The sequence below is a fragment of the Anaerocolumna sp. genome, assembly GCF_032079385.1.
Lineage (GTDB): Bacteria > Bacillota > Clostridia > Lachnospirales > Lachnospiraceae > Anaerocolumna.
Window position 1 is genome coordinate 173,015 of the sequence record NZ_DAMAUC010000001.1, and the last position, 115,343, is coordinate 288,357.

Consider the following 115,343-nt stretch of genomic DNA (forward strand, 5'->3'; position numbering starts at 1 on the left):
GTTTTGCGAGGATTTTAATATACCTTTTGCTGAAACACAGGCAGGAAAAAGTGCATGCAGTTCCAATTCACCATATAATCTGGGAGGAATAGGAGTAACGGGCAATCTTGCTGCTAATACCATAGCTCAAAAAGCAGATTTAGTAATCGTTATAGGCTCCAGAATGACTGACTTTACAACCGGTTCCAAATCTCAGTTTAGGAATCCAATGGTGAAGTTTGTTACTTTGAATGTATCTAAATTCCATGCTTATAAGTTCGATAGTGTAAAAGCCGTTGGTGATGCAAAAGCCGGCTTAGAAGCAATCAGCGCTGTTTTGAAAGACAAAGGTTACCATTCTGCTTATACAACCCAGATACAAGAAGCAAAAGAGGCGTGGAAAAAAGAAATGGACTTTTTTGCTTCCTATACATATAATGACGAGTTCGAACCGTTAATAAAGGCAGCAAATCCAGGAAGTATTCAGGAATTTAATAAATTAACAGGAAGTAATCTGACACAGGTGGCGGCAATTAGCTTAATCCGTGATGTAATAGAAAAGGATGCTATTATTACCGGTGCATCAGGCAGCTTACCAGGAGATTTACAAAGAATGTGGACAACGGAGGTAAAAGACAGCTACCATATGGAATACGGATATTCCTGTATGGGATATGAAATAGCTGCCGCATTAGGTGCAAAGCTTTCTGAGCCGGATAGAGAAGTATATGCTATGTGTGGAGACGGAAGTTACTTAATGCTGCATAGTGAAGCAGTTACTTCAATACAGGAGCGTAAGAAAATTAATATTCTTTTATTTGATAACAGTGGTTTTGGCTGTATTAATAATCTGGAGATGTCAAATGGTGTTGGTAATCTTGCTACTGAATTTAGATATCGTGATGATGAAAGCAGTTCTGCACATGATGGAGGATTAATTACCATTGACTACGCGATGAATGCTGCAGGATATGGACTTAAGACTTATAAAGCCACAACTTTAGAAGAATTAAGAGAAGCCTTAGAAGATGCAAAGAAACAAAAAATTTCCACTTTAATTGACATAAAGGTTCTGCCAAAAACCATGACAGAGGGCTATGATTCATGGTGGCATGTAGGAATCGCCAGTACATCTAAAAAAGAATCCGTACAGGAATCTTATAAAGATAAAGAAAATAATCTAAAGAATGCAAGAAGGTATTAAGAAAAGCAATATGTTTGTACCTTGTGCGAAGTGAAAGGAATGAAAAGTTATGAATAATAAATTTGGTTATCCTCAATTTGATGAAAATGGTGTCAAAGTTCTTACCAGAACGGAAGGACTTTATAAAGATATGCTAATGAATATTACAGTTTATAAATTAAAGAATGGTGACATTCGGGAATTTTATTCAGAGGATGAAGAACAGGCGGTACTCCTTGTAACTGGAGAGGTTAAGTATGAGTGGGAGAAGGAAATCAGAACTGTAAAAAGAGGTAACTTCTTAAAAGAAGGTCTATGGTGTCTTCATGTGTGCAAAGGTACTAAGATTACAATAACTGCTTTTGCAGATACTGAGATTCTGGTGCAATCTACTGCAAATGAAAGAGAGTTTCCGTCCGTATTCTATACACCGGAAGACTGTATTGATGCATTAGCGGGAAAAGACTTATGTGAGGGTACTGCAAGACGAATTGTAAGAACTGCCTTTGATTATAAGAATGCACCATATTCTAATATGGTATTGGGTGAAACCATCAGTTTCCAGGGTGGATGGTCCGGTTATATACCCCATCATCATCCTCAGCCTGAAGTATACTATTACCGCTTTGATAAACCCCAAGGCTTTGGTGCGTGTTTTATCGGGGATGATGTATATAAAATTAAAGATGGAAGTTTTTGTGCAATAACTCCGGGAAAAACACATCCCCAAGTAACAGCTCCTGGCTACCCCATGTATGTTGTTTGGATGATTCGACATCTGGACGGTAATCCCTGGACAGATCGGGTGGATGATCCGGATCATTTATGGATGGTTGATGCCCCTATTACTTATCGTTAATAATTAAAGAAATTTTAAAATAAAAACATTATGAGAAGAATTAATATTTTTCTCATAATGTTTTTTTATTAGGACTATTTATAAAAGTGCTGGCAGAATATCAAAATATAACAATAAATCATTATGTAAATCATATTTAGAGAAATTACACTAAAATTTAAAAAATTTTATATGATAATTATTAAAAAGTATAGTGGTTAAATGGAATAGGAAGATAATGTGTGGTCATATGTGTGGTGTTTTGAAAGAAATAATACAAAAAATTGAATAAAAATGATAAATATATATTGACAAAACTATAAACTAATTGTAATATATAACAAAGAGTTGGTAATATTGAACTAAAACATAACCAAGATATTGCAAATAATTTGTGATTTTGTGAGCTGATTTGAATACTGAATCTGATGTGTTCGGGGTTATGGATGATTTAGTAATACTTTTTCACAGAAGTATTGTAATTTATTATGGAAGCAATTAATTATACATAGATGAAGATGTATTCAATTACTTGTGAGAATTGCTTTACAGCAACAAACAAAAAACAATGTATTGTGAAGGGAGATTTACTATGAAAAAAATTTTAGCTTTATTAACAGCGGCAATGATGATTGTTGGTTTGACAGCGTGTGGAAGTACAGAAAGCAAAACTACATCGAAACCGGAGGAGAACAAAGAGACAACAAATTCTGGAGAAACATCAGGGACATCAGAAACACCGGAAAAAGCAGAAGATTCAAACATTAGAGTGGGTGTAATTTTAAAAACTTTATCCAGCGAGTATTGGAGTTACGTCGCTGCTGGTGTAAAGCAGGCAGGGGAAGACTTAGGCGTAACGGTTGATTTACAAGGTCCGGCTTCTGAAACAGCTTATGATGAACAAAATAATATGATTGAAACCATGTTATCTTCACCAGATCTTGATGCTTTTGTAATTTCACCGCTGCAGCCGGAATCGGTTGTTTCTGTAATTGGAGATACAAAAGTGCCAGTTCTATTCGTAGATACGGATGCTCCTTATGATAATAAGATTTCCTATATCGGTACCGGTAATTACCAGGCAGCATACCTTGGTGGAGAATATGCAGCTAAAAAAGCTGGAAAAGGAGCAAAAGCAGTTATCATTGGCGGTGTTCAAGGTAACACATCAAGTGATGAACGTGAAAAAGGATACAGAGAAGCTCTTGAGGCTTATGGGGTAGAAGTAGCAGCGGTTCAATACGCAGAAGGACTTGCAGATAAAGCAGCAAGCATTATGGAAAACTTGCTAACAAGCTTAGATAACGATGTAGATATTGTTTTATGTAATAATGACGAAATTGCAACAGGTGCTTCAAGAGCAGTGGAACAAGCTGGCTTAAGTGACGTTATAATAGTTGGATTTGATGGTATTCAGGCAGGTGTCCAAAACGTTGCAGATGGTAAATTTACTGCTACAGTTGCCCAATCACCTTTTGATATGGGATATACGGCAGTAGAAAAAGCAGTAGCGGCAGCAAAGGGAGAAGATGTTATGACATATATTGATACGGGGGCTATTGTTATTACATCTGAGAATGCAGAAACCTATTTGGCAGAATTAAAATCAAAGCTTAATTAAAAGACAGGGTAACCGAATTGGTACTTATAGAGCAACATTTACTCCTACAGGTAATGTAGGGGTAAATGTTCTAAGGAAGGTGAAAAATGGAACTAAGAATCGGGGTTATTGGAACCGGCGCAATCGGAGAAGATCATATCAGACGTTTGACAGATACCATTACCGGAGCCAGAGTGGTGGCGTTATCCGATATTAATAAGGAGAATGCCTTGCGGGTATCCCAAAAATATAATGTAACTTTTTACGAAACGGGTCATGAAGTAATCTGGTCACCGGAGGTAGATGCAGTTGTTATAGCATCCTGGGATCCCACCCATGCGGAATATGTATTAGAATGTATCAAAGCAAAAAAATATGCATTATGTGAGAAACCATTAGGAACCTCAGCAGAAGAATGCATGTCAATTGTTAAAGCTGAGACAGCAGGCGGTAAGAAATTGGTTCAGGTAGGATTTATGCGCCGCTACGATAAAGGATATAGGCAGCTGAAAGAAATTATTGAAAGCGGAGAAATTGGAGAACCCTTAATGGTACATTGCTGCCACAGAAACCGCGTTCCTGGCCCCCAGCATACAACGGATATGACCATTAAAAACTCAGGTATACATGAAATTGATATTTTAAGATGGCTGCTTGGGGAGGATTATGAATCGGGACAGGTATTGACGGCAAAACAGAATCGAAATGCGCTGGATGATTTAAAAGATCCTCAAATTATGTTATTAGAAACAAAAAGTGGTGTAAGAATTGATGTTGAAGTTAATATGAATTCTCATTATGGATACGATATTCAATGTGAAGTTGTTGGTGAAAAAGGTGTAATTCGCTTACCTGATCCAATTACCATATTAAAGAAGAAGTCTGGTATGCGTTCTTATGAAATATTAGCAGATTGGTCTCAAAGATTTGTAGAAGCTTATGATGTGGAATTTCAACAGTGGATTGACAGCATTAAGGAATCGGGTCCGGTGGGCCCAAATGCATGGGATGGATATGTTGCTGCAGTAACGGCAGATACATTAATAAAGGCAAGAAAGCAAAAAACGATTGAACCTATAATACTAGAGCCACAACCTGCATTCTACTGCTAAATTGATAAAGTAAGAATAAGAGAAAAGGTGATAAAACGATGGGTAATTATGTAGTAGAATTGAAAAATGTCACAAAGCGATTTCCGGGAGTGGTTGCGCTGCGAGATATGTCTTTGCAAATAAAACCGGGGGAAATTCTGGGGCTAATTGGTGAGAACGGGGCAGGAAAGTCCACGCTGATTAAAGTCTTAACTGGTGTTCATTCTGCTGATGAAGGAGAAATATTTGTTAACGGCGTAAAGCAGAACATGAAAACTCCCAGTGATGCAAAAAATGCAGGAATTGCTTGTGTTTATCAAGAATTAAATATAATCAAAGAACTTTCCATTACGGATAATATCTTTATTAACAAATTTATACATAAAAACAATAGCAAATTTCTTGATTACAAGGCGATGCATAAAAAGGCACATGAAGTTATGCTTTCCCTGGGTCAGGATGTAGATGTAACAAAGCCTTGTGCTAACTTTGGTATGGGAATTTTGCAAATGGTTGAAATTGCCAAAGCGGTACTTATTGATGCAAAACTAATTATTATGGATGAACCGACTTCAAGCCTTGGTGAAAAAGAGGTTAGGCAGTTAATGAAAACGGTTCGTAGCTTAAAGGAACAAGGGGTTTCAATTTTGTTTGTATCCCACAAATTAGAAGAGTTATTTGAATTGTGTGATAGAGTTACAGTTATGCGGGATGGCGAGCATATCACTACAGATGATATTGAGGACATGGATAACGACAAACTGATTACTGCCATGGTTGGACGTACTCTCAATAACCAATATCCCAAGATAGAAGGAAAAAGAGGAAAAGAAGCACTCAGAATTGATAACTTAAATTCAACAGGTGTTTTACATAATGTGAGTTTTACGGCGTACCATGGTGAAATACTGGGAATTGCAGGCTTAGTAGGAGCAGGCCGTACAGAAACCTTTCAGGCAATCTTTGGAGCTTTTCCTATCGATGGAGGACAAGTTTACATAGAAGGCAAAAAGGTAACTATAAGGTCGCCAAAGGATGCAGTTAAGAATAAAGTTGCACTGTTGACAGAAGACAGAAAGGGACAGGGTTTGGTGTTATCACAAGGAATTGATACCAACCTTATACTTGCTAATTTATCAAAGTTTACAAAAGGTCTTTGGCTGAATAAAGGGAAAATAACAAGTGCCGGTGATCAAGCTATAGAGGATCTTAAAATAAAAACCCCGGGTCTGAGTGCAATAACAAGTCAGTTATCTGGCGGTAATCAGCAAAAAGTAGTTATTGGTAAGTGGCTTAATACAGACGCGGATATTTATCTCTTTGATGAGCCAACAAGAGGAATTGATGTTGGCGCTAAGGTAGAAGTTTACAATATTATGAATGACTTAGTAGCAAAAGGTAAATGCGTTATTATGGTTTCTTCTGAGCTGCCGGAAATCTTAGGCATGAGTGATAGAGTTATTGTAATGCGCGGTGGAAAAATTATGGGTGAAATAGACAGACATGATGTAGGATTTACTCAGGAAAATATTATGAAGGCTGCTTGGGGAGGAAGAATATAATGGAGAACATAGTAAATATTAAAAAAATTCTTGGAAAGTTAGGCCCACTGTTGGCATTGATAGTATTGGCAATTATCTTATCTTTTTCCAGTCCTAATTTCTTAACAATCAATAATATAATGAATATTCTAAGACAAACTGCTGTAAACGGAACCATTGCCTCCGGTATGCTTGTAGTATTAATAACGGCTGGTATTGATTTATCCGTTGGAGCAAATGCAGTTTTATGTGCCAGTATAATGGGTATGTTACTTGATAAGTTTGGAGTTACTAATCCAATTATTCTAATTGGAGCTGCATTGATTACAGGTGTGCTAATTGGCTGTGCAAATGGTTTGCTACTTACGAAATTCCATTTACCCCATCCTTTTGTTTCTACATTAGGAATGAAGAATGTACTATGTGGTTTGGCGTTATTTGTAGTATCTACTAAAACAATAAGCGGTTTTCCTAATTCCATTACCTGGCTTGGCTCTGTGAGTCTTTTTAAGAGCAGTAAGTTCTCAGGAATACCTATTGCTTTTGTAGCTATGCTGCTGCTATTTGCTGGATTTCATGTATTGTTAAATAAAACGGCCCTTGGAAGAGCCATATATTGTGTGGGAGGTAATTTGGAAGCAACCCGTCTATCTGGAATTAATACAGATAATGTTTTGATTTTTGTATATTCCCTTTCCGGATTTGTTTGTGCAATCGCAGGTATTATCATTGTAGGACGTTCCGGTGTTGCGAATCCATCCTCAGCAATTTCTCCATATGATACAGATGCAATTGCCGCATGTATTATTGGTGGAGCTTCCTTTAGCGGCGGCAAAGGTACAATATGGGGAACCCTAATCGGCGCCTTAATAATATCCATCATTAGAAATGGATTAACCTTGCTTAAAGCTGCAAGCGATGTGCAATATATGGTCATTGGTATTGTTATTATAGCAGCTGTGTTTATTGACGTTACACGTAACAGAATGGAAGAAAAATCAAGAAGATTAGCCGGTAAATAGATTATAATAAGATAAACTTGAAAGATTAAGTTTTCAGACAGTGAGCAATTGGCTTTGTAAATATTGTGCTGGCCCTTAAATTCATGGTGTTTCAGCAGAATGGAGATTACTATGAGATTAGGTTATATTCCAGATAGCTTAGGACATCTAAAATTAGACCATATGCTTGATACAGTTCGTGCCTTAGGAGTAGATGCGATTGAGTTAACAACCGGTAATTGGTCTAAAGCACCTCATATAAATCTGGATGAATTGGTAGCTGATTCAGAAGCAAGAAAGCGGTTGAAAGAAAGCTTTTCTTCCAGGAATATGGAGATTGCAGCATTAAATTGTTCCGGAAACCCTTTAGCTTATGAAAAAGATATGGAAGTTACTCTAAAAACATTTCAACTTTCGGAACAACTTGGAATAAAGAAAGTTGTTATGATGAGTGGACTGCCCTCTGGTTGTAAAAATGATATAACACCTGTATGGATTACAACCAGCTGGCCCCCTATTACACAGGATATTTTAAAATATCAGTGGGAAGAGGTTGCAATCCCAACTTGGATTAAATTGGTAAAACAAGCCAGGGATTTTGGTATTGAAAAAATAGCTTTAGAAAATCATGGCTGGCAGTTAGTGTACAATCCGGAAACCCTTTTAAAGCTTAGAAAAGAAGTTGGTCCCATGATAGGTATGAATCTTGATCCAAGCCATTTGTTCTGGATGGGAGGGGATCCCATAGAAGCTTTAAGAGAATTGGGAGATGCACTTTACCATATCCATGCAAAGGATTCCAGATTAGAAAGAGGATTGGCAGGCCCCAATGGTGTGCTGGATACAAAGCCAATAGAAGATTACTCTAATCGTTCCTGGAACTACGTAGCAGTTGGATGTGGTCACAGCGTTCAATGGTGGAAAGAATTTTTCTCTGTTGCCAGAATGATTGGTTATAATGATGTAGTTTCCCTTGAAATGGAAGATCTGACAATAGATGCTTTGACCGGAGTGAAGATGTCTATTGAGGTTATAAAGCAAGGGTTAGGTATATAAGACAGTAATACAAATAAGACAATATTACAAATAAGAAAGGAAGGATTTAGCATGATTAAAATAGGTATTATAGGAGCAGGCAGAATCGGAAGAGTACATATGGAGGGGGTCACAACCGGAGTTAAAAATGCAACAGTAGTTGCAATAGCAGATCCTTTTATGAATGATGATATAAAGAAATGGGCAGCAGAATATGGGGTTAAAACCTGCTATTCAGATTACCATAATATTTTAGAAGACCCGAACATTGATGCGGTTATGATTTGTTCTTCTACAGATACTCATGCAGATATTGCAATTGAAGCTATTAGAGCCCATAAACATGTATTTTGTGAAAAACCGATTTCTCAAGATTTAAGTAAGATCAAAGCAGTAATGGAAGAATTAAAGAAATCAGATGTGAAATTCCAAGTGGGCTTTAACAGAAGGTTTGATCATAACTTCCAGGCAATAAGAGATGCTGTAGAAGCAGGAAAAATCGGTGATGTTCATCTTATAAGGGTAACAGCACGTGACCCGGAAGCTCCGTCTATTGATTATGTAAAATGCTCCGGTGGAATGTTCCTGGATATGACTATTCATGATTTTGATATGGTATGCTTCTTATCCGGCAGTAAAGTAAAAGAAGTATATGCAGCAGGAGCAGCGCTGGTGAATCCGGATATTGCAAAGGTTGGAGATATTGATACTGCTGTTCTTACATTAAAGATGGAAAATGGGGCAATTGGTGTAATTGATAATTCCAGACAAGCAGTTTATGGATATGATCAAAGAGCTGAGGTTTTTGGTTCGAAAGGTCAGATTAATGTGGCAAATGATACACCTTCCACAGCAGTTCTTAGTACAGCAGAGGGAATTACAGGGGAGAAGCCATTATACTTCTTCCTGGAACGTTACATGGCATCTTTTACTAAGGAAGTAGCTGAATTTACAAAAGCAATTGAGAATGGCACAGAGGTGCCTGTAAATGTTGAAGAAGGATTACAGCCGATTCTAATTGCAATTGCAGCAAAGAAATCACTGGATGAAAATCGCCCGGTTAAAATTTCAGAAATCGAATTCTAAATTAGTATAAAAACTGTGAAGAAAATATTTTCACAAATGGAAGACTATATCTTTCATTCGGAAGAACTCCAACATGAGAGCTCATTGGAATTCTCATGTTGAACTTCTTCGTCTATTATTTGAAATATTACAAAGAAACCTCATGTTTAAAAGTTACTATTTGAAATATCACAAAGGAACCTCGTGTTTAAAAGTTAAAAGGTTGCAAAATAAAACTATAAAACTAAAAAAACTATAAAAGAATAATGGGGGTAAAAATGTTAGATAAAAATAAAGTGAAGCTGGGAATAGCACCAATAGCATGGACTAATGATGATATGCCGGATTTAGGAAAAGAAAATACATTTGAACAATGTGTCAGTGAAATGGCATTAGCTGGATTTGCCGGTTCGGAAATTGGAAATAAATATCCAAAGGATGTTGATACCTTAAAGAAAGCGTTGGATTTAAGAGGAATCCAAATCTGTAACTGCTGGTTTTCTTCCTTTCTAATTACAAAACCCTATGAAGAGACAGAAAAGGAATTCATTAAACAAGTAGATTTTCTAAAAGCTATGGGTGCCAAAATTATCGGTGTTGCAGAACAAGGTCATAGCATACAGGGCCTTGATAAAGCAGTTTTTGATGAAAAATATATAATGAATGATAATGAGTGGGATATGCTCTGCGCGGGACTAAACAAACTTGGAAAAGTTGCAAAAGAGAGAGGCTTATCTTTAACCTATCATCATCACATGGGAACTGTTGTACAAACAGAAGAAGAAGTAGAACGTTTTATGAATAATACGGATCCTGAATATGTAAGCCTTCTTTTTGACACGGGACATTTTGCTTATAGTGGAGTAGATCCTTTAAAAATGGTTCAGAAATATGTGAATCGTATAAAACATGTTCATCTAAAAGATATCAGACCAGATATTGTTAAGAAAGTAAGAGAAGAACATTTAAGCTTTTTACAAGGTGTTCGTCTTGGAACCTTTACCATACCGGGAGACGGCTGTATTGACTTTGAACCTATTTTTAAGGTGCTGGAAGAAGCGGGTTATGAAGGTTATATGTTGGTAGAAGCCGAACAAGATCCTGCAATTGCAAATCCTCTGGAATACGCAATGAAAGCAAGAAAATACATAGCAGAGAAAACAGGATTATAATTTGAATTATTAGAGGTGTTGTAAAACATTAATTTTGAACAGGAAAGGTGAAGAATTTTACGAGACTCTGATTCTGAACCGGAATGGTAAAGGATTTATAAAAACTGTCATTCTGAGCCAGTAAGGCGAAGAATCTCACTCTTAAGTGGGATTTTTCGAGCAAGTGATTCAACGATGTTGAATAAGTTCAACTAAAATGAATTAGTGCTCATAGAATGACAGTTTTTTATTTTGTAACGAATCTGACCAGGATTGATTCAACCTATTTATCGTCTGCTAATACAATGCTGCAATTATTTTTGTTTAAAGCTTCCTTTAAAGAAGCAGGAGGCATAGCATCTGTAATAATTGAGTCAATATTATCAAAATTTGAAAAAGTCATTAATGATATTACATCAAATTTTGTGTGATCCACTAACAAATAGTTTTTCTGGCTTTTCATTAAGGCAGTACGTTTTATTTCTGTTTCAGCCGGAGATGAATTTGTGCATCCGCCCATCAATGATATTCCAGTAGCAGCAACAAAGGATTTGCTTATATTATATTGACTTAAAACATCAGCTGCAGATGAACCGGTGAATGATAGGGTCTTACGATTTAAAGTACCGGATAAAGATATTACATTAATATTCGGATAGGGAATGGAGCGCATGATTACTTCAATATTATTGGTAAGTATTGTTAGGTTTTTTAGATCTTTAATATGTTCAATCATGTGCATGGTTGTAGTTCCGGAATCAATAAAAATAATTTCGTTATCATTGGCTAATTCGGCTGCCTTTTTTGCTATTATCTGTTTTTGATGTAAGTTACTAATGTTGCGTTCATCAAAGGAAATCATAGGTTTAAAACCATCTACGGTAACACCGCCATAAATTTTTTTGATTTTCTCCGTTTCAACTAATTCATCTATGTCGCGTCTGATTGTGTTTTTGGAAACTTGAAATTCTTCGCATAATTGATCAAGGGTAACCGTTTTATTTTGATAGATATATTCTTTTATATCATCAATACGTTTGGACCTCATTATAGTACTCCTCTCTATGTATATGGTATTTTAAAACTAGCTTATATAATAATAAATTAATAATATTATATCTAATTATATAGAATAATGCAATTGTTAAATGACTAAAAACAAAAAACATTATCATAATTTACAATAAAAGTGATAATAAAGTGCCACCATTGTTGCCCTAAAATGATAGAGAATTATACTTAAATGATTAAATTGACTTGACTAGTGGTTAAATCTGTGGTATAAAATGAGTATATTGGTATAAAGTTATTAAAAAATATTGGTAAATGTTAAAATACATACGGAAGAGGTGAAAGACATGCCGCTAGTTAATATGTCACAACTTCTAAAAGATGCCCAAAGAGGCAATTATGGTATTGGGGCTTTTAGTGTAGCAAATATGGAAATGGTAATGGGAGCAATTAAGGCAGCAGAAGAATTAATGTCGCCAATCATTTTACAGATTGCACAAGTTCGCCTTCCTTATTCTCCTTTATCTATGATCGGGCCATTAATGGTTGCAGCAGCAGAAGCAGCAAAAGTACCGGTAGCAGTACATTTGGATCATGGTTTGGATTTGGAAGTTGTGAAACAGGCATTAGATTTAGGATTTACATCAGTTATGATAGACGCATCCCAGTTACCGATTAAAGAGAATATTGCAATTGTGAAACAGGTTATAGAAATTGCTAAGCCATATGGCGCAAGTGTAGAAGCAGAGGTTGGTCAATTAGCAGGAAGTGAAGATGGAAGTGAAGATAATGAGATGTTATATTCCGATCCTGACGAAGTGGAAGAATTATATAAGAATACGAAGCTGGATGCAATAGCGCTTTCTATTGGAAATGCCCATGGTCTCTATAAACAGGAGCCAAAATTAAACTTTAGCATTTTGGATCAGGTTAGGGAAAGAGTTTCTGTGCCATTAGTCCTTCATGGAGGGTCTGGCATTAGTGATGCTGATTTTAGAAAGTGTATAGCCGGAGGCATTAGAAAATTAAATGTTGCAACTGCTACTTTCATATCGGTAGAGAAAGCTGTCAGAGAATACACTGAAGGTGAGAAAAAAGACTATTTTCAAATGAGTAGTGCAATGGTACAAGGTGCTTATGAAAATGTAAGCAAACATATAAAGATATTCCAAAGTGATAACAAGGCAAAATAGATAGGTTTTTAGAAATAAATATAGAAAGGGTGAATGGACTATGGGATTTATTGAATTTGATAATACAAAAAAGTATGATCTAATTTTATTAGGAAGAGTAGCAATTGACTTTAATCCAATTGATTATTATAAGCCTCTATCAGAAAGTACTACATTTAAAAAATATCTGGGAGGATCTCCGGCCAATATTGCAGTTGGAATGGCTAGACTGGGGAAGAAAATTGGCTTTATCGGCAAGGTTTCTGATGATCAGTTCGGAGATTTTGTTACAGAATACTTTAATAAAGAAGGCATTGATACATCACATATTACGAAATGTACGAAGGGTGAGAAGTTAGGACTTACCTTTACGGAAATTCTAAGTGAAACGGAAAGCAGTATTTTAATGTATCGGGATGCTATTGCAGATTTACAGCTGGATGTAGTGAATATAGATGAAGAGTACATAATGAACGCAAAAGCAATTCTTATATCAGGAACTGCCCTGGCGCAAAGTCCTTCCAGAGAAGCGGCATTAAAAGCACTGGCTTTAGCGAAGAAGAATAATGTAAAGGTTATATTTGACGTGGATTATCGTCCATACAACTGGAAAAATGCTGATGAAATAGCTATATATTATTCTATTGTAGCAAAAGAGAGCGATGTAATATTAGGTTCCAGAGAAGAGTTTGACTTAACAGAACAACTGATAGAAAAAGGAAGAACGGATTTAGAAACTGCAAGATATTTTCATTCACAAGGCTGCAAGATAGTAGTAATAAAACATGGTAAAGAAGGGTCAACAGCCTATACCAATGATGGAAATCAATACAGTATCAAACCATTTCCAGTAAAACTTCTTAAGTCTTTTGGCGGTGGGGATGGTTATGCATCTGCTTTCTTATATGGTTTATTTGAAGGACTTGATATTATTGACTGTCTGGAATTAGGCAGTGCATCTGCAGCTTTGTTAGTAGCCAGCCATGGATGCTCCGAAGACATGCCGGATATTAAATCAGTGAAAGAATTTATTGCAGATAGTAAAAAGAAGTATGGTGATATGATAGCAAGAGCTTAAGCTAAATTACATAAAGTTAAAAAATTTAAATAAATAAAAAGGAGAGAAAAAGCATGGAGACAATCAAATATTTTGTAGGCGGACAATACCGCGAATCAAAAACAGATAAATATTATGATGTTTATAATCCAAGTACCGGAGAAATAACCGCAAAGGTTCCTTGTTGTACTAAGGAGGAAGTGGAAGAAGTTATTTCTGTAGCCAAAGAAGCTTATCAATCATGGTCAAAAGTGCCTGTTATAAAACGTGTACAAACTTTATATAATGTGCGTGACTTACTTATTAAACATAGAGAAGAGTTAACTTTATTGGTAGCTCAGGAGCACGGTAAAGTATGGACAGAGGCAGAAGGAGATGTATTGAAGGCACAAGAAGGCACAGAACTTGCATGCTCCGTTCCATCTCTGATGATGGGGGAATCATTAATGAATACCTCCACTGGATACGACACCACCCTTAACCGTGAATCACTAGGGGTATTTGCAGGAATTACTCCTTTTAACTTCCCTGCTATGATTCCATTTGGCTGGATGGCACCGTTATGTGTAGCAACCGGTAACTGTATTGTATTAAAGGCTTCCAGTTCAACTCCCCGTACTGCTTTAAGAATTGCTGAATTGTACAAAGAAGCAGGAGTTCCGGATGGTGTTGTAAATGTAATAACCTGCAGCAGAGATGAAGCAGAAATATTCCTATCCCATCCAGACATTAAGGGAATTTCCTTTGTTGGTTCTACCAACGTGGGTAAACATATTTATGGTGTCGCAGCTTCTAACGGCAAGAGAGTACAGGCATTATGTGAAGCAAAGAACCATGCATTAGTCATGAACGATGCGGCGATTGAACGTACTGCAGCCGGCATCATAAACTCCGCATTCGGATGTGCCGGAGAAAGATGTATGGCACTTCCAGTTGTTGTTGCAGAAGATGGAATCGCAGATGCTTTGGTTGCAAAATTAGTTGAATTAGCTAAAAACTTAAAAGCTGGCCCTGCTTATGATAAAACCTCCACATTAGGACCTGTGGTGGATAAAAAACATAAAGAACGTATCTTAAAGTGGATACAAAAAGGAATTGATGAAGGCGCAACATTAATACTGGATGGAAGAAATGTTACAGTAGAGGGATATGAGAATGGCTTCTACCTTGGACCTACCATCTTTGATCATGTAACAGAAGAAATGACTATTGGAACACAGGAAATCTTTGGACCGGTACTTTGCATTAAAAGAGTAAAGAGCTTTGAAGAAGGACTTACTATTATGAATAACAATCCATTTGCAAATGGTTCGGTTATCTTTACTCAAAATGGCTACTTCGCAAGAGAATTCGTAAACAGAACCGATGGCGGTATGGTAGGCGTAAACGTTGGCATACCTGTTCCTGTAGGCGTATTCCCATTCTCCGGACATAAGAATTCTTTCTTTGGTGATCTACATTGTCTTGGAAAAGATGGAGTAAGATTCTATACGGAAAGCAAAACTGTTACAACAAAATGGTTTGATGAAGAAGAGAAGAAGAGTACAAAAGTTAGTACTTGGGATGGAACCATTTGATTATTTACCTAAAAATTATGACATAGAAAAATAAAAAAGAGACATTGAGGAACTGTCATTCAGAGCTGATAAGGCGAAGAAACTCATTTTAAAGTGAGCTTCTTTGAAAAATGAATTCAACTTCGTTGAATTTGGGCTCTTAGAATGGCAGTTTTTTTGTTTTGTAACAACAACTATTGGTTTGTTAAACCTTATTATCTTTTGTATCGTGCATAAAATGCTTAGTTATCCTTCTAAGTTATCCTTGAATATACTCAACGTACACACAAATATTCGAAAAATGTTAAAGTTCAAACATTTAGTATGGTTTTAATGTAAAGTATTAAAATCATACTAATATTTCGTTAGAAATGAGTAAATTGTATCAAATTTACAGCATTATGATAAGGTATAAACATTTTTTATAATAAAAAATGTTATAATTAGAACAAAAATCTTGCATTAATAGTGCACATATGCTATAATCAAAACTAAATAATACTAGAATAGTGAGAAACAAAACTTAATAAGCAATGTTTCGGTGACATTTTTATAAAAAGATTTAATCGTTGTATGTATGATAAGATGTTGATAATTATAATACAGCAGACAAGTAAATTATTTGAGATAAAAATGTCATCATTCTAAAAGGATGTGACTTTATTAATCATGTCCTTTTTTTCTTGAAAAGTTATTTCTTTTAAATCTGATTACATATCAATGTTATATTAGTGCAGTTTATTTTACGTAATAGTTGAGAAATGACTGTAATAATTCCTAGAAATTATAGTCTGTGAATGCAGATTATAAATATAATTTATTAATTTACATGGGGTGTCTATATGGCATTACTACATAAGAAGGAGGAAGTTCGTGAAGTAATAGGAGGCTCACTACGAGAAGTCTTTGAGATGGAAAATCTTTTTCGAAAGACTGGGAAGTGATAGTTATAAATTTTCTTACGTATTGTGAATTAAGTTGTATTGGGGCTAATGTAATATTAACGAAAGCGGAGAGAAATTTTGACTATTGCGGTAAGAAAACCCGGCAATGGGTTTGTATCTATCAAATGATGAAATAAATAAGGAGGAAAGATTATGAAGAGAATTGCAAAACGATGTCTAGCGATGTTGTTGAGTGTCATGATGGTACTTAACGTGAACCCTGTCATCGGTCATGCAGCTGGGACGTCCGGTACTTATGTAAAAGTTGAGAGTATGGCAGAGTTTACCTCGGGTAAGTATGTATTGGTTGTAAATAGTGGCTATGGGCTGCCTATGCGTAGTGGTACATGGCTTGGTGATGGTAGTGAAGCACCAATAACTATTGTGGATGGTAATAGGGTGGTGAATCCAGACAATAAATTTGTATGGACTCTTGATGTTGAAGGGCAACAAGTGAAGATGGTGGATTCTAATGGGAAGTCGATTAAGCCATCAAGTTCTTCAAACAATATGGAAGAGGGAGATTATACTTGGATATTTGAAGAGTCTGACGGAATATTTACAATAAAAACCACTAATAATGATAAAATTCTTGTAAGTGATACAAATAATGGAAATAAGTTTCGGGCATATGTAAAAAGTACTGCGGAGAAGGCACAGTATAGGTCTGCTTTTACATTATACAAATATGATGACAGTATACCATCAGGACCGGCACAAGCAGCAAAACCGCAGGCAAGTAGGCCTTCCGGTTCAACCGTTGTTTCCGGAAGTGCTATTACACTTTCCTGTACAACACCGGGCGCGACTATTGAGTACCGTGTCACCAGTGTTTCACCGTCAGCAATTATGTATTATTCAGATCCTATTATAATTAGCAGTAATACAACAATCGAGGCAAAAGCATCAGCGCCTGGTTATTTAGACAGTGATATAGCAGAATTCAATTACATACTTGCAAAAGAACCAGATGTGAATCCGGATCTATTCGATCCCATTACAGAAATCCCGGCGGATGCAATATCGGTATTTGATGCCTGTCAGTTAGAGGCCGGAAAGAAGGTTACCGTGGTTGGTCAGCTTGTATATCGATATGGTAACAATGACACGATGAATTCTGCTATTTTGCAGGATGTGATTAATGGACAAATTTATGCACTGCAGATATTTGATAGCCTATCCGGATTTGAAATTGGTGACGTTTTAAAACTAACCGGCACAACAGATATATATGGTGACGTCCCTCAGTTAAAATCTCTTTCGAAAAAGGATATATTAGTATCAGCAGCAGATACACAGCTGATTCCTGCACAGGAATTCACTTCATTTAATGAATTAAAAGCTGTTAAGGATTCTTTACTATCAGAATGGGTAGTAATTAAGGATGTAACACTAGGCAATTATAACAAGGATGGAAGCACAAAAGTTACAGATAGTTATGAAGACAGCATGGATATATATCGAGCAGCACCCTATCCATACGGTGTAACTGCTGGCGAAAAGGTAGATTTATATGCCTGTGTATCCAAATATGGTAAAACCGACCAGCTTCGCGTAGGTTCTTCTTCTGATTATTTAATAACAAATGATGTAAGAGAACCTGCCATTACATTCCCTGCTTTTGATAATGCTGAATTAGGAAAAGATTATAAGGTATCTGTAACAATTGAGGATAACGTAGCAGTTGCTAAAGCAGATTTAACCTATACAGTGAATTCAGTACCTACAACGGTGCCTTTGGTACAGAATGCCTCCGATAAATCCCAATGGGAAGTAACTATTCCTGGAAGCATATTTACTTCAGGGGTATCTAAATTCACAATTAAGGTAACTGCTTGGGATAATGCAGGTAATGTAGCAACAAGTGATGTAAAAGAAATTACTGTTATTGATGAACCCCAGGTTACAAAAGTTACACCTGCCCGCAATGAAAAAACAGGCGAAGATAAGAGACCACTTATCAGCATAACAGCAACTAACATTGGAGAAAAACCTACTGCAAAATTAACCTTAAAGGCAGGAGAAAAGGTTGAATTAAACGCTGTTGCCATGACTTATACTGATGGAACCTTTTCTTATAAACCCACCAAGGATCTGGCAGATGGACGTTACACTGCTTCTGTAGTGATTACTCGTGCGGATGGTAAATTCACAACCTATGAATGGCCATTTACCGTAGGTACACCGGAATATAACTTATACTTTGGACAATTACATAGTCACACTACTTATTCCGACGGTTCTGGTTCTTTAGATGATGCACTTGATTATATTAATAAAATAAGCAAGGGCGATAATGTTGATTTCGCTGCATTTACGGATCATTCCAATTATTTTGATACCAAGGAAGCGGTTAACCCGGAGGCTTCTCTTCATGATAAGACTTTAATGACAGCAGGAAGTCAAAAATTATGGAATGAATATAAAGGGAAAATTGCTGAATTTAATGCTTCTTCAACAAATAGAGGAGTAATTGCTCTCGGTGGTTTTGAAATGACTTGGTCAAGCGGACCGGGACATATTAACACCTGGAATACAGAAGGTATTGTCAGCCGTAATAACGAAACTTTAAATAATAAAGCAAATGATGCCGGAATGAAAGCGTATTATGCTTTATTAAGCAAGGAAGAGGGTGCTAAATCCGTTAGCCAGTTTAATCATCCTGGTAAAACATTTGGTACATTCAGTGATTTTGCTTACTGGGATCCTATCATTGATTCCCGCATTACTTTGGTTGAAGTTGGTAATGGAGAAGGTGCGATTGGTGCCGGTGGTTATTTCCCATCTTATCAATACTACACCATGGCCTTGGATAAGGGATGGCATGTAGCACCTACCAATAACCAGGATAACCATAAGGGTAAATGGGGAAATGCAAATGATGCTCGTGATGTTATTATTACTGAAAATTTCACAGAACAAGGTATTTATGATGCATTAAAGGATCGTAAAGTATATGCAACAGAAGATAAGAATTTGGAGATTGCCTATACTGTAAATGATCAATTAATGGGAAGTATCATTGATGAAGTGCCTGAAAGTCTGGATTTAAAGGTAACATTAAGTGATGCAGATGATATAATTCAAAAAGCAGAAGTAATTGTAAACAGTGGACGTGTTATTCATACATGGGATGTAAACGCTCAGAGCAAGGAACTTAGCGTTACCCTTAAACCGGACTATAGTTATTATTATATCAGGGTTACAGAGAAGGATGGAGATCTTGCGGTAACGGCTCCGGTTTGGGTTGGAAAAACAAAAGTTCTTGGAATTTCAAATGTAGAAAGCAGCACTGCTACACCGGTTACTGGAGAAGAACTGACGGTTAAAACAATTCTGTTTAATAATGAGTCGGAAAGTGCATCCATTAAATCCTTGACTTATAAGTTGGATGGAGCTGTTATTGAGAAAAAAGCAGATGCTGGCATCGTTGCAAAAGGAACTAATACAGAAGTTGATTTTGAATTTACACCTGAAAAAGCCAAAATACAAACCATTACCGTTGAAGTAGTCTTAGAAACAGGTGGCCTTGAGTACGAATTTACAAAAGATCTTACTTTAGATGTAAGAGATGCAAATAAGTTGGTATACATAGGAATTGATGGTAGTCACTTTAATGAATATGTAGCTGGAAATTATAAGGATTCGGTGACTAACTTTAGTAATCTTGCGGCAGAAAGCAATGTAAGATGTGTCATTTTGAAAACCAGTGAGGATTTAATAGCGGCAGCTCATAATACAGATGGTAAGTATAAGATGATCATATTGACAGCTCCAAGTCGTCGTGATGGCACTAAGTTAAGAGAAGGTTATGCAAATTATTCAGACGAAGAGATTACAGCTATTAAGGAATTTTCTGAAGCAGGTGGAAGTTTAGTATTCTGCGGCTGGTCAGACTTATACGAGAATTACAAGCCTTATCCGAAAGATGGAGAACATATGGCGGCACAACAGAATAAGATTCTGGAAGCCCTTGGTGCGTCTTTACGTATCAGTGATGACGGTACTTATGATGATGTGTTAAATGGAGGTGGAAGTGAGTCAAATAAAGCAAGACTTTATTTTTCTACTTACAACTGGAATGATCCATTTACAAAGGGTATCATTTATGATGAAGAACATCCAAACGATAACATCTATTCACAACTTTACAGCCAGTATGGTGGCAGTACAATCTATGCAGTAGATAAAGATGGAAATCCTACGTCTACATTAGAGGACAATGTATCTCCTATTGTGTACGGACATAAATCTACTTACTCAAAGGACTGCGATAATGACGGCCGTGGAGGAGAAGCTACGCCAAAATATGAATATACCCCAGGTGATAATCGTCTGATGGTACTTGCCAATGAAACTCTTAACCATGCCAGTGGAAACCAGTCTCTGTTAATTGTAGCTGGTGCAGCATTTTTAAGTAATTTTGAAATTCAGGCGACATTAGATAACAATGCAGAAAAAAATTATTCAAACTATACAATATTAGAAAACATAATACAGTATGTAAATCCGACACAGATTTCTAAGATCGAAGATGTACAAAAAGAAGCAGAAGAAGGCGTTAAATTTACAGTAGAAGGTATCGTAACTTCCAATGCTTCCGGATATGATAAAGCTACAGCATTTTTCGACTGCATCTATTTACAGGATGAAACAGCCGGTAGCAGGAGACTTTAGGGTTGGTCAAAAGGTTCGTATTACGGGCGCAACTTCTTCTTATCAGGGCGAGAGGCAATTAAATGTTATGAATATCACCCTGGTGGATGATGCTATTACAGAAGTAGAACCAAAAGAAGTAACTGCCAAGGAGATTAATGACAGAACATATCTTGGAAGCCTTGTAAAGATTTCAGGAAAGATAACAAAGGTTGAACTTGCAAATGGAGCGGTACAGACGATTCTTGTTCAGGATAAGGTAGGAAACATTGCCCGGATATTTATTGACGGTTATATTACAACTGACAAGCAAATTAAAGATTTGGCAGTTGGAAACCTGATTACTGCAGTTGGTTTGTCCTCTTATGATGATACCTTTGATGGTCTTGCAGCACGCATCCGTATTAGAGACCGTGGAGATATTGTATGTAAACATAATAATACACCAACGCCGAATCCATCACCGAATCCAACACCAAATCCGACACCAACACCGACGCCAACACCAACACCGACACCGGATGGTAAAGCTGTAATAACTGTCGATAAAGGAACAGGTTCAATTGTAGGTGGAAAGGCAGTTGTAAAAGTAAAAATCAGTGAAAAGGTCCTTAAAGACAGCGTAAAAGATGGTAATAAGAACATTACTATTACATTAGGTAAAGAAATATTAAAGGATATCGTAAAGGATAGTAAGGTTAAAAAGGGTATTGTAATTGATCTTTTCATTCCGGTTGTTAAAGATGCAACTATTGAGAATGTTATATTGAGTAAAGATGCGTTATTATTAGCACAGAAATCAGGACAAAAGCTTACTATCAATGTGGCAGATGGTAAGGGTTATACAATTGATATTTCTGCTTCTGAATTGAAGAAAGTCAAAGCTGATTCAAAAGATATGAATATAGCGGTTGCTTTGAAGAAAGATACGAAAGTAGCTGCAAAATCAGTCGGAATTCTTTCAGCAGGAACGGAAGGTAAGCTGGCAGCAGGTATGGTAGTAACTGTGCCTGTAAAAGACACGCTTTCCTTAGCAGCAGGTAAGAAGGTTTATATTTACCATAAGAATGCTAAAACAGGTGCGTTAGAAGAAGTACCAAATAATCCGAAGGCTGTTGCAGCAGATGGTACTATAAAACTTTCTACTTTAAGTGGAGGAGATTTTGTTATTTGCACAGAACAGGCAAAGGATGCAGTTAAATTGGTAGATAGAGTAAAAGTATCTGTTAACGCTTCTGTTGCAAAAGGCAAAAAACTTACCGTGAAAGTAACGCTACCTCAGGAATTAGCAAAGGTTGCTGCATTTAAAAAAGGCGATCCTGTTGGGCAGGAAGAAGTAAAGGTAACCTATAAGGTAAGTGATAAAACTATTGCAACTGTATCCAGTAATGGAACAATTACTGCTAAGAAGAAAGGAACCATTAAGTTAACGGTTGTAGTCACTTTAGAGAATGGACAAAAGAAAAACTTTAGCAAAACCATAAGCGTAAAATAGTATATTGCTATCAGATAAAAGGCTAATTTATGAAGGGCTGCCACACTAATTTAGTGTGGCATTCCTTTGCTGGGTATTTGCTTTAGTAATTAGAGAGGAATACTTTATGAAAAAGAATCTTAAGGTGAAAATTTTAACTGCAGTATTAATGCTGCTGGTATTTATAGGTGCAGCTGTAATATTAAACCGCCCGGATCCGGACGATGTACTAACTTCTGCCCAGAAACGTGTATTTGCCTTTGCAAAGGTTACTGCTATATTAGGGGATAATGCGGCACCGGATACATGGACAGAAGGAAGACGTATCGGAGCGCAGGAATTGGAAGTCAAGATTCTTACAGGTGAACATAAAGGAACTGTGCTGGAAACGGTTAACTATTTAAATGCTTATTATAATGTGGACGCAAAAGTGGGTACCCGGGTTGTTGTCCGACTGGACTACAACGATATGGGAGAATTATATATTGTATCTATTCCCAATTATGATCGAAGCAGTATGTTGATTGTGGCTTTGGTTATCTTTGCTATGCTTATGATGTTAGTAGGTGGAAAACAGGGAGCAAGAGCATTGATTGGACTGTTATTTACTTTGTTGAATCTTTGGTATATATTAATTCCTCTGGTTTTAAAAGGAGTCTCTCCTATTTTGGCTACTATTCTGATTGCTGCATATACCAGTGCAGGTGCGTTACTTATGTTAACTGGATACACCAAAAAGACACTTTGTGCACTCTTAGGATGTGTTGGAGGAGTTGTAGCAGCCGGAATCTTTGCATGGATTATAACGATTCTAACACCCATGAATGGTTTTAATATGTCAGAGGCAGAGGAGTTGGTAATGCGGGCTTCAGACTCACCATTAAAAATCAATGGTTTACTGATTAGCGGTATTCTTCTTTCAGCGCTTGGAGCCTTAATGGATACTTCCATGTCTATAGTATCTGCACTACATGAGGTTTATGAGCAGAATCCTTCCATATCAAAAAAACAGATATTCCGTTCTGGAATGAATATCGGACGGGATGCTATGGGAACCATGGCAAATACATTAATACTTGCGTTTGTTGGATCAGCGTTTAATATGTTGATTTTATTTCAGGTATATGAGTATCCTCTAATTCAGATATTAAATAGTGATATGATGGCAATTGAAATTATGCAGGGAATTGCAGGATCAGTAGGTATTATTGCAACCACACCACTAGTTTCAGCTTTATGTGCTGCAATATTTCAATTTAAGGAAAATAAAGTACTGTCCGGTAACTTGAAACGAAGGAAAATGATATAAACTGTACAGTGCTGTTAAGATGGTTCTGTAGTAAAAAGATAATATTTTTTTAATTAAAAGAGTTCTTCACTTTAGTATTTTGTAAGTGAAGGACTCTTTATTGATGCATCTATTTTCTTTGATTTTGGGTTGGCAATATAATCTTATCAGCATACATATATTTGATAGTTTGATTTATTCTTATTAATTTCTTTTCAATTTATAAACCTTCTTGATTTTCATCATAAAATAAATCTAGACACTATTTATATTCTTCAATATAGCATTTACTATAGTTAATTCAGTAAATGCTATTGCTTTAAATAAAATAATTACGAAAGCAGCATGTTACAGCATTGGACATTTTGTGACTATATGGGTATGAATCATGTTACTGAAATCGGGCATTTAGTTTTAGATGGCATGCAATCCACGCAACTAAACAATGATAAAAATGTTTAGTTGCATTTTTAATAATAATCTATTGTGATTCCGTAATATTACAATAATGAACAAATATAGAATGATATAACATGAAAAAATATTAAATATGTCTAAAAATATTGACACTGCTCCCTAAAAGTGATATGCTTTTATCAAAGTTAATAAACAAAATACCGCAACTGTTTACTAAACAAAAAGCAAGCATTGAACCTGATAGGAGGCATAACAATGAAGAAAATAATTAACCAACCTGAAAATTACGTAAATGAAATGTTAGAGGGCTTGTATATTGCTCATCCAGATTTAATCACTTATACCAATGATGACCTTCGTTGCTTGGTAACGGCTAATAAAAAAGAAGGCAAAGTAGGAATTGCAACAGGAGGAGGTTCAGGACATTTGCCTTTGTTCTTAGGTTACGTAGGAAAAGGAATGTTAGACGGTTGTTCGGTAGGAGACGTATTCCAGTCTCCAAGCGCAGAACAGATGTTAGCGGTAACGAAAGCCATTGATTCTGGTGTAGGTGTATTATACATATATGGTAATTATAATGGAGATATTTTTAACTTTGATATGGCTGCGGAGATGGCAGACTTTGAAGAAGATATTCGGGTAGAGAGTGTTGTAGCTGGAGAAGATGTTGCATCAGCAGGACCGTCCAAAGAAGGTGAAAAGAATACCAGGAGAGGTGTTGCAGGAATCTTCTTCGTATATAAATGTGCAGGCGGAGCGGCAGATGCTATGCTTAACCTGGAGGAAGTAAAACGTGTGGCTGAAAAAGCTGCAGGTAATGTAAGAACTATGGGAGTTGCTTTAACACCATGTATTGTCCCTCGTGTAGGAAAGCCCGGATTTACCATTGGAGAGGATGAAATGGAAATCGGAATGGGTATTCACGGTGAAACAGGAATACGACACGGGAAATTAGAGCCTGCTGATCAGATAGTAGATGAAATGTTAGAAAAAATTATAAATGATATTCCTTATGTCAGTGGGGATGAAGTTGCAGTCCTTGTAAATGGACTTGGTGCTACACCTTTAGATGAACAGTATATCGTAACAAGGAGGATTAACCAGTATTTAGGGGACAAAGGAATAAAAGTTTATAGATATTATGTTGGAGAATATGCTACTTCCCTTGAGATGGCAGGTTTTTCAATCTCCTTATTAAAACTGGATGATGAACTGAAAGGTTATCTGGATGCTCCGGCACAGACACCATTTTTTGTACAATTATAGAGAGAGTATGAATTATTGAAATACATTTCACACCCAGATTTGCAGTATGCCACAGCTGTAAGTAGATGCGGCGTGCAATGAGGGCTAGTGCAAATATTATGCTATCGCCCCAATTGGGATGGTGGCAGAATGGAGACCAACTATGAACAGAATATATATAGTCAGACTGTTAAAAGCAATTCAGGATATTATGGTAGAAAACAAAGATTATCTCATTGATCTTGACAGTGTAGTGGGTGACGGTGATTTAGGACTTACCATGAGTGATGGATTTGTTGCAGCTTATAAAGCTGTAGCAGATAGTGAAGAAATGGATATTGGAAAACTTCTGTACAATGCAGGTAAGACTATGTCTACTGCAGTTCCCTCCACAATGGGTACACTTATGGCTTCCGGTTTGATGCAGGCAGGAAAAGTATTAAAAGGTAGGACGGAATTAACAGATATGGATATAGCGGATATATTTAAAGCTTATTTAGAAGGTGTGGCGAATCGTGGAAAAGCTAAAGTGGGTGAAAAAACATTTTTGGATGGTTTTGATCCGGCAGTAACGGCACTAAAAGAGGCTTTGAACAAGGGGGACACACTCTCTGTTGCGGCAACGAAAGCCAGAGAAGCGGCAGAGACAGGATTTAAGAATACGACTAATATGATGGCTATCCACGGAAGAGCCGCTACCAGAGGAGAAGCATCAAGAACATTAGAAGATCCTGGAGCTGCTGTAGCGATGCTTATCATGAAAGCATTTGAAAATTCTACTGTAGAATAAATATGTAAATTGCTTATACAGCTATTTTAAATAACATCTAGTATATATACCTTAAAATTGACATTCTGACCGCAGGGAGAATCACAAATATTTTTCCTGCGGTCAAATGACGTTATAGTCTTTCTGGTTAGTTTCATCCATTGCTTATGTCGTTTTACAATTCAGTACCATCATGGGATATTTTTACTAATGAATTTTACAATATTATTACCAATAAATTCTTCTTATTATTGAATAATGTGGATAATTTTGATATAATTAATGAATTAATTATTGTTCATTAAAATTAAATTGGCAAAGGAGAAAGCACCAAACATGTGGAAGAAAATATTAAAGTATTTATTACTGGTTATGGTAGTATGTGTTCTAAACCAATGGAATGTACCTTATATTAAAGCTGCTAATAATGATTTTGAAATCGAAGACACGACCTTAGTAAGGTATACCGGTTCGGGGAAAAAAGTAGTAATTCCAGAGGGAATAACTCGAATTGACGATGATGCTTTTTATGGTAATGAAAAGATTACAAGTATTGAGATACCAGAAGGTGTGACCGAAATAGGTGACGGTGCTTTTATGAACTGCATAAATTTGCAGACCATTACTTTGCCCAAGGGATTGATATCCATAGGAGAGTATGCGTTCTTTGGTTGCCAAAAATTAAAAGAAGTTGAACTCCCTCATGGACTAACAGAGCTTCCCACTCAACTTTTTGATTGGTGTACAAGCTTAACCAGTGTTATCATTCCAGATAGTGTTACAACCATAGGTGCCGGTGCTTTCTACCGTTGCTCTAAGCTTCAATCTATTCATTTACCGGAAAAGGTAACGGAAATTCGGATCGCAGCATTTGAATATTCTGGTTTAAAATCAATCACGCTTCCAAAAGGAATTACCCAGATTGCAGAAGAAGCATTTAGTATGACTTCTTTAGAGCGTATTGTGATACCAGAGGGGGTCACAGAAATAGGGCCCAATGCTTTTGCTTTTTGCAATAATCTGAAATCTGTTTCTTTTCCAGATAGCCTTATTACAATAGGGAATAGCGCATTTAAGAATTGTCAAAAGCTAACAGGAATAAAACTTCCTAAAAACTTAGAAAGAATTGAGGATGACGCATTTTTATTAAGCTGGAAAATAGATAAAATTACAATACCAGATACAGTAACTAAGATAGGAGCCGGTGCATTTAATTGCTGTAATTTGAAATCAATTGTAATACCTAAGAGTGTAAAAGTAATTGAATATGGTGCTTTCTCGAGTAATCCGCTTACTTCGGTAACAATACCTGAGGGTGTTGAAACAATTGAAGCCCATGCTTTTTATAACTGCGATGAGTTAAAAACCATAACAATACCGAAAAGCGTAACCTCCATCGGAAAAGCGGCTTTTGTTTGCAAGAATTTAAATAAAATAATAATTAAAAATCCTTGGTGTAAATTGTTTGTATATAAATATGACAATATTTTCAGTGAAGCAACAATGGATACCGTACCTAAAAAGGTAAAAATATATGGATATAATGGTTCCACTGCTAATGACTTAAGTACACTGATGAAGATGCCTTTTGTAAAAATAGATAAATCCGAAATGGATTATCCGGAATTAAAAAATAAACCCGTTACAAAAATAAACGGATTAAAAAGTAGCTATACACTATCGAAAGGCAAAACTTTAAAGATATCCTTTACCGTTGAAAACCCAGGAGAATCGAAAGTTGTTGCTAAAGGAGGCACTTATAAACATTATATAGTCAAGGGAGGATTATACGAGCTGGTTGAAGTAGCTAAAATAGATCAAGTAAAATCGAATTATATAACAATTCGTGGAGTGGAAAAAGGAACAGCATCAATAACAATAAGAGTAGGTGCTGTTGAAAAGAATATAAAAGTTACAGTAAAATAAAAGCTTTAAATGTTAAAAATAATATGTTAAAAATAATATGTTAAAAATAATATGTTAAAAATAATATGCTAAAAATAATATGTTTAAAATAATAGATTCAAAATAATACGTTTAAAATAATAGTTTAAAATAATAGATTCAAAATAATACACTTTAAAATAATAAATTTAGCCTTTAGGATATACTGCAATTATTGATTAGCCTAATTATAATTGCAGCCTTATCCCAAAGGCTTTTTATATTTATATTTATATTTAATTTTTACAGTTCGCTATCCTTTATCTATATTAAAATCATGCTCATCCGTGCTGTGGCGAACAACTAAGGTAGCACCAATATGGCTTTTAATAGAATTGCCGGTTGGATCTTCAATGGAATTAAGTAAGTGTTTTAGTGCTGTACTGCCTATTAATTTCTTAGGCACATTCATGGTGGTTAAGGAAGGTGAATTAATGGCTGAGAAATGAATGTCATCAAAACCAATAATAGAAATATCCCTTGGTATTTTGTAATGATATTCTTTTAAGGCCTTTATTGCACCGATGGCTATTGTATCGTTATCAGCGAATGCACAGCTGGGAAGTTTTGCACCTTTTTCCAGATAGGCTTTCATGCTGTTATAAGCCCCTAATAAAGTTGGTGTCAATAAGAATTCATTGGTGGGATTAAAATTAAGATTTAATTTCTTGCATGATTCGTAAAATGATTCTGAGCGTTCTGCAAAGTTTTGAATACTCATGTTGCTGCGAAAATATGCAATATCTTTATGTCCAAGTGAAGCCAGATAGGATACCGCCTGATATACAATTTCCTTATTAGCCATGACAACACAGTTGCAATTAAAATTTGGCATTATATTATCTATTACGAGAAAAGGTATGGGAATCTTTTCCAATAGGGGGTATGTGCAGGATTCCAATTCTGTTCCTAATAAGATTAAGCCCTGATAATTACTATAATTAATATGGGAAAGGGTATTCTCCAAATTGTTTTCGGATATGATAATACTAAGGCTATATCCCTGACTTCGGCAGTCATTATCAATGGAATCCATAATAGATGAAATAAATCCTGTATTTTCTTCAACAATCATACCATTCTTAATATATTTTATAAAAAGTATATGTTTAGGAGTTCTATTTATCTTTTTTGGAAGGGTATAGTTATACTCTTCTAAAATGGATAAGATATGTTTACGTGTTTCCTCTCCTACACCTTTTTTATTATTTATTACAAGAGATACAGCAGCTGGTGATACACCAGCTATTTTAGCTATTTCCCGAATATTCATTGTAATTATTACACTCCTTTCATGTCCCTTTTGAGTCATATCCCCTTGAAATATGTTCCTTTTAAGACATATCCTTTTCGAAATATATCCTTTTTAAGACATACTTTTTTAAGACATATTCTTTTAAGACATATCCTTTTTGAGACATATCTTCTTTGAGACCTGCCCTCTTTGTGACCTACCCTCTTTCAAACCTATCTTCTTTAAAATCTAACTTCTTTGAAATCCACCTTTTTTGAGACCTACTCTCTTGTGACCTACCCTCTTTAGGACGTACCTTCTTTCAGGACATATTACCTTCAGAAGGGTAATGTATAGGAACCACTACTTGAGTTTAATATAAATACATAAGAAAATCAATCGAATAATAATTAGCAAATTATTTGAAAAAGTAATTGCATTATCTTCCATACTAGTGTACAATCATATAGCGATTGCCAGATTATTCTATGTTAATATTTTCAATTGCACGAATAAAAGTAATACACTTTAGGAGGAAACATTTCATGGTGTTTTTTAGAAATCTAAAAGTAAAAACAAAATTAATTATTTCTTACATTTCCTTGGCTATACTGATAAGTATAATTAGTATTTTTGCTTCTAATTCATTAAAGAAAGTAGCGGATAACTCCAATTATATGTATTTGGATAAGGTACAAGGAGTCAGCCAATTAAAAGGAATGCATGTTAATATAGCAGAAGTGGAAAGGGACCTATTAAAACTAATATACGTAAAAGATGAGGCGGAAAAATCTTCGCTGATTAACACAATGCAGTTAAACACATCGGATAATACACAGCTGCTTAGTAGTTATGAGAAGTTACTTTTATCGGAAACGGAGAAAAAGAATCTTCCGATTTTTAAAAGTCAGCTTGAAGAATATAGAGAACAAAGAAAAGAATTAATGGAATATGTAAATAAAGGTGATTATCCAAAAGCAGAAGAACTTTATGAGAACCTATCTGATATTAGATCAGCTATGCTAAGCAGCTTAGATATTATGATTAAAGCCAGTTTAGAGAATGCAAAAGCATTTAATGAACAAAACCATGCTATACATACTAATTCCAATATATTAATGTTAGCCTTAGCAATTGTGGGACTGGCAACTGCTGTTATACTAGGAGCTGTTATAACAAGAGATATGGGTGCTGCATTGACTAAAATAAGGGAATTTGCCACCAGATTATCAGAATATGATTTCTCCACTCGTATTGATATGAAGAGAAAAGATGAGTTTGGGCAGACCGTTTCCGCATTAAATGTTGCACAGGATAATGTGAGTAATTTAGTAAAAATAATTATGGAGAATTCACAGGAAATGAGTGCAGCCAGCCAGGAACTTTCTGCTACTGTGGAAGAATTAACTTCTAAAGTGGAATACATGGATGATGCAGTGAAGCATATTGTAGTCGGAATACAGGACACCAGTGCAACTTCAGAGGAGATAACCGCTTCTGTAGAAGAAGTAGATTCCAGCATTAACGTACTATCTGATAAGGCAAGGGAAGGCAGTAATAATGCCGGCGAAGCCAAGAAGAGAGCAACCGAAATTGAGAGAAAAGGAACCGATGCCATAACGGAAGCCAGAGCACTGTATGCTGAAAAACAAGAGAGTGTGCTAAAAGCCATTGAAGATGGAAAAGTAGTTGATAATATTCGAGTTATGGCAGAAACCATCGCAAGTATTTCCGAACAAACTAATTTACTTTCATTAAATGCAGCCATTGAAGCTGCCAGAGCAGGAGAACAAGGAAAAGGTTTTGCTGTGGTTGCAGAAGAAATAAGAAAACTGGCGGAACAATCCTCCCATGCAGTATTGGCTATTCAGGAGACTATACTGAAAGTACAGGAGGCATTTGGTAATTTATCGGATAATAGTAATGATACATTAAAATTCATTAATGAAAATGTGGATCCGAAGTTCGAAGAATTCGGCAATGTTGGAACCCAGTATTATAAGGACTCCGATGTTACCAGTCAAATGTCAGAAGAAATAGCGGCTATGTCAGAAGAACTGGCTGCCTCCGTTGATCAAGTCAGTGCTGCCATTCAAAATATTGCAGTAACTGCACAAAGATCAAATGAAGATGTTGAAGTGATTAAGAGCAGCTTGGGTGAGACTACAAAAGCAATACAACAGGTAGCGGTTACAACGCAAAATCAAGCAGAGCTTGCAGCACAATTAAACGATACGGTATTAAAATTTAAGATATAAAAAGAAAGGTGTCGAATACTGCTATAATATGGCGGATAACGGCACCTTTTTCTTGCTTAAGTTCAGATTATCCCTTATAATATGAAGCAATTAGTATAGTATTTGATAAGCGTATAAATGCTAAAGATTACAAATAAAAAATACGAAGGAGGAATACCTTATGAAAAAATCAAAAGGAAAATCAATCGGTATTAAATTAATTACTGTAACAACTATTCTCTTAATTATACCGTTATTAATAGCTGGGATTTTCAGCTATCAGATAGCAAAATCTGAGTTGGATAAAAAAGGCCAGATTATTTTGAAAAATGGTGTAAAACAGGCTTTAGAAGTTATAGATTTAAAACAAAAAGAGGTAGAAAAAGGCCATCTTACTTTGGAAGAAGCCCAGGAACAAGTAAAGACCTATTTAATAGGGAAAATGGGAAGTGATGGTAAAAGACCTATCACTAACAATTTGGATTTGGGTGAAAATGGTTATTTCATTGTATATGATGAAGCAGGTACTGAAGTAGCCCATCCTACTTTAGAAGGCAAAAATGTATGGGAGACAAAGGACTTGGGCAGCAATGGATATCTCTTCGTTCAGGACCAGATAAAAGTAGCTCAAAACGGTGGTGGATTTGTATACTACACTTGGAATTTACCCAATTCCGAAAGGCTTGGACCTAAAATTACATATCAGGAAAAGGACCCCAATTGGAATTGGATTGTAATAGCAGGTTCCTACATGGAAGATTATAATAAAGGATCTGTGGAAATTTTAAAAATACTTCTTCCTGTTATCGCAATCACAACGGTAATTGGACTGTTTATTATTGTTATGTTCACCAAACATATTACAGGTCCAATTAAAAAGATTAGGAATAACTTGGATGAAGTATCAAAGGGTAATCTTTCAGTAGACAGATTAAGTATTTCCAATAAAGATGAAACCGGAATATTAGCAGAATCCTTTAATACCATGCTTGGTAATATGAGAGAAATATTGGGGACAGTTAAAAAATCTGCAGATACAGTCATGAATTACTCCAATTCCTTAGCACAAATTACAGACGAAACCTCTACAGCAATTAATGAAGTGGCTGCTTCCATTCAGGAAATTGCTCAGGCGGTTTCTGAAGAAGCCTCTAATTCGGAAGGTGCTGTAGTAAAAATTGAATCTTTATCAAACAGTATTGAAACCGTAGCAAAATCCGCAGTAGACCTTTCAAGACTTGCTACAGAAACCAATCGATTAAGTGATGTTGGCTTACAAGCAGTTGAAAAGTTAATTCAGAATACGGAGGTCAATAACAAAACCGTTTCAGATATCAGTGATATTATTAATAAAGTTAGTGTAAGCAGTCAGAACATTAACATTATTACAGATACCATTACGCAAATATCTCAGCAAACTAATTTATTATCTTTAAATGCCTCCATTGAAGCGGCAAGAGCAGGGGAAGCGGGCAAGGGTTTTGCTGTTGTAGCAGATGAAATAAGAAAGTTAGCAGAACAATCCAGTGAGTCGGTAAATCAAATTAAGAGTATAATTAATGAAATTCAATCCTACTCAGAGTCATCAGTAAAAGCAGTTGAGAATATTAAAGAGGTATCAGAGGAGCAGAACATTTTCGTTGAAGATACTAAACATGCATTTATGGATATATCACAATCCGTGAAAGAATTATTCCAAAGTGTCGGACAAATTGAAGATGAAAGTAATTATATCAAAGACAGTAAGAACGAAATTATTGACATCATTGGTAATATATCTGACTCCGTTCAACAGACATCTGCAGTAACGGAAGAAGTTTCCGCTTCATCAGAAGAACAGCTGGCAGAAATGGAAGAGGTAGCCAGTCATTCCAATGAGTTGAAATCGTTAGCTATTACACTTCAGGAAGCAGTAGATAAGTTTAAAATATAGGATATGGCGTTTTACATGGCATTCGAGCCTGCATCCAGTTCCTGACATATAAACTTTGTAATATAGTAAATTGTTATTCTCATCAGAAACTCAGCTTTATTGAGTTTTAAGTGAAGAATCACGTTATAGGAAAGACCACTGAAAAAATGTTATGTTTTTTCAGTGGTTTCTTATCAGGTATGAATTTTTACACAATAGCAAAATAGCGATCAGAATCCGGCTTATGAATGAATAAAAACGCTGGAAAATGAAAATTTATTCTGTTTAACACTAAAACATTCGATAATATTTGACAAAATTCTGTGTATTTTGTACAATAAAAGTAAGCAAAATAGCTAGAAATCCTTTGATACCAATATTCTTGACTATAAACAAGAATGTCGTAATCTGTTTATGTTTGTCGAATATAATCATTTGATTCTTATATACGAAAGGAGTAGTATTAATAATGGAAGGTTTTATAGATATCCATAGCCATATAATCCCTGGTTTAGATGATGGTTCACCGAATATGGATCAAACCGTTAACATGTTAAGAATTGCTTATAGAGATGGTATTCGTTCCATCATAGTAACACCTCATAATCAACGAGGCAAATACAGAATCACGAACACCCAGATAAAATATCATATGATTGAATTACAAGAGTATATCAACTCCAGTTCTTTACCAATTACTCTGCATATGGGGAGTGAAATTTATTACTCCTATGACACCGTAAAGCTTTTGGGAGAAAATCAACTGCTTACTTTGGCAGATTCAAAGTATGTTCTGATCGAATTCCCACCAACTTCAGAATATCCCTATATTAAGAATGGACTTAATGAACTCTGTGCTGCAGGATATTATCCTATACTAGCACATGCGGAACGGTATAAGAATATTACCTGTGACGTGGAGCGGTTTTATGAATTAATCTGTATGGGAGTGTACATACAAGTGAATGCTATGACAGTGACGGGAGATAACGGAAGGCCCCAGCAGATCATAGCCAATGAATTGCTAAAAAGGGATTATGTTCATTTTATAGCCACTGATTGTCATAGTGACGGCATTCGTGCTCCAAGATTGTTCGAGTGTGTGGATACTATTCGTAGGAAATACGGAGAAGCTTATGTCGACAGGTTCTTAATTGAGAATCCAGGAAAGGTAATCCGTAAAGAGTATGACATAAAAGTTCATAAAAAGATAAAATGGAGTGAGTAATTCTAGTACTTGAGTAAATACATAAAGAGGTAAAATGGAGTGAGTAATACTATTACCCGAATAAATTACATAAAGAGATAAAATAGAGTGAGTGATTCTAGTACCTGAACAAGTACATAAAATGATAATGTAGAATTAGAAATATCAGTATCTGAAAAATTCAATTTATCTATAAAGTGATAATGTTTAGTAACTTTAATATAATTTATTTGAATAATATATTATTTATTACGTAATTTATTTGCTATTACATGATTCCTATGTGATTTATAAGGTTATGGTAATATTATTAAGAGGATTGGGCGAGTATAGTATTATCAATCATTGAAATTCTTTCTCTATACATACAGGAAGATTGTATGGAATGGAATTCGTTTGTTTAATTGAATCAAAAAGAGTTGGTATGGAATAAAACAGATATTATTAAAGGATGAAATCATGATATATTATGTTGATAAGGGAAGTTTATTAGAGGGCGGAGGCTCAAAATTTCATTTTGATCCGGAAGAACCATACTTATGTTTGTTTAACCAAGAAGAATTGCTTCACTATTCTAAAATATTTCATATAAGTAATGGAATTGTAAAAGACATCTTGGAAGGACATAGTTTTAAATTCGAGAGTTATGAAGGGTTCGATTTAATTTCATTGAATGTTCCTACGGTAACAGAAAAAGGAAATTTTTTAAAACATATAACCATATACTTTCGAAATAATTTGCTTATATTTGTATGTGATAATCCGGAAGAATTAAATATTTTAGAAAGAATTGAATCGGATATGGAGAATGAGGAAAGGGAAAAAGATAATCTTTCACTTGGAAGAATCTTGGAACTTTTCTTTGATTATTTAACCAAAACCGATTCTGTGAGATTAGACCATCTGGAAGAAAAAATATCTTCACTGGAAGAATCTATTATAACCTCCCGTAATAAGAACTATATTGCGGAAATCATACATTTGCGAAAAAAGCTTATGGGATATAAAAGATACTATGACAGGCTGCTGTCAGTTACAGAAGCTATTGTAGAGAATGTAAATGGACTTCTTTCTAAGAAAGAAGTGCGTTATTTTAAAATTATAACCGACCGCAACAGAAGGCTTTTAGAAAGTTTACGTTTTCTCCAAGACTATCTGTCTCAAATAAGAGAAGCCTATCAGACACAGGTAGATATTAATTTAAACAGCATTATGAAGTTGTTCACGGTTATCACTACAATTTTCTTGCCGTTGACACTTATTGCAGGATGGTATGGTATGAATTTCAATATGCCGGAATATCAGTTAAGTTTTGGATATCCCATGGTGATTGTAGGTAGTTTATTGCTTTCACTGGTGATTATTATTTATTTTAAGAAACATAAATGGTTCTAATTATAACACCATAAGAAAGGAGAAAGTAATGTCTAAATTATTTACACCTTTTAAAATCAAAGAGATGGAGCTGAAAAATAGAGTTGTAATGGCTCCTATGTGTATGTACAGCGCAGATACCGACGGTTATGCAAAGGATTGGCATTTTACCCATTATGCCACTAGAGCAGTAGGTGGAGTGGGGCTTATAATACTGGAAGCAACAGCGGTAGAAGCAAGAGGACGTATTTCGGAACATGACCTTGGTATATGGAATGAAGAACAGGTGGAAGGCTTAAAAAGAATCGTTGATCTATGTAAAGCCCAAGGAGCAAAAGTGGGTATCCAGTTAGGCCATGCAGGCAGAAAATCAGAAGCTATGTCAGAACCCAATATCGGACCAAGTGCTATTGCCTATAGTGATCAATACAGAGTTCCTGTAGAAATGACAAAGGAAGATATTAAAAATGTGGTTGGAGCTTTTAAAGAAGCAGCAAGAAGAGCTGATCTGGCAGGTTTTGATACCATCGAACTTCATGGAGCGCATGGCTATCTTATCAATCAATTCCTTTCTCCATTAACCAATAAGAGAACTGACGAATATGGCGGAAATGTAGAGAACAGAAGCAGATTCTTAAAAGAAATCCTACAGGCTGTAAAAACAGTATGGCCTAAGGAAAAGCCAATTATCCTTCGGGTATCCGCTGAAGAATACGCGGAAGAAGGGAATCATGATGTAGAAGTTGCGAACATAATAAAAGCTTTGAAAGAAGAAGGTCTTGAACTGATTAATGTTAGTTCAGGGGGAGTTGTCAATGTGGCTCCCAAAGCATATCCGGGTTATCAAGTGAAGTTTGCCGAAACAATAAAACAAATTACCGGACTTCCGGTAATGGCAGGGGGACTGATAGCATCTCCATCCATGGCAGAAGAGATTGTCCATAACGATAGGGCAGATTTAATATTCTTAGGAAGAGAACTTCTTAGGAATCCTTACTGGTGCTTACAGGCAGCTAAGGAGTTAAGGGATGAACTGATCTGGCCTAAGCAGTATGAAAGAGCAAAATTAAGATAAAATGGTATGTGAATTGTTGAAAAACTATCATTTTTAGAGTAAATTTAACCTTATCAGGGAAGTCCCCCGCTTACAGAAGTGAGGGACTTCCCTGTTTTAGCAGGTAATAATTATTATTTGCTATGTACATTCCTGTACTTTATTGGAGTTAACCCCGTAGACTTCTTAAAGATTCTTGTAAAATAATTCTGACTGGAGAAACCCACTGCTTCCGCAACCTGATTCATAGAATAATCGGTTTCCTTAAGAAGTAATTTAGCGTGTTTTATTCTCACTTCTTCAATATAATCGCTAAAGGGCACACTCATTTCTTTTTTGAAGAGCTGACTAAGATAAGAGCTGTTTAAATACACATAATTTGCCACATCGTCAAGAGTGATTTTATTCATATAATTATCATCAATGTATTGCAGGGCAGTTTGTATGGACAAAGATCTGCCGGACAATTTTGAGTTAGCATAATTCGTATATTCTTTTAAAAACTGGGTAACGGTATCTTTTAATTCCACATATGTTTTGGAAGAGTTAATATCTTCTGATAAACCATCCAGTTTTTCTGTAATTTGCTGTTCTGTAGATTTTATGATAATGTCACTTGATAGAAGAATTCTGACAGCGCCACGGATGGAGGAAATTAGTTTAGCAGGAATGAGCTGTCTCTTAAGGGCATTTTCCATAAAAGTTACAATGTCTTCTGTAATCTTGTCATAATCTCTTAAATCCAGATGTTTTTGAATTAAAGCATATAAAGCAGATTTATTGGAGTGTTGTTCTATATCCAGCTTTAGCTTTTTGCAACTGGTATTATAAAAACTACAAAAACCAATAGTTTCAATGCCGGAATCAATGGTACTCTTTATGGATTTATTGGATTTGTAAGGCAGAAGAATACTATCTTTTAAAGATGATTGTTCATAATTTGATAAGTTATTACTTAGTATGGACATAAGCTTTATATATTCTTCTTCCTGATCTTCCAGTATAGTTTCTGCAGAATTATAAAATATAGCAAAAGTATCCTTACTAAGGGGGAAAGCTACCCCCTTATAACTATTTGCTAATATAGTATCCATAGCTAAAGAGGCAATACGCTTATCAGATTGATCGTTCTCAATCAGTACCGTAAGAATAACAATCATAAGATTCTCTAAGGATAAGGCAGAATTCAGGCTTTTTACAAATGATAGAGAATCAGTATGATCTTCGTTACTTACATATTCTTTATAAAGGGCAGTGAATGCTGGTATCTGATTGTTCCCTTCGCTATTCTCCAAGGTGTATTTTTTCTCCATACGAATACTGTTTTGTACTTTTATTAAAATCTGAGACAAATCTTCCAATTGCATTTCAGCTTTTAGTATATAATCAAGGGCGCCTGCTTTTAGAGCACTTTTTACATAGTCAAAGTCATCATAGGAACTTAATACACAGAAGCGGATAGTCGGAAACTCATTTTTTAAAGATGCGATCAGGTCCAGGCCGTTTATTACCGGCATCTTAATGTCTGTAATAACAAGCTCAATAGAATTCTGTCTGCAGGCTTCCAAAGCTTCCTGCCCATTGGAAGCTTCAAATATAAGCACTTGCATATTTTGAATCTGCTGTAATAATATTTTCAGCCAGTTTCGAATTAATAAATCATCATCAACTATTAAAATGTTCATAATATACGAATTCCTCCTCACTTGCAATTTTAGGTATATTCATCGTTATTTTTGTAAATTCATCAGGTTTACTTTCAATACGTAAACCATATTTAATCCCAAAAGTAAGTTCGAGACGGTCTTTTACATTTTGTAATCCAATGCCTCTTCTGTGTTTTTTCTTAATATCAGCTTTTGGAACAAAGCCTACGCCATTATCATATATTTCAAAATATACCATATTCTCGTGGGAATAGCCTTTGATAGATAGGTATCCATTATTATTCTTAGGCTTCAATCCATGCATAAACGCATTCTCTACTAATGGCTGAAGGATTAATTTAATTGTTTTACATTCCATAATATCCTCTTCTATATGTATATCAACAGTTACCGTATTGGAAAATGCAAATTTCTGAATAAAAATATAATCCTCAAGAATACTGATTTCTTTCTGGATACTGACGAATTCTTCCGTATCGGAAAGACTGTTTTTCAGAATTCGGATTAAAGAAAGAATAATATTATCTACGTCCTCTTTTTTCTCTGTATAGATTAAATAACGTATAGAGGCTAATGTATTATATAAAAAGTGAGGATTAATCTGTGTTTGCAGAGTAATTAGCTCCGCTTGTCTTTTCTCTTCCTGCTCTTTTACAAGGTTTTCCATAAGTTGTTTGATTCTTTCTATCATGGAATTAAATTTATGAGACAGGTCACCGATTTCGTCATTGGATAAAATAGGAACCGTTACATCAAAATTATTTGCTTTTACTTTCTCCATATTTTGATATAACACTCGTATTGGTTTTGTAAACTTTGTTAAAAATACGGAGCATAACATAATAGTGATGATAAAATAAATTACCATAACCGATAAATACAGGTAATTAATAGAGTTAAAATTAGATAATAAATGATTCAGATCCTCCATAAGGAACACCTTCCAATTGGTGGTTTTTATAGTATAATGAGTCATTAAAATCTTTTCCTTATTTACTTTACTAACGATATTGCTGCCGGAATACTTATACATATAATTAAACACCATATGAGGTATCTTATTAAAATTTAGATTATCAATATTTGATATTAAATTATTTTCTTCATCCAGTATGTATATGCTGGAATATTCATCAACATAGCCGGAATATAACTTGCGCAATTCGCTTTCTGATATTCCTAATATCAGTATTCCATTTTTATCCCAGGTTTTCCGGTCTTGAAGTTCTCTAATTAAGTAAATGTAGTCTTGACCCGGTGATGTAAATATATTATCAAGGGTTTCATCTTTAAGCCATAGTATTTCGGAAGGCTTGTCTAATAGATTTTGATACCAATTCTTTTCGGTAATTTCAAGGGAATCCGCCTTATGAATAAGTGTGGCATCACCTAAAAATTGCCCGCGGTTGGTGATAATTACGGAACTAAAATTAACATTACTGATTCCTGCGTTGTATTTGCCAAGTATATGATTTAGACGCTCTATATCAGGGTTAAAGTGGATATTCTGATTATATTCTTTAATAAAATTATTAAGATCATCATCTAAATATAGAAGATTCGATACAGACTTTAGCTGTTCAAACTCTCCATCCATCAACCCGGTAATTTGCATTAACTCATTGTAAGCTATATCGGCAGCGGTGTTTTTCATAGCATTTTTTTGAATTTGAAAAAGAGCCAAACTAAATAGTAGAAAAGGGATAATAACACCGGTCAGATAAATATAGATCAGCTTTTTTTTAATGGTAACACGTCTTTGACTGAATTTTTGCATATTTGTAACCGTGCTCCTTTCAGAGGTTGATAGAATTTTATTCTTTCAACCTTTATCAGTTCCCTCGGCATGGTGGAATTCGCCATCATGGGACAACGGATAATAGTTTTAATTGTATTGGTCAGCTTAATGAATAAATTAAGAGAGTTACCATTACAATTATAAAACATTTATGACATTTATCAAGAAGATTATAAAGAAATTACTAAAATAATAAAAAAAATACTATATTTGTTCCAAAAAATCGGGAGAATATAAATAAAGTGTACATAAACCAAACCAAAATGAGTATCTTTTTGGTGAAAAATCTTTATAATTGTAATTACTCGAATATATAAAGTATTGAGGTACAAAGGTTGAAAGAAAATAAAATTAAAATGAAAGCTACACATAATTCTTTCAATCTATTTATTTGTGGCAGTATCGCATTCGTAAACAGATGGGATATGCTATGGGTGTAAAAAGGAGGAAAAGATATGTTTAAAAAGTTATCAGCAGTATTTTTAGTAGTTGCTATGGGCGTATCTCTTGTAGCATGTGGCAATACGGGGAAGAAAGAAACAAAAGAAAATGCAACATCCACAGAAAGTGGTAAAGAAACCGGAAAAAATGAGGAAAATTCCGGAGAAACAATCAAAGTTGGTCTATACGGAACAATTACAGGCCCTAACGCCTTAGCTGGTGAAATGCTTGAAAAAGGCGGAAGATTAGCAGTAAAGCAAATTAATGAGGCAGGCGGCATTAACGGCACCCCCATCGAACTTATTGTTTATGATGATAAATCTTCACCAGAAGGTGCTTTAAAAGCAGTTACAAGATTACTTGAAGTTGACAAAGTTATTGCTATTGCAGCATCTAACTCATCACCTAACATTTTAGCTACAACTCAAATATCAGAAGAAGCAAAACTTCTTCAGGTTGGTGGTGGTACAAGTCCATCTTATACCAATGCAGGTTTCCAATATTTATTCAGAGGTACTGCAAATGGAAGTTTACCAAACTCAGCAGCAGTAGATGCCATGAAAGAAATGGGTGTTAAATCAATAGGTATCTTAAGTGTAGCCGCTGAAAACGGCGAATCCGGTGTTAAAAGTTTCAAGGACTTTATGGGAGATGATGTAGAAGTTTTAGTTGAAGAGACATATCAGCCTACAGATACCGATTATACCGGACAAGTTAATAAGATTCTTGCAGCCAATCCGGATGGAGTACTAATCTATGGTATGACCAATGAATGCGCACTTGCAATTAAACAGTTCCGCAGAAATGGTTATGAAGGATTTATCTACGGACCGGAAGCTATGGGTGTTCCCGATTTAGTTAAAGTAGCCGGAGAAGCAGCTGATAATGTAATCTTTGGTTCAGCAGCAGTTATTCCTGCAACTGTAGAAGATGCTATTAACGATGCAGAAAAATCTTTCCTTGAAGCCTTCGTTTCAGAATATGGCCAGCTGCCGGTATCGGACGTTGTTTATAGAGGATATGACTCTGTTATGTTAATTGCGGAAGCACTTAAGAATGCAACAGATATTAATGATCCAGATTCTATTCGTGAAGCAATGCTTAATATTAAAGGAAAAGAACTTATTCAAGGAACTTATGATTTCTCAGAAGGTACCGGAGACGGCTTATCAACAGCACGTAATTACATCATTCAAGGTGGAAAAAATGTTTCCTTCGCAGAATGGAGAAAAGCAAATCCTGATAAATAAGAAATTATGATATATTAAAGAACTAAGGCTTTTACAAAATGTCATTCTGAGCATGAAATGCCACGCATTGGCGCTGAAGTTATTAGCAAGCAGCGTAATCGGATTGCGAATACCCCCCCCTTATGATTTCACAGTTTAGTACGTGCTCAGAATGACAAAAAATAATAAGTAACAAACAGAGTTTTAATGTTAATGGCGCTAAAGCGCCGGAATTGAGGTTAGGTTGAAAAATAAATTTTTCAACCGGCAATTTGTGCCGGTGCACAAAATTGTTTCGTTATTATATGGTGCTAAAGCACCGGAATTGAGGTTAATATGATTATTCGATTGATTATCGGTGCACTTATGATTGGTAGTGTATACGGCGTAGTTGGAATCGGATATGGTTTAATATATAAAGCCTCAGGGCTTATGTCCCTGGCACAGGGCGATATGCTTATGTTTGGAGCATTTTTAGGAATCACCTTTTATAAATATCTTCAATTACCTTTCATAGTTGCATTACTATTAACTATGATCATCATGTTTTTGCTGGGTATGTTTATTGAACGGGTTATGGTTACTAAATTAATTGAAAAAGGCGCTCAGACAGTTTACATAATTTTATGTACCATATCCATATCAATGATTTTACAAAATTCTGCCATGTTAACATGGGGAAGTAATGTTTTGCAGTTCCCGGCAATTTTTAACTCAGCATCTGTTAAAATCTTTGGAGTTAGTGTTGCACCGGAGAATTTATTAGTATTAGGAGTGGGAGTTATTATTATGGTTACCCTCCAATTATTCTTAACAAAAACCAAGTTTGGTATATCCATGAGAGCTGCTGCTCAAGATGAAGTAGCTGCCAGTGCACTTGGAATTAATGTACCTCTTACAAAGGGTACTGCCTGGGGAATCGCTTCTATGCTGGCCGGTGCAATTGGTGTTGTAGTGGGTCCGGTATTCGGAGTTTATATGTCCATGGGTGCCATGATTGGACAAAAGGCTTTCGCAGGAGCCGTAGTAGGCGGATATGGTAATATGTTCGGAGCAATTATTGGTGGTGTATTCTTTGGATTTTTAGAGACATTTGTTTCTGCATATTTAACCTCCAATTATAAAGATTTCATTACATTTGGTATTTTGATTGTTGTTATGATAATAATGCCAAAGGGAATATTCAATGAGGAGGTAATGGAATAAATGGAACAAGATAAAAAGTCGCTAGGACAATTTATTAACGAGAAAAAGGTTTTGATCTTAGAGATTATAATTGTTGCCTTAATTACAGCATATATGCTTCGAGGCACCTACCCTTCTCTTATCCTATGTTTTATATGTATTAATACCATAGCAGTAACAGGACTTGATATTTTATTCGGCTATACAGGACAAGTTTCCTTTGGCCATGCAGGTTTTTATGCCATTGGAGCATATACCTCCAGTATCTTATCCATAAAACTGGGCATCCCGGTAGTAATCAGCATGATTATTGCAGCTTTGGTTTCCATGTTCTTTGGATTTGTAATTGCAATACCGGCATCAAAGTTGGTAAAACACTTTTTATCCTTATTAACCATTGCTTTTGGTAATATGGTATACATATTTTTATCTGTTACCAAAGGTCTTACTAACGGCTTCAGTGGAATCTTAAATATTCCAAACTTAAATCTATTTGGATTTCGATTCAAAAGTAATCAAAGCTATTTCTTCTTATTCGCAGCTGTTGCTATTTTAGTTCTAATCGGAAAGAAAAGATTGATTAATTCCAGATTCGGAAGAGCTTTAATTGCAGTCAGGGAAAATCCTCATGCTGCAGCCGGAATGGGTATCAACGTAAAATACTATAAAGTTATGGCTTTTGCTTTAAGTGCCTTATTAACTGGATTAGCAGGTGCGTTCTATGCTCACCTTATAGGATTTATCAGCCCGGATGGCTTTAATAACAATCAGTCCAATGTCTTTATGACTATGCTATTATTTGGCGGTATTGCTTCTTCTTTTGGGCCTTTGATCGGATCAACTATTTTAACTGTTGTAACGGAAGTGATGCAGGGATTTGTTCGTTATCAGATGTTATTATATGCCATATTTATTCTGCTTGTATTATTCTGTATGCCAAATGGTGTATCCGGCGTAATTGCCAATGTAAAAGCAAGAATTGCAAAGAGGAAGGGAAAGAAGGTGGAACCCCGTGCTTAAACTGGAAGATGTTACAATTAAATTCGGCGGTCTGACTGCAGTAAATAATGTTTCACTGGAAATACCGGAAGGAAGCATATTTGGACTCATTGGACCAAACGGTGCAGGTAAGACTACACTATTCAATTTGATCAGCGGTGTGTATAAACCTACAAGTGGCAAAATCTATTTCCAAGAGAAAGAAATAGAAGGAACAACACCTTATAAAGTAAACGAATTGGGAATTGCAAGAACCTATCAGAATATTAACCTATTTAAAAAAATGACTACTCTTGAAAATGTTATGGTAGGTTGTCACACAAAAAGTAAAGCAGGAATATTCGATGCAGTTTTTAAAACCAGAAGGCAAAGAGAAGAAGAAAGAGATATTATAGAAAAAAGTATGAATATTCTTGAATTCATGGGATTAAAGGATAAAGCATATTATAAGGCCAGCAATCTTTCTTATGGTGAACAAAGAAGACTTGAAATATCAAGGGCAATGGCTTCAGAACCCAAATTAATTCTTCTTGATGAACCTGCAGCCGGCATGAATGCGAATGAAAAATTAGAATTGAACGACACCATTCAGAAGATGAATAAACTTGGAATTACAGTTCTTTTAGTAGAACATGACATGAAGGTTGTAATGAATATCTGCGATACCGTATGTGTACTGAATTATGGCAAGAGATTATGCGTTGGTGAACCCGATTACGTTCAGAACAACGAAGAAGTTATTGAGGCATATCTAGGAGGTGACATAGATGTCTAAAGTGTTAGAAGTAAAGGATCTTAATTTCCATTATGGAGAAATCCATGCCTTGCAGGGAATTTCTTTGGATGTATCCGAAGGGGAAATCGTTACCTTGGTTGGTGGTAATGGCGCTGGTAAAACTACAACTTTACGGTCTATCTCCGGTCTCCTTGGTAAAATAACTTCTGGTGAAGTATATTTTATGGGACAAAGAATTGACGGTCTGAAACCACATCAAATAGCATCTATAGGTCTTGCCCAATGTTTAGAAGGAAGGCATATTTTCGGTAACTTGACCGTAAGTGAAAATCTTATGATGGGAAGTTACAAAAGAAGAGATAAAGGTGTTTCCGATGACTTGGAATATGTCTATGGTTTATTTCCAAGATTAAAAGAAAGGGAGAAGCAAAGTGCCAAAACCTTATCCGGTGGTGAGCAGCAGATGCTGGCTGTTGGCCGAGCGCTTATGCAAAAGCCTAAAATCATAATGATGGATGAACCCTCTTTAGGACTTGCTCCTTTGATTATTAAAGAAATATTTGAGATTATTAAAGCCATTAATAAAGATGGTATCTCTGTATTATTAGTGGAACAAAACTCAAAAGCTGCATTACAAATCGCCCATAGGGGTTATGTAATTGAAACCGGTAAAATCGTTACCAGTGGCTCTGCAAAAGATCTTATGAATGATGAAACAATACAGGCTAGTTATCTTGGTAAAAAATAGATAGGAGTTAAGATGAATATTGCAAGTTTAAAAGAAAAATGTAATCAATTAAGAATGGATACTTTAGAGGAAATCTATGAAGCTGGTTCCGGACATCCAGGCGGTTCTTTATCCATGGTTGAAATCATTGTATCTCTGTACTATTACAAAATGAAAATAAATCCGAGTACGCCAAAAGATCCCTCCAGAGATCGTTTCGTACTTTCAAAAGGGCATGCAGCACCTATTCTATATGCAGTATTAGCAGATAAAGGGTATTTTGATAAAGGAATGCTGAAAACTTTACGTAAGCTCCATAGCCCGCTTCAAGGACATCCTGACAAGAAAAAACTTTCCGGTGTGGATGCTTCCACTGGTTCTTTAGGACAAGGAGTATCCGTGGCAACGGGTATGGCCTTAGGTGCAAAAACATTAAATAACGGTGTTCAGGTATATGCCGTTCTTGGTGATGGAGAATTACAGGAGGGTATTGTGTGGGAAGCAGCCATGGCTGCCGGTCACTATAAACTAGATAATTTGACTGTTATTATTGATAATAATGGTTTACAAATAGATGGTTCTTGTGAACAGGTTATGGGAGTTGGCAACATTGGAAAGAAATATGAATCCTTTGGATTTACCGTGTATGATGTAGCAGATGGTAATGATTTGGAACAAATAATCAATGCATTGGATGCACCCTCCCATGGAAAAGCAAAATGCATCGTAGCCCATACCATAAAAGGTAAAGGTGTATCCTTTATGGAGGATGTTGTAGGCTGGCATGGAAAGTCTCTAAATGACGAAGAATTGGAAAAAGCTTTAGCAGAGTTGGGGGGAAAATAAAATGTCAAATCTAATTGCAACCAGGGCAGCATATGGTGAGGCTCTTGCAAAACTTGGTGAGAAAAATAAAAAAATAGTAGTATTAGATGCGGATTTATCTCATGCAACTATGACCTGTAATTTTGCTGAAGAATTCCCGGAAAGATTTTTTAATGTGGGAATTGCTGAAGCGAATATGACTTGTATGTCGGTAGGGCTGGAAGATGCAGGGTTCATTCCCTTTATAAGTACCTTTGCCATGTTTGGAACCGGCAGAGCTTACGAAATGGTAAGAAATTCAATCTGCTATCCCGGTAATAATGTGAAACTGGCTATGACTCATGCTGGAATTACTTTAGGCGGGGACGGCGGAAGTCATGAAACAATAGAAGACATTGCACTTATGCGTGTATTGCCCGGAATGACCGTGATTGTTCCCTGCGATGCTAATGAAACTTACAAAGCAGTGGAAGCGGCTGCAGAAATGGAAGGACCTGTTTATTTAAGGTTGTCCAGAATGCCAACAGCAGTGTATGAAGATATGCCATTTGAAATTGGTAAAGCCAATGTAATGAAAGATGGAAAAGATGCAGTAATTTTTACCTGTGGTACCATGGTTGACAGTGCGTTAAAAGCAGCCTGCAAGTTAGAAGCAGATGGCATAGACGCAGCAATCGTAAACATCCATACCATTAAGCCTATAGATAAAGAAATGGTAAAACTTTATGCAGCAAAATGTAAAAATGTAATTACCTTAGAAGAACATTCTGTAATAGGCGGACTTGGTGACGCCGTAGCAGAAGTGCTTTTGGAAGAAGGCGGCTACAGAATAAAGAAACTTGGAGTACAAGATCAATTTGGTCAGTCAGGAACCCCGGAGGAATTGCTGGAATGCTATAGACTGGATTCTGTAAGTGTATATGAAGATATTATAAAGTTCTTAAAATAGAAGATTTATACTATATAGCCCACACGTTTAAACCTTATTATATATAAGCCTCTTAAAAAACCCACAAGAGGCTGTTACAAACATTAAACTGTTATTTGGAGAGTGTTAACTTGAAGAATGACGGTTTTTTGTTTTGTAACAGCCTTTTATTTAATGTCTCTAAAATCATCTTTAGTATAAGAATAATACAAAAATGGAAAATATTTGTCGAAAACGATTGCATTATAGAAAAAAATGGTGTAAAATTTTAGAATAAATGTCATTTTGTACTATGTTAATTTAATCTCTTTATTTACTAATCCTTACAAAGTTTTCGTTTGTATGCTATATCCTCATACAAACAAATTTAATTTTACTTCACAACTAGAAGTAAAAAGCTAATACATTACAGAAGGAGACATTTATATGCGGTTTTTAAGTAATTTAAAAGTAAGAACAAAGTTAATTTTTTCTTACCTAGTACTAGCTATAATTATAGTTATAATCGGGTTCTATGCCACCAGTTCATTAGAAAGGGTAGCGAATAATTCCCAGCATATGTACCAGGATAAAGTACATGGTGTCAGTAAACTAAAAGAAATAAATATAAGCCTTGTGGAAATCGAAAGCAATTTCTTAAAGCTTATATACGTAAAAGATGAGTCTGTGAAATCAAAATTGTTAGATGAAATTGAATCTAATACATCTGAAATCATGGATCTTCTTGAAAGCTATCAAACTTTATTCTTAACGGAAAAAGAACAAAAAACCTTACCGATTTTTCAAAGTCAATTTGAAGAGTACCGAAATCAAAGGCTTGCCATAAAGAGAGCTTTAGATAGCGGTGATTATGCTAATGCAGTAGAGAATTATAAAAAATTGTCTGCGGTGAGAGTGGCTATGATGACGAATTTAGATACTATGATTCAAGCCAATTTTGATCATGCAAAAGCATTTAATGAGGAAAATCAAGTTATATTTATAAGCTCTAACATGATAACTTCCATTCTTGGGGTTATAGGACTTTCGCTTGCTATATTAGTCAGCTTTATTATGATGCGCAATATAAACTCTGCATTGGTTAAAATTAGAGAACTTGCTACCAGGCTGTCCCAATATGATTTCTCTGTTCCTATTGCTTTGAAGAGAAAAGATGAGTTTGGACAAACGGCAGCTGCATTAAATATAGCACAAGATAATGTAAGCAATTTAGTAAAACTAATCATGGAAAATTCTCAGGAAATGAGTGCTGCAAGCCAAGAACTTTCTGCTACAGTTGAAGAAATAACTGCAAAAGTAGAATACATTGACGAGTCGGTGAAACATATAGTGATTGGCATCCAGGATACCAGTGCAACTTCGGAGGAGATAACTGCATCTGTAGAGGAAGTTGACTCCAGTATTAATGTATTATCCGATAAAGCAATAGAGGGCAGCAGTAATGCCGGAGAAGCGAAACAAAGAGCAAGGGAAGTTGAAAGAAAAGGAACCGAAGCCATCGAAGAGGTTAGAACTCTATATGCTGAAAAGCGTGAGAAAGTATTAAAAGCCATTGAAGATGGAAAAGTAGTGGATAATATCCGTGTTATGGCAGAGACCATAGCAAGTATATCAGAGCAGACAAATTTACTATCTTTAAATGCGGCTATAGAAGCTGCAAGAGCAGGAGAACAGGGTAAAGGTTTTGCTGTAGTTGCAGATGAGATAAGAAAGCTGGCTGAGCAATCTTCACAAGCAGTATCTGCGATTCAGGAGACAATATTGAAAGTACAGGAAGCGTTTGGAAATTTATCTGTAAATGGTAATGAAACTTTAAAGTTCATTAACGAAAATGTTGATCTCAAATTCGAAGAATTCGGAAATGCTGGAAAGCAGTATTATAAAGATTCTGATAATACCAGCCAGATGTCTGAAGAGATAGCAGCCATGACAGAAGAACTAGCAGCTTCTATTGATCAAGTAAGTGAAGCGATACAAAACATAGCAGTAACCACTCAAAAATCCAATGAAGAAGTAGAAATGATTAAAAATAGCCTAAGTGAAGCTTCAATAGCAATACAGCAGGTAGCATCCACAACACAAAGCCAGGCTGAACTTGCGGCAATATTAAACGATACGGTGTTAAAATTCAAAATCAGTAAGTGACTTAATATTTAATATAAAATTAGGTGCATGATTACTTTATAGCTTGTAGTAGCAGGCACCTTTTTTACAATAATACTTTGCTGTATCAATATTTTTAACACTCTTGAAATGAATGGGCGTTTTAAAATGATACACAAGTGTAAGAGTGGAATAGCCGTAAAGAAGAAAAGTGATTCTGTAATAAGTATTTAAAAACCATGAAAGGCCATGATTAGCCAGTGTTTGCCAGTTATGGCCTTATTTTTGTGCAAAGTTATAAAAATCTATCTTTTTATTAGGAATTTTAGAATATTTTTTTGAAAAGAGAAAGGAAGATAATGAATAATTTTATTCATGTGTTTCAAAATATTACACGTATTTTGAAACTGATTATATAAAATTAACAAAAAAGCCCTGGCACATAAGGTGCAATTTGTATATTTCGTGAGAAAAGTTGTAATATATGTATAATTTGAGCTAAAATACTTGCAAAAACTTAGTAATATGTTATAATTTGTACATAAAGAGAAACATATATCAAAATGACACACTTTAATGAATACTTTGTAAGGAGCAATAGTATGAGCATAACACAAGAACAGTATTTTACATATGTTGGTATTTTAAAACGCGAGTTGGTTCCCGCTTTAGGATGTACAGAACCAATAGCCATTGCTTATGCAGCGGCTAAAGCCAGGGAAGTACTAGGTGATTTTCCAGATAAAATAGTTGCAGAATGTAGTGGCAACATTATTAAAAATGCTAAAGGAGTTATTGTACCTACTACCAAGAATTTAAAAGGTATTGAAGCGGCTTCTATTATAGGAGCAGTTGGCGGAGATCCTTCAAAAGGATTGGAAGTCTTATGTAATGTAAAGGAAGAAGATGTAGAAGAGACCAGAAAATTATTAAGCGAGAATATTTGCGAGACAAAAATTCTTGAAACTCCTGCAAAACTTCATATCATTATTAAAATGTACAAAGGAAACAATTATTCCTTAGTAGAAACCATACATACTCACACAGGAATCGTTCGTGTTGAAAAAAATGGTGAAGTCCTTCTGGATGTTCCTCATGATGTGGAAGCCGAGGAAGACAGCGATATTAACTATGATTTATTAAATGTTGAAGACATAGTGGAATTTGCTAATATTGTAGATATTTCTGAAATAGAAGAAGTCCTTGCAAAGCAAATTGAATATAATACGGCAATCGCTAAGGAAGGCTTAAGACACCCCTATGGGGCCAATGTTGGAGCTACTCTTTTAGAAGTTTACGGCGATGATATTAAGGTTCGTGCCAAGGCAATGCCAGCAGCAGGTTCCGACGCGCGTATGAGTGGTTGTGAACTTCCTGTAGTGATTAACTCCGGAAGTGGTAATCAAGGTATGACAGCTTCCTTGCCGGTAGTAGAATACGGAAGGAAATTAGACTGTTCTGATGAAAAGATTTATCGTGCATTATGTATCAGTAATTTAATAGCAATTTATCAAAAGTCAGGAATCGGTAGATTATCAGCTTACTGTGGCGCAGTTAGTGCAGCAGCAGGTGCAGGAGCTGGTATCACATATCTTTACGGAGGAGATTTGGAACAAATCTCACAAACCATTACCAATACTTTAGCTAATGTTTCAGGTATCATTTGTGACGGAGCAAAATCCTCTTGTGCAGCAAAAATTGCCTCTAGTGTCGACGCAGCAATTGTCGCAACTATGATGTCTTTAAGAGGTAAAGCATTTGCACCGGGTGATGGAATAGTTAAAGATAACATACAAGGAACAGTCGATGGAGTAGTCCGACTGGCAAAGGAGGGTATGAAAGAAACAGATGATGTGGTTTTAAAGATTATGGTTGAAAAATAATCGATTAAAGGAACATTAAGGATACTAAAGATTGGGAAAATATAAAAAAGGGAAGGTGTATTTTATGAAAAAGATGAAAAAAGTTTTATCATTGGCAATGGTTTCCGCAATGACAATTTCCCTGCTTACAGGGTGCGGTAAAAAAGGCTCTACAGAAACAGGTTCATCATCAGATGACACAATTAAAATTGCAGTTGCAGCTCCTATGACAGGCGATAACGCAGAGTATGGTCAAGGTTTCCTGAATGCTGCCAATATGATGGCAGAAGAATGGAATGCAAAGGGCGGTGTACTTGGCAAACAAGTTGATATTGTACCATATGACGATAAGAACTCTTCAGAAGAAGCTGCCACAATAGCTCAAAAAATCGTAAGCGCAAAAGACATCGTAGGTGTTATCGGACATTTCGCATCCGGTGTCTGTATGACAGCAGCTCCTGTTTATGAAGAAAATAAAATCATTGAAATCTCTCCTTCAGCTTCGCATAAAGATTATTCCGGTATCGGTGATTACATTTTCAGAAACAATACAGTAATCAGTACAGAGGCAAAAGCCAGCCTTGATATTGCTGTTAATAATTTTGGAAAGAAAAACATTGGTATTATATCCATCAAAACTGACTGGGGTACCGGTACAGCTCAGGTTATCAAAGATTTAGCGACAGAACTTGGAAGTGATGGAGTTAAAGTTGTTGCTCATGAAGAAGTAGTGGAAGGTTCTGATGATTACAGCCCAGCTATTACAAAATTAAATGAGGCTGGTGCAGATGTTGTAATTTGTGCAGGTATGTATAATTTAGTTGCTCCGGTTGCAAAACAATATAAACGTGTTAATCCTGATATCAAAATTGTAGGATTCTCCAATGCATACAGTCAGCAGTTAATAGAATTAGGCGGAGAAGATGTAGAAGGTGTTGGATTCCCTGTTATTTTCTTCTCGGGTTCTGAAGATCCAGCAATCAAAGAATATGTAGAAAAATACAAATCAAAATTCGGAAATGAACCAAGTGCATTAACTTCTCAGGCTTATGACTCTGTTGGTATGTTATTAACAGCTATTCAAGAAGCAGGCACAACAGACTCTGCTAAAGTAAGAGAAGCCTTAACCGGGGTTCAGTATCCAGGTGTAGCTGGTGATACGAAATTCGATGAAACTGGTGATGTTCAGAAAGAATTCGTTAAAGTTACTATTGAAAACGGTAAATTTGTTCAAATGAAGTAATTAAGTATATTTTACTGCATTTTGTAAGTTTACAAAGAGCGAAAGCGGATGTACCTTCGTTCCCTCAAACAACCCACAATCCGCTTCCGCTCAAATAAATTACTTAATTTAACTTTGCTTGAAAGGAGTATATTGACAGGAGATTTCCTGCAATTGTGAAAAAATGATTATACAACAAATATTTAATGGGCTGTCAATTGGAATGGCTTATGCTTTGATTGCAGTTGGTTATTCTCTCGTTTTTGGTATATTACGACTGGTCAATTTTTCTCATGGTTCTATCTATGCTTTCGGAGCTCATATGGCATTACTGTTTGTTGGAATGAACTTTGGAATAATTCCTGCCGTTGTATTAAGTTTAGTATTAACAGGTTTGTTAGGCATTGCAATAGACAAAACTGCACTGGAACCTTTAAGAAAAAAACATTCTATACCAATTGCATCATTAATTACAACAATTGGTATCTCTAATATTATTCAAAACCTATTAACCGCTTTTATGGGTAGTGAGAAGAAGCCATTTCCAGGATTATTTGATTATGGAACTGTGAATTTAGGCTCCGTTCAAATAAATTCTTCTCAGATATTTATGTTTCTTGTTTCTCTTTTACTAATGATAGTCCTTGTAATAATCGTAAATAAAACAAAAATTGGTTTAGCCATGCGTGCTTCCCAGCAAAATGCAAAAGCAGCAAATTTAATGGGTGTCAATGTAAACTTTATCGTTTCCTTCACCTTCTTTTTAGGCGGCGTTTCAGCGGCTATAGCTGGTGTTTTAATAAGCGGATATTATCAGATTGTATATCCTAATATGGGATACATGGCAGGTTTAAAGGCATTTGCCGCAGCGGTACTGGGCGGCATTGGTAGTTTACCAGGTTCCTTAATCGGTGGTCTAATTGTAGGTGTTTCCGAATCTATTACAGCAACAGTATTTGGATCCTCCTATCGAGATTGTACGGCATTTATTATATTAATTCTCGTTTTAATAATTAGACCTAATGGATTATTTGGTAAGAAAGGTATAACTAAGGTGTAATGATATGGTGAAAAAAATGGTATCTGCAAAATCTGATAAAGGATTTATTTACAATTTAGAAGCATTTATTAGTAAATACAAGCTGCCTATTGGAATCATTGGTATTGCCATACTGCTGGTAGCACCGCATCTGGGATTTAGTCAATACATAATGAATATTCTGATTAAGATAGGTATCTATATTATGCTGGGCTTAGGACTTAATATCCTAACCGGTTATACAGGACTGGTATCTTTAGGACATGCAGGCTTTGTAGCCATTGGAGCTTATACTGCTTCTATCATAGCGATTAAATCCGGCATGAATTTTATACCAGCTGCAATTTTAGGTGGATTAATGGCTGCTTTTTTTGGACTCCTTCTGGGTCTTCCTACCTTAAGACTTACAGGAACTTATTTATCTATCGTTACCTTGGGATTTGGTGAAATAGTTAGAACTGTTTTGATGAACTGGGATTCTGTTACCAATGGAACTCTTGGTGTTAAAAATATTCCAAAGCCTGAAATATTCGGAATAAAACTGACATTAGCTAACAATGGCTTATATTATATGATGCTGATTCTAGTGGCATTAACTACTATTTTTTGTATTGTTCTTATTAATTCGAAAACGGGCCGAGCGTTTTTGGCAATTAAGACAGATGAAATGGCCGGCATCATGATGGGCATCAACGTAACTTATTATAAAGTTTTAGCGTTTGTTTTATCCGCTTTTATATCTGCAGTAGCAGGTGCATTTTATGCAACATTAATTGGATATGTGGATCCAAACTCCTTTACTTTCGATATTTCAACATTAATTTTAAGCATCGTAATTTTAGGAGGTATGGGAACTATAAGAGGAATGTATGTGGGAGCAGTTGTGCTGATTTCTTTCCCTGAGGTTTCCAGAAAGTTAATGGATTATCGTTTCGTTGTATATGGTCTGATCTTAGTATTCATGATGCGTTTTCGTCCTCAAGGCTTACTTGGATGGAAATCTCAGATGCCATATAAGCTTTCAAAGAATGTGAAAAAGAGATTGCAGGATTTAGAAAATTCACCTTCGTAAGAGGTTTCATATTAAAGTATTGAGAAAGGAGAGCTAGCTGTTATCAGTAGCTATGAAAATATGGCATATTTACAGGTTAATGGTATAACAAAAAGATTCGGTGGTATTGTGGCAGTAGATAAAGTAAGCTTTGAAGTAAATGAAGGTGAAATTGTCAGTATCATTGGACCAAATGGTGCCGGTAAGACAACTGTTTTTAACATGCTTACAGGAGTATATAAAATAGACGAAGGCGAAATCATTTTTGATGGAAAACCAATCCATAACTTAAAACCGCAGCAAATCGTCAAAAGCGGTATTTCAAGAACCTTTCAAAATATTCGTCTTTTCAATGATTTACGTGTTGTTGAAAATGTATTAGTTGGTACCCATATCAGAACAAAATACAATTTATTAGAGAGTGTAATTCGTTCCCCTAAGTTTAGGAAAGAGGAAGATGATAAAGTTCTTAGAGCAATTGAGATATTAAAGTCCATTGGATTGGATCGTTATCGTGATGATTACGCAGAAAATCTCCCTTACGGAGATCAAAGGAAGTTAGAAATAGCAAGAGCTATTGCTACAGGAGCAAAGCTGATCTTGCTGGATGAACCGGCGGCAGGTATGAATCCACAGGAATCAGATGAATTATTGCAATTCATTCGTTCCTTAAAACAACAAGGATACACCATTATCATGATTGAGCATGATATGAGCGTTGTTATGAATATTTCTGACAGAATCTACGTAATTGACCACGGTAAACCGATTGCAAGCGGCCTGCCTGCAGAAATCGCTAACAATGAAAGAGTTATCGAAGCTTACTTGGGAAGGGGGAGAAAAAATGCTGAAGGTAAATGATTTACATACCTATTATGGAAATGTTCATGCATTAAAAGGTATTACTATGGATGTAAAGGAGAAAGAAGTTGTTTCGCTTATCGGCAGTAATGGCGCTGGTAAATCAACTTTAATTAACTCCATCTGTGGTATTGTCCGCTCCGGGCAGGGAAGCATAACTTTTAAGAATAAGCTAATCACCAATATGCCTCCATACAATATTTCCAAGGAAGGTATCAGTGTTTCCCCGGAAGGAAGAGAAGTTTTCCCAGGTCTTTCTGTAGAAGAAAACTTAAGATTAGGTGCTTATAATATAAAAGATAAAAATAAGATACAAGAAGGTTTTGAAAGAGTTTATGAATTATTCCCCAGACTAAAGGAACGTTTTAAACAAGTGGCAGGAACTTTATCTGGCGGAGAACAGCAGATGTTAGCTATTGGACGAGCTTTAATGAGTAATCCGGAACTCTTGCTCTTAGATGAACCTTCCTTAGGCTTAGCTCCCAATATTGTTTTACAAATATTTGACTTGATTGAAATAATAAATAGTCAGGGAACTACGATTTTATTAATTGAGCAGAATGCGAATATGGCTCTTTCTGTTTCACATCGTGCCTATGTGCTTGAAAATGGTAAAGTATCTATGTCAGGCATCGCAAAAGATATTGCAGACGATCCTAGAGTTAAAAAAGCATATTTGGGTCAGGGATAATTCAGTTTATATCAATGTTTGTTTTATAACAGCAAAGTGAGAATGAAAAAGGCAAGTAATATTTGGGTTAAATTCAACATGAAATAGGAGGCTCATATGAAGAAGATAATTAATAAACCAACCGATGTAGTTAGTGAACTTTTACGGGGTATGGAAAAAGCGTATCCAAGTTTAAAATACATTGAAAAATTAGAAGTTATTACAAGAAGAGAAAAATCAGACAAAGTAGCAGTTATATCCGGCGGCGGTGCAGGACATGAACCGGCACATGCAGGATATGTTGGTAAAGGTATGTTAGATGCTGCTGTTTCAGGTAATGTGTTCTCATCTCCAAGTCCGGACCGTATTATCGAAGGTATTAATCAAACCAATTCAGGTAAAGGTGTTCTTATGATTATTAAGAACTATTCCGGTGATATTATGAACTTTGGCTTGTCAAAAGACATGGCCGAAATGGATGACATTGAAGTGGAAACCGTTGTTGTGAAAGACGATGTTGCAGTACCGGACAGTACCTATTCCACTGGCAGAAGAGGCATTGCAGGAACTGTATTTGTACATAAGATAGCCGGAGCAAAAGCAGAAACAGGAGCAAACCTGCAAGAAGTAAAGGCAGCAGCAGAAAAGGCAATTGCTAATATTAGAAGCATGGGAATGGCTATGACTCCATGTACACTGCCAGCCGTTGGAAAACCGGGCTTTGTATTAGGTGATGACGAAATTGAAATCGGTATGGGAATTCACGGTGAACCCGGAGTGGAACGTACGAATATAAAGACTGCCAAAGAATTAGCCGGAATTTTATTAGATAAAATCTTAGAAGACTATGATTACAGCAATAGTGAAGTTGCACTTATGGTTAATGGCCTCGGTGGTACTCCGTTAATGGAACTTTATATCTTAAATAATGAAGTACAGCAACTCTTAGAAGAAAAGAATATTAAAGTATATAGAACATTTGTTGGAAACTATATGACAGCATTAGATATGACTGGCTGCTCATTAACTTTAATGAAACTGGATGATGAACTAAAAGAATTACTGGATGCACCGTGCGACACACCTGCATTAAAGGTTTTATAAGGAGGTTTACAGTATGGCATTACAATTAACCAGCAAAGATTATGTGGAATATATCAAAAGAGCTTATGATTTAATCCATGCAAATGGAGATTACATAACAGAATTAGATTCTGCAACCGGTGATGGAGACCATTGGAGCAACATAAATATGGGTTTTGAAAAACTGGTAGAAGAAGCAGATAGACTAGAGACTTTAAACTTATTTGAAGAGTTTAAAGAAATAGGAAAGATTATGATGTCTGTTATTGGCGGATCATCAGGTGTATTATATGGAAGCGCGTATTTAGGTGCTGCTAAAACTTTAAAAGATAAAGAAGTTATAACCAGTAAAGACTTATGCGAAATTCTTGCTGCAATGCTGGAGGCAATTACGGCAAGAGGAAATGCACAACCTGGCTGGAAGACTATGATAGATAGTTTGGATCCTGCAGTTACCTGCTATAAAGAGTCCATTGAAAAAGGTTTGTCTGAAGAAGAGACTTTTGCTTTAGTAAAGAAAGCAGCTGCAGATGGAGCAGAAAATACAAAGAATATGGAAGCGGTACGTGGCAGAGCTACATACCAGGCTAACAAAGGATTAGGACATTTGGATCCCGGAGCAGTGACCATGTCTTATCAAATATCAACTTTAATGGATTATGCATTAGAAAAGTTACAGTAAGGATTATAACTACAAAGTAGTGTAATATATAAAATAAAACAAAGGAGACAACAACTATGATTAAGAATGAAGCAAGCGACAGAGGACAACATATTAAAGATTTGAGAGATGGAATTGAACACAGAGCGACTTGGTTCTATTATTTAATTCAGGAAGCCAAAAAAAGAGGCTTAGATTATGATTTCGCGAGAGATGCAATTACAGCATGTGGATGTTTCCATGGCAATAACAAATATACACAGACAGATGATCTTGCAGTATTTGCGCCAGAATTTATATCTGAGAATGTAAAAAATATCTTCGAAATGGATACTACATTAACAGAAGATGAATTCAACATTGAATTCCATTACTGTCCATTGGTTGCTGCGTGGAAAAAACTAACCAATGATGAAGAAGAAATCGCCACGTTATGCGATATAGCTATGGATGGTGACAGAGGTATTGCCAGTACATTCCCTAACTTTGAATTCAACTTAGGAAAAACCATTGCAAAGGGCGACAATATCTGTGAAGTCTGTTTTAAGAAAGTAGATAAGAAATAATAAGCTCTACTATTTACTGATATACATATTATTAGTATATTGGAAGGAGAATGCATATAATTCAAAATTATCTATTAAAATGAATATATGTATTCTCCTTTATGCTACAAACAAGTACCATAATTGTACATGTTTAAATGGTGAAAAAAAGAGAGCCGGTAATTATTTATCAAAATGGTATGTTGTGCTATAATAATATAATAATTATTATGGGGAAAGTAAAAGGGAAAGTGCAAATTTTGTGCTCGTGCCCAAATTCGCAGCTATTGGAAGCATGGAGGGTTAGTATGATTATTTCTACACTTTTAGGTAGTATTAAAGATTCCGTAATAGAATTTTCTAATGAAATCTCTAAGAGAGTAGATGCTGATGTATTAATAGTGGATAACAATTTTAATGTAATTGGTGAAACTGTCCGTTATTTTAGTCAGTATTCTGAAATCGGAATGGATACCATGATTGGACAAGTAATAGTAAAACAAGAAAAGGTAGTAATTGCCGATAAAAGGGATTTTTATATCTGTAAAAAATGTAAACAAATAGATAAGTGCCAAATTGTTGGATTTATTGGTGTGCCTATCTATTATGAGGATAGGGTAATTGGCGCAATTGCTATGATTTTCCCAAAACACAGGATATCCTCAATATTTCAGGATTTAGATTATTCTATCGCATTTATAGAAAATATGGCCGCAGTTTTAGTTGGGAAACTGAAAAATAAAAATGAAAATTATGAAATAAAGCATACTATAAAGGAAAGGGAAGCAATTTTAGATACTATCTCTGATGCAATTGTTTTAACCGATAATTTTGGAATTATTCAATATGCCAATAGGAAGTTCCATGCTAATATGAATTTAGATCAAAATATTATTGGAAAACAACTTCAGAATATATTACCCCATAAATTACTGGAAGACTTTTTTGAGACAAGGAATACCTTTAAAAATCAAAAAATATTATTAGATCTTGGAAATCGTACTTTTTATGGTTTTGCCTCCTGTAAGCTTGTACGTACAAAAGGCTCCCAATCACAAGTAATGTTTATCTTCCGGTCTACTAATGATTTACTTCAAGATGCAAGTGCTGCTGGTAAAGGTTCTCTTGTTACCTTTCATTGGCTAAAGGATTATTTGTTTTCTAATGACATTTTAGAACAAGCGAAAACCATTTCCGTTACAAATGATACTCTATTAATACATGGGAAAAGTCAAAATTTAAATGAAATGTTGGCAAAAGCTATCTGTAATTATTCCAACCGCAATTTAAGAGGATTAATTACAGTATACTGTGACAATGTTTACAGAGATCTTTTTGAGCCTTTTGTATTTGACGAATTCGGTGAATTGCAAAAAGCAGATGGTGGAACCATACTATTGCATAATGTGGAACACCTTCCAATCTATTTACAGAAAAAGCTGATGGAATTTATAAAAAACAGAACCATTCGTAACTATGGAATAACTAAAATCTGCAGTGATGTTCGTTTAATGTTTTCCACAACACAAGATTTACTTCAATTGGTGAAGCAGGGAATATTTTTAGATGAACTCTATTACCGTATTGCAGAAAATCTAATAGAAATACCCTCTTTTAACAATAATAAAGAAGGACTTCGAAATATTATTAAATCCGGTTTTAAATTTTATCAAATAAAATATAGGAAAGAAGATATTGTATTATCTGATTCCGCAATTAAATTATTGATTACATACAATTGGAATGATAATATTAATGAATTGGAAAAGGTATTAGAACAAATAGTAATAAGAAATAGCGGCAATGTTACTGGTGAAGATATTGAACATATGGGCCTGTTAAAAACAGAAGTAGAGGCGATTGTATCCATTAGCGATATGGAGAAAGAGAAAATTAAAGATTTACTATTAGAAGGTTATAACAAAACCCAAATATCCCAAATGCTTGGATTTAGCCGGGCTACGTTATATCGGAAGATGACCGAGTATGGTTTATAGAGAACAAAAAGAGCTGTTTGTAGAATCTGTCATATATTGAAAATATTGTTTTATTGTATTTTCAAATGACTAAATACTACAGCTCTTTTTTATTTGTTTAAAAAGGTTGTAACTGACAAGCAATTGTGGTTATGACCTTTTGTATTTATACAAGAAGAAATGCGTTGCCTAAAAATGGGAATAAAAGGCATGAGGGCAATTGAAACAACATATCACACTTTTGTTAAATTGTATCAGTTAGAGACAAGTGTATCTTGATATTTTATACAAAGAATACAAAAACAACACCTATCTTGGTTTGCATATTTGTGAAAAACAAAGAATATTTGTTAAATGTGCATAATCAAATTGAAAATGATTGAATTATTTTGGTAATATGTTATAATATATACATAAAGAGACAGTTGTACCAGAATGAGACAATTATATGAATACTTTGTAAGGAGCATCGATATGAACATAACAAAAGAGCAGTATGACACATATATAAATATTTTAAAAAGAGAGTTAGTCCCTGCTTTAGGCTGTACGGAGCCTATTGCTATTGCATACGGGGCAGCTAAGGCAAGAGAGATTTTAGGAGGATTTCCGGATAAGATTGTTGCAGAATGCAGCGGTAACATTATTAAGAATGCAAAAGGTGTTATCGTACCCACTACCAGGAATTTAAAAGGAATTGAAGCTGCTTCTATCATAGGCGCAGTAGGGGGAGATCCTTCAAAAGGGTTGGAAGTTTTAAGGGGGGTAAAAGAAGAAGACGTAGAAGAAACAAGAAGATTACTAGCAGAGAATATATGTGAAACCAAAATTTTAGATACTCCTGCAAAACTTCATATCATTATTAAAATGTATCAAGGAAACCAACACTCGTTAGTGGAAATTATACATACACATACAGGAATTGTCAGGGTTGAGAAAAATGGTGAGGTTCTTTTAGATGTTCCTCACAGTATAGAAATGGAGGAAGACAGCGATATAAACTATGACTTATTAAATGTAGAAGACATTGTTGAATTCTCCAATATTGTAGATATTTCTGAAGTAGAAGGAGTACTTGCGAAGCAAATTAAGTATAACACGGCAATTGCTAAAGAAGGCCTGAGACATCCTTATGGAGCAAGCATTGGAGCAACCCTTTTGGAAGTCTACGGTGATGATATTAAGGTTCGTGCAAAGGCAATGCCAGCGGCAGGTTCTGATGCACGTATGAGTGGCTGCGAATTGCCGGTAGTAATTAACTCCGGAAGTGGCAATCAAGGTATGACAGCTTCCTTACCGGTAATCGAATATGGAAAAAGATTAGATTGTACGGAAGAAAAGATATATCGTGCCCTATGTATCAGCAACTTAATAGCAATTTATCAAAAGTCAGGAATCGGAAGATTATCTGCATATTGCGGTGCAGTCAGTGCGGCTGCTGGTGCAGGAGCAGGTATAACCTACCTTTATGATGGAAGTTTAGAACAGATTTCACAAACCATTACCAATACCTTAGCCAATGTATCAGGAATCATCTGTGATGGAGCAAAATCCTCCTGTGCAGCTAAAATTGCTTCCAGTGTAGATGCAGCGATTGTTGCAACTATGATGTCTTTAAGAGGTAAAGCATTTGCACCCGGTGACGGTATTGTAAAAGATAATATAGAGAATACAGTAGATGGAGTAGTTAAACTTGCCAAAGAGGGGATGAAAGCAACAGATGATGTGGTTTTAAAAATTATGGTAGAAGACTAAGGAATCAGGAGTTTAATTAAGATTGAGACACCAAAGTGTTTTAATAAATATTATTTAAAAAGGAGACAGGATATATGATTAAAAATGAAGCCAAAATCAGGGAAGAAAAAATTGACATTAACAGAGCTCAGGTAGAACACAGAGCTGCATGGATGGGTCTTATCTATGATGAAGCTGTGAAAGCAGGAGCAGATGCAGAGGGGATTTTAAGAAGAGCTATTAAACGCTGCGGGAATATTCATGGTGAAGGTTTTAAAGCTCAATGTTCAGATCCTGAAAACTGTGTGGATTTCAGACATGCATTTTTAGGAGATATCGGTATTAAGACATTTGAAATGGAGAATATTGAAGCCACTCATGATGATGTGAAAGTAGAATTCAATTACTGCGCTTTAGTAAATTCATGGAAAAAACTTGGCTTTGACGATGAAAGATGTGCATTATTATGTGACATTGCTATGGATGGGGACAGAGGGATTGCAGAAGCTATGGGATTAGAACTCAACTTAACAGATACTATTGCTAAAGGATGTTCTAAATGTAAACTACATTTTCACAAGTAGTATTTTGTGAATACATATAATGTAGTACGCATATACAAGCCTGATCAGAAGTAAGAAATGGCATAATACTGGCTTGTTTTATGTATGCAATGTTTATCCAAATAATTCTCTGAATTCAGGGAATTAGAAGAGAAGGAGGAAGAACATGAAAAAAGTATTGTCGGTATTACTAACTGTAATGATGGTTGCAACCTTATTAACAGGCTGCGGTAAAGAAAAGAAAAGTGATGAAACTTCCGCTGAGGGAGAAAAGGTTATTAAGTTCGGGCTGCTGGCTCCATTAACAGGAACCAATGCAGAGTATGGAAAAGGTTTTCAAATAGCTACTGCAATGGCTGTAGATGAAATTAATGCTGCTGGTGGTGTAAATGGTTACAAACTTGCAATTGAAGTGGCTGACTCAAAAGGTGACCAAAAAGAAAGTTCTGACTTAGCAAGAAAATTCGGGGATGACAAAGAAATCATGGCTATTATAGGTGATTTCGCATCCGGTGCCTGCATGGCCAATGCACCAATTGTAGATGCAGCCGGTATTGTTCAGCTCTCACCTACCGCTTCTAATCCGGACTATGCAGGAATGAGTCCATATACGTTTTCCATTATGGGACGTCAGGATGCGGAAGCTCCTTTCTTTGCAAAATACATTATTGATAAATATCTTGGAGTAAAATCAGTTGCTCTTATATACATCAATAGTGACTGGGGTGTTGCTTCCCATGATAATTTTGTAAAAGGAGCAAAAGAAGCTGGCTTAAATATAGTGGCTGAAGCAAATTATGTACAGGATGAAAAAGACTTCTCCTCCGTTATTCTAAAATTAAAAGCGGCAAACCCGGAAGTACTTATAATTTTTGATCAGGGGGCTGTTCCTCAAATCGTTAATCAGGTTGTACAACTTGACTGGGATGTAAAAATGACTACTTTAGGACCGGGAACTTCTCAGCAGATTCTTGATCTTTGCGGTGAGAATGCGGAAGGATTAATTACTTCAACTCCTTTTTTCTTCGACCTGAATAATGAAGCGCATACAGCATGGAAAGATACCTTTAAAGAAAAATCCGGTTTTGAACCAACCGTACATCCGGTTGTTGCATATGACTGTGTATATCTTTTAGCGAAAGCCGTTGAAATGATTGGTAACGGAGAAATTACAAGAGATGCCATTCGTGATAATCTGCAAAAGGCAGAAATAGAAGGTCTTGCAGGTCCGATAAAATTCTCGGAAGCAGGAGACATTTCAAGACAATACTTAATTTGTGCTGTGGAAGATGGCAAATTCGTGATTAAAGAAGGATATGATTATTCCAAATAAAATAGTCCATTATCGGATAACATGGGCGTGCAAAACTACTTTGAATTGACATAATTATGTCATTCTTAGGCTTTCCATTTCTATTTAAAAATTAGTTGTCATTCTGAGTCTAATAGAACCTAATTCTGCTGACTCTTAAAAAACCCTTCTGAGCTAGTCAGAAGAACAGAATCTATACTCAGAATGACACATGAAAAGAAAAATGTTCCCCCAAGTTAATTAGCATCTATCTAAGAATGACCCAAATAGCCCATTTAAGAATAAGGAGGTAAATTTAATGGAGTATTTTCTCAACCAATTAGTCAATGGAATTAGCCAGGGTGCTATCTATGCACTTATGGCAATTGGTTACTCCGTAGTAGTTGGTGTTACCGGATTAATTACATTTACACATGGTGAAGTTATCATGATAGGAGCGTTTGCCTCCTTTTATATATTCCAATTTGTCGGAAATAACTTAATCTTAGGAATTGTTGCCAGCTTCATAGCATCCTGGCTGATTGGCATGTTTGTTTATTATGTCTGTTATAATCGGTTCTTTGAAGCACCATCCCATATATCATTAATTTGTACCATAGGTACCAGTATGTTAATCAAAAATCTGGCACAGATATATTTTGGACCAAACCAGAAACCAATGTTAAATGTAATTGATAATAAAGTATTTCGTATTGGAATTTTACAAATATCAATGATTCAGATCATAATTTTAGTTACGGTTATTGTTCTTGCCGGATTACTTTCCTTCTTTATTAATAAAACAAGATGGGGTATCAAGCTTAGAACGGTAAGTCAGGATAAAAAGGCAGCTTCATTAATGGGTGTTAATGTAGGAAGAACTGCTATGATTGGCAACTGTATTGGTTGTGGTTTAGCCGGTATCTCCGGTATGCTGATTTCTGTTTATTATCAGACTCTTCAAGCTACTATGGGCGGTTCTCTGGGTATGAAAGCCTTTTCCTCCTCAGTGCTTGGCGGCTTAACAGATATTCGCTTTTCAGCATTAGGTGGTCTTGCAATCGGTGTTATTGAAAATCTTGGTATTACAATATCTTCTGCAAGTTTTCGCGATATATTTGCATTTGGATTCTTAATATTAATATTAATTATAAGACCGGAAGGATTTGCTTCTAAGAAAGGAGCGCGACCATAATGAACGAACTAATATTAAAAATAAAAGAATTTTATAAAAAACATAAATTAATTACTTTTGGTGTGGGGTTCGCTTTGTTATTAGTGATTCCCGTGCTCTTTCCTAAGAGTTACATAATGGGCATTATTGATAGAATTCTTCTTTATGCATTATTGGCAGGAGGACTGAATGTTATTAACGGGTACAGCAGTCAGTTTTGTATTGGTTACGCTGCATTCTTTTGCATCGGAGCATATACAGAAGCCATTATGTCTTTAAAACTTAACTTTAATTTTTGGATACTCCTTCCTATATGCGGTATCTTTGCAGCTACTGCGGGTTTGTTAGTTTGTTTGCCTACGCTGAAGTTAAAAGGCAAATATTTATCTATTGTAACATTAGGTTTCTCAGAAATCGTTCGTTTAATTGCCCTTAACTGGAGTGATTTAACTGGTGGACCTATGGGGCTGAAAGGTATTGAAGTTCCCAGTTTCTTTGGAATCAGAATTAAAAGTTCTATTTCTTACTATTATATTTTTTTAGGACTGGTTGTGATATTCTTATTTGTAACTGGCAGAGTTATTAAATCCAGAATTGGACGTGCCTGGATGTCCATTCGCGAGGATGAGCTGGCAGCCAGATCATTAGGTGTTGAAACCGCCAAATATAAAGCATTAAACTTTATGTACGGAGCTTTCTGGGCCGGTGTTGCGGGAGCTGCTTATGCACCTTACACAAGATATATTGATTCTACCTTCTTTACATTGGATGAAGGATTTAACATTCTTTCTATGGTAATTATTGGTGGAATGGGTACATTGATTGGACCTGTGGCAGGTTCTATAGTAGTAAACCTTCTTACAGAGCTTCTTCGGCCTATCAGTGAATACCGTATGGTAGCTTATGCAATTCTTATTATTGGAATGATGTGGTTAAGACCTCAGGGACTATTTGGCGCTTCCAATAGCATTCTATCCGGTGGAAAGATTAAGAAACGGGAAGGTAAAAAGAGAAAGAAGGAGGTAGCAGCATGAGTGCACTTCTTGAAGCAAAACAGGTATCAAAACATTTTGGCGGCCTGAAAGCTGTAGATTCCGTGGATATGACCATTAACCAAGGCGATATATTTGGAATCATTGGCCCTAATGGAGCCGGTAAAACTACCTTCTTTAATATGTGTTCAGGAATATATCCCATAACAAGCGGTGAGATATGGTTAGATGGCGAGAACATAACAAATATGCATTCTGAAGTAATTGCAAGAAAAGGAATGGCCAGAACATTTCAGAATATACAATTGTTTAAATATATGTCGGTTTTAGAAAATGTTAAAATTGGCTTTCATATCCATGCAAAAACAAAAATATGGGATTCCATATTACATTCCCCTACTTATAAGAAGGATGAGGAGCTGGCAGAAAAAAAGGGCCTGGAGATTTTGGAAAAGGTTGGACTGACTGAGTTTAAAGACACTATGGCTGGAAATCTGGCATACGGTGTTCAGCGTAGAGTTGAGATAGCCAGAGCGCTAGCTCTAAATCCCAAGATTCTGCTGCTGGATGAGCCGGCAGCCGGAATGAATCCAAATGAAACAAAAGCCCTTATGGAATTTATAAAGAAATTACACAAGGATGGTTACACCATAGCAGTTATTGAACACGATATGAAATTTGTTATGAATACCTGTAACAGAATTCTGGTACTAAGCTTTGGCAAGAAAATATGCGAAGGAGATCCGGAACATGTAAAATCTGACAAAGAAGTAAATGAGGCCTACTTTGGAAAAGGAATCTTAGTAAGGGAGGCAGGAATGTAATATGTTGAAAATAGAAAATCTATCAGTAAATTACGGATATATAACCGCCCTTACGGGTATTGATCTGGAAGTAAAAAAAGGAGAGATCGTTACACTGATCGGCGGTAATGGAGCCGGTAAAACAACAACCCTTATGTCAATATCCGGCTTAGTTCAAAAAGCCTCCGGTAAGATTACTTTTAAAGGGGAAGAAATAACAAAAATGGCACCTGATAAAGTTGTTAAGATGGGGTTATGCCATGTTCCCGAAGGAAGAAAAATCTTTCCTTCCTTAACGGTTTATGAGAATCTGATTGCAGGTACTTTAGGTAATCCGGTACTTAAAAAGCCACAGATTACGGATTTGGTAGAAAAGAATTATGAATTGTTCCCAAGACTGAAAGAACGTACCAAGCAAAACGGAGGAAGTCTATCTGGCGGCGAACAGCAGATGTTAGCTATTGCCAGAGGACTTATGATGGACCCGGATATTATTATGCTGGATGAACCTTCACTTGGACTTGCTCCCATTGTTGTAGAAGAAATATTTGAACTAATTTTAAAGATCAGGGAATCCGGTAAAACTGTATTACTTATTGAACAAAATGCTTCCATGGCCTTATCTATAGCAGACAGAGGATATGTACTTGAAATAGGCAATGTAATTCTGGAAGGAAAAGGTAGAGAACTATTAGTAAATCCTGATGTTAAAAAGGCTTATCTTGGCGGATGATAAGTCTGTAGGAATAATGCAAAGTTTGAATTGTTTATTGCTGACATTTTATGTGGTAAGATATAGAATAATAAGTATTTAAAATAATTAAATTGGAGTTGTATATTATGGAACTAGAATTAAAAGGTAAAGTTGTGGTTATTACCGGAAGCAGTAAAGGAATCGGCTTTGCGGCTGCAAAACAATTCCTTCTGGAAGGCGCTAAGGTGGCTATCTGCTCCCGTCATCCGGAGGAACTGAAAAAAGCGGAAGAAGAATTAAAAGAATATGGAGAAGTATATAGTCAAACAGCAGATGTAACCAAGGAGGAAGAAACTTACGAATTTGCAGAAAATGTTTACCGGCATTTTGGCAGGCTGGATTGCTGGGTTAATAACGTTGGTGCCGCTGCTTCCAAAGTGGGGGATGAGTATACCTATGATCAGATTGAATGGATTACTAAAATCTGTTTCCATTCCGTTGTTTATGGGTGTCAAGCTGCATTCCGTTATATGAAAGATACCGGTGGAGCAATTGTTAATATCAGCTCTCTGGCAGCACGCTGCGGAACAGTTGGGCGAAGCACTTTATATGGGCCTCTTAAATCAGCAGTAGTAGGTTTGTCTACAACTTTTGCAGGTGAATATGCAGCTTATGGAATACGTGTTAATGCTGTTCTCCCGGGATTTACTATTACTCCTAAGGTAAAAGAGACCATTCCCAAAGAAGAACTGGATAAAAATGCGGAAGGTACTCTTTTACAACGTGCAGCCTCCCCGGAGGAAATAGCAAAACCTATAGTTTTTCTTTGCAGTAATGGGGCCAGTTATATTACTGCCACAAGTTTAGAGATCTCCGGTGGACGCAGTGTGGTTTTAAATCCTTGCTATTCTTATGATTTAAAGAATAGCAGGCTTTCTTAGAATCGCAAATAGCAGGCGGACAGCCTTTTGTTAAAACAGAGCAGGTAATAAAGAAAGAGGGGGATATTATGCCATCTTCAACGATTCTAGGAAGTATTAGTGAATCAGTAGTTCAATTTGCAAACATTATAGCCAAAACAATAGATACGGATGTCTTAATTGTGGATAACAATTATAATGTTATCGGAGAGACGAACAGGTACTTTGTCCAGCATTCACTTGTAAGCATTAGCACCATAGTGGGACAAGTAATAGCTAACCAACAAAAGATAGTTATTCCTAATAAAAATGAAGATCCAATTTGTCAAAACTGCAAAGATTTCGGCAAATGTCAGATTGCCGGCTTTATCGGTATTCCTCTCTTTTATGATGATATAGTAATAGGTGCAATTGCCCTGATTTTGCCAAAGCATAGAATCGATGGTGTTTTTCAGGATATTGACAGTGCTATAATTTTTATTAATAATATGGCTGAAGATCTGGTAGGGAGAATTCAAAAAAAACAAAAATTTAATGAATTAAATCAGGCAGTTAAAGAAAGAGAACAAATATTGGATATATTATCGGATGCGGTAGTACTCACAGATAACAGAGGAATTATAAAATACTGCAACAAAGCATTTCGAGCTATGTTCCAAAGAAATAATGACTATATTGGTGAAGAAGTTCAAAATATACTGCCTCATAAAGTTATCAATGGTTATTTTGAAACAAGACATGAGTTTGAAAATCAAAAAGCATTAATTGAATTGGAGAGTAATTCTTTCTACGGTTTTGTTTCCTGCAGAGTGATTCATTATAATGGAGCTAAAATCGGAGTGGTCTTTGTTTTCAAAACAATTGTGGAAGTTATGCAGAATGTAAGAGCTGCTGAAAAAGGTTCCGTGGTAACCCTTCAGTGGCTGAAAGATTGGATTATACCAAATGATGTATTAGATAAGGCAAAAGCCTTGGCCATAACCAATGAAATGATTTTGATAAAAGGAAAAGCAGAGAATATAAATGAAATCCTTGCTAAGGGAATCTGCAATTATTCCGACAGAAATCTTCAAGGCCTGACACCTATTTACTGTGATAGCATATATAGAGAACATTTAGAACATTATATATTTGATGAATTTGGTGAAATCCAAAAGTCTGACCGTGGGACCATATTCTTTAAAAATATTGAGGATATGCCTCTATTTTTGCAAAAACGCTTACTCTACTTTTTAAAGTACGGAGAAATCCGTTACAAGAATATAAAACGAATTAAAAGTGATATTCGATTTATTTTCTCCACCACTGCTGACTTAGAGAAATTGGTAGAGAAAGGAATATTCCTTGAAGAACTTTTCTATAGAATAACCGAGAATGTTATAGAAATACCCCCACTGAATTGCAATAAGACATTGCGAAATATGATATTAACCGGCTTGGAATACTATAGAAAAAGATATGATAAGGAAGAAGTAATACTATCAGAAGAAGCCTTAGAGTTTTTAAATACATACAATTGGTATGAGGATACCGCAAAAATCGATGTGGTATTAGAACAAATAGTTTTGCGCTTTAAGGGTATTGTATCACTGGAAGAGTTGTATTCTTTAGGTTTGAGACAAAACGAAATGGAAGAAAATAATCAAACCATTAGTGAAATAGAAAAAGAAAAAATAAAAAATTTCCTGAAAGAGGGATATAGCAAAACTAAAATAGCGAATCTGATAGGAATTAGCAGGGCCACGTTGTACCGCAAATTAGAGGATTACAATTTGTAAAAATATATGATATTAACGATTCGCTATATTAATTAATCCCAATAAATACTTAGTGCAAATTAGTTGTTGCAAAATAATAAACTGTTATTTAAGCGTAAATTCAGCTATACTGGATTGAAAGAGAATCTTTCCCTCACAAAAGGATTCTTCTTAGCTTAGAATGGCAGTTTATTATTTTATCATCAGTTTTAAGTGGAATGATTATTGAATTAGTAAGTACTGTACTTGCTCTGAGCGAATTAACTATGTTATATTATAGTACATATATTAAAATAAGGTTTTATATCAAGGTGAAAAAGACATGAAGAAAAAATACAGGATTTTCTCAACAATACCCCCGCTTATCATAATGTGCGTCATTTTTTATTTTTCTCATCAAGAAGCAGCAGCATCATCCAGATTAAGCGGAGGCATTATTGAGAATATATTTTCTCTTAATGAGAAAATATTTAGTTTAGAATTACCAATAGAAGAGAGAAATCATTGGTTAGAATTACTGGAAACTTTAATACGTAAAGCAGCCCATATGACAGAATATGGTATACTGGCAATCGCTCTTTCCTATTCCTTTTATGTATATGGTAAGAGAGGACGTTCTTTGATCCTATGGTCAGAAGTTATAGCGGTACTGTATGCTGCAACAGATGAATTCCATCAGCTATTTGTTCCGGGCAGATCAGGTCAGGTTACAGATGTTCTAATTGACGGATCAGGAGCATTGATAGGGTGTATATTGTTCTACTTTATTAGCAAAAAGTTTAGAAAAGTAAGCAATTAAAATAGATGAAAAATATTGATTAAATATAGGGCCGATGCTATACTAATATTGGAAAATATTTGGGGTTTTAGGACGATAATTACAATTGACTTTTTTATTTCTGGGTTGGGGAGAAGAGGAATGAAAAAAACCGGTCGAAGTTTTTTATTTGTGTTTGGAACAGCTAGTCTATTGCCAATATTATTTATCGGCATATTTTTAACCGTGCGTATGCGTAAAATGGCTTATGAACAATCATTAAAAGAAGCAAATGCAGAGATTGCCCGTGTTGAAAGTCGAATTGAAGAAACACTGCAATTCATTTATACCATTGAGAATGCTACAATATCGGATGCAAAAATAAAGACTATTATGCAAACAAATTTTAAATCCCCTCTTGAAGTGTTTCATAGTTATTCTGAAAGTAATCTCTTGAATAAATATGAGTTAAGTTATTCGGATATAGCAGATATTCGAATTTATGGAGAAAATGAAACCATATTAGATAATATGGATTATATGAAAGCGACTTTTGAGATAAAAAATTCATCCTGGTATCAAAAGGCCATAGCACTAAAAGGTAAGTCCTTTGGAGAATATTACAAAGAAGGCCCTCTCGTATATAAAGATTATTTTATGATCAGCCGTTCCTTTCATCTGAGTAAAGAGATGGAAGGGGTTACGATGATTTTAGTGGATTTAAAGCGTATTAATAATATGATACAGTCCGAATCTTATGATTTGTTTTTAGTAGATTCACAATATAGAGTACTTACGTCGAAAGGAAGTTTAAAGAACGGAGAAAAATTTCAGGCACTGAATAATATGGAAAGTACCGAAGAACAAGCTATGTGGACTGCAGAATTTATGGGAGAAAACTCACAATTTATAGTGAAGGCCATTGACCAGAATATGCTTTCCACACCTATTTATTTAGTATCGGTTATTCCGATTGACCAGATGGTTGCAACTTCAAGGGAAGTATCTATGTTTGGCAGCTTGGTGGTATTTTTAAGTTTAATGGCAGGTCTTGCCTTAATATTTGGACTTTCCAGTCTGGCTTCCCATCAACAGGAACAACAGTATTTGTTGTTTAAAGAGAAGATGAGGTTTGAGGTACTTGCCAATCAGGTCAATCCTCATTTTCTATTTAACGTACTGGAATCCATTCGAATGAAAGCTCATATGAATGGGGAAGGAGAAATTGCAACCATTGTGAAAAAAATGGGGTTACTTATTCGAAGAAATTTGGAAATGCCTCATGATTACATAACTTTAAAAGAAGAACTTTCTTTCGTAGAGGATTATTTAATCATTCAGAACTTTAGATTTGGTGATAAGATTCAAAGCGCTATAAAATGCAAGGAAGATATATTGAATCTTGCAGTACTGCCCCTTACCATACAGCCAATTGTGGAGAATGCTATAATTCATGGTCTGGAGGGAGTAAAAGAAACCGGTACCGTAATGATTGATGGTAAAATAGAAGCAGGAAAACTGATTATTACAGTAGCAGATGACGGAAAAGGTATCGAATCAAGTGTTATGGATGGTTTACTGGATGCTAATGAACATAGTAATACAGAGGGAGAAAAAAGAATCGGTATTCTTAATATACACCAGCGAATGCAAATTAAGTTTGGTAAGGCTTATGGGGTATTTATTGAGAAGAATCATCCCAGAGGCACAATTGTTCGCCTTATCATGCCTATCATAAAAATGAAGGACAGGGGTAACTAATATGATTGGGTTGATGAAAGTAATGATTATTGATGATGAACCTAATATACGTGAAGGTCTTAAAACATTAATTGATTGGGAAAAGCTTCATTGTACCTTGATTGGTGAGGCACAAAATGGAGTGGAAGGGATTGATAAAATCCTTCTTCTTAAACCAGATTTAGTCATTGTGGATATTAAGATGCCTGAAATTGATGGCATTCAACTAATTGAAACAATTACAAGAAAAGAGATACCGGCTAAATTCATTGTATTAACCGGATATAGGGATTTTGATTATGCTAAGAGAGCTATGGAGTGTCAGGTGAATCACTATATCCTAAAACCGATAGATGAAGTAGTATTAGCGCAAAAAGTTAGTGAAATTCATGACTGCTGGTATAATGACAAGAAAAATCAGATTGTTTTAAATCAACAATGTCAGCTTTCCAAAGAACAAATTATTAAGTATTTGGTAATGGGTTATGAAGGGTTGGACACTTATGTATATAGAGATTCTAATTATGAAGAATTAAATCAATGGTTCCATCTGGAGCTGCCCTGGAATTCCTATACGGTTTTATTAATTGATACCATAGAGAAAGGTCTTAATTTCCCGGAAAGGGCTTTGTTGAAACAGCATTTGAAGAAATTATCCGATTACAAGGTGTTTTTTGAAACAGAAGGATTAATAGGGATTTTAGCAAAAAACAAGAATTTTGAAAAACACAATGGAAGCCTTGAATGTATAAGAAAGTGGATTGCTATGGAACTCCATAAAGAAGCTATTATAACGGTGGGGCTTAATGTGAATGAATTAAGTGAAGTAAATAGCTCCTATGCATATGCCAAATATCTTATGGATCATCGCTTCTTATATGGTAATCAGACTATCTTACATAAAAAATTAATCCACCAGCAGCAAAATAAAGAACTTAGCACCCAATATGAGGAAGATACGGAATTAAAGTTATATCAGGCTGTTTGTACCAATCAACAGAATCAAGTGAATAATCTTTTAGAAGGAATGCGGTGTTATATGGAGACAAGCGGGTGGGATTCGGAAAAAATAAAAGCTTTCTATTTGCATGTTTACGTAAGTGTCATGACCTCTTTGGTTGAACACCAGCATGGGTTACTGGAGCGGGAATTCTTAAACCCTAAGGTATTTGAAGCCTTTTATCAGCAGTCCAATCTTTTTAAGCTGCATGGATTTATTAAATATCAATTTCTTACCATCTGTGGATATATTGAGGAAATGAAGCCACAGAATACTCTTGGGAAAGTAATTGACTACATTAAGCATCATTACCAGGAAGACCTTAAAATTGAAGCATTAGGCAAACTTTTTCATTATAGCAGCAACTATTTGGGGAAACAGTTTAAAAAAGAAACCGGCCAGTCTTTTAATTCCTTTGTAGATGAATTGCGATTAAAAGAAGCACAAAACTTATTAAAGAATTCAGAATTAAAAATATATGAGATATCCCAAATAACAGGTTTTCGTGATCCTGATTACTTTACCGCAAAATTCAGAAAACTAACCGGATTATCTCCCACAGATTACCGGGCAGAACTCAAGGATCTTCCATCGTAATAGACGGTGTTTGGTAACAAGCAGTATCTCATAAAGTCATGATTATTCCCTTATTTTTAGGGAATTAATAGCGAATTATTAAGGTGTCCTTTGGACACCTTTTTTTGTATAATGAATCAAAAGGTAAATGGAGGAAGTTGTAATGACCGGGAATCAGGAATTAATGTCTCATAAAAAATCTTTTGTCAGAACCATTATAAAGCAAAGATATTTGATTTTAATGGTATTGCCTTTTCTTATATGGATTATAGTTTTTAAATATCTGCCTCTTTGGGGGTGGCTGATGGCTTTTCAGGATTATAAACCCAAGGCAGGTGTAGGGATTTTTGGCTATCCATTTGTGGGACTAAAACATTTTATAGAATTGTTTCGTGATCCGATGTTTTACAATGTAATGCGAAATACCTTGGCTATGAGTTTCTTACAGCTCCTATTCGGATTCCCCCTTCCAATTCTTTTTGCAATTCTGTTAAATGAAGTAAAAAGCATTCGGTATAAAAAGATCGTTCAAACAAGTACCTACCTTCCACATTTTGTTTCCTGGGTAATTGTTGCGGGAATATTTACAACTCTTCTTTCAGGAGATGGGATAATAAATGAGATACTGCTATTTATCGGTGCCATTAAGGAACCAATATCGTTTTTAGCATTGCCAAAATGGTTTTGGGGAATTTGTACAAGTGCTGAAATCTGGAAGGAGTTAGGTTGGAATTCGATTATCTTTCTGGCAGCAATTACAGGTATTGACCCTACCCTTTATGAAGCGGCAAAGGTGGACGGGGCAAGCCGGTGGCAGTCAATAAGACATATTACGTTACCGGGGATTACCGGTACAATTCTGGTTATCTTAGTTTTAGATATCGGCTGGATAATCAGTATTGGATTTGAAAAACAATACCTACTGGGGAATTCATTGGTACAGGATTATTCAAAAGTTCTGGACTTATATATACTTGATTATGGTATAAAATTAGGCCGCTACTCCTTTGGTACGGCAATAGGTATATTTAAATCAGTGGTCAGTATTATATTGCTTTATTGTGCCAATCAACTTGCAAAAAGGTGGAAAGGTCAAACGGTCATTTAACTCAAAGGAAAGTAGAAAAGAAAGTTTTTAAACCGGTAATTTGTTCTGATGCACCAAGCAGCTACTGTTATTAAAATGTGCTAAAGTGCTGGAAACGGGGGGAATATGTTGTCTGGAAAGAAGCGTAAAAGGAAGGTAAGATTTAAAGACAAAGCGGTGGATGGTTTGATTATGTTTATTCTCCTGCTTATTGTAATCGTAACGGTTTATCCCTTTTTAAATGTTTTGGCAATATCATTTAATGATGCCGGCGATACAATAAAGGGTGGTATTCATATTATTCCAAGAGTCTTTACACTAAGAAATTATCAAGAAGTTTTTAAAGATCCTATTCTTATTACTGCATTTATAAATTCTGTGATTCGTACTTTTATAGGTTCAGGACTTGGGGTAATAAGTACCATGATGGTGGCTTATGTAATTAGCAGAAAGGATTTTTTCGCTAGAAAAGTAGTAGCTAATATATTTGCAATAACCATGTACATTAGTGGTGGCATGATACCAGAATTCTTACTCATTAAAAAGCTGGGAATGATTAATTCTTTCTCCGTTTATATTGTTCCGGGAATTATAGGGGTTTATTATATCTATATTGTGCGTTCGTTCATCGATGGTTTGCCAACCGCACTACAAGAAGCTGCATGCATTGACGGGGCCAATGATTTGCAGATATTTACCCGGATTATATTACCTTTATGTAAACCGGTAATGGCTACAATCGGATTGTATTATGCAGTGTCTCATTGGAATTCATGGTTTGACACCTATATATATAATAGCGGTGCACCTAAATTAACCACTCTTCAGTATGAATTGATGAAAGTGCTTAATAATTCCAATACTGCGGCATCCGGGCAGGTGTTGATGATGAAAAAACATTTGCAGACAGCACAGACAGTATCTCCGCAGTCCATACGTATGGCAATCACAATCGTTGCTACTTTGCCTATTCTGGTAGTATATCCTTTTGTACAAAAATATTTTGTAAAGGGTATGACCTTAGGGGCAGTCAAGGATTGATTGTATAAATATATCATGTTAAATGGAGGGAAGGATTATGTTAGGTTCTATGAAAAAGGTATGGAAGCTCTGTTTATGTTTTATCTTACTTATCACCCTTTTAAGTGGATGCGGTAAAGATAAAACAAGTAAGGAAACTACATTGGAACAGTCTCAGGAAGATAAGACGCCGGTCACATTTACTTATTGGAGTGCAGATACAACAGCAGGACAAATGGATGATAGTTATAAAAGTCCGGTATCTCAAAAAATTAAGGAATTAACAGGGGTTACATTAGAGAAAGAATTCGCAATTGGAGATCCAAGAGAAAAATTATCCTTTATGGCAGCCAGTGGGGAATATCCGGATTTCATTTATGCTTTGGAGTATTCTAATATAATCGTGGATGCAGGAGGATTTGTAAAATTAGACGACCTAATTGAAAAACATGGTCCTAATATTAAGAAATTATATGGAGATGATTTAACACGCTTAAGATACAGTATTGATGACCCATCTATTTATTTTTTGGGGCTACCTACGGTTGATGAAATCAGATATGAACCAGAGACAGGTTTTCAGATTCAATACGCAGTTTTAAAGGAATTAGGATTTCCTAAGATGGAAACCTTGCAGGACTATGAAGAGGCAATTAAAACTTATATAAGTAAATATCCTGAAATTGAAGGCAAACCTACTATTGGTTTATCTTTATTAGCGGATGATTGGCGTATTAAGATTTCGGTGACTAATCCGGCTGTTTTTGCCACAGGCGGGCCTGATGATGGTGAATGGTATTATGATACAAAAAGCAAAAAGGCTCAAATCCATTTGACCCGTGATGATGAGAAAGAATACTTTAGGTGGCTCAATCATATGAATGATACCGGGTTATTGGATCCGGAAAGTTTCTTCCAAAAATATGATCAATATCAGGCTAAAATTGCAGAAGGACGTGTTTTGGCTCTGGCAGATGCAAAATGGGAATATGTTGATGCGGAACAGGCACTTGTATCGGCAGGAAAACCGGAAAGAGGTTATGGGGAATTTCCTCTCGTTTTAAATGATTCTTATACTTATGCTGATTTTAGACCGGTAGGTTACACCGGTGGCTATGGTGTTGGTATTAGCACCAGTTGTAAGGATCCTGTTGCAGCAATTAAATTCTTAGATTGGATGTGCTCTGATGAAGGGCAAATTTTAGCCCGTTGGGGTATTGAAGGTGAACATTATGATGTAGTGGATGGAAAACGTAAGTTTAATGATGAAACCTTTAATTCCTGGTCTCAGGATGTGGATTTTGCCACAAGAACAGGTATTGGTATCTATTCCTGGCCATGGCCGGGATATGGTCAGGGTGCCGTAGATTCCAATGGGGATTATTATAGTCCTGTATACAAACAAAGTATTATTGATACTTATACGGAACCGGAGAAAGAGACTTTGGCTGCTTATGGGGCAGAGACCTGGAAAGACCTTTACCCATCCGAAGAAGATTTTGAAGAGAGCCCATATGGTGTATTATGGCAGATTAATATTCCATCAGATAATGAAGCCACTGTAATCATGCAAAAATATGATGAAGTTACGGCAAAAAGAATTCCAGCAGCTGTTCTTGCAAAACCGGAAGATTTTGATGCTTTATGGGAGGAATATCAGGCAGAATTAAAATCTATTGGTATCGAAAAGCTGGAAGACGAATTTAATAAATTGATACAAGGAAAAATTGATCTTTGGAATAAAAATTAATTAATTATAAAATGGTGCTGTTGTAAAAATATATTGTTTTGCAACAGCACCTTCTATGGAAGCTAAGGATTGGGGATTAGAAGCCCGTGCCAAGGAGGAGATTTCTCTTAAATAAAGTCGATATTTAATATAGACACAATGAATGAAGTATGTGGTATAATTCGTAGTGAAGAAATGACTGCAATTGGGATTTTGCTTGATGATATTTCACCAAGAATTTGAAAGGATGATAAGATGAATAATTACTCAGGGCTTGTTCCAAGTCCTCAATTTTATGAGATAATGGATGGACTTTTTGCCATTACAGAAGATACGGTTATTAGTATTCAAGAAGAGAAGAACGAATATAAAAAATGGTTAATTGATTTAAAAGATAGTATATATAATGAAATTGGAGTACAGATTGTAATTGGTGCAATACCAGCAAAGGAAGGCAATAATATTATTTTAATGCAGGAAGAAGTAACTGCTGAATCAGAGGAAGCTTATGAACTTATTATCAGCCAGGATAGAATTATTCTCAAAGGACAATATAAAGGTTTATACTATGGGCTTAAGACTTTAAAACAACTGATTGTAAAATATAAAAATAAACTGCCGGTGATAACAATTAAAGATAAGCCTGCATTCAGCAATCGGGGCTGGATGATTGATATTACAAGAGGTAAGGTACCAAAGCTAGATTATCTGTTTGAGCTTGTTGATTTGGCTTCGGATTTTAAGGTAAATATGCTTCAGCTATATATAGAGCATACTTTCATGTTTCAGTTTACCTCAGAAATTAATGTGGGTAAGGACGGTCTAAGTGGAGAGGATATTATCGCACTGGATACTTACTGCAAGGAACACATGATTGAATTAGTACCTTGTATTGCTACTTTCGGACATTTATACGAGATTTTAAAAAGTGATTCTTATAAGCATTTATGTGAATATGAAGATTATCCAAATGAACCTTATGATTGGATGAAACGACAATTACATCATACACTTGACTGTACCAATCCGGAATCCATTGAATTGGTCAGAAATATACTTTATAATTTTGTTCCATTATTTAGTTCACCTATCGTAAATATCTGTGGGGATGAAACTTTTGATATTGGGAAAGAAAAGAATAAGGAACTGGCAGAGCAAACAGGGGCTGCAAAACTTTATGTTGACTTTTTAAAAAAAATCATGAGTATTGTAGAAGAACTAGGAAAGAAAGTCATGTTTTTTGGAGATATGATTATAAAACATCCGGAATATTTAGAAGAGATTCCGAAAGACGTGATATGCATGAACTGGAATTATGACCCCGAGGTTACAGAAGCTGATACACATACTTTTATGAAAGCCGGTGTTATCCAATATGTATGCCCTGGTGCCATAGGATGGAACAGAGCTCTGAATGATTATGAGGGAGCCTTTCAGAATATAACCAAACTTATCCGATATGGAGAAAAATATAAAGCTGGTGGTGTACTTGTAACAGATTGGGGAGACTTTGGCAGTATTAACTTATTAAGCACTTCCCTGCCGGGCTTAATCCTTGGGGCAGCAATGTCTTGGAATCCAAAAGCTTCAAATTGTGATTCTCTTCAAAGCTACCATGAGGCAATCTGCCCATATCTGGGCTATGAGAATATGAACCACCTTAACCTGCTTACCCTTCTTACAGACATATCTAATAAAATGCATATTACCTGGGAACATTTAATGAAGTGGTATTATGACGTTTCTTTCGGAAATGTCTCTTATGGAGATACTCATGATTTTATTGAGGGACCGGATTGTTTATTTTTTAGAACGACCATGGAAGAGGTGGATAATTTATTAGATAAATTGGAAGATTATAAAGGTATGGTATATAGCAAACTAAATTTCTCAAGAAGGAGAGATTTGGAGGAAGCAGTTCATATGGCAAAGTTGGTAAAACTTTGGGAGCATGCTGGCCTGATGATTAAGAAATTCTATTTTGAGCCAGAAGAGCAAAAAAATTTAGATGATCAGGAGTTAAGAAATGAAGCTATAAATTTAGCTGCTCAATTAGAAAAGTGGTTCATAAGGTATGAAAAGCTATGGAGAACTCGCAATAAAGAGAGCGAGTTGTATCGGATCCGGGAGGTGATGGTTTCCTTGTGCCATTATTTAAGAGAGCCGTGGATATATCAGCACAAATAGATTCATTTTGTGGATGAAGCAGTATTGTGGACGGAAAAGTGATACATTCCATGGCTTTATATAAGGCCCTTCATGAAAAAGACCTTGTAACTTGCAAGTTATTGTGCTAAGATACATAAGCCGAAATTAAATATACAGTGAGGTATAAATATGCATAAAGACTTAAAAGTGAATAGGATATTTAGAATTATAGCCGGGATGTATTTGATTTACTTATCAACATCTTTATGGCGTGAACTGGATACATCAGGCAACAAAACAGTAGGTATTGCATTTATTATATTATTTGTAATTGTAGGAATCACTTTGATTATACTTTCAGCTAAAGACTTAGCTAATATGAAACGAGAAAATGAAGAAGAAACGGAAGAATTAACGGAAGAAATACCAGATGAACCTACTGTTGAAAGTATTGAAGAAAAAGACGATACAGAGGATTCAGATACTACTATTGCAAAGGATTATGATACTGCAGAAGACATTGCTGATGCCAATGGAGAAGGCAATGCAGAACCGGAAAGAGATGCTTCCGATGAGGCTGCAGATGACAGTTCAGACATTAACACAATAGACAATATAAAAAATTATACTCAGGATTAAATAATTTTTAAGTGAATATGTGATGTAAATACAGCAAAACTGGATTTAGAAAAATACCGGTTACAATAAAAGAAATTCTATTGTAACCGGTATTTTTATGGTTCTTTGACAAGAGTTAGGGCGGGGTTCTTTGAATTGGAATTATCAGGATATAAAATGTTTTGTACTTTAAATTCTTATCATAAAAATAATCATTTAAAACCAGTATATAAATTGACTTTACAGCCCTGTAATAGTAACATAGAAGTATAGGTTTTACGTATAAAATAATGACTATACAAGGGAGAGATTCGATGAAATTAGTGAATTTTGGTTCGTTAAATTATGACTACGTTTATGGTGTGGATCATATGGTTTTACCGGGAGAAACCTTGTCTTCTGACAGCATGGAAACTTTTTGCGGAGGTAAAGGTCTTAACCAGTCTATAGCTTTAGCAAGAGCGGGAGTTTCTGTTTATCATGCGGGAATGGTAGGAGAAGAAGGAGATATTCTCATTGAAAAGTGTAAAGAGAATCAGATTGATTGTCGTTTTATTGCCAAGGTGCAGGGAAAAAGCGGACATACCATCATTCAGGTAGATAAGAACGGTCAAAACAGTATTCTTTTATTCCCTGGATCCAATGGAAAAAACACCTTAGAACATGTGGAAGAAGTTCTTGATTATTTTCAAGAAGGAGACATGATTCTACTGCAAAATGAAATTAATTTATTAGACAAAATTATTGATAAGGCGTATGAAAAGAAAATGAAGATTGTACTGAATCCTTCACCTTTTAATGAAAAAGTAAAGGCTTGTGATTTAAGTAAAGTTTCCGTATTTTTAATGAATGAAATTGAAGGCTATCAAATTACCGGAGAAAAAGAGCCGGAGAATATTCTGAATGTGATGGAATGTATATATCCGAACTCAGAAGTAGTGTTAACTTTAGGCAAAGACGGTGTTACATACAGTGGAAATGGAAAGCGATACTTTAGAGAAAGTTTTAAAGTAAAAGCAGTGGATACAACCGCAGCAGGTGATACTTTCACCGGTTACTTTTTAGCCTCTATTATAGAAGAAAAGTCCATAGAAGAAGCACTTAAAATTGGTTCTTTTGCAGCTTCTATAGCGGTAACCAGAAAAGGTGCTTCCAGCTCTATTCCTGCAAAAGATGAAGTAGAAAATCGTCTCATGTAAGATTAACGGTTTTTCTATGTTTTACTGTCGAAGAAAGCTGAAATTCGCGATATTTTCAAGCTTTCAAAGGGTTCCTATTCTACACAATATGTGCTAATATTTTTTTATACAAATGATTTTTTGTATACGGATGAGAAGGAGTAGGAAAGGAGAAATCCATGGTAAAGCATCAGAAGGCGAAGTCATTGTTTCTAATGGAGATAAAATACCGATGGATCACTTACTACCAGAGGAAAATCAATAAAATGTTAGAAAACGGAATTTCATTGAATCATCCTCAATTAGTAAGTACATATAGTAAATATGAGAAGCATGTTTACAAAATATTCGAAATGAAAGAACAGTTCGAAAAAGAGACAAATGAGAAAATAGTTTTTTATCAAAATTTTGCACCTGTTAAGGAGAAAACAGGAGTAATGGACGTTGTCATGGGAACCATTAAAGGGTCTCTATTCCTTTAATGTTCCAAATTCATAACAGACTTGATTTCTGGAAGTCTTAAGAGTATCGGCATTAATATGATAGATATTATAATACCGAATATATTTTGTACGATATTGAAAAGGATGCCGGCTGCAGCAGTGGCTACTCCGTATCCCATAAAATACCCTTCAAAGATAAAATATCCCGAAGTTACAATAATTCCACCGCAAATACTTGCAACAATGACAGATATGATTCTATTCTTTTTATTGTTGAAATGACGGGATAATACTTGATATATATAATACCCTGTAATGGCTGCAAGTCCTTTTATAATAAAGGTAGCCAGTGCAAAACTGGTATATCCAGATAAAAGGTCAGCTAGCATAGAGCCAATACCGGCAGCGGCTCCTCCATATATGGGGCCAAGAATCATACCTGATACAAGTACGATGCCATCTCCGATATGGATATATCCAACCGGTGATGGGAATTGAATTATCATAGTTGCGATACATGTCATTGCGGCCATTAGTGCTGCGATGACTAATTTTTTTGTCTTTTTTAAATACATGTTAACCTCGATTCCAGCGTTTTAACGCTTTCCATTTTTATTCGATTACTCATTCTTGTAGATACTATAAAACAGTTTTGGCATTGTTAAAAGTGCCAAAATAGATATTTTAAAAAGAGCCAGTTTTCAAAGCCGTTGAACTTGACACAAAAAAGTTATTGTGTTACACTTTCTACGAAACAAGGGGAGCCTGATGAATTAGGCTGAGAGTAAACTACTACAATGTTTTAACCCTGAAGTGTATAACTTCGTACCTGATCCGGATAATGCTGGCGTAGGAATGTATATAATGTCTCCGCATATAGTTTATGAATGTGAATTGTATTTTGGATATATACGAAACCTTTCCGGTAACCGGGAAGGTCTTTTTGTTTTAATGATGAAAAATAAGGAGGACACAAAATGAACGCAAATGTAGCAATTCAAGTTTTACCACAAGTAGAGAGCACGGAGGAAGTAATTCGTATTGTAGATGAGGTAATTGCCTATATTAAAAGTACGGGTTTGAATTATTATGTAGGACCTTCTGAAACAGCTATTGAAGGTGATTATGATCAATTAATGGAAATTATAAAGAACTGTCAGTTAATTGCAGTGAAAGCAGGAGCGCCAAAAGTATCTGCTTATGTAAAGATAAGTTTTGCGCCGGAGGGTGGTGTACTAACCATTGATCAAAAAGTTACAAAGCATCATCAATAAAGTATCTCCAGTACTGGCCATAACAATTATATTAGGGGTATGGCAGTTTTTATCAGGCACCGGTATTGTTCCCAAGTTTATGCTGCCTTCCCCGGCGGATGTAGTTAAAGCTTTCTTTAAAGATTTTAATCTTCTGATGTATCATGCAAAAACTACGTTAGTGGAAGCTTTTTTAGGATTATCTATGGGAATTTTACTCGGATTTATAGTTGCCGTTATTATGGATAGGTTTGAGATAGCTTATAAAGCCATATATCCTGTATTGATTATTACACAAACGATTCCTACGGTAGCCATTGCACCTTTACTGGTATTATGGCTGGGTTATGGAATATTACCTAAGATTTCTTTAATTATTATTACTTCATTTTTCCCAATCACAATTGGGTTATTAGATGGTTTTAAATCAGCGGACCCGGATGCCTTAAACCTTTTAAAAGCAATGGGTGCAACAAGAATGCAGCGGTTTGTTCACATAAAATTACCAAGTTCCATCAGTAATTTTTTCTCGGGACTTAGAATTTCGGTATCCTATTCAATTATAGGTGCGGTGGTGGCTGAGTGGCTGGGAGGATTTAGCGGACTTGGTGTATATATGACAAGGGTAAGGAAATCCTATTCCTTTGATAAAATGTTTGCAGTTATTTTCTTTATCTCTATTATCAGTTTATTACTTATGATGGGCGTCAGTCTGCTCCAAAGAGCAGTAATGCCTTGGGAAAGAGGTAAGACCGGCAGTACAGAATAAATGTGCCGGGTTACGGCGTATAATGAATACAGAATAAATGTGCCGGTTTACAGCGTATAATGAATCAGAAAGGAACTAAGTATCTCATCTGCCTGCAGATGGGATACAATGGGTGTAAGAATGAAAAAGAATCTCTTTAAAATATTAGTAACCGTATTCTTAATTTTTGCGTTAACAGCGTGTTCAAACAATGCAAAAGAGGAGAAAACAGAAGACATTAAAACAGAAACTGGTAAATCAGAAGATGCTTCAAAAGAAGAATCAACCAATGATAAAAAAGAAAAAATTCGTGTAGTACTTGACTGGACACCGAATACAAATCATACTGGTTTATATGTTGCACAGGCAAAAGGATTTTTTGATGCTGCCGGACTGGAAGTAGAAATTATGCAGCCACCAGAAGGCAGTACAACTGCATTGGTAGGAGCAGGAGGAGCAGAATTTGGTATTAGTTTTCAAGATACTGTAGCACCTACATTTGCATCGGATAATCCAATGCCGGTTACAGCCGTAGCGGCCATTATCCAGCATAATACTTCCGGTATCCTATCTTTAAAGAAATCAGGAATTGATACCCCAAGTAAAATGGTCGGTCATAATTATGCTACATGGGATTCACCCATAGAGCTGGCAATTATTAAGAAAGTAGTGGAAGATGACGGGGGAAACTTTGAAGATGTTAAGTTAATACCTAATACAGTAACAGATGTAGTGACTGCACTTCAAACAGATATTGATTCTATATGGGTTTACAGAGCATGGGATGGTATGGCAGCAGAAGTGGCAGGTTTGGATACAAATTATTTAAACTTCGCGGATTATGGAATCGAACTGGATTATTATAGTCCAATTCTCATTGGAAACAATGAATACCTTCAAAATAACAAAGAAACGACCAAAAAGTTCTTAGATGCGGTAAGACAAGGTTATGAATACGCTATTGAAAATCCCAAGGATGCAGCCGATATTCTAGTTACAGCTGTACCGGAACTTGATCCGGTATTAATAACCAAGAGCCAGGAATGGTTGGCAGGTCAGTATAAAGCAGAAGTAGAACAATGGGGTTACATTGATCCTGTAAGATGGGATGCTTTTTATGCCTGGCTGTATGAAAACCAATTAATTGAAAAAGAAATCCCGGCCGGCACTGGTTTTACTAACGATTTCTTAACAAAATAATAAAATCATTTAATAAACACTTATTTTTATAAAACCGGATACGAAGAAGGGCAGAAGCTGCTTTTTCGTATCCGTATATGTATACTAGAAAGGAAATATTCCATGGATAAGCTGACCGCAAATCATATTTCAGTAAGCTATGATGGTGTAAAAATCATAGAAGATATCTCAATCGAATTACATAATGGTGAAATTGTATGCCTTCTGGGTGTAAGCGGCGCAGGAAAGACAACTTTATTCAATGTTATATCCGGTTTATTAAAGCCGGATACCGGTAAGGTTGAATTGGATGGAGCAGACATTACAGGTAAAGCCGGTAAGGTAAGTTATATGCTGCAAAAGGACTTGTTATTGCCTTTTAAAACCATTGTGGACAATGTATCCCTGCCTCTTATTATCGGCGGTTTAAAAAAGACAGAAGCCAGAGCAGCTGCTTCAAAGTATTTTGAAGAATTCGGTCTTGCAGGCACCGAGAAGAAATATCCCCATCAACTATCAGGTGGTATGAGACAGCGTGCCGCCCTGCTTCGGACCTACCTTTTCTCTGATAAAGTAGCTCTGTTAGATGAACCTTTCAGTGCACTGGATACCATAACAAAAAGTAGTATGCATGAATGGTATTTATCGGTTATGGAACAGATTAAACTGTCCACCTTATTTATTACACATGACATAGATGAAGCCATTCTGTTGTCAGACCGTATCTATATGATGACTGGAAAACCAGGTAAGATTACGGAAGAAATTAGAATAGAGGAACCCAAACCCAGAAGCAAGGAATTTGTGGTAAGCGAAGAATTTATGAATTATAAGAAGCAAATTCTAAAGATATTGAAAGAATCTTAATAACCAGAGAATTTTAATCAACTTAATATGAAGCCAGATGTAGGAATTATAAAATGCTGGAAATATTTCATTATTAAGAGTATACTTATATAGGAAAATTCTTAGATAAAAAGGAAAGGATTCTATATGAACCATACTACAAATACTGATTTTAATACAAACATAAACCATACTGCATCAATTAGTTATGAAAGGGATGTCAACCCCGTATATCCGGTACTTACCATTGAGAGAGAAGAACAACTCAATCGATGTCCAAGGTTCTTAATCGATCAATATAAGTGGCCGAAAGAACGTGAGGTACAGGCCTATGGACAAATGGCATTGTTGAAAGATTATGGTTTACTTATATCAATGACTGCAATAGAAAATAATCCCTTAACCACTTATACTCAAGAAAATGATCCGGTTTATAGAGACAGTGCTATGGAAGCTTTTCTAAACTTTGCAGGAAAGGATTTAAGCGTTGGTTATTTTAATTTTGAAATGAATTCTTACGGTGCTATGCTTAGTGGCTTTGGACCGGTAGGAAACCGTAAAAGGGTAAAAGAGATTACAGAGTTTAGAGCCATATGTATCGCTAAAAAAGAGAAGGATTCCTGGAGCATTCTTTTAAAGGTACCAATGGAACTTATTTGCGATGTATATAAAATTCCAGCACTAAAATCAGGTGACCAATTTACCTGTAATTTCTATAAGATAAGCGAGGATCCTTCTGTAGAACATTATGGAAGCTTTGCTCCGATTACAAACCCAAAACCTAATTTTCATTTACCACAGTTTTTTGCGAATGCAAAAATCTTGTAATTGGAACTGTGTATATTAGATATTATTTCAGAAATAAGATTATTATGAAACTGTCATTCCCACAAGCGTTTAGCATAACTGAATTTTAGAGTTAAAAAGTCTAAGATGAGATTCTTTAACTTCAAATTCAGTTCAAGTGTATATGCTCCCGGAATGGCAGTTTATTATTTTGTGACAAATTCTTTTACCTCTTTTTGGTTGAAAATTATCAAATATGTTTATTGACAATCAACTATGGGTATACTATAATTATTGCAAATGATTTGCAATAAGGAAAATTGAGTTTTAAATTCCTTCAGCCAAAGATTTGCGCTGTATGCAAAATCTCTAGACTTTGAAAGGAGCATAGCTATATAAATGAAGAAAAAACTAATTGCCATATTAGGAATTATGTTAATAATCGTAATCGGTACTGCTTTCGTTACCGCAGCTACAAGGAAAGAAGCAAGAGATGAGGAAAAGCTGACTATTGTTACTTCCTTTTACCCTATGTATATATTAGCTAAGAATCTAACCCAAGGAACTAATGTAGATGTAGTTAATCTTACAGAATATAAAACCGGATGTTTGCATGATTACCAATTGACAACCTCGGATATGAAAAAGTTAGAAAATGCGGATATCTTTATTATGAACGGCGGAGGAATGGAAAGTTTTATGGAAGACATTCTGAAATCTTACCCGAATCTGCCCATTATTAATGCAAGTGAAGATATTACCTTTTTAACAGCAGAAGAACATCATCATGAGGAAGTGGAAACTGAAGACAGCCATGAGGGGGAAACAGAAGATCATCATGAAGGTGAAGAGTATAATGCCCATGTATGGCTTAATATGGACTATTACTTGAAAGAAATAAAGAATGTGCAGGAAGGTTTGGCAAAGCTTGATTTGGAGAATGCCAAAACCTACGAAGAAAATGGTACAGAATACAGTAGTAAAATTGAAACCTTAAAAAATGAGTTAGAAACGACTTTGGACGATGTAAAGGAAAAGAAAATTGTTATTTTCCATGATTCTTTTGCTTATTTAGCACAAGAACTAGGTTTGGAAGTAATTCACACAGTAAATCTGGATGGTGAAACCGCACTAAGTGCCGGAGATATTGCAGAAGTTATAGACGAAGTGAAAGAACATCAGGTGAAGGTTTTATTCACGGAGGAACAATACAGTACTTCCATTGCAGAAAATATTGCATCAGAAACAGGTGCAAAAGTATATGTTGTTGATTCTTTAGTAACCGGAGATATGGATAATGACAGTTATCTAAATGGAATGAGACAGAATATGGATGTATTAAAGCAGGCATTATTAAATCAGTAATGTATCAAATTGAACCCAAAGACATTCTCCAAGGCGGAAGTTATGTCGGGGGACAAGGTTTCTGTCGTTATTAAAAAGTACGGAATCGGGGTAAGAATGAAGATGAATCGTGTTAACAATAAATCCAAGAATTTAGAAAAAGATAATAAACCAGGGGAAAAGTTTACCCACTCCCCTAAGGTTAGGAAGAAGGCCACTTGGAATGAGCCCCACGCCGCATGTGGCCTTCATTGTATTAAAACTAAAGATATTACAGTAAAGATAGGCGATAACACCATTATTGAAGATATTAACCTTCATATTCATTGCGGCAGATTGACTGCCATTATCGGAAGAAATGGCGCCGGTAAATCTACTTTAATGAAAGCTATATTAGGTGAGGTTAAACATGAGGGTACTATAACCTTTGAAGATATTAAGAATAATCAAATGGCAGATTTGAAAGTGGGATATGTTCCCCAGCATTTAAATATAGCGAAGAACACTCCCACCAGTGTTTATGATCTATTTGCATCTTATATTTCCGATTCACCGGTATTTTTATTTAAGAAGAAAAAAATATATGAGCAGATAGAAAAGCAATTAACTGTTTTTCGTGCACAGGACTTAATTGACAAGCAAGTTTGTGATTTATCCGGTGGAGAATTACAAAGAGTACTTTTGTCTATTGCCATTACACCGGTTCCTAATCTGTTGCTGTTAGATGAGCCAATTTCGGGCATTGACCGCAATGGAATGGAATTATTCTATGAGAATATCGGTAATCTGAAAAAGAACTATGATTTAGCAATTATTATGATTTCTCATGATTTTGAATTTGTTCAAAAATATGCGGATCATGTTATATTGCTGGATAGAACCATTAGAATGGAAGGTACCCCGGAGGAGGTCCTTTCCAGTGAAGAATTTAAGAATACCTTTGGGATAATACAGCCAACGGGTAACGGGAGCTTAGTATAAGTATGGAGAACATATATAATATATTAGAATCATTATTACCTTTTAGTTGGATTACCTATGATTTTATGAAAAATGCATTTTTGGCAATCCTGATTATAACTCCTTTATTTGGAATCTTAGGAACCATGATCGTGAATAATCAAATGGCTTTCTTTTCTGATGCATTAGGCCATTCTGCTTTAACCGGAATGGCAATTGGAATTATATTTGGCATTCAGGATACCAATTTATCAATGGTTCTTTTTGCGGTGATATTTGCCTTATTATTAAATAAAATAAAAAGAAGAAAAACAGTATCAACGGATACGGTAATCTCTGTTTTTGCTTCTTTAAGTACGGCAATCGGCTTAGTTATTTTATCCAAAGGCGGTAACTTCTCAAAGTATTCCAGCCTATTAGTAGGTGATATATTAAGTATAACACCCAAAGAAATATTTTTGCTATTGTTTATATTCATAGTGACCTTAGTTTTCTGGTATGGTGCTTTTAATAAACTCCATGCAATCAGTGTAAATGAAACATTAGCAAGGAGCAAACGCATTAATTGTTCCTTCATTGACAACCTGTTTGTTGTGATTATTGCTCTTATTGTTATGCTTTCCATCAAATGGGTGGGAATACTGATTATTAATGCGCTATTAATCCTGCCAGCAGCAGCAAGCCGGAATATATCCTCCAACATGAGAGAATATCATCTTTTCTCAGTATTAATCTCAGTTTTCTCAGGAATACTTGGATTGATTTTATCCTACTATAATAATTCGGCAACGGGGCCCACCATTGTTATTATAGCCTCTGCTATATTCTTTTTGACTTTAGTATGTAAGCCTTACTTAAAATAGTAATATAACTCTTAAATTAATTAAAATAAAACATAACCCCAAGAGAGGTTTTGACTTAGACTCTTGATATATGTAACCTATCGCGATCATTACATTAGCGATAGGTTTTTTATATTTAATTTTAAGGTCACTTCATAACATGTTTCAAACTATTTGTTGAATTCTCCAGATGAATTAGCATTTAGAATATATTGCCATATTTAACAAAATATGCAGAGGCATTTCAAAAAGATTATGAAGAACTAAAAGATGAGTGGTTGAATTATTTGGAAAGATAAAACTAAACAATTTCTTAAGATTGGAAAACCCATTTACATGGTAATTTTTTGTGGGTATAATATTATTAAGACACAAAATTTTTATTATGAGGAATGGAGAAAAACTAATGAAGAATTGGATTGTTTATCTTAAGATTACGCTAAATCTGGTACTCTTTGTACTTGGAATATTATTTCTTGTTTTCATTGTTCCGCCTTTCATTCGGTTTTTTATGCCTTTTTTTATAGGTTGGATTATCTCTTTGATAGCCAATCCATTGGTTCGCTTTTTGGAAAAAAAGGTAAAAATAATAAGAAAGCATGGAACTGCCATTATTATTATAGCTGTTATTCTTATAGTAATTGGGGCACTGTCTGCAGTTACTTATTTCATAGGAAAAGAAGCAGTATCCTTGACCAGAGATTTGCCACATATATATGAGAGCCTGGAAGTGAAGTTTGAGCAATTATCTGCTAATTTAAATGGACTCTATAAAGTTTTACCTTCCTCTGTTCAGGACTTTGTGGATAAATTCAGTGTTAGCTTGTCGCAATATGGAGAATCACTTTCCAAGTCTGCTCCAATTACCATAAGCAGGGCAGGTAATTTGGCTAAAAATGTAATGGAAGGCTTTTTAATGACCATTATTACCATTTTGTCAGCGTATTTCTTTACTGCGGAGAGAGATAACATTATTCGTGAAGTAAAAAGATTCATACCTAAAACACTGGGAAATTATTATAGTTTGGTAGTGGAGAACTTTAAAACTGCAGTTGGTGGGTACTTTAAAGCGCAATTTAAAATTATGTTAGTTATAACGTTTATTATTTTTATTGGATTTGAAATATTGAGAATTGATTATTCTTTTTTACTTGCTATTGGCATTGCTTTTTTGGATTTTCTTCCGTTTTTTGGAACAGGAGCAGTATTTTGGCCTTGGGCTTTGATCGATGTTTTGGTAGGAAATTACTCCCAGGCAATTTTCCTTATGATTATGTATTTAATTTGTCAAATTGTAAAACAAATATTACAGCCAAAGATGGTGGGAGACAGTATCGGACTTAATCCACTGACAACACTAATATTTATGTTTATTGGATATCGGTTTATGAATGTATTTGGAATGATTATTGGTATACCCATTGGAATGGCTGTGGTAAGTTTATACAAATTAGGCTTATTTGATACTTTAATAAAGGGAGTAAAAATTATTGTTAACGATATAAATGAATTTAGAAAGTTTTAAAGAGATATTTATAGTGTCGATTAATACTAAAATATATTTTAAAACGAAATTTAACTAAAATAAAAAGGAATTTTATGGTTTCGTGGTTGACCAAAGTAGAAAAATTATATATCATATCCTATAACATCAAAGTATAGGCGCGAATATAAAAGTTTTTATACTGGAGGTTTATACCATGAGAGAAACTGGTTTACAAACTACTTCTGTAGCTATTATTTCTGTTGAAGAAATTAGGGGAATTCTAGATAATTTTAATATAGGTAAAAAACCTTTATCAAAATTATTGGGCTGGGGAGAAACTACCATAATACGTTATATTGAAGGTGATGTTCCTACTTTGGAATATTCTAATAAACTAAAAACAATTGCTAATGACCCCTACTATTATTTGGATATTTTAACCCGTAACAAGGACAATATTACCGGTGTCGCTTTTAATAAAAGCAAAAAGGCTGTCTTGACTAAGATTATGGAGACAAAGCTTAGTCTGGTAACACAGTATATTATAAATCTGACAGAAGGAGAAGTTTGTCCTTCTTATATACAGTGGCTGCTTTATTATTCACAGGCATTCTCCTTGGCTTTGTATGATAAAGAGTTATTTGAAGAGGACTATATTATAAATTTTAATTATGTACCTTATCCCGATGTCTATAATAAATTAAAAAAGCACGGTATTAACTTTTTAGAAATAGATATGAGCCGCTTAAAATCAGAGGAGACCAAACTAATTGAAAGAGTAGTGGAGTATTTTTCGTGGTATGGAACAAAAGCCTTGAAAGCATTACATACCTATGAGCGAACTTTATTAAGAATATCCAGAGATAAAGATAGCAACAAAGTCGTATCAAAAGAAGCAATTAAAAATTACTTCAAGGAAGTTCTCAGTTATTATAATATATACAGTCTCAATGAAATATACCGGTATCCGGATCAGAGAATTAATTTAATAAGAGACTTGTAAGCTGGGTTGGATAAGAAGATATAAAGAAAACAAAACAATAGTATATTATTTTAAATAATATATAGAAGATTGCAAATGCGAGTCTATTTTATGTAGATACTTTTGTAATCTCATAAAGAAATAAAAGGTAGAGAATTCATGAATTCTCCTAAATAAACTGACCTTGGAATCGTTCATAGGAACAAGATTCTTCGCCTTTCCTTATTCAATTTTTTATCGTTGATAGTATTTCAATAACGATAAATTACTGCCGGAAAAAATAATCGCGTATAACAATATATTATTAAAAAATTGTTATACGCATAATTAACAGTTGATAATAATCAAAGTCAAAATATTATTTTTAATAATAAATTACTTTTAATAATGAATTACTTTTAATAATGAATTACTTTTAATAATAAACTACTTCTAATAATAAATTACTTCTAATAATAAATTACTTCTAATAATAATTACTTCTAATAATAAATTACTTCAATAATAAATTATCTTCTAATAATAAATTATATCTGATAATAAATCATTTTTAATATTAACATTTCCGATATTAAATTATTTTTGATAAACATGATATTTCGTCTCAAATCGAATTGGTTTATAGGATAGTTTCGATTTTCTAAGTCCTTCCTGACCTAAATCATCTTCTCTGTTGACAATCTGTGCATCAGGGAAAGAATGCACTAAAAATTGTTGATTAATGTAGTTATATAAGCCAGGAATGTTGATATTTGCTTTTTCAATGTGAATAAAAGCACACGCTATATCCGGAGCATAACTGCCAATGGAATAGGCCTGTAATTTACCATCTACATAAACCCCTCCCATTCTGGTATCAAAAAAGCCGCAATTACGGAAGACATTATGAATTCCATTTTCTTCACTTCGAATACTGTTATGCTTATCTTCATAATCCCTGTTTTCTAACCATTTATCATGAAAATCTTCAATTTCTTTAATGTTTGAACAGTCAAGAACTTTATATTCATAATGTCCTTCATATTTTTTCATAAAGGAATTTACATGATTTTTCTTCTTGTGATAGGTCTTACCGCTCAAAGTCCTTAGTTTTTGTGCATCATAAATATAATCATAACTATCTCTGTCATCTACAACCTTAAATTCTTCTTCGAATCCGGGAATGGCTTTTATAGTTTCAAGAAAAGTCTGATCAATCAGGTACATGTTCAATGGCTTGTTTAAAACCGTATTCCAATATTCTTTCACCATAGTAAATACCATGGGAATATCCTCTTCTTTACACAATGGCATCATGGGAAAGAATCCTTTCTTCTCCCCGGTAACGCACATTAAAAAGGTATCATTACAATAGTAATGTGTATCATAATAATCCTGCCAAATGTATTGGTTGACAAATTGGCGTTCTGAGAGATAGACCGGTCTTAAATTTGCGTAGGATTGAAACTTTGCGCCATCAGTGATCGAGAACTTCTTAAATTCCATATCCACAAAATTACCTCCCTTACTATTTATCACTATTTTGGCTGTTTCTTTTCGCCCTCATACGTAGTGTTGGGTCTAATATTTTTTTACGCATTCTTAAATTAGTTGGTGTTACTTCCAGCAGCTCATCTGTTTCAATGAATTCAAGAGCCTGCTCTAAACTTAATACTCTAGGCGTAGTAAGTCTTAAGGATTCATCGGAACTGGATGATCTTGTATTGGTTAGCTGTTTTCTCTTACATACATTTACTTCAATATCTTCTGCTTTTCCATTTTGCCCAACAATCATACCGGAGTAAACTTTTTCACCAGGACCAATAAATAAGGTACCACGTTCCTGGGCATTAAATAATCCATAAGTTATTGCCTCACCGGTTTCATAAGCAATTAAGGAACCTTGTTTCCTGTATTGAATGTCGCCTTTATATGGGCCATAACCTTCAAATATGGTATTTAATATACCATTACCCTTGGTATCGGTCATGAATTCTCCACGGTATCCTATCAGTCCTCTGGCGGGAATTAAGAATTCTAATCTGGTATAACCGCCGCTTCCATTTGCCATGCCTTGAAGTTCACCTTTTCTTTGGCTTAACTTTTCAATAACATTGCCGGAAAATTCGTCGGGTACGTCGATATAAGCTCTTTCGATTGGTTCTAATTTCTTACCTTTATCGTCGTATTTATAAAGAACTTCTGCTTTACTTACGGCAAATTCATAGCCTTCACGGCGCATATTCTCAATTAGTACGGATAAATGTAATTCACCACGCCCAGAAACTTTATAACATTCAGTGGTCTTTGTTTCTTCTACACGAAGGCTTACATCGGTATTCAATTCTCTAAACAATCTATCTCTTAGATGTCTGGAAGTTACAAACTTACCTTCCTGGCCTGCAAATGGGCTGTCATTTACGAGAAAGTCCATAGCAATAGTCGGTTCAGAAATCTTCTGGAATGGGATTGGTTCAGGATTCTCTGGTGAGCAGATGGTATCACCGATGTGAATATCAGGAATTCCGGATATAGCCACAATAGCACCTATGGTTGCCTCATTTACTTCAACTTTTTTCAAGCCTTCGAATTCATATAGTTTACTTATTTTTACTTTTTGGCTCTTATTGGGATCATGAGCATTTACTAAAACAACTTCTTGATTCACTTTAATGGTACCGTTATCTACTTTACCCACACCGATACGGCCTACATACTCATTATAATCGATGGTACTGATTAATACCTGAGTGTTTGCATCCGGATTTCCTTCCGGAGCGGGAATGTAATTAATAATTGTTTCAAATAAAGGCTGCAAGTTCTCGGGAGCATCATCCATTTCAAGTACAGCAACACCTTTCTTGGCAGATGCATATATAAAAGGACTGTCTAATTGTTCTTCGGAAGCATCTAGGTCAATAAATAATTCCAGCACTTCGTCTATAACTTCTTGAGGTCTTGCCTCCGGACGATCCATTTTGTTAATACAAACGATAACCGGTAAATTTAAATCCAGAGCTTTTCTAAGAACGAATTTGGTTTGAGGCATAGCTCCCTCAAAAGCATCTACTACTAATACAACACCATTTACCATTTTTAATACTCGTTCTACTTCTCCTCCGAAATCGGCATGTCCAGGAGTATCAATAATATTAATCTTTACTCCATTATAGAAAACGGCAGTGTTTTTTGCCAGTATAGTAATTCCACGTTCTCTTTCAATATCGTTAGAGTCCATGACTCTATCTTGTACAACCTGATTGGAACGAAAAGTACCGCTTTGCTTTAGCAGCTCATCTACCAAGGTTGTTTTACCATGGTCAACGTGGGCTATGATTGCAATGTTACGTATATCTTCTCTTTTCATTATAAAAAATCCTTCCTATTGGGTTAAACTTATTAATACCCAAAAATGTATATGATATAAATTAAGTTTTCTACATTATATTACAAAAAATACAAAAGAAATCTAACTTAACTATTGTAACACAAAAGTGAAAATTTACAAGCAGTTTCCTAGCTTTCGGTAAATTTTTATCAAAATGTTGCTTTACCTACGTTTACAATACAATTAATTAGGGAATATTAAAATAATATATATAATTTTTCAAGTTTTTATTCTAAAAAGTACATTTCCTGCATACATATATTAGTGGATAATAATTTATCTTGAATTCAAGACAATAAAGTGTTGGGGTACCAATCGATATTGTACAGAACAGGATTAAGAGAAGGGAGTCATACGATATGACAGATAAAGTATTTGATAACAATCAAGTAAGTATTGCAGGAGAGGTTGCAGGCGATTTTGTATTCAGCCATGACGTATTTGGGGAAGGGTTTTACGTTTTAGACGTAGCCGTAAGTCGCTTAAGTAATTCCAATGATATCATTCCAATTATGATATCAGAACGTCTGATAGACGTAAAACAAGATTTAAAGGGCAAATATGTAGAAATAAATGGCCAGTTTAGATCTTATAACCGTCATGAGGACAACAAGAATCGTTTGGTTTTATCAGTGTTTGCAAGAGAAATCAGAGTATGTGAAGAAGATATGGAGGGCGCGAGGCCTAATTATATCTTCCTGGATGGTTTTGTTTGTAAACAGCCAGTTTATCGAAAAACTCCTTTGGGAAGGGAAATTGCAGATATTCTGCTTGCCGTTAACCGTCCTTATGGAAAATCAGATTACATTCCTTGCATCTGTTGGGGCAGAAATGCAAGATTTGCGGAAAATTTCACGGTTGGCGGTCATATCCAAGTATGGGGCAGAATACAAAGCAGAGAATATCAGAAGAAGATTGGTGAAAATGATTTTGAAAAGCGGGTGGCTTATGAAGTATCCGTTAGTAAATTAGAGTATTTAGAAGAATTTTAACATATATAGAAGGACACTTTATTAAAGGAAGGAAGTACATCATAAGTAATCAGTGTAGGATTTCCCTATGCGTACATATGGTGTACTTCTTTTCGCTTTTGCTGTTTATATAACTTTGTATTGACAACCTATATACATAATGCTATGATGTAGGCAATAAATACAGAATTGAATAAAGTATTTGGTAGAGGCGCATCTTTTAAGACTATATTACAGGATATGGCAGACATAGAGGATTGTAATAGAAAGGAAAAGATGCCGAAATTAAGATAACTCTGCATTATCTTGGTTGGGCTTATGGTTAATAACTATATGACTGTCATCATATCTGATGGAGTGCTACCTAAAGAATGTCAAGCCAATATAACCATGGATCATAATGCAACCTGGTTTAAGGTGATACAATCCTATTCTTTAGTGTCGACTCATCGTCGGCTTTTTTTATGCATAAATTAGCAATTTCCACAGCATGAATCATTGGATAAGCTAATACCGTATAATATAACAATGAGAGCATTATTATTGAGACATCAAGCTCATTGAAATAGTCAAAGTCGGTTTCTTTCTATGAAAGTATGGTTAAATATTCATTAGAAGGCAAGGGTACAACTCGTAGATATGATACATATTAATTAGGAGGTGCCACATGGCAATTTTTAGAGGTGCTGGTGTTGCAATCATAACACCATTTAAAGAGAATATGGAAGTAAATTATGAAAAACTGGGTGAATTAATTGAGTATCAGATCGCAAACGGAACAGACAGTATTATAATCTGTGGAACAACCGGAGAAGCGTCTACCCTCACTCATGAAGAACATTTAGAATGTATTCGTTATACTGTGAATAAGGTAAATAAGCGTATACCGGTTATAGCAGGAACCGGCTCTAATTGTACGGAGACAGCGGTTTATTTATCAAAGGAAGCAGAAAAATATGGAGCGAATGGACTTTTGGTAGTAACACCATACTATAATAAAGCAACTCAAAAAGGTTTAATTGAGCATTATACAGATATAGCAAAATCAGTTGACCTGCCTATTATTATGTACAATGTACCGGGAAGAACTGGTTGTAATCTTCTCCCCAAAACAGTGGCACATTTAGTGAAAAATGTGGATAACATTGTTGGAATTAAAGAAGCTAGTGGAAATATTGCTCAAGTTGCCAGCTTAATGAGTTTAACGGAAGGAAATATAGATTTATATTCCGGTAATGACGATCAGATTCTTCCTTTATTATCCTTAGGCGGCTTAGGTGTTATCTCTGTATTATCCAATATTGCACCAAGAGAAACCCATGATATGGTTGCCAGATTCTTTGAAGGTGATATAAAAGGAAGCCGTGAACTTCAATTAAAAGCTATTCCATTAGTAGAAGCATTATTCTGTGAGGTTAACCCCATACCGGTTAAAACAGCCGCTAATTTAATGGGCTTTGAGACTGGAAGATTAAGAAAACCTTTATCAGATATGGAACCTGAAAACGAAGAAAAACTAATTAAGGCTATGAAGGAATTTGGAATACAGTTAGCATAAACTATTTGCAAAATTTCATATATTTTAGTAATATTAAGATTGTATAGTGGGATGCTGCAATCACTTTATCTAGAAAAGAGTCTGAATAGTTTTTCAGATGTAAATCGCAGTAAGACAAAGTTTTGTTATTACGCAGAAAAGAGGAAATATGACGAAGATTATATTAAGAGGCTGCAACGGCAAGATGGGCCAGGTTATTTCAGGGTTATTAGTTAATGACCAGCAGGCAGAAATCGTTGCAGGAATCGATTTAAATGGTATAGCAAAGAATGAATATCCGGTGTTCAAATCTTTTTCGCATTGTAACGTGGATGCAGATGTAATCATTGATTTTTCCTCACCTAAAGGATTAGAGGATATGATTTTCTATGGCCAGAATAAGAATGTGCCCATTGTATTATGTACAACAGGGTTAACAGAAGAAGAGATTACCATAGTCATAGAAGCCTCCAAAAAGGTTGCAATTTTAAGATCAGCGAATATGTCACTGGGAATCAATACACTGCTGAAATTAGTTCAGGCTGCTGCACAGATATTAACTGCAGCAGACTTTGATATAGAAATACTGGAAAAGCATCATAATCAGAAAGTGGATGCTCCTTCAGGAACGGCTTTATTATTGGCGGATGCCATTAATGAAGTATTAAACAAAGAATACACCTACCAATATGACCGCTCTAAGGAACTTGCTCCAAGGGGAAAGAAAGAAATTGGAATATCCGCAGTAAGAGGCGGCACCATTGTGGGTGAGCATGAAGTTATTTTTGCAGGTACCGATGAAGTAATTGAGTTTAAGCATACAGCCTATTCCAAAGCCGTTTTTGCCAAGGGAGCAATTCAGGCAGCGAAATTCCTTGCAGGAAAAGAACCTGGATTGTATCAGATGAGTGATGTAATAGGGTAATGTGCTCAATGAATAGGTGGAATTAAAGTTATCCTCCTGTTATGAATGAGTCTTTAGATTCGTTCTAACAGGAGGACTTTTTTTGATTATCAAATTGTATAAAAACATAAAAATAAATTGTGAAAAAACTGTGAATTGTATATTTTTACCAAATTGTTCACAATTTCTTCGCAAAGGGAGAGTATTATTAAAAATGATATATCCACTCTGGATATATTTGCATTAAAAGAAGGAAGAAATAAAGAAAATGTCATAATTCTTTCTGCCCAATCTTGTACATTTTTTTAGATTTCATTGACATATTCTCATTCGGCATGTATATAATTGTAATACAAGCATGAAGTATAATCTATGCTTATTATAATAAAACGACAGCAAATATGCCTGGCAATGCATGGATGGGAGCTTATATGAAAAAAAAATTAATGATTATGGGAATTTGTATCGTTGTTCTTTTACTATTTTTTGCAGGAAATTTATTTAAAAGATTATTTGGAAGCGATACGTCAGATGGCAGTGTAATCTTACGAGATGGTGACATGATAACCGCTAATGAAACCTTTGATTTACTAAAATTTTTAGGTATAGATACCAATGCAGTGAGTGAAATATTAGGATTACCGAAAGATTACAGTGAAAATAAATCGGACCAGAAGAAAGATAATAAAGATGATAGTATTAAATATTTAAAATTTGGACAATGTCTGTCTTTATTAAAATTAGCCGCCAGTGAATTAGGCTTAGAAACAGGTACTATTATACATAACCTATCTTTTGATTTACAGTCTCAGCCAACTAATAAAGCAGTGTTAACAGAGGAGTTCCTTAATTTATATGAATGTATATTAACGGAGCTGCCGGAAGGTACTTCGCCTATTACAGAAAAGAAGCTGTTCATACTTGGTAATCCCAATAACCCTTCTTTATCCGAAGGAGCAGAAGATAAAACCACGATGGTTACTGATCAGGGAAATTATTCTTTTATTTCAGGTAAAAGCTATGAAGAATTTTATTCAGACGGTACTTTAAATATAGCAACAGAAGATAAGAAAAAGCTTGGTTTGGAGGATTCTAAGAAGAAAAGAAGAGAGAGGTCTTCCGATGAATTATTTGCAGATAATGAATTTCAACTTGAAAAATACATTGATTATCCTGTAACTGCATTAGTCAGGGGTTCCGAATTAGTTTATATAAAGGAAGTTTTGGGCGAAGAAACTCTTTTAAGCAATGTGTGGATTACTCAGGGGAAGGGCGATAGTGTATCTGTTTTTCTGCATAATGTATATAAAGATTTTTCCACTAAATCCCCACTGTCCAAAGAAGTATCCGGATGTATTGGTGACTTGACTATGAAAGACGGCAAGATAATTAAAATGAGTATCAAACCGGATAAAATAGAGGGAAAAGTATTAGTGGCAAATAAAGATTTTATTGAAGTACAAGGCTATGGAAAGTTACCCCTGCATAAGAATTATAAGATATACAAAATATACGATGAATTATCCATGGAATTAACAAACAGTATTTTAGTTGGTTATGAAGCTACGGACTTTATTGTAGCAAAAGGTGAGATTGTTGCTGCCTTAATTACAGAGCCAATTAAAGCACAAAATATTCGGGTATTATTAAAAACCAATAAATTTGCGGGAATTTTCCATGATGAAATAGTTCTTTCGGGAACAAAAGATTTTACTGTAACTATTGGTGAGAAGGAAGTAAGTTATAAAGCTGGTTCTGAACTTACATTTAAGAAAGATGATGAAGTACTGAAAAATAACCGTATCTTTATTAGGCCAAAATCAGAAAATGGTAAAATTAAATTATTATCACTGGAGCGTTCCGGTGGAAAACCGTCCTACAGGGGAAGTATTGAAATATCCGCTGGGGAGGAAGGAATTATTATTATAAATGAACTTCCTCTGGAAGAATACTTATATGCAGTTCTTCCAAGTGAGATGCCTACTAATTATGGTCTGGAGGCACTGAAGGTACAGGCAATTTGTGCCAGAAGTTATGCTTATAACCAATTATTAGCCAACAGTTACGGACAATATGGTGCCCATGTAGATGACAGTGTATCTTACCAAGTTTATAACAACATTGCTGAGAATGACAATACCATTCTGGCAGTGAAAGATACCTATGGAAAAGTAATCGAATATGGTGGATCTGTTATAACGGCTTATTATTTCTCGACTTCCAGCGGACACACTGCTTCCATCGAAGAAGTTTGGAGAACTGGAGGAAAAAGCGAATATCTGGTAGGAAAACTTCAAAGCAAATATGATGTAAAAGATGGTAAAGTGATTGCTGCTTCTACAGTGAAAGAAAACGAACCTGATTTTTCCACCGAAGAAACTTTTAGAAATTTTATATTAGATCCCAAAGAAGATACTTATGACAGCGAATTCCCATGGTATCGCTGGAAGGTTACTATGTCTTTAAGCAATTTACAAAAATCCATTGAAAAGAGTTTAGAATCCAGATATAATGCCAATTCAGAATTGATTCAAACTTTAGTAGATAAAGACGGAGGAAATCAGGTGTTTGAAAGTATTCCGGTAAGTACCATTGGAGAGTTAAAAGATATTAAAGTATATAAGCGGGAGAAAAGCGGGGTTCTTTCAGAAGTTTTGCTGATTGGTTCAAAGACCACCGTTAAAGTATCCACGGAATACAATATCAGAACTTTACTGGCCCCTCTTTATGATGAGATATCCCGCCAGGATGACAGCACTACTTCAGGTCTTACAATGCTGCCAAGTGCCTTCTTTGTAATGGATAAGAATGGGCAGGAAATAACCTTCTATGGAGGCGGCTATGGGCATGGTGTTGGAATGAGCCAAAACGGTGTAAAGGCTATGGCTGATGCCGGTATTTCCTATGAAGATATTTTAAAACATTATTATACCGGAGCCGGATTGGGATTTATATATTAGAGTAGCATTCCTGCAGGAGTTTTTAAACGCCTGTTGAAACAGGGAAGCCCCTCCCTTGCAGAAGCAGGGGGACTTCCCTGATGAGGTTAAATAGAGCCCCCAGTCTTAATAAACTGGAGGCTCCATATTTTTGCTACTTTATTTTACTTTAATGGAATAAGATCCTGAACTTTTTTCATCGGCTTTATAAACCTTGATATAATAGGTACCTTTGCTCCATTTACCGCTGGATTCTACTTCTTTGGATTGTACACCGCTATATAAATAGAAACTTCCATACCAAACAGTTTTACCCTTTGAATCACATACTTCTGCCATTAACTTTCCGTCTACTTTAGAATCTATGCTTACTTTAATAGCTTTTTCTTTACTTAAAGTGAATTTATACCAATCTTCCTTGGTCTTTTTATCAGCATTTGTACAGATTCCGCTTACTGCAGAACCACCAACTTTTATGGCTGCTGCTTTGCTGAGTGAAGCGCCGGATTTATCTGTTACATTTGAAAGCGTGTATTTTATTGTGTGTAAACCGCCTCTTACATCAACTTTGACATAATAGGTACCTTTTGTTAATGCATAAAATTGACTTAGAGTATTACCATAGGCACCGCTCTTATCCTTTTCGGTATATACACTTACCTGTTCTGAAATTGCTTTCTTTTGGCTGTTTAATAAGGTAAATCTGGCTGATTGTATTTCCTCTTTATCGAATGCAATATTTAACGCAACCAGTCCAGTTTTATTAACCACTATTTTATATAAGTTCTCACTGGTATCATAATCCTGATATGCAAAACTAGTGACATCTTTCTTAATCTCTCTGGTACCGCCTGGTATTAAATCTAATTGTAAGTTAAAGCTAAGCGGTTCTTTATAATCATATTTTCTGAGGAACTCTAATTTAATATAATAGGTTCCGGCTTTTTTTACTTCGGCAATACCCATTTTTTCTTCCGTACCACTGTTTAAATAGATTGCTTTGCCCACTTTTTTGGTAAGCCCTGCATCTTCATATAATTGTGCAGTTAAACTGCTGAAGTTAGGGTCAGTTCCTTGTAAAGTAATTAATAATACACCTTGTTTTGCCACTTCTACTGGATAGGTTAATTCTTTGGCATCATTTTCAAAGACCACATCATAATAATTAAAATCTTTGTCGAGATCCTTTTCCGTTGTTATCGTATTGTGTTCCAGGGGTTTTGAATCCTCATTCACGGTTGCAGCTTGTACGTTTAATGATCCCATTAAAACAGTAACCAGTAAGATAGCTGTAAATAACTTTTTACTTAATTTGAACATAAAGGTCTCCCTTCCTATTAAAATTTTTTTGACCACTTACCCCCAAGTATATGATGAGCGGATAGTTTAAATTACCAATACTTCAAATATTTTCTAGTATATAATACTTTATTTGGATTGTAAATACATATATTATTATTTTTTTTGCTTAATAACAGCTGCGCTTTATAATACTCATGTTTAAAGATTTAGCGCGAAACTAAACTGGAATCCTGGTATGTTTTTCTATACTCCTGAGGTGACATTTTGGTAGTTCTTTTAAATGCCTGTGAAAAATAACTGGGAGATGAAAAACCCACAATTTGAGAAATTGAGGATAAGGAATAATTATTATTTGCAAGTAGATGTTTACTTTCGTCAATACGTCTCTTAATTAGATAATTAATTGGCGAAGTTCCAAACTGTTTGGCAAAATTATGGGCAAAATAGTACTTATTTAAATGAACAAGAGAACTTAAAGTTTCCAATGTTATATTTTCACTATAGTGATCATCGATATACTTTTTCGCTATACGGCATTCTCTTGTCAGTCGGGGTCCGGTGACTATAGAAACCTTAAAGGCATCATTTCGAAGAATGATGGTAAAGATGATATTTAATAAGTTCTGGCACACAAAATCCCGGTATGGCTGGTCGCATTTCATTTCATGTGCAAGGGTATTAAAGTAAAGATGCAAATCAGACTTATAAACGGAATTGTTTAAAAGGATACAACCTCGGTTTTCTGTCTGAAACTGAATTCCCTCCACGCCCAGTACAATATATTCCATTGGCTTTGAAGGATTTGAAATTTCGGTATGTACGATGGTGGGATTTAAGATAATGAGGTCATTGGATTTCACATCAAGGATCTCTGATTCCACAGAGAATTTTCCGGTTCCATTGGTGATATAAAAGAACTCTGTGAAGTTATGGGAATGGGGCAGGCTTATCCAGTCTTTCCCGAATTTGGAGATTGCTACATAGAGTAAAGTAACATGAATTGCCTGATTATTATGTTTGCCATCAGGATTAAAAGTATAGGAAAGGGTGGAGTTCTCCTTGGGTATCATGGACGCTTCACATTCGTTGTCGGTCTTAAAATTATAGCGGTTATTGCTCATGATTTCCTCCTTTGTTTTGTAAGGGTATTACATAAAAACATTAAAATTATAGTTGTTAATTGTTTATTATGTCTATTATACAGCAACATTAATAAAGAAGATAGCAAAAATTACATTGTTTATAAAAATGAAAATGATATTGTACATATATAAGCATGAAAGGAGGGACAAACCATAACAGGTAAGGCTGGAAAAGTTACGATTACAGTGCTGCATCTGCAAAGAGATGCGACATGCCAATTGGAGATAATGTAATCCCTTCAATTTGAGCAATAATAATAATATTAGTAATTTAGTAGTATGTGAATAGTGTACAAAAATTTCTAAATATATGATTTGCTAATTGTTTCTTATATATATTATATAGCAATATATATAAAGAAGAAAGCAAGATATCTATTGTTTATAAAATTAGATATTGTATACTACATACATAGTTGTAAAGGAGGATAAAAATATGAAAAAATTTGTTAGTATTTTGTTAGTACTTGCATTAACAGTTAGTTCCTTCGTTGGTTGTGCAAAAAAGGATGAGACTAATGCGGATAATGCAACAACACCGGCGGCTACTTCAGAACCTGCCAAAGGGGAAGAAGCAGAAACACCACAGCAGGATGTTACAATTAAAGTAGCAGCTATTGAAACAGCTTATGGTGCAGATATGTGGACTAAAGTTTCAGAAGCATTTACAGCAAAGACAGGAATTAAAGTAGAGCTTACAACGGACAAATCCTTAGAGGATGTTATTGGAGCAGGAATGAAAGCCGGAGATTATCCCGATGTTGTTCATTTGGCTACTGGCCGTCCAGCAGCTTTAACAGAAACTTTAATAAAAGAAAATGGCTTAGAAGACATTACAGATGTTCTAAGTATGACAGTTCCAGGAGAGGATAAGAAAGTCAGTGATAAAATCGCCGGCGGATTTACAGAATCTTCTCTAACAAATCCTTATAATGATGGAAAGACATACATGGCACCTATGTTCTATAGTCCATGCGGATTGTTCTACAACCAAGGTTTATTTGAAGAAAAAGGCTGGACAGTTCCAACAACATGGGATGAAATGTGGGAATTAGGAGATAAGGCAAAAGCGGAAGGTATTGCATTATTCGCATATCCTACAGCAGGATATTTTGATGCATTCTTCTACGCTCTTCTTTATGAAGTAGGCGGTGCGGATTTCTTCCAGCAAGCTACTACCTATGCAGAAGGCATCTGGGATACTCCGGAAGCAAACCAGGCATTTGATATTGTTGAAAAGTTAGCAACTTATACAGAAAAATCAGTTCCATCCAATGCTAACAATGATAACTACCTTAAGAACCAGCAGTTAATCCTAGACAACAAGGCATTATTTATGCCAAATGGTACATGGGTTGTTGGTGAAATGAAAGATGCTCCCCGTGTGGATGGTTTTGAATGGGGATTCACAGCACTTCCTGCAGTTGCTGAGGGCGGAGATGCTTATTCCTATACATGGTTTGAACAGTTATGGGTACCGGCAGCAGCTGAAAACAAAGACGCAGCAAAGCAATTCGTAGCATATATGTATTCTGATGAAGCAGCAGAGATTTTCGCAGAGTCCGGTGCTATTCAGCCAATCGTTGGATTTGCTGATAAATTAGAAGGTGACAACAAGATGTTCTACAGCATATATGATAATGGTGCAAAAGCTGCTTTAGGAAGCTTTGCAACAACAGATCCTGTAGAAGGTGTAAACTTTGCCGATACTATATTTGGAACAGTTAACTCACTGGTTAGCGGAGATAAAGCAAAGGCACAGTGGATCGAAGGAATTAAAAAAGACAGTGACCAGCTCCGTGCTGCTTTAAAATAATAAAACCGAAATACATATTTTACAGTACCGGGTAGGCAAATTTAAACGGTGAGCAGATACTTGGCTCACCGTTTCTTTAACAGGAGACAGACATGAAAAATAAAGGGAAATCAATATTTATATTCTTATGCGTAGCACCGGCAGTAATTCTGTTTACAATCTTTATGCTTATACCAACTATTAATATCTTTAAAATGTCACTTTACAAATGGGGTGGATATTCACCTAAGAAAACTTTTGTAGGATTTGATAATTTTATAAAGCTTGCTCAGGATATGAAGTTTATGCAGGCTTTTCAGAATACAGTATTATTAATTGTTATTGTCAGCGTTATAACCATAGCTCTTGCCCTGATTTTTGCAGCAATATTGACAAGAGAAAAAATCGTAGGACAGAATTTCTTCCGAATTGTTTTCTATATACCAAACATTTTATCCATTGTAATCATTAGTGCTATTTTTAGTGCAATTCTGGATTCCAAGAATGGATTGCTTAATAGCGTTCTGGCTCTCTTTCGGGATAAGGGAAGCGAACCAATCTATTGGCTGGGAGATCAGAAAATTGTAATATTTTCAATTGCCATGGCTATGATATGGCAGGCCATTGGCTATTATATGGTTATGTATATGGCCAGTATGGCAAGTGTTCCGGAGAGTGTATACGAAAGCGCCAATATCGAAGGTGCCAGCCGTATTCGTCAGTTCTTTTCTATGACCATCCCATTAATCTGGACTAATATCAGAACGACGTTAACGTTCTTTATCATAAGCAGTATTAACCTTAGTTTTATGCTTGTAAAAGCCATGACCAGCGGAGGACCGGATGGCAGTACCGAAGTATTCTTAAGCTATATGTATAAACAGGCCTACACGAATTCCAGTTACGGATATGGTATGGCGGTGGGGGTTGTAGTATTCCTGTTTTCCTTTGCTTTAAGCGGAATTCTGAATCTGATCACCAAACGCGAAACAATAGAAATGTAGGAGGCTGAAAACATGCATAAACTTCCATTAAAGAAAATCTTAATCTATCTTATATTAGGATTGTTAGCAATATCAATTATTGTACCCGTAGGATGGGTATTTGTAGCTTCAATTAAGCAGAATAATGAGTTTTACGGCAGTCCGTGGAAACTTCCGGAATCCTTTTATTTTCAGAACTTTGTAGATGCCTGGGGCAGTGCCCATATGGGTGAATATATGTTAAACAGTGTAATTGTCACTGTGGTAGCCCTTGCTATCCTTTTAGTTGTAGCCCTGCCGGCAGCCTATTGCCTTAGCCGATTTAAGTTTAGACTGCGAAAGATCTTAAATGTTCTTTTTATGGCTGGTTTATTTATTAATGTAAACTATATAGTAGTTCCAATCTTCCTGATGTTTATTGATGGAGATAAGGCATTGAAAAGTATAGGACTCTCACCTGTTTTCTTAAACAACATTTATGTGCTGGCCCTTGTTTACGCCGCAACAGCACTTCCTTTTACCATTTATTTATTGTCCGGTTACTTTGTAACTATACCAAGGACTTATGAAGAGGCGGCTTATATTGACGGAAGCGGATATTTAAAGACTATGGTAAAGGTAATATTACCAATGGCCAGACCAAGTATTATTACCGTAATCCTGTTTAATTTCTTATCTTTCTGGAATGAATACATTATAGCGATTACGCTGTTAACCGATCCTAAGGGTGCAAAGACACTTCCTGTAGGTCTGATGAACCTGATGAAAGCCCAGAATGCAGCAGCTCAGTATGGTCGTATGTATGCAGGACTTGTTCTGGTTATGCTGCCCACCCTGATACTGTATATTATAGTGCAAAAGAAACTGACACAGGGTATGACACTTGGTGGTTTGAAAGAATAGGCGCAAAGTGAATTAGGAAAGGATTCACTTTGCAAATGTGCGGGGGCACCAAAATGTATGGTGTTTTGGCAGAATGGAGAGTTATATGGAAAATACATTAAAAATTCTGGCAGTTATTCTAAAATGTATATGCCTTGTTATATGTGTAGGCCTGGTTATTATAGGGCAAAAGAGCATAAGTTATAAGGGGCTATACACCATGCTTGCAGGCTTATGTGGAATACTGTTATTGTTATACTTTTATAATAAAAAATATAGGTAGAGAAATATAAATATTTAATAAGAATTTGCATTCTGGTGGATTGTGCCTTGTAATGTACAATCTTTCTTAGATATACGCAAAAATAACTAGATTAAAAGGCGTTCAGGCGCCGGAATGGCGGGGTAGATATGAAAAAGAATACAATGCTAACCGGAAGGGTTACAATACCAACGGACACAGATGTAGTTCCGGAAACAATAGAGCTGTTGAATAAATGGGGAGCAGATGCCATTCGTGATTGTGATGGTACAGACTATCCGGAGGAGTTAAAGTGCGTTCAGGCAAAGGTGTACAAAACCTATTACACAACCCGTAAGGATAACGAATGGGCAAAAGCACATCCGGAAGAGGTACAGCAATGCTACATTATGACTCCTTTTTACACAGCTGCGGAAAAAAATCTCCGTATTCCATTGCTGAAGGGAATAGCAACGGATCTTATGAAGGTAAATGATTATGATGATAAAGCCCGGTGGTGGGAAGTTATTGACCGTAGTACAGGTCTGGCGGTTTCTTCAGAGGACTGGAGCTATGAGAAGGAAACAGGTGAAGTTATAATTACAAACTGCGGCCTGTTTCACAATTACACAGTCAGCTTTCTTGCATACCTTATTTGGGATCCTGTACATATGTATAATGCGGTGACCAATGAATGGAAAGATGTGGAGCATCAGATAACTTTTGATGTAAGACAGCCAAAGACCAGGGAATATTCCATGGCTCGCCTTCGTAAGTTTATTGAAGAACATCCTTATGTGGACGTAATCCGCTACACAACCTTTTTCCATCAGTTTACCTTAATCTTTGATGAGATGATGCGTGAAAAGTACGTTGACTGGTACGGATACTCCTCATCGGTATCACCTTATATCTTGGAACAGTTTGAAAAAGAGGTGGGCTATAAATTCCGTCCGGAGTTTATTATTGATCAGGGTTATTATAATAACCAGTATCGTATTCCAAGCAAAGAGTTCAAAGATTTTCAGGCGTTTCAGAGACGGGAAGTGGCAAAGTTAGCCAAGGAAATGGTAGATATCACTCATGAATATGGCAAGGAAGCCATGATGTTTCTGGGAGATCACTGGATTGGAACAGAACCATTTCTGGAAGAGTTTAAAACAATCGGTCTGGATGCAGTTGTAGGTAGTGTGGGAAATGGCAGCACCCTTCGACTGATCAGTGACATTCCCGGTGTAAAATATACCGAAGGAAGATTTCTTCCTTATTTCTTCCCGGATACTTTTTATGAAGGGGGAGATCCGGTTAAGGAAGCGAAAGTAAACTGGGTTACTGCAAGACGTGCCATCTTAAGAAAACCAATTGACAGAATCGGATATGGCGGTTATTTAAAACTTGCCTGCCAGTTCCCGGAGTTTATCGACTATGTGGAATCTGTTTGCAATGAATTCCGTGAGCTGTATGAAAATATTAAAGGTACAACACCTTATTGTATCAAACGAGTGGCAGTGTTAAACAGCTGGGGTAAGATGCGTGCCTGGGGCGCCCATATGGTACATCATGCACTTTACCAGAAGCAAAACTATAGTTATGCTGGAGTGATTGAGGCCTTAAGCGGAGCACCATTTGAAGTATCCTTTATCAGCTTTGAGGATATCAGAAATGACTGTAACCTCTTAAAGAACATAGATGTAATCATCAATGTAGGAGATGGAGATACGGCTCATACTGGTGGTGAAGTCTGGGAAGATGCGGCGGTATCAAGTGCCATCCGTCAGTTTGTTTATGAAGGTGGAGGCTTAATTGGAATCGGTGAGCCTGCCGGACACCAGTATCAGGGACATTATATCCAATTAGCAAATGTATTCGGAGTAGAAAAAGAAACAGGATTTACTTTAAATTACGATAAATATAACTGGGATACTCTTAGCGGTCATTTTATTACCGAAGATTGCAGTGCAGAAATATATTTTGGTGAGGGTAAGAAAAGCATGTATGCATTAGAAGGTGCTGCTGTTCTGGTTCAGAGAGAAAAAGAAGTACAGATGGCAGTCAATGAATTTGGTAAGGGAAGAAGTGTTTATATAAGCGGTCTGCCATACAGTTTTGAAAATACAAGACTCCTGTATCGAAGCATTCTCTGGAGCACCCATGATGAAGAAAACTTAAACAAATGGTTTTCCAGCAACTGTAATGTGGAAGTACATGCTTATGTAAAGAATAACAAGTATTGTGTTGTAAATAACACCTATGAACCGCAAAAAACAAGAATTTACAGAGGTGATTCCACCAGCTTTGAATTAGAGTTAGAAGCCAATGAAATTATCTGGTATGAGATATAGACACACTGGTATGAGATAGATTCGCTGGTATGAGATATAGACACACTGGTATGAGCATAGATCCGCTGGTATGAGATATAGACTATCTGGTATGAGCATAGATTCGCTGGCATGAGATATAAACTCACGGGTGTGATATAAGATATCTAAAAAAGCTGAATTTCATACTCTGATCTGGAGAAAAGGAATAAAACGGTTGAAATAATTGATTATTGACATATTTAATCCTACAGGATAACATTAAAGTGGTAATGTTGACTGATTATGGAGACGTATATAATGTATAAATTGTTAATTATTGATGATGAAGAAATAATGCGGAATGGACTATCTGAGCTCATAGACTGGAAGACTATGGGCTTTGAAGTCGTGGGAAATTTAGAAGATGGAAGAGATGGCATCGAATTTATCAAAAGCAATCAGGTAGATGTGATTTTAACAGATATTAAGATGTCTTTCATATCTGGTATTGATCTTGCGAAATATGTAATGGATCATAATTTGGATATAAAAATAATTCTGATAAGTGGCTTTCAGGAATTTGAACTGGCAAGACAGGCCATAGCATATAATGTAAGCCATTACCTTTTAAAGCCACCAAAATTTAAAGATATTCAAGGAGTTTTTCATGAATTGAAAAATCAGCTTGATAGTGAAAGACAAAGCAGACTTCAGGAAGAAATGAGAAAAGAGCACTATGAAGAGCTTCTGTCCTTCTCAAAGGAACAATTTTTTATTGACTTATTTTACGGCGCATATTCAGAGCGGGAGGATATTGCTTCACGATTAAAGATGTTAGATTTCAAAATAGATGTTGACCAGAGTCCATGTATTGTATTCCATGTTACAATAGTAGATTATGAAAACTTTTTATCCAATAACTGGAGCTTTGGTAAAGATGGGCTATATCAGGCAATTAAGAATTTTTTTAATACAGAGGATTATTCTTTATTATTTTATCCGGTAAGAAACATGAAAGATAAAATACAGATATTATGTATTTCACAGGATCAGGCCGATATTGAATCCTTATCAGATAATTTAGACCAATTTGCTAAAACCGTTAAGGAAAATGCAAAAAAGCTTTTAAATCTTGAGTTGAATTATAAAAAAGATTTCAATTTTAGCAGCATTGTCCAGTTAGCGGAAAAAAGTCCCGTTGACTTATTTCAATCAGAAGAAAAAGACGATAATTTTAATTTGCTAAATCAGGTTAAATTACTGGATTCTTATATAAGCTCAGGTGACTTCCGGTTATCGGAGGGGCTGTACGAGAATTTTATAAACCAGATGAATCATCTGGACATCAGAATAATCTGTGATAATGTTTCAAGTTTATTTGATATGATTTATAGCAAGCTTGAGGAAAATGGATTAAATATGGATCAAGAGTCCAGAAAAACCAATTGGAATGAAATTAAACAACTTGAGACCATTGAACAGATAAGGTCATGGGGAAAAAATGAATTAAGTAAACTGGTTTATAGAGTTGAAAAGGAGAAAAATGGTACCTTTGAGAATGTAATAGGCCGGGCAAAGCAATATATTAATGAAAATTATAATAAGGACATTACCTTGGAAGATGTAGCAGATCATATCTTTTTGAATCCGGTTTATTTCAGCAGATTGTTCAAGGAACAGACAGGGGAAAACTATATTGATTATCTCATTAAGGTCAGGATGGAGAATGCTGTAAAACTATTGCAGGATCCTCATTATAAGGTTAATCAGATAAGCGAAAAGGTGGGCTATAACAGTCTCCGTTACTTTTATAAAATATTTAAACGGTATAAAGGGCAGACTCCCACGGAATATAGAAAAAGTCTTTGGGGAGATGATGAGACAATATGATCTCTTGTAAGGAGCATACATGGGTAAGAATAAGGGAATATGGAATTTAATATTTACATTTAAGTTTAGAAGTATATTTATAAAGTACTTTATATCCATTTTTTTGATTCTGGTTATTATACTGACCTCTATCAGTACTTTGGTATATGCTTTTTATTTTTCCAGTGTGAAAAAGGACATTGAGGCTGCCTATGAGAGTTCCCTTCATAAAATAAAGGATACCATCGATACCATAATCTCAGAAGGGGATAGAATATCGGCAAGGCTGCTCGCTGACCATGAGGTGCAGAACTTCCTGAATTATGATAACGATGACTTGGCCAGATATGAATCCAAGGTAGTTCTGTTGGATACTGCCTTAAAGCTTTCCATGTCATCAAGCGAATATATATACTCTATTTACCTGTACTCTTACAAGAATAATTATCTAATATCATCTTATAATGAAACCATAAGTTCGTTTCAAGAGTTTGACGATAATTTGTGGCTTGAAGACTTAACTGGGAATATGGAAGGAAATAAAAAGTTTTATTTCAGAAATGAAAAAATCAGCCCTTTAAAGTCCAGTCAAAATGATTTTCTCACATACATACAATTTATTGATTCCACCAACATGCTGAACAAAGGGGTAATTGTTTTTAACACGAAGGTTAAGACCCTGCAATCCTATATTGGCTCACTTTATGAAAATAATTTTGAGGATTTATATATTGTTGATCAAAATAATACTATTATTTTTAATAATAACTATAACTTAATTGGAACCACATTACCCGATGCAAAAAGAACAGCAGGGATTACGGATATAGATGGACGGAAAAGCCTTGTTTCTGTTGCGGCATCGGATAATAAGAAATACAATTATATTACGGTAGTACCATTGGATAGCGAAACCGAAACGCAATTTGTAAGAGATATTTTTTTATCTTCCGTATTGGCAAGTATCGTGCTGTCTTTTTTACTTTCATTAACCATTTCCTTTAATATGTACAGGCCTTTTCGTGATATTATTGAGGTGTTTAATAGCCCCGAAATTACAAAAATATATGGAGATAGAAATAATAAAAAGCAATACAGTGAATTGAAATTCATATTGACTAAGATTGTTGATATTAATTTAAACCAAAAGAATATGGAAGCCAGCCTTACGGAATATTTAGCAATGCTTAAAAAGACCCAGACCATTGCTTTACAGTCACAAATCAATCCTCATTTTCTGTATAATACCCTCACTGCTATTAACTGGCTTGCCATTGGTCTTACTAAAAGTGAAAATGAGGCATCGGTTGCCATAACCAATCTTGCAGAACTATTGCGGCTTAGTCTGGAAACGGGGAATAACCTGACTCCTATCAGGGATGAAATGGAACATGCCAGAAAATACATTGAGATTGAAAAGTTAAGATTTAAGAATTTATTCCAGGTAGAATGGTTTGTGGATAAAGAATTGGAAAATTACCTTATTGTTAAAATCACCCTTCAACCTATCATAGAAAATGCTATATACCATGGTTTGAAGCAAAAAAAAGGTGGTGGGGCCATTCGAATCAAGGGATATTTGGAAGAAAATAATGTGGTCTTTGAAGTGGAGGATGACGGAATAGGAATCTCTTCGGAAGCTCTTTATTCAATTAACGAAGAATTGAATAAGAACTATATTAAAGAAGATCAGCATATTGGAATTAAGAATGTAAATCAACGTATTAAGCTCGTCTTTGGAGAAGAGTACGGAGTTAAAATATCCAGCGAACTGGATAAAGGAACCACTGTAAAAATTATAGTACCAAAATATTT

At 35.5% G+C, this 115,343-nt stretch carries 90 protein-coding genes and 1 riboswitch (2 of these 91 running past the window's edge); of the genes, 81 read left to right on the forward strand and 9 right to left on the reverse strand.

Features of this window, described 5'->3' with window-relative positions; all coding sequences use genetic code 11:
* The 9 genes from iolD to iolE all read left to right on the forward strand — a co-directional run.
* On the forward strand, positions 1–1,183 hold the 3' portion of the coding sequence (gene iolD / locus RT261_RS00750) for a 3D-(3,5/4)-trihydroxycyclohexane-1,2-dione acylhydrolase (decyclizing) (RefSeq protein ID WP_313128078.1). The gene continues 755 nt to the left of window position 1, outside the view; the window shows 1,183 of its 1,938 coding nt (coding positions 756–1,938); the start codon falls outside the window, past its left edge; its stop codon occupies positions 1,181–1,183.
* Between the two features lie 49 nt (positions 1,184–1,232).
* Complete coding sequence (locus tag RT261_RS00755; protein ID WP_313128081.1) at positions 1,233–2,021, forward strand: 5-deoxy-glucuronate isomerase; 789 nt, start codon at positions 1,233–1,235, stop codon at positions 2,019–2,021.
* Between the two features lie 571 nt (positions 2,022–2,592).
* Positions 2,593–3,621: a sugar ABC transporter substrate-binding protein gene (locus RT261_RS00760; RefSeq protein ID WP_313128084.1), complete on the forward strand. Its 1,029-nt coding sequence runs from the start codon at positions 2,593–2,595 to the stop codon at positions 3,619–3,621.
* 86 nt (positions 3,622–3,707) lie between these two features.
* The gene (locus RT261_RS00765; RefSeq protein ID WP_313128088.1) at positions 3,708–4,712 is read left to right on the forward strand and encodes a Gfo/Idh/MocA family protein; all 1,005 of its coding nucleotides are present in this window, start codon (positions 3,708–3,710) and stop codon (positions 4,710–4,712) included.
* Positions 4,713–4,750: 38 nt separating this feature from the next.
* Complete coding sequence (locus tag RT261_RS00770; protein WP_313128090.1) at positions 4,751–6,253, forward strand: sugar ABC transporter ATP-binding protein; 1,503 nt, start codon at positions 4,751–4,753, stop codon at positions 6,251–6,253.
* Positions 6,253–7,254, forward strand: a complete 1,002-nt coding sequence (locus RT261_RS00775) for an ABC transporter permease (RefSeq protein ID WP_313128091.1) — start codon at positions 6,253–6,255, stop codon at positions 7,252–7,254. The genes RT261_RS00770 and RT261_RS00775 overlap by 1 nt, the downstream gene beginning before the upstream one ends.
* 111 nt (positions 7,255–7,365) lie before the next feature.
* Positions 7,366–8,289 carry a sugar phosphate isomerase/epimerase family protein gene (locus tag RT261_RS00780; RefSeq protein WP_313128094.1) on the forward strand — a complete coding sequence of 308 codons (924 nt, stop codon included), beginning with the start codon at positions 7,366–7,368 and terminating at the stop codon, positions 8,287–8,289.
* A gap of 51 nt (positions 8,290–8,340) precedes the next feature.
* A complete protein-coding gene (gene iolG, locus RT261_RS00785; protein ID WP_313128096.1) occupies positions 8,341–9,354 on the forward strand; it encodes an inositol 2-dehydrogenase in 1,014 nt (337 codons plus the stop codon).
* A gap of 257 nt (positions 9,355–9,611) precedes the next feature.
* Positions 9,612–10,505: a myo-inosose-2 dehydratase gene (gene iolE / locus RT261_RS00790; protein WP_313128099.1), complete on the forward strand. Its 894-nt coding sequence runs from the start codon at positions 9,612–9,614 to the stop codon at positions 10,503–10,505.
* 262 nt (positions 10,506–10,767) lie between these two features.
* Here iolE and RT261_RS00795 read toward each other — a convergent pair whose 3' ends face one another.
* Complete coding sequence (locus tag RT261_RS00795; protein ID WP_313128104.1) at positions 10,768–11,532, reverse strand: DeoR/GlpR family DNA-binding transcription regulator; 765 nt, start codon at positions 11,530–11,532, stop codon at positions 10,768–10,770.
* A 310-nt stretch (positions 11,533–11,842) separates the two neighbouring features.
* Between RT261_RS00795 and RT261_RS00800 the strand changes: the two genes are divergently transcribed.
* The 9 genes from RT261_RS00800 to RT261_RS00840 all read left to right on the forward strand — a co-directional run bounded on the left by RT261_RS00800 (position 11,843) and on the right by RT261_RS00840 (position 27,999).
* Complete coding sequence (locus RT261_RS00800; RefSeq protein WP_313128106.1) at positions 11,843–12,688, forward strand: class II fructose-bisphosphate aldolase; 846 nt, start codon at positions 11,843–11,845, stop codon at positions 12,686–12,688.
* A gap of 40 nt (positions 12,689–12,728) precedes the next feature.
* Entirely contained in the window at positions 12,729–13,745 is a 1,017-nt protein-coding gene (iolC, locus tag RT261_RS00805) for a 5-dehydro-2-deoxygluconokinase (RefSeq protein ID WP_313128110.1), read from the forward strand.
* Between the two features lie 53 nt (positions 13,746–13,798).
* A complete protein-coding gene (locus RT261_RS00810) occupies positions 13,799–15,301 on the forward strand; it encodes a CoA-acylating methylmalonate-semialdehyde dehydrogenase (RefSeq protein WP_313128112.1) in 1,503 nt (500 codons plus the stop codon).
* Between the two features lie 1,076 nt (positions 15,302–16,377).
* The gene (locus RT261_RS00815) at positions 16,378–20,901 is read left to right on the forward strand and encodes a CehA/McbA family metallohydrolase (RefSeq protein WP_313128115.1); all 4,524 of its coding nucleotides are present in this window, start codon (positions 16,378–16,380) and stop codon (positions 20,899–20,901) included.
* Entirely contained in the window at positions 20,873–22,375 is a 1,503-nt protein-coding gene (locus RT261_RS00820; protein WP_313128117.1) for a hypothetical protein, read from the forward strand. Before RT261_RS00815 ends, RT261_RS00820 begins: the two co-directional genes overlap by 29 nt.
* Positions 22,376–22,481: 106 nt before the next feature.
* Complete coding sequence (locus RT261_RS00825; RefSeq protein ID WP_313128119.1) at positions 22,482–23,663, forward strand: YibE/F family protein; 1,182 nt, start codon at positions 22,482–22,484, stop codon at positions 23,661–23,663.
* A gap of 651 nt (positions 23,664–24,314) precedes the next feature.
* Positions 24,315–25,325 carry a dihydroxyacetone kinase subunit DhaK gene (locus RT261_RS00830; RefSeq protein WP_313128122.1) on the forward strand — a complete coding sequence of 337 codons (1,011 nt, stop codon included), beginning with the start codon at positions 24,315–24,317 and terminating at the stop codon, positions 25,323–25,325.
* Positions 25,326–25,467: 142 nt separating this feature from the next.
* Entirely contained in the window at positions 25,468–26,094 is a 627-nt protein-coding gene (gene dhaL, locus RT261_RS00835; RefSeq protein ID WP_313128125.1) for a dihydroxyacetone kinase subunit DhaL, read from the forward strand.
* Between the two features lie 315 nt (positions 26,095–26,409).
* Positions 26,410–27,999: a leucine-rich repeat domain-containing protein gene (locus tag RT261_RS00840; RefSeq protein ID WP_313128127.1), complete on the forward strand. Its 1,590-nt coding sequence runs from the start codon at positions 26,410–26,412 to the stop codon at positions 27,997–27,999.
* A gap of 271 nt (positions 28,000–28,270) precedes the next feature.
* Here the strand turns inward: RT261_RS00840 and RT261_RS00845 are convergent, their stop codons facing one another.
* Positions 28,271–29,290 (reverse strand): LacI family DNA-binding transcriptional regulator, encoded by a 1,020-nt coding sequence (locus RT261_RS00845; protein ID WP_313128130.1) that lies wholly within the window; start codon positions 29,288–29,290, stop codon positions 28,271–28,273.
* 506 nt (positions 29,291–29,796) lie between these two features.
* Between RT261_RS00845 and RT261_RS00850 the strand changes: the two genes are divergently transcribed.
* The 5 genes from RT261_RS00850 (at position 29,797) to namA (ending at position 37,056) form a co-directional block, all read left to right on the forward strand.
* The gene (locus RT261_RS00850; protein WP_313128132.1) at positions 29,797–31,509 is read left to right on the forward strand and encodes a methyl-accepting chemotaxis protein; all 1,713 of its coding nucleotides are present in this window, start codon (positions 29,797–29,799) and stop codon (positions 31,507–31,509) included.
* Between the two features lie 160 nt (positions 31,510–31,669).
* Positions 31,670–33,421: a methyl-accepting chemotaxis protein gene (locus RT261_RS00855; RefSeq protein ID WP_313128134.1), complete on the forward strand. Its 1,752-nt coding sequence runs from the start codon at positions 31,670–31,672 to the stop codon at positions 33,419–33,421.
* A gap of 448 nt (positions 33,422–33,869) precedes the next feature.
* Positions 33,870–34,628: a CpsB/CapC family capsule biosynthesis tyrosine phosphatase gene (locus RT261_RS00860; RefSeq protein WP_313128137.1), complete on the forward strand. Its 759-nt coding sequence runs from the start codon at positions 33,870–33,872 to the stop codon at positions 34,626–34,628.
* Between the two features lie 438 nt (positions 34,629–35,066).
* Positions 35,067–36,002, forward strand: coding sequence for a magnesium transporter CorA family protein (locus RT261_RS00865; protein ID WP_313128140.1), 936 nt, complete (start codon positions 35,067–35,069; stop codon positions 36,000–36,002).
* 28 nt (positions 36,003–36,030) lie between these two features.
* The gene (namA, locus tag RT261_RS00870) at positions 36,031–37,056 is read left to right on the forward strand and encodes an NADPH dehydrogenase NamA (protein ID WP_313128143.1); all 1,026 of its coding nucleotides are present in this window, start codon (positions 36,031–36,033) and stop codon (positions 37,054–37,056) included.
* 113 nt (positions 37,057–37,169) lie between these two features.
* Here namA and RT261_RS00875 read toward each other — a convergent pair whose 3' ends face one another.
* Entirely contained in the window at positions 37,170–38,720 is a 1,551-nt protein-coding gene (locus RT261_RS00875) for a response regulator transcription factor (protein ID WP_313128146.1), read from the reverse strand.
* Positions 38,701–40,479 (reverse strand): sensor histidine kinase, encoded by a 1,779-nt coding sequence (locus tag RT261_RS00880; protein ID WP_313128149.1) that lies wholly within the window; start codon positions 40,477–40,479, stop codon positions 38,701–38,703. Before RT261_RS00880 ends, RT261_RS00875 begins: the two co-directional genes overlap by 20 nt.
* Before the next feature lie 476 nt (positions 40,480–40,955).
* Here RT261_RS00880 and RT261_RS00885 point away from each other — a divergent pair, with 476 nt between their 5' ends.
* The 37 genes from RT261_RS00885 (at position 40,956) to RT261_RS01065 (ending at position 82,906) form a co-directional block, all read left to right on the forward strand.
* Positions 40,956–42,191, forward strand: a complete 1,236-nt coding sequence (locus RT261_RS00885) for an ABC transporter substrate-binding protein (RefSeq protein ID WP_313128152.1) — start codon at positions 40,956–40,958, stop codon at positions 42,189–42,191.
* A 315-nt stretch (positions 42,192–42,506) separates the two neighbouring features.
* A complete protein-coding gene (locus RT261_RS00890; RefSeq protein ID WP_313128155.1) occupies positions 42,507–43,376 on the forward strand; it encodes a branched-chain amino acid ABC transporter permease in 870 nt (289 codons plus the stop codon).
* Positions 43,377–44,375, forward strand: a complete 999-nt coding sequence (locus RT261_RS00895; protein WP_313128158.1) for a branched-chain amino acid ABC transporter permease — start codon at positions 43,377–43,379, stop codon at positions 44,373–44,375.
* Positions 44,368–45,129 carry an ABC transporter ATP-binding protein gene (locus tag RT261_RS00900; protein WP_313128161.1) on the forward strand — a complete coding sequence of 254 codons (762 nt, stop codon included), beginning with the start codon at positions 44,368–44,370 and terminating at the stop codon, positions 45,127–45,129. Before RT261_RS00895 ends, RT261_RS00900 begins: the two co-directional genes overlap by 8 nt.
* Positions 45,122–45,838 carry an ABC transporter ATP-binding protein gene (locus tag RT261_RS00905; RefSeq protein WP_313128165.1) on the forward strand — a complete coding sequence of 239 codons (717 nt, stop codon included), beginning with the start codon at positions 45,122–45,124 and terminating at the stop codon, positions 45,836–45,838. Before RT261_RS00900 ends, RT261_RS00905 begins: the two co-directional genes overlap by 8 nt.
* A 12-nt stretch (positions 45,839–45,850) precedes the next feature.
* Positions 45,851–46,663 (forward strand): transketolase, encoded by an 813-nt coding sequence (locus RT261_RS00910; RefSeq protein ID WP_313128168.1) that lies wholly within the window; start codon positions 45,851–45,853, stop codon positions 46,661–46,663.
* Between the two features lies 1 nt (position 46,664).
* The gene (locus tag RT261_RS00915) at positions 46,665–47,591 is read left to right on the forward strand and encodes a transketolase family protein (RefSeq protein WP_313128170.1); all 927 of its coding nucleotides are present in this window, start codon (positions 46,665–46,667) and stop codon (positions 47,589–47,591) included.
* Between the two features lie 405 nt (positions 47,592–47,996).
* Positions 47,997–49,715 (forward strand): methyl-accepting chemotaxis protein, encoded by a 1,719-nt coding sequence (locus tag RT261_RS00920; protein ID WP_313128172.1) that lies wholly within the window; start codon positions 47,997–47,999, stop codon positions 49,713–49,715.
* Positions 49,716–50,275: 560 nt separating this feature from the next.
* Entirely contained in the window at positions 50,276–51,556 is a 1,281-nt protein-coding gene (locus RT261_RS00925; RefSeq protein ID WP_313128175.1) for an L-cysteine desulfidase family protein, read from the forward strand.
* 64 nt (positions 51,557–51,620) lie between these two features.
* Positions 51,621–52,778: an ABC transporter substrate-binding protein gene (locus RT261_RS00930; RefSeq protein ID WP_313128178.1), complete on the forward strand. Its 1,158-nt coding sequence runs from the start codon at positions 51,621–51,623 to the stop codon at positions 52,776–52,778.
* Positions 52,779–52,941: 163 nt separating this feature from the next.
* A complete protein-coding gene (locus RT261_RS00935) occupies positions 52,942–53,817 on the forward strand; it encodes a branched-chain amino acid ABC transporter permease (protein ID WP_313128181.1) in 876 nt (291 codons plus the stop codon).
* A 4-nt stretch (positions 53,818–53,821) separates the two neighbouring features.
* A complete protein-coding gene (locus tag RT261_RS00940) occupies positions 53,822–54,868 on the forward strand; it encodes a branched-chain amino acid ABC transporter permease (protein ID WP_313128185.1) in 1,047 nt (348 codons plus the stop codon).
* 60 nt (positions 54,869–54,928) lie between these two features.
* A complete protein-coding gene (locus RT261_RS00945; RefSeq protein WP_313128188.1) occupies positions 54,929–55,708 on the forward strand; it encodes an ABC transporter ATP-binding protein in 780 nt (259 codons plus the stop codon).
* The gene (locus RT261_RS00950; RefSeq protein ID WP_313128191.1) at positions 55,692–56,399 is read left to right on the forward strand and encodes an ABC transporter ATP-binding protein; all 708 of its coding nucleotides are present in this window, start codon (positions 55,692–55,694) and stop codon (positions 56,397–56,399) included. The genes RT261_RS00945 and RT261_RS00950 overlap by 17 nt, the downstream gene beginning before the upstream one ends.
* A 96-nt stretch (positions 56,400–56,495) precedes the next feature.
* The gene (gene dhaK, locus RT261_RS00955; RefSeq protein WP_313128194.1) at positions 56,496–57,482 is read left to right on the forward strand and encodes a dihydroxyacetone kinase subunit DhaK; all 987 of its coding nucleotides are present in this window, start codon (positions 56,496–56,498) and stop codon (positions 57,480–57,482) included.
* A 13-nt stretch (positions 57,483–57,495) separates the two neighbouring features.
* Positions 57,496–58,143 carry a dihydroxyacetone kinase subunit DhaL gene (dhaL, locus tag RT261_RS00960; RefSeq protein ID WP_313128196.1) on the forward strand — a complete coding sequence of 216 codons (648 nt, stop codon included), beginning with the start codon at positions 57,496–57,498 and terminating at the stop codon, positions 58,141–58,143.
* A gap of 56 nt (positions 58,144–58,199) precedes the next feature.
* Positions 58,200–58,688, forward strand: coding sequence for an L-2-amino-thiazoline-4-carboxylic acid hydrolase (locus tag RT261_RS00965; protein ID WP_313128199.1), 489 nt, complete (start codon positions 58,200–58,202; stop codon positions 58,686–58,688).
* 287 nt (positions 58,689–58,975) lie between these two features.
* Positions 58,976–60,664 carry a sigma 54-interacting transcriptional regulator gene (locus RT261_RS00970; protein ID WP_313128202.1) on the forward strand — a complete coding sequence of 563 codons (1,689 nt, stop codon included), beginning with the start codon at positions 58,976–58,978 and terminating at the stop codon, positions 60,662–60,664.
* Positions 60,665–61,117: 453 nt separating this feature from the next.
* Positions 61,118–62,398 (forward strand): L-cysteine desulfidase family protein, encoded by a 1,281-nt coding sequence (locus RT261_RS00975; RefSeq protein WP_313128206.1) that lies wholly within the window; start codon positions 61,118–61,120, stop codon positions 62,396–62,398.
* Positions 62,399–62,472: 74 nt separating this feature from the next.
* Positions 62,473–62,961: an L-2-amino-thiazoline-4-carboxylic acid hydrolase gene (locus tag RT261_RS00980; protein WP_313128208.1), complete on the forward strand. Its 489-nt coding sequence runs from the start codon at positions 62,473–62,475 to the stop codon at positions 62,959–62,961.
* A 145-nt stretch (positions 62,962–63,106) separates the two neighbouring features.
* Positions 63,107–64,273, forward strand: a complete 1,167-nt coding sequence (locus RT261_RS00985) for an ABC transporter substrate-binding protein (protein ID WP_313128210.1) — start codon at positions 63,107–63,109, stop codon at positions 64,271–64,273.
* 277 nt (positions 64,274–64,550) lie between these two features.
* Positions 64,551–65,426 carry a branched-chain amino acid ABC transporter permease gene (locus RT261_RS00990; protein WP_313128214.1) on the forward strand — a complete coding sequence of 292 codons (876 nt, stop codon included), beginning with the start codon at positions 64,551–64,553 and terminating at the stop codon, positions 65,424–65,426.
* A complete protein-coding gene (locus RT261_RS00995; RefSeq protein ID WP_313128216.1) occupies positions 65,426–66,439 on the forward strand; it encodes a branched-chain amino acid ABC transporter permease in 1,014 nt (337 codons plus the stop codon). Before RT261_RS00990 ends, RT261_RS00995 begins: the two co-directional genes overlap by 1 nt.
* Entirely contained in the window at positions 66,436–67,221 is a 786-nt protein-coding gene (locus tag RT261_RS01000; protein WP_313128218.1) for an ABC transporter ATP-binding protein, read from the forward strand. Before RT261_RS00995 ends, RT261_RS01000 begins: the two co-directional genes overlap by 4 nt.
* Before the next feature lies 1 nt (position 67,222).
* Complete coding sequence (locus tag RT261_RS01005) at positions 67,223–67,933, forward strand: ABC transporter ATP-binding protein (protein ID WP_313128221.1); 711 nt, start codon at positions 67,223–67,225, stop codon at positions 67,931–67,933.
* 107 nt (positions 67,934–68,040) lie between these two features.
* A complete protein-coding gene (locus tag RT261_RS01010; protein ID WP_313128223.1) occupies positions 68,041–68,835 on the forward strand; it encodes an SDR family NAD(P)-dependent oxidoreductase in 795 nt (264 codons plus the stop codon).
* Positions 68,836–68,903: 68 nt separating this feature from the next.
* Positions 68,904–70,592: a sigma 54-interacting transcriptional regulator gene (locus tag RT261_RS01015; protein WP_313128225.1), complete on the forward strand. Its 1,689-nt coding sequence runs from the start codon at positions 68,904–68,906 to the stop codon at positions 70,590–70,592.
* Positions 70,593–70,893: 301 nt separating this feature from the next.
* A complete protein-coding gene (locus RT261_RS01020) occupies positions 70,894–71,370 on the forward strand; it encodes a VanZ family protein (RefSeq protein ID WP_313128227.1) in 477 nt (158 codons plus the stop codon).
* A gap of 120 nt (positions 71,371–71,490) precedes the next feature.
* The gene (locus RT261_RS01025) at positions 71,491–73,089 is read left to right on the forward strand and encodes a cache domain-containing sensor histidine kinase (protein ID WP_313128229.1); all 1,599 of its coding nucleotides are present in this window, start codon (positions 71,491–71,493) and stop codon (positions 73,087–73,089) included.
* A 1-nt stretch (position 73,090) separates the two neighbouring features.
* Positions 73,091–74,665: a response regulator gene (locus RT261_RS01030; protein ID WP_313128231.1), complete on the forward strand. Its 1,575-nt coding sequence runs from the start codon at positions 73,091–73,093 to the stop codon at positions 74,663–74,665.
* Between the two features lie 142 nt (positions 74,666–74,807).
* Positions 74,808–75,752 (forward strand): ABC transporter permease, encoded by a 945-nt coding sequence (locus tag RT261_RS01035; RefSeq protein ID WP_313128233.1) that lies wholly within the window; start codon positions 74,808–74,810, stop codon positions 75,750–75,752.
* Positions 75,753–75,860: 108 nt separating this feature from the next.
* A complete protein-coding gene (locus tag RT261_RS01040; RefSeq protein WP_313128235.1) occupies positions 75,861–76,772 on the forward strand; it encodes a carbohydrate ABC transporter permease in 912 nt (303 codons plus the stop codon).
* Between the two features lie 37 nt (positions 76,773–76,809).
* On the forward strand, positions 76,810–78,501 hold the full coding sequence (locus tag RT261_RS01045) for an ABC transporter substrate-binding protein (RefSeq protein WP_313128237.1): 1,692 nt from the start codon (positions 76,810–76,812) through the stop codon (positions 78,499–78,501).
* Positions 78,502–78,735: 234 nt separating this feature from the next.
* Positions 78,736–80,667: a beta-N-acetylhexosaminidase gene (locus tag RT261_RS01050; RefSeq protein ID WP_313128239.1), complete on the forward strand. Its 1,932-nt coding sequence runs from the start codon at positions 78,736–78,738 to the stop codon at positions 80,665–80,667.
* A 150-nt stretch (positions 80,668–80,817) separates the two neighbouring features.
* Entirely contained in the window at positions 80,818–81,267 is a 450-nt protein-coding gene (locus tag RT261_RS01055; RefSeq protein ID WP_313128241.1) for a hypothetical protein, read from the forward strand.
* A gap of 293 nt (positions 81,268–81,560) precedes the next feature.
* Positions 81,561–82,445, forward strand: coding sequence for a ribokinase (locus tag RT261_RS01060; RefSeq protein WP_313128243.1), 885 nt, complete (start codon positions 81,561–81,563; stop codon positions 82,443–82,445).
* Between the two features lie 158 nt (positions 82,446–82,603).
* Positions 82,604–82,906, forward strand: coding sequence for a hypothetical protein (locus RT261_RS01065; RefSeq protein WP_313128246.1), 303 nt, complete (start codon positions 82,604–82,606; stop codon positions 82,904–82,906).
* Here the strand turns inward: RT261_RS01065 and RT261_RS01070 are convergent.
* A complete protein-coding gene (locus RT261_RS01070) occupies positions 82,903–83,442 on the reverse strand; it encodes an ECF transporter S component (RefSeq protein ID WP_313128248.1) in 540 nt (179 codons plus the stop codon). The genes RT261_RS01065 and RT261_RS01070 overlap by 4 nt on opposite strands.
* Positions 83,443–83,844: 402 nt before the next feature.
* On the opposite strand from RT261_RS01070, the gene RT261_RS01075 reads away from it, so the two are divergent.
* The 10 genes from RT261_RS01075 (at position 83,845) to RT261_RS01120 (ending at position 93,314) form a co-directional block, all read left to right on the forward strand.
* Positions 83,845–84,141: a thiamine-binding protein gene (locus tag RT261_RS01075; protein ID WP_313128251.1), complete on the forward strand. Its 297-nt coding sequence runs from the start codon at positions 83,845–83,847 to the stop codon at positions 84,139–84,141.
* Positions 84,110–84,889 carry an ABC transporter permease gene (locus RT261_RS01080; RefSeq protein ID WP_313128253.1) on the forward strand — a complete coding sequence of 260 codons (780 nt, stop codon included), beginning with the start codon at positions 84,110–84,112 and terminating at the stop codon, positions 84,887–84,889. The genes RT261_RS01075 and RT261_RS01080 overlap by 32 nt, the downstream gene beginning before the upstream one ends.
* Before the next feature lie 108 nt (positions 84,890–84,997).
* On the forward strand, positions 84,998–86,068 hold the full coding sequence (locus tag RT261_RS01085) for an ABC transporter substrate-binding protein (RefSeq protein ID WP_313128256.1): 1,071 nt from the start codon (positions 84,998–85,000) through the stop codon (positions 86,066–86,068).
* Between the two features lie 102 nt (positions 86,069–86,170).
* Complete coding sequence (locus tag RT261_RS01090; protein WP_313128259.1) at positions 86,171–86,914, forward strand: ABC transporter ATP-binding protein; 744 nt, start codon at positions 86,171–86,173, stop codon at positions 86,912–86,914.
* Positions 86,915–87,040: 126 nt separating this feature from the next.
* The gene (locus RT261_RS01095) at positions 87,041–87,721 is read left to right on the forward strand and encodes a carbohydrate-binding family 9-like protein (protein ID WP_313128262.1); all 681 of its coding nucleotides are present in this window, start codon (positions 87,041–87,043) and stop codon (positions 87,719–87,721) included.
* Positions 87,722–88,078: 357 nt separating this feature from the next.
* Complete coding sequence (locus RT261_RS01100; RefSeq protein ID WP_313128264.1) at positions 88,079–89,044, forward strand: metal ABC transporter substrate-binding protein; 966 nt, start codon at positions 88,079–88,081, stop codon at positions 89,042–89,044.
* 42 nt (positions 89,045–89,086) lie between these two features.
* Entirely contained in the window at positions 89,087–90,004 is a 918-nt protein-coding gene (locus RT261_RS01105) for a metal ABC transporter ATP-binding protein (protein ID WP_313128266.1), read from the forward strand.
* A 2-nt stretch (positions 90,005–90,006) separates the two neighbouring features.
* Complete coding sequence (locus RT261_RS01110; protein ID WP_313128268.1) at positions 90,007–90,846, forward strand: metal ABC transporter permease; 840 nt, start codon at positions 90,007–90,009, stop codon at positions 90,844–90,846.
* Positions 90,847–91,231: 385 nt separating this feature from the next.
* Positions 91,232–92,350, forward strand: a complete 1,119-nt coding sequence (gene ytvI, locus RT261_RS01115; RefSeq protein WP_313128270.1) for a sporulation integral membrane protein YtvI — start codon at positions 91,232–91,234, stop codon at positions 92,348–92,350.
* 175 nt (positions 92,351–92,525) lie between these two features.
* Positions 92,526–93,314: a type II toxin-antitoxin system antitoxin SocA domain-containing protein gene (locus tag RT261_RS01120; protein ID WP_313128272.1), complete on the forward strand. Its 789-nt coding sequence runs from the start codon at positions 92,526–92,528 to the stop codon at positions 93,312–93,314.
* A gap of 555 nt (positions 93,315–93,869) precedes the next feature.
* On the opposite strand, the gene RT261_RS01125 is transcribed toward RT261_RS01120, so the two are convergent.
* The gene (locus RT261_RS01125; RefSeq protein ID WP_313128544.1) at positions 93,870–94,778 is read right to left on the reverse strand and encodes a DUF2156 domain-containing protein; all 909 of its coding nucleotides are present in this window, start codon (positions 94,776–94,778) and stop codon (positions 93,870–93,872) included.
* Between the two features lie 22 nt (positions 94,779–94,800).
* On the reverse strand, positions 94,801–96,639 hold the full coding sequence (gene typA / locus RT261_RS01130) for a translational GTPase TypA (protein ID WP_313128275.1): 1,839 nt from the start codon (positions 96,637–96,639) through the stop codon (positions 94,801–94,803).
* Positions 96,640–97,019: 380 nt separating this feature from the next.
* On the opposite strand from typA, the gene RT261_RS01135 reads away from it, so the two are divergent.
* The 4 genes from RT261_RS01135 (at position 97,020) to RT261_RS01150 (ending at position 103,032) form a co-directional block, all read left to right on the forward strand.
* Entirely contained in the window at positions 97,020–97,652 is a 633-nt protein-coding gene (locus RT261_RS01135) for a single-stranded DNA-binding protein (RefSeq protein WP_313128277.1), read from the forward strand.
* 177 nt (positions 97,653–97,829) lie between these two features.
* Positions 97,830–98,002: riboswitch (Lysine riboswitch) on the forward strand.
* A gap of 296 nt (positions 98,003–98,298) precedes the next feature.
* Positions 98,299–99,189, forward strand: a complete 891-nt coding sequence (dapA, locus tag RT261_RS01140) for a 4-hydroxy-tetrahydrodipicolinate synthase (RefSeq protein ID WP_313128280.1) — start codon at positions 98,299–98,301, stop codon at positions 99,187–99,189.
* 148 nt (positions 99,190–99,337) lie between these two features.
* Positions 99,338–100,093, forward strand: a complete 756-nt coding sequence (gene dapB, locus RT261_RS01145; RefSeq protein ID WP_313128282.1) for a 4-hydroxy-tetrahydrodipicolinate reductase — start codon at positions 99,338–99,340, stop codon at positions 100,091–100,093.
* A 410-nt stretch (positions 100,094–100,503) separates the two neighbouring features.
* The gene (locus tag RT261_RS01150) at positions 100,504–103,032 is read left to right on the forward strand and encodes a SpoIID/LytB domain-containing protein (RefSeq protein WP_313128285.1); all 2,529 of its coding nucleotides are present in this window, start codon (positions 100,504–100,506) and stop codon (positions 103,030–103,032) included.
* A gap of 138 nt (positions 103,033–103,170) precedes the next feature.
* Here RT261_RS01150 and RT261_RS01155 read toward each other — a convergent pair whose 3' ends face one another.
* The gene (locus tag RT261_RS01155) at positions 103,171–104,331 is read right to left on the reverse strand and encodes a hypothetical protein (RefSeq protein WP_313128288.1); all 1,161 of its coding nucleotides are present in this window, start codon (positions 104,329–104,331) and stop codon (positions 103,171–103,173) included.
* Positions 104,332–104,519: 188 nt separating this feature from the next.
* Positions 104,520–105,434, reverse strand: a complete 915-nt coding sequence (locus tag RT261_RS01160) for an AraC family transcriptional regulator (protein WP_313128290.1) — start codon at positions 105,432–105,434, stop codon at positions 104,520–104,522.
* Between the two features lie 457 nt (positions 105,435–105,891).
* On the opposite strand from RT261_RS01160, the gene RT261_RS01165 reads away from it, so the two are divergent.
* The 7 genes from RT261_RS01165 to RT261_RS01190 form a co-directional block, all read left to right on the forward strand.
* A complete protein-coding gene (locus tag RT261_RS01165; RefSeq protein ID WP_313128293.1) occupies positions 105,892–107,271 on the forward strand; it encodes a carbohydrate ABC transporter substrate-binding protein in 1,380 nt (459 codons plus the stop codon).
* Between the two features lie 92 nt (positions 107,272–107,363).
* On the forward strand, positions 107,364–108,254 hold the full coding sequence (locus RT261_RS01170; protein WP_313128296.1) for a carbohydrate ABC transporter permease: 891 nt from the start codon (positions 107,364–107,366) through the stop codon (positions 108,252–108,254).
* A gap of 12 nt (positions 108,255–108,266) precedes the next feature.
* Positions 108,267–109,136, forward strand: coding sequence for a carbohydrate ABC transporter permease (locus RT261_RS01175; RefSeq protein WP_313128298.1), 870 nt, complete (start codon positions 108,267–108,269; stop codon positions 109,134–109,136).
* A gap of 85 nt (positions 109,137–109,221) precedes the next feature.
* A complete protein-coding gene (locus RT261_RS21075; protein ID WP_442871752.1) occupies positions 109,222–109,398 on the forward strand; it encodes a DUF6903 family protein in 177 nt (58 codons plus the stop codon).
* A 128-nt stretch (positions 109,399–109,526) separates the two neighbouring features.
* Entirely contained in the window at positions 109,527–111,698 is a 2,172-nt protein-coding gene (gene gnpA / locus RT261_RS01180) for a 1,3-beta-galactosyl-N-acetylhexosamine phosphorylase (protein ID WP_313128301.1), read from the forward strand.
* Positions 111,699–111,977: 279 nt separating this feature from the next.
* Positions 111,978–113,549, forward strand: a complete 1,572-nt coding sequence (locus RT261_RS01185) for a response regulator transcription factor (protein WP_313128304.1) — start codon at positions 111,978–111,980, stop codon at positions 113,547–113,549.
* Between the two features lie 19 nt (positions 113,550–113,568).
* A protein-coding gene (locus RT261_RS01190) for a sensor histidine kinase (RefSeq protein ID WP_313128306.1) crosses the window boundary here: on the forward strand, positions 113,569–115,343 show its 5' portion. 4 nt of this gene lie beyond the right edge of the window; 1,775 of the gene's 1,779 nt are visible here — the first part of the coding sequence; its start codon is at positions 113,569–113,571; its stop codon lies off the right edge, out of view.

Excerpts from the sequence above, each read along its gene's own strand:
- RT261_RS00940 (WP_313128185.1), top strand. The coding sequence starts at position 53,822 with ATGGTGAAAAAAATGGTATCTGCAAAATCTGATAAAGGATTTATTTAC.
- RT261_RS00755 (WP_313128081.1), top strand. The coding sequence starts at position 1,233 with ATGAATAATAAATTTGGTTATCCTCAATTTGATGAAAATGGTGTCAAA.
- iolC (WP_313128110.1), top strand. The coding sequence starts at position 12,729 with ATGGGATTTATTGAATTTGATAATACAAAAAAGTATGATCTAATTTTA.
- RT261_RS01050 (WP_313128239.1), top strand. The coding sequence starts at position 78,736 with ATGAATAATTACTCAGGGCTTGTTCCAAGTCCTCAATTTTATGAGATA.
- RT261_RS01100 (WP_313128264.1), top strand. The coding sequence starts at position 88,079 with ATGAAGAAAAAACTAATTGCCATATTAGGAATTATGTTAATAATCGTA.
- RT261_RS01150 (WP_313128285.1), top strand. The coding sequence starts at position 100,504 with ATGAAAAAAAAATTAATGATTATGGGAATTTGTATCGTTGTTCTTTTA.
- RT261_RS01065 (WP_313128246.1), top strand. The coding sequence starts at position 82,604 with ATGGTAAAGCATCAGAAGGCGAAGTCATTGTTTCTAATGGAGATAAAA.
- RT261_RS01175 (WP_313128298.1), top strand. The coding sequence starts at position 108,267 with ATGCATAAACTTCCATTAAAGAAAATCTTAATCTATCTTATATTAGGA.
- RT261_RS00810 (WP_313128112.1), top strand. The coding sequence starts at position 13,799 with ATGGAGACAATCAAATATTTTGTAGGCGGACAATACCGCGAATCAAAA.
- RT261_RS00980 (WP_313128208.1), top strand. The coding sequence starts at position 62,473 with ATGATTAAAAATGAAGCCAAAATCAGGGAAGAAAAAATTGACATTAAC.
- RT261_RS01110 (WP_313128268.1), top strand. The coding sequence starts at position 90,007 with ATGGAGAACATATATAATATATTAGAATCATTATTACCTTTTAGTTGG.
- RT261_RS00855 (WP_313128134.1), top strand. The coding sequence starts at position 31,670 with ATGAAAAAATCAAAAGGAAAATCAATCGGTATTAAATTAATTACTGTA.
- RT261_RS00865 (WP_313128140.1), top strand. The coding sequence starts at position 35,067 with ATGATATATTATGTTGATAAGGGAAGTTTATTAGAGGGCGGAGGCTCA.
- RT261_RS00895 (WP_313128158.1), top strand. The coding sequence starts at position 43,377 with ATGGAACAAGATAAAAAGTCGCTAGGACAATTTATTAACGAGAAAAAG.
- RT261_RS00935 (WP_313128181.1), top strand. The coding sequence starts at position 52,942 with ATGATTATACAACAAATATTTAATGGGCTGTCAATTGGAATGGCTTAT.
- RT261_RS00775 (WP_313128091.1), top strand. The coding sequence starts at position 6,253 with ATGGAGAACATAGTAAATATTAAAAAAATTCTTGGAAAGTTAGGCCCA.
- RT261_RS01055 (WP_313128241.1), top strand. The coding sequence starts at position 80,818 with ATGCATAAAGACTTAAAAGTGAATAGGATATTTAGAATTATAGCCGGG.
- RT261_RS01025 (WP_313128229.1), top strand. The coding sequence starts at position 71,491 with ATGAAAAAAACCGGTCGAAGTTTTTTATTTGTGTTTGGAACAGCTAGT.
- RT261_RS01165 (WP_313128293.1), top strand. The coding sequence starts at position 105,892 with ATGAAAAAATTTGTTAGTATTTTGTTAGTACTTGCATTAACAGTTAGT.
- RT261_RS00885 (WP_313128152.1), top strand. The coding sequence starts at position 40,956 with ATGTTTAAAAAGTTATCAGCAGTATTTTTAGTAGTTGCTATGGGCGTA.
- RT261_RS00965 (WP_313128199.1), top strand. The coding sequence starts at position 58,200 with ATGATTAAGAATGAAGCAAGCGACAGAGGACAACATATTAAAGATTTG.
- RT261_RS00825 (WP_313128119.1), top strand. The coding sequence starts at position 22,482 with ATGAAAAAGAATCTTAAGGTGAAAATTTTAACTGCAGTATTAATGCTG.
- RT261_RS01075 (WP_313128251.1), top strand. The coding sequence starts at position 83,845 with ATGAACGCAAATGTAGCAATTCAAGTTTTACCACAAGTAGAGAGCACG.
- RT261_RS01000 (WP_313128218.1), top strand. The coding sequence starts at position 66,436 with ATGAGTGCACTTCTTGAAGCAAAACAGGTATCAAAACATTTTGGCGGC.
- RT261_RS01015 (WP_313128225.1), top strand. The coding sequence starts at position 68,904 with ATGCCATCTTCAACGATTCTAGGAAGTATTAGTGAATCAGTAGTTCAA.
- RT261_RS00795 (WP_313128104.1), bottom strand. The coding sequence starts at position 11,532 with ATGAGGTCCAAACGTATTGATGATATAAAAGAATATATCTATCAAAAT.
- RT261_RS00925 (WP_313128175.1), top strand. The coding sequence starts at position 50,276 with ATGAGCATAACACAAGAACAGTATTTTACATATGTTGGTATTTTAAAA.
- RT261_RS01090 (WP_313128259.1), top strand. The coding sequence starts at position 86,171 with ATGGATAAGCTGACCGCAAATCATATTTCAGTAAGCTATGATGGTGTA.
- RT261_RS01135 (WP_313128277.1), top strand. The coding sequence starts at position 97,020 with ATGACAGATAAAGTATTTGATAACAATCAAGTAAGTATTGCAGGAGAG.
- RT261_RS01070 (WP_313128248.1), bottom strand. The coding sequence starts at position 83,442 with ATGTATTTAAAAAAGACAAAAAAATTAGTCATCGCAGCACTAATGGCC.
- RT261_RS00905 (WP_313128165.1), top strand. The coding sequence starts at position 45,122 with ATGTCTAAAGTGTTAGAAGTAAAGGATCTTAATTTCCATTATGGAGAA.
- RT261_RS01185 (WP_313128304.1), top strand. The coding sequence starts at position 111,978 with ATGTATAAATTGTTAATTATTGATGATGAAGAAATAATGCGGAATGGA.
- RT261_RS00860 (WP_313128137.1), top strand. The coding sequence starts at position 33,870 with ATGGAAGGTTTTATAGATATCCATAGCCATATAATCCCTGGTTTAGAT.
- RT261_RS00880 (WP_313128149.1), bottom strand. The coding sequence starts at position 40,479 with ATGCAAAAATTCAGTCAAAGACGTGTTACCATTAAAAAAAAGCTGATC.
- RT261_RS00840 (WP_313128127.1), top strand. The coding sequence starts at position 26,410 with ATGTGGAAGAAAATATTAAAGTATTTATTACTGGTTATGGTAGTATGT.
- RT261_RS00820 (WP_313128117.1), top strand. The coding sequence starts at position 20,873 with ATGAAACAGCCGGTAGCAGGAGACTTTAGGGTTGGTCAAAAGGTTCGT.
- RT261_RS00915 (WP_313128170.1), top strand. The coding sequence starts at position 46,665 with ATGTCAAATCTAATTGCAACCAGGGCAGCATATGGTGAGGCTCTTGCA.
- RT261_RS01160 (WP_313128290.1), bottom strand. The coding sequence starts at position 105,434 with ATGAGCAATAACCGCTATAATTTTAAGACCGACAACGAATGTGAAGCG.
- RT261_RS00950 (WP_313128191.1), top strand. The coding sequence starts at position 55,692 with ATGCTGAAGGTAAATGATTTACATACCTATTATGGAAATGTTCATGCA.
- RT261_RS00760 (WP_313128084.1), top strand. The coding sequence starts at position 2,593 with ATGAAAAAAATTTTAGCTTTATTAACAGCGGCAATGATGATTGTTGGT.
- gnpA (WP_313128301.1), top strand. The coding sequence starts at position 109,527 with ATGAAAAAGAATACAATGCTAACCGGAAGGGTTACAATACCAACGGAC.
- RT261_RS00910 (WP_313128168.1), top strand. The coding sequence starts at position 45,851 with ATGAATATTGCAAGTTTAAAAGAAAAATGTAATCAATTAAGAATGGAT.
- RT261_RS00975 (WP_313128206.1), top strand. The coding sequence starts at position 61,118 with ATGAACATAACAAAAGAGCAGTATGACACATATATAAATATTTTAAAA.
- RT261_RS01085 (WP_313128256.1), top strand. The coding sequence starts at position 84,998 with ATGGGTGTAAGAATGAAAAAGAATCTCTTTAAAATATTAGTAACCGTA.
- RT261_RS01005 (WP_313128221.1), top strand. The coding sequence starts at position 67,223 with ATGTTGAAAATAGAAAATCTATCAGTAAATTACGGATATATAACCGCC.
- dhaL (WP_313128196.1), top strand. The coding sequence starts at position 57,496 with ATGGCATTACAATTAACCAGCAAAGATTATGTGGAATATATCAAAAGA.
- RT261_RS00770 (WP_313128090.1), top strand. The coding sequence starts at position 4,751 with ATGGGTAATTATGTAGTAGAATTGAAAAATGTCACAAAGCGATTTCCG.
- RT261_RS01060 (WP_313128243.1), top strand. The coding sequence starts at position 81,561 with ATGAAATTAGTGAATTTTGGTTCGTTAAATTATGACTACGTTTATGGT.
- RT261_RS00985 (WP_313128210.1), top strand. The coding sequence starts at position 63,107 with ATGAAAAAAGTATTGTCGGTATTACTAACTGTAATGATGGTTGCAACC.
- RT261_RS01035 (WP_313128233.1), top strand. The coding sequence starts at position 74,808 with ATGACCGGGAATCAGGAATTAATGTCTCATAAAAAATCTTTTGTCAGA.
- iolG (WP_313128096.1), top strand. The coding sequence starts at position 8,341 with ATGATTAAAATAGGTATTATAGGAGCAGGCAGAATCGGAAGAGTACAT.
- dhaL (WP_313128125.1), top strand. The coding sequence starts at position 25,468 with ATGAACAGAATATATATAGTCAGACTGTTAAAAGCAATTCAGGATATT.
- RT261_RS01020 (WP_313128227.1), top strand. The coding sequence starts at position 70,894 with ATGAAGAAAAAATACAGGATTTTCTCAACAATACCCCCGCTTATCATA.
- RT261_RS00800 (WP_313128106.1), top strand. The coding sequence starts at position 11,843 with ATGCCGCTAGTTAATATGTCACAACTTCTAAAAGATGCCCAAAGAGGC.
- RT261_RS00970 (WP_313128202.1), top strand. The coding sequence starts at position 58,976 with ATGATTATTTCTACACTTTTAGGTAGTATTAAAGATTCCGTAATAGAA.
- RT261_RS01030 (WP_313128231.1), top strand. The coding sequence starts at position 73,091 with ATGATTGGGTTGATGAAAGTAATGATTATTGATGATGAACCTAATATA.
- RT261_RS00875 (WP_313128146.1), bottom strand. The coding sequence starts at position 38,720 with ATGAACATTTTAATAGTTGATGATGATTTATTAATTCGAAACTGGCTG.
- dapA (WP_313128280.1), top strand. The coding sequence starts at position 98,299 with ATGGCAATTTTTAGAGGTGCTGGTGTTGCAATCATAACACCATTTAAA.
- RT261_RS00890 (WP_313128155.1), top strand. The coding sequence starts at position 42,507 with ATGATTATTCGATTGATTATCGGTGCACTTATGATTGGTAGTGTATAC.
- dhaK (WP_313128194.1), top strand. The coding sequence starts at position 56,496 with ATGAAGAAGATAATTAATAAACCAACCGATGTAGTTAGTGAACTTTTA.
- RT261_RS01170 (WP_313128296.1), top strand. The coding sequence starts at position 107,364 with ATGAAAAATAAAGGGAAATCAATATTTATATTCTTATGCGTAGCACCG.
- RT261_RS01010 (WP_313128223.1), top strand. The coding sequence starts at position 68,041 with ATGGAACTAGAATTAAAAGGTAAAGTTGTGGTTATTACCGGAAGCAGT.
- RT261_RS01095 (WP_313128262.1), top strand. The coding sequence starts at position 87,041 with ATGAACCATACTACAAATACTGATTTTAATACAAACATAAACCATACT.
- RT261_RS01105 (WP_313128266.1), top strand. The coding sequence starts at position 89,087 with ATGTCGGGGGACAAGGTTTCTGTCGTTATTAAAAAGTACGGAATCGGG.
- RT261_RS00845 (WP_313128130.1), bottom strand. The coding sequence starts at position 29,290 with ATGAATATTCGGGAAATAGCTAAAATAGCTGGTGTATCACCAGCTGCT.
- dapB (WP_313128282.1), top strand. The coding sequence starts at position 99,338 with ATGACGAAGATTATATTAAGAGGCTGCAACGGCAAGATGGGCCAGGTT.
- RT261_RS00990 (WP_313128214.1), top strand. The coding sequence starts at position 64,551 with ATGGAGTATTTTCTCAACCAATTAGTCAATGGAATTAGCCAGGGTGCT.
- typA (WP_313128275.1), bottom strand. The coding sequence starts at position 96,639 with ATGAAAAGAGAAGATATACGTAACATTGCAATCATAGCCCACGTTGAC.
- RT261_RS01125 (WP_313128544.1), bottom strand. The coding sequence starts at position 94,778 with ATGGAATTTAAGAAGTTCTCGATCACTGATGGCGCAAAGTTTCAATCC.
- RT261_RS00815 (WP_313128115.1), top strand. The coding sequence starts at position 16,378 with ATGAAGAGAATTGCAAAACGATGTCTAGCGATGTTGTTGAGTGTCATG.
- RT261_RS00920 (WP_313128172.1), top strand. The coding sequence starts at position 47,997 with ATGCGGTTTTTAAGTAATTTAAAAGTAAGAACAAAGTTAATTTTTTCT.
- RT261_RS01120 (WP_313128272.1), top strand. The coding sequence starts at position 92,526 with ATGAGAGAAACTGGTTTACAAACTACTTCTGTAGCTATTATTTCTGTT.
- iolE (WP_313128099.1), top strand. The coding sequence starts at position 9,612 with ATGTTAGATAAAAATAAAGTGAAGCTGGGAATAGCACCAATAGCATGG.
- RT261_RS00850 (WP_313128132.1), top strand. The coding sequence starts at position 29,797 with ATGGTGTTTTTTAGAAATCTAAAAGTAAAAACAAAATTAATTATTTCT.
- RT261_RS00830 (WP_313128122.1), top strand. The coding sequence starts at position 24,315 with ATGAAGAAAATAATTAACCAACCTGAAAATTACGTAAATGAAATGTTA.
- RT261_RS21075 (WP_442871752.1), top strand. The coding sequence starts at position 109,222 with ATGGAAAATACATTAAAAATTCTGGCAGTTATTCTAAAATGTATATGC.
- RT261_RS01045 (WP_313128237.1), top strand. The coding sequence starts at position 76,810 with ATGTTAGGTTCTATGAAAAAGGTATGGAAGCTCTGTTTATGTTTTATC.
- RT261_RS01155 (WP_313128288.1), bottom strand. The coding sequence starts at position 104,331 with ATGTTCAAATTAAGTAAAAAGTTATTTACAGCTATCTTACTGGTTACT.
- namA (WP_313128143.1), top strand. The coding sequence starts at position 36,031 with ATGTCTAAATTATTTACACCTTTTAAAATCAAAGAGATGGAGCTGAAA.
- RT261_RS00780 (WP_313128094.1), top strand. The coding sequence starts at position 7,366 with ATGAGATTAGGTTATATTCCAGATAGCTTAGGACATCTAAAATTAGAC.
- RT261_RS00765 (WP_313128088.1), top strand. The coding sequence starts at position 3,708 with ATGGAACTAAGAATCGGGGTTATTGGAACCGGCGCAATCGGAGAAGAT.
- ytvI (WP_313128270.1), top strand. The coding sequence starts at position 91,232 with ATGAAGAATTGGATTGTTTATCTTAAGATTACGCTAAATCTGGTACTC.
- RT261_RS00995 (WP_313128216.1), top strand. The coding sequence starts at position 65,426 with ATGAACGAACTAATATTAAAAATAAAAGAATTTTATAAAAAACATAAA.
- RT261_RS00945 (WP_313128188.1), top strand. The coding sequence starts at position 54,929 with ATGGCATATTTACAGGTTAATGGTATAACAAAAAGATTCGGTGGTATT.
- RT261_RS00930 (WP_313128178.1), top strand. The coding sequence starts at position 51,621 with ATGAAAAAGATGAAAAAAGTTTTATCATTGGCAATGGTTTCCGCAATG.